At 64.1% G+C, this 115,101-nt stretch carries 100 protein-coding genes (1 of these 100 only partly in view); 30 read left to right on the top strand and 70 right to left on the bottom strand.

What is annotated here, in order from left to right; all coding sequences use genetic code 11:
* Positions 1-26 carry the 5' portion of a D-lyxose/D-mannose family sugar isomerase gene (locus tag A9K66_RS27235; RefSeq protein WP_067329872.1) on the bottom strand. The gene continues 661 nt to the left of window position 1, outside the view, so only the first 26 of its 687 coding nucleotides appear in the window; its start codon is at positions 24-26; the stop codon falls past the left edge of the window.
* 205 nt (positions 27-231) lie between these two features.
* Here A9K66_RS27235 and A9K66_RS27230 point away from each other — a divergent pair, with 205 nt between their 5' ends.
* A complete protein-coding gene (locus A9K66_RS27230) occupies positions 232-1,290 on the top strand; it encodes a D-TA family PLP-dependent enzyme (protein ID WP_067330186.1) in 1,059 nt (352 codons plus the stop codon).
* Between the two features lie 233 nt (positions 1,291-1,523).
* Here A9K66_RS27230 and A9K66_RS27225 read toward each other — a convergent pair whose 3' ends face one another.
* The 8 genes from A9K66_RS27225 to hutI form a co-directional block, all read right to left on the bottom strand.
* Positions 1,524-2,282, bottom strand: a complete 759-nt coding sequence (locus tag A9K66_RS27225; RefSeq protein WP_067000549.1) for a heme ABC transporter permease — start codon at positions 2,280-2,282, stop codon at positions 1,524-1,526.
* 198 nt (positions 2,283-2,480) lie between these two features.
* Entirely contained in the window at positions 2,481-4,250 is a 1,770-nt protein-coding gene (locus A9K66_RS27220) for a glucan ABC transporter ATP-binding protein/ permease (protein ID WP_067000546.1), read from the bottom strand.
* A 376-nt stretch (positions 4,251-4,626) separates the two neighbouring features.
* On the bottom strand, positions 4,627-13,206 hold the full coding sequence (locus A9K66_RS27215; protein ID WP_067329869.1) for a glucoamylase family protein: 8,580 nt from the start codon (positions 13,204-13,206) through the stop codon (positions 4,627-4,629).
* A 270-nt stretch (positions 13,207-13,476) separates the two neighbouring features.
* Positions 13,477-14,064 carry a HutD family protein gene (locus A9K66_RS27210; RefSeq protein ID WP_067329868.1) on the bottom strand — a complete coding sequence of 196 codons (588 nt, stop codon included), beginning with the start codon at positions 14,062-14,064 and terminating at the stop codon, positions 13,477-13,479.
* Between the two features lie 4 nt (positions 14,065-14,068).
* Positions 14,069-15,739, bottom strand: coding sequence for a urocanate hydratase (gene hutU, locus A9K66_RS27205; protein ID WP_067329865.1), 1,671 nt, complete (start codon positions 15,737-15,739; stop codon positions 14,069-14,071).
* 37 nt (positions 15,740-15,776) lie between these two features.
* Positions 15,777-16,592, bottom strand: a complete 816-nt coding sequence (hutG, locus tag A9K66_RS27200) for an N-formylglutamate deformylase (RefSeq protein WP_067329862.1) — start codon at positions 16,590-16,592, stop codon at positions 15,777-15,779.
* 220 nt (positions 16,593-16,812) lie between these two features.
* Positions 16,813-18,348: a histidine ammonia-lyase gene (gene hutH, locus A9K66_RS27195; protein ID WP_067329858.1), complete on the bottom strand. Its 1,536-nt coding sequence runs from the start codon at positions 18,346-18,348 to the stop codon at positions 16,813-16,815.
* Positions 18,345-19,574, bottom strand: a complete 1,230-nt coding sequence (gene hutI / locus A9K66_RS27190) for an imidazolonepropionase (protein WP_197507528.1) — start codon at positions 19,572-19,574, stop codon at positions 18,345-18,347. The genes hutH and hutI overlap by 4 nt, the downstream gene beginning before the upstream one ends.
* Before the next feature lie 97 nt (positions 19,575-19,671).
* Here hutI and A9K66_RS27185 point away from each other — a divergent pair, with 97 nt between their 5' ends.
* Both A9K66_RS27185 and hutC read left to right on the top strand, forming a co-directional pair.
* Entirely contained in the window at positions 19,672-21,027 is a 1,356-nt protein-coding gene (locus A9K66_RS27185; RefSeq protein ID WP_067330179.1) for a formimidoylglutamate deiminase, read from the top strand.
* A gap of 5 nt (positions 21,028-21,032) precedes the next feature.
* Positions 21,033-21,779 (top strand): histidine utilization repressor, encoded by a 747-nt coding sequence (gene hutC, locus A9K66_RS27180; RefSeq protein ID WP_067329854.1) that lies wholly within the window; start codon positions 21,033-21,035, stop codon positions 21,777-21,779.
* Between the two features lie 51 nt (positions 21,780-21,830).
* Here hutC and A9K66_RS27175 read toward each other — a convergent pair whose 3' ends face one another.
* Positions 21,831-22,175 carry a RidA family protein gene (locus A9K66_RS27175; protein WP_067329851.1) on the bottom strand — a complete coding sequence of 115 codons (345 nt, stop codon included), beginning with the start codon at positions 22,173-22,175 and terminating at the stop codon, positions 21,831-21,833.
* A gap of 229 nt (positions 22,176-22,404) precedes the next feature.
* On the opposite strand from A9K66_RS27175, the gene aztA reads away from it, so the two are divergent.
* The 4 genes from aztA (at position 22,405) to A9K66_RS27155 (ending at position 25,548) form a co-directional block, all read left to right on the top strand.
* Entirely contained in the window at positions 22,405-23,223 is an 819-nt protein-coding gene (gene aztA / locus A9K66_RS27170; RefSeq protein ID WP_067330176.1) for a zinc ABC transporter ATP-binding protein AztA, read from the top strand.
* Complete coding sequence (gene aztB, locus A9K66_RS27165; protein ID WP_067000522.1) at positions 23,223-24,098, top strand: zinc ABC transporter permease AztB; 876 nt, start codon at positions 23,223-23,225, stop codon at positions 24,096-24,098. Before aztA ends, aztB begins: the two co-directional genes overlap by 1 nt.
* Positions 24,099-24,123: 25 nt before the next feature.
* The gene (gene aztC / locus A9K66_RS27160; protein ID WP_067329848.1) at positions 24,124-25,065 is read left to right on the top strand and encodes a zinc ABC transporter substrate-binding protein AztC; all 942 of its coding nucleotides are present in this window, start codon (positions 24,124-24,126) and stop codon (positions 25,063-25,065) included.
* Positions 25,066-25,209: 144 nt separating this feature from the next.
* A complete protein-coding gene (locus A9K66_RS27155; RefSeq protein ID WP_067000965.1) occupies positions 25,210-25,548 on the top strand; it encodes a TIGR01244 family sulfur transferase in 339 nt (112 codons plus the stop codon).
* A 77-nt stretch (positions 25,549-25,625) separates the two neighbouring features.
* Here the strand turns inward: A9K66_RS27155 and A9K66_RS27150 are convergent, their stop codons facing one another.
* Positions 25,626-26,093, bottom strand: coding sequence for an Lrp/AsnC family transcriptional regulator (locus A9K66_RS27150; RefSeq protein WP_059187534.1), 468 nt, complete (start codon positions 26,091-26,093; stop codon positions 25,626-25,628).
* 138 nt (positions 26,094-26,231) lie between these two features.
* Between A9K66_RS27150 and hppD the strand changes: the two genes are divergently transcribed.
* The 3 genes from hppD (at position 26,232) to A9K66_RS27135 (ending at position 28,012) form a co-directional block, all read left to right on the top strand.
* Positions 26,232-27,347: a 4-hydroxyphenylpyruvate dioxygenase gene (gene hppD / locus A9K66_RS27145; protein ID WP_067329845.1), complete on the top strand. Its 1,116-nt coding sequence runs from the start codon at positions 26,232-26,234 to the stop codon at positions 27,345-27,347.
* A 66-nt stretch (positions 27,348-27,413) separates the two neighbouring features.
* A complete protein-coding gene (locus tag A9K66_RS27140) occupies positions 27,414-27,641 on the top strand; it encodes a type II toxin-antitoxin system prevent-host-death family antitoxin (RefSeq protein WP_067329842.1) in 228 nt (75 codons plus the stop codon).
* Positions 27,638-28,012 carry a type II toxin-antitoxin system VapC family toxin gene (locus A9K66_RS27135; RefSeq protein WP_067329839.1) on the top strand — a complete coding sequence of 125 codons (375 nt, stop codon included), beginning with the start codon at positions 27,638-27,640 and terminating at the stop codon, positions 28,010-28,012. Before A9K66_RS27140 ends, A9K66_RS27135 begins: the two co-directional genes overlap by 4 nt.
* Here A9K66_RS27135 and A9K66_RS27130 read toward each other — a convergent pair.
* From A9K66_RS27130 to hmgA, 3 genes are all read right to left on the bottom strand, one after another.
* Entirely contained in the window at positions 27,979-28,551 is a 573-nt protein-coding gene (locus tag A9K66_RS27130; protein ID WP_067329836.1) for a DinB family protein, read from the bottom strand. The genes A9K66_RS27135 and A9K66_RS27130 overlap by 34 nt on opposite strands.
* 4 nt (positions 28,552-28,555) lie before the next feature.
* A complete protein-coding gene (locus tag A9K66_RS27125; RefSeq protein ID WP_067329833.1) occupies positions 28,556-29,581 on the bottom strand; it encodes a fumarylacetoacetate hydrolase family protein in 1,026 nt (341 codons plus the stop codon).
* Between the two features lie 106 nt (positions 29,582-29,687).
* Positions 29,688-31,001: a homogentisate 1,2-dioxygenase gene (gene hmgA, locus A9K66_RS27120; protein ID WP_067329831.1), complete on the bottom strand. Its 1,314-nt coding sequence runs from the start codon at positions 30,999-31,001 to the stop codon at positions 29,688-29,690.
* Positions 31,002-31,136: 135 nt separating this feature from the next.
* Between hmgA and A9K66_RS27115 the strand changes: the two genes are divergently transcribed.
* A complete protein-coding gene (locus tag A9K66_RS27115; protein ID WP_067330172.1) occupies positions 31,137-31,580 on the top strand; it encodes a MarR family transcriptional regulator in 444 nt (147 codons plus the stop codon).
* A gap of 87 nt (positions 31,581-31,667) precedes the next feature.
* Here A9K66_RS27115 and tdh read toward each other — a convergent pair whose 3' ends face one another.
* From tdh to A9K66_RS27100, 3 genes are read right to left on the bottom strand one after another with little or no spacing between them, the layout of a single operon-like run.
* Positions 31,668-32,702 carry an L-threonine 3-dehydrogenase gene (gene tdh / locus A9K66_RS27110; protein WP_067329829.1) on the bottom strand — a complete coding sequence of 345 codons (1,035 nt, stop codon included), beginning with the start codon at positions 32,700-32,702 and terminating at the stop codon, positions 31,668-31,670.
* Positions 32,703-32,742: 40 nt separating this feature from the next.
* Positions 32,743-33,186, bottom strand: a complete 444-nt coding sequence (locus A9K66_RS27105) for an SRPBCC family protein (protein WP_067329826.1) — start codon at positions 33,184-33,186, stop codon at positions 32,743-32,745.
* Between the two features lie 27 nt (positions 33,187-33,213).
* Entirely contained in the window at positions 33,214-34,401 is a 1,188-nt protein-coding gene (locus tag A9K66_RS27100; protein WP_067329823.1) for a glycine C-acetyltransferase, read from the bottom strand.
* Positions 34,402-34,701: 300 nt separating this feature from the next.
* Between A9K66_RS27100 and A9K66_RS27095 the strand changes: the two genes are divergently transcribed.
* Positions 34,702-36,771 carry an EAL domain-containing protein gene (locus A9K66_RS27095; RefSeq protein WP_067000493.1) on the top strand — a complete coding sequence of 690 codons (2,070 nt, stop codon included), beginning with the start codon at positions 34,702-34,704 and terminating at the stop codon, positions 36,769-36,771.
* On the opposite strand, the gene A9K66_RS27090 is transcribed toward A9K66_RS27095, so the two are convergent.
* Positions 36,768-37,196 (bottom strand): MarR family winged helix-turn-helix transcriptional regulator, encoded by a 429-nt coding sequence (locus tag A9K66_RS27090; protein ID WP_067329821.1) that lies wholly within the window; start codon positions 37,194-37,196, stop codon positions 36,768-36,770. The genes A9K66_RS27095 and A9K66_RS27090 overlap by 4 nt on opposite strands.
* Positions 37,197-37,499: 303 nt before the next feature.
* On the opposite strand from A9K66_RS27090, the gene A9K66_RS27085 reads away from it, so the two are divergent.
* Entirely contained in the window at positions 37,500-37,769 is a 270-nt protein-coding gene (locus tag A9K66_RS27085) for a hypothetical protein (RefSeq protein ID WP_245307707.1), read from the top strand.
* A 124-nt stretch (positions 37,770-37,893) separates the two neighbouring features.
* On the opposite strand, the gene A9K66_RS27080 is transcribed toward A9K66_RS27085, so the two are convergent.
* Positions 37,894-38,436, bottom strand: coding sequence for a hypothetical protein (locus tag A9K66_RS27080; protein WP_067329818.1), 543 nt, complete (start codon positions 38,434-38,436; stop codon positions 37,894-37,896).
* Positions 38,437-38,736: 300 nt separating this feature from the next.
* Positions 38,737-40,782 (bottom strand): NADH:flavin oxidoreductase, encoded by a 2,046-nt coding sequence (locus A9K66_RS27075; RefSeq protein WP_067329815.1) that lies wholly within the window; start codon positions 40,780-40,782, stop codon positions 38,737-38,739.
* 200 nt (positions 40,783-40,982) lie between these two features.
* Here A9K66_RS27075 and queF point away from each other — a divergent pair, with 200 nt between their 5' ends.
* Entirely contained in the window at positions 40,983-41,444 is a 462-nt protein-coding gene (gene queF / locus A9K66_RS27070; RefSeq protein WP_067330169.1) for a preQ(1) synthase, read from the top strand.
* A 16-nt stretch (positions 41,445-41,460) separates the two neighbouring features.
* On the opposite strand, the gene A9K66_RS27065 is transcribed toward queF, so the two are convergent.
* The 5 genes from A9K66_RS27065 to A9K66_RS27045 all read right to left on the bottom strand — a co-directional run bounded on the left by A9K66_RS27065 (position 41,461) and on the right by A9K66_RS27045 (position 46,423).
* Complete coding sequence (locus A9K66_RS27065; RefSeq protein ID WP_164748338.1) at positions 41,461-42,225, bottom strand: alpha/beta fold hydrolase; 765 nt, start codon at positions 42,223-42,225, stop codon at positions 41,461-41,463.
* Between the two features lie 124 nt (positions 42,226-42,349).
* Positions 42,350-42,937, bottom strand: a complete 588-nt coding sequence (locus tag A9K66_RS27060; RefSeq protein WP_067329810.1) for a hypothetical protein — start codon at positions 42,935-42,937, stop codon at positions 42,350-42,352.
* Between the two features lie 4 nt (positions 42,938-42,941).
* Entirely contained in the window at positions 42,942-43,415 is a 474-nt protein-coding gene (locus A9K66_RS27055) for a DUF3828 domain-containing protein (protein ID WP_067000473.1), read from the bottom strand.
* A 100-nt stretch (positions 43,416-43,515) separates the two neighbouring features.
* Positions 43,516-45,165: an ABC transporter substrate-binding protein gene (locus A9K66_RS27050; protein ID WP_067329806.1), complete on the bottom strand. Its 1,650-nt coding sequence runs from the start codon at positions 45,163-45,165 to the stop codon at positions 43,516-43,518.
* A 217-nt stretch (positions 45,166-45,382) separates the two neighbouring features.
* Positions 45,383-46,423 carry a proline racemase family protein gene (locus A9K66_RS27045; protein WP_067329803.1) on the bottom strand — a complete coding sequence of 347 codons (1,041 nt, stop codon included), beginning with the start codon at positions 46,421-46,423 and terminating at the stop codon, positions 45,383-45,385.
* Between the two features lie 247 nt (positions 46,424-46,670).
* Here A9K66_RS27045 and A9K66_RS27040 point away from each other — a divergent pair, with 247 nt between their 5' ends.
* Positions 46,671-47,354 (top strand): GntR family transcriptional regulator, encoded by a 684-nt coding sequence (locus A9K66_RS27040; protein ID WP_067000956.1) that lies wholly within the window; start codon positions 46,671-46,673, stop codon positions 47,352-47,354.
* A 52-nt stretch (positions 47,355-47,406) separates the two neighbouring features.
* Here A9K66_RS27040 and A9K66_RS27035 read toward each other — a convergent pair whose 3' ends face one another.
* The gene (locus A9K66_RS27035) at positions 47,407-48,957 is read right to left on the bottom strand and encodes a trimethylamine methyltransferase family protein (protein WP_067330166.1); all 1,551 of its coding nucleotides are present in this window, start codon (positions 48,955-48,957) and stop codon (positions 47,407-47,409) included.
* 90 nt (positions 48,958-49,047) lie between these two features.
* Here A9K66_RS27035 and A9K66_RS27030 point away from each other — a divergent pair, with 90 nt between their 5' ends.
* Both A9K66_RS27030 and mutL read left to right on the top strand, forming a co-directional pair.
* Positions 49,048-49,950, top strand: a complete 903-nt coding sequence (locus A9K66_RS27030) for a LysR substrate-binding domain-containing protein (RefSeq protein ID WP_067000463.1) — start codon at positions 49,048-49,050, stop codon at positions 49,948-49,950.
* A gap of 45 nt (positions 49,951-49,995) precedes the next feature.
* Positions 49,996-51,873, top strand: a complete 1,878-nt coding sequence (gene mutL / locus A9K66_RS27025; protein ID WP_067329800.1) for a DNA mismatch repair endonuclease MutL — start codon at positions 49,996-49,998, stop codon at positions 51,871-51,873.
* A 185-nt stretch (positions 51,874-52,058) separates the two neighbouring features.
* On the opposite strand, the gene A9K66_RS27020 is transcribed toward mutL, so the two are convergent.
* Entirely contained in the window at positions 52,059-52,952 is an 894-nt protein-coding gene (locus A9K66_RS27020) for a DMT family transporter (RefSeq protein ID WP_067329796.1), read from the bottom strand.
* A gap of 90 nt (positions 52,953-53,042) precedes the next feature.
* On the opposite strand from A9K66_RS27020, the gene A9K66_RS27015 reads away from it, so the two are divergent.
* Positions 53,043-53,969 (top strand): LysR family transcriptional regulator, encoded by a 927-nt coding sequence (locus tag A9K66_RS27015; RefSeq protein ID WP_067329794.1) that lies wholly within the window; start codon positions 53,043-53,045, stop codon positions 53,967-53,969.
* Between the two features lie 10 nt (positions 53,970-53,979).
* On the opposite strand, the gene A9K66_RS27010 is transcribed toward A9K66_RS27015, so the two are convergent.
* On the bottom strand, positions 53,980-54,564 hold the full coding sequence (locus A9K66_RS27010) for a hypothetical protein (RefSeq protein ID WP_067329789.1): 585 nt from the start codon (positions 54,562-54,564) through the stop codon (positions 53,980-53,982).
* Between the two features lie 113 nt (positions 54,565-54,677).
* Between A9K66_RS27010 and A9K66_RS27005 the strand changes: the two genes are divergently transcribed.
* Positions 54,678-54,911 carry a DUF2093 domain-containing protein gene (locus A9K66_RS27005; protein WP_067000947.1) on the top strand — a complete coding sequence of 78 codons (234 nt, stop codon included), beginning with the start codon at positions 54,678-54,680 and terminating at the stop codon, positions 54,909-54,911.
* Positions 54,912-54,917: 6 nt separating this feature from the next.
* Here the strand turns inward: A9K66_RS27005 and lpxK are convergent, their stop codons facing one another.
* The 7 genes from lpxK to epmA all read right to left on the bottom strand — a co-directional run bounded on the left by lpxK (position 54,918) and on the right by epmA (position 61,835).
* Positions 54,918-55,955 (bottom strand): tetraacyldisaccharide 4'-kinase, encoded by a 1,038-nt coding sequence (gene lpxK, locus A9K66_RS27000; RefSeq protein WP_067329786.1) that lies wholly within the window; start codon positions 55,953-55,955, stop codon positions 54,918-54,920.
* 62 nt (positions 55,956-56,017) lie between these two features.
* Positions 56,018-57,334 carry a lipid IV(A) 3-deoxy-D-manno-octulosonic acid transferase gene (waaA, locus tag A9K66_RS26995; protein ID WP_067000447.1) on the bottom strand — a complete coding sequence of 439 codons (1,317 nt, stop codon included), beginning with the start codon at positions 57,332-57,334 and terminating at the stop codon, positions 56,018-56,020.
* Positions 57,331-58,107, bottom strand: a complete 777-nt coding sequence (locus A9K66_RS26990; RefSeq protein WP_067329783.1) for a lysophospholipid acyltransferase family protein — start codon at positions 58,105-58,107, stop codon at positions 57,331-57,333. The genes waaA and A9K66_RS26990 overlap by 4 nt, the downstream gene beginning before the upstream one ends.
* Positions 58,108-58,112: 5 nt before the next feature.
* Complete coding sequence (locus tag A9K66_RS26985) at positions 58,113-58,358, bottom strand: DUF4170 domain-containing protein (RefSeq protein ID WP_040973997.1); 246 nt, start codon at positions 58,356-58,358, stop codon at positions 58,113-58,115.
* Between the two features lie 75 nt (positions 58,359-58,433).
* On the bottom strand, positions 58,434-59,228 hold the full coding sequence (locus A9K66_RS26980; protein ID WP_128293274.1) for a 3'(2'),5'-bisphosphate nucleotidase CysQ: 795 nt from the start codon (positions 59,226-59,228) through the stop codon (positions 58,434-58,436).
* A gap of 1 nt (position 59,229) precedes the next feature.
* Positions 59,230-60,573 (bottom strand): TldD/PmbA family protein, encoded by a 1,344-nt coding sequence (locus A9K66_RS26975; protein WP_067329776.1) that lies wholly within the window; start codon positions 60,571-60,573, stop codon positions 59,230-59,232.
* Between the two features lie 218 nt (positions 60,574-60,791).
* Positions 60,792-61,835 (bottom strand): EF-P lysine aminoacylase EpmA, encoded by a 1,044-nt coding sequence (gene epmA, locus A9K66_RS26970; RefSeq protein ID WP_067329773.1) that lies wholly within the window; start codon positions 61,833-61,835, stop codon positions 60,792-60,794.
* A 129-nt stretch (positions 61,836-61,964) separates the two neighbouring features.
* Here epmA and efp point away from each other — a divergent pair, with 129 nt between their 5' ends.
* A complete protein-coding gene (efp, locus tag A9K66_RS26965; protein WP_067000944.1) occupies positions 61,965-62,534 on the top strand; it encodes an elongation factor P in 570 nt (189 codons plus the stop codon).
* Positions 62,535-62,731: 197 nt separating this feature from the next.
* On the opposite strand, the gene A9K66_RS26960 is transcribed toward efp, so the two are convergent.
* The 7 genes from A9K66_RS26960 to A9K66_RS26930 all read right to left on the bottom strand — a co-directional run bounded on the left by A9K66_RS26960 (position 62,732) and on the right by A9K66_RS26930 (position 70,684).
* Entirely contained in the window at positions 62,732-63,880 is a 1,149-nt protein-coding gene (locus A9K66_RS26960) for a response regulator (protein WP_067329769.1), read from the bottom strand.
* 13 nt (positions 63,881-63,893) lie between these two features.
* Positions 63,894-64,259 carry a response regulator gene (locus tag A9K66_RS26955; protein ID WP_067329766.1) on the bottom strand — a complete coding sequence of 122 codons (366 nt, stop codon included), beginning with the start codon at positions 64,257-64,259 and terminating at the stop codon, positions 63,894-63,896.
* Complete coding sequence (locus A9K66_RS26950) at positions 64,256-66,910, bottom strand: GAF domain-containing protein (protein WP_197507527.1); 2,655 nt, start codon at positions 66,908-66,910, stop codon at positions 64,256-64,258. Before A9K66_RS26950 ends, A9K66_RS26955 begins: the two co-directional genes overlap by 4 nt.
* The gene (locus A9K66_RS26945) at positions 66,876-67,451 is read right to left on the bottom strand and encodes an SCO family protein (RefSeq protein WP_197507526.1); all 576 of its coding nucleotides are present in this window, start codon (positions 67,449-67,451) and stop codon (positions 66,876-66,878) included. The genes A9K66_RS26950 and A9K66_RS26945 overlap by 35 nt, the downstream gene beginning before the upstream one ends.
* 5 nt (positions 67,452-67,456) lie before the next feature.
* Positions 67,457-68,464, bottom strand: a complete 1,008-nt coding sequence (locus A9K66_RS26940; protein ID WP_082954119.1) for an ABC transporter substrate-binding protein — start codon at positions 68,462-68,464, stop codon at positions 67,457-67,459.
* A gap of 46 nt (positions 68,465-68,510) precedes the next feature.
* Positions 68,511-69,530, bottom strand: a complete 1,020-nt coding sequence (locus A9K66_RS26935; protein ID WP_245307706.1) for an ABC transporter substrate-binding protein — start codon at positions 69,528-69,530, stop codon at positions 68,511-68,513.
* Positions 69,531-70,018: 488 nt separating this feature from the next.
* Complete coding sequence (locus A9K66_RS26930; protein WP_067329752.1) at positions 70,019-70,684, bottom strand: metalloregulator ArsR/SmtB family transcription factor; 666 nt, start codon at positions 70,682-70,684, stop codon at positions 70,019-70,021.
* Between the two features lie 99 nt (positions 70,685-70,783).
* Between A9K66_RS26930 and A9K66_RS26925 the strand changes: the two genes are divergently transcribed.
* The 3 genes from A9K66_RS26925 (at position 70,784) to A9K66_RS26915 (ending at position 73,946) form a co-directional block, all read left to right on the top strand.
* On the top strand, positions 70,784-71,515 hold the full coding sequence (locus tag A9K66_RS26925; RefSeq protein WP_067329749.1) for an MBL fold metallo-hydrolase: 732 nt from the start codon (positions 70,784-70,786) through the stop codon (positions 71,513-71,515).
* Positions 71,503-72,744, top strand: a complete 1,242-nt coding sequence (locus A9K66_RS26920) for an MFS transporter (protein WP_067329746.1) — start codon at positions 71,503-71,505, stop codon at positions 72,742-72,744. Before A9K66_RS26925 ends, A9K66_RS26920 begins: the two co-directional genes overlap by 13 nt.
* Before the next feature lie 113 nt (positions 72,745-72,857).
* Complete coding sequence (locus A9K66_RS26915) at positions 72,858-73,946, top strand: acyltransferase family protein (protein WP_067329742.1); 1,089 nt, start codon at positions 72,858-72,860, stop codon at positions 73,944-73,946.
* A gap of 13 nt (positions 73,947-73,959) precedes the next feature.
* On the opposite strand, the gene A9K66_RS26910 is transcribed toward A9K66_RS26915, so the two are convergent.
* The 3 genes from A9K66_RS26910 to A9K66_RS26900 all read right to left on the bottom strand — a co-directional run bounded on the left by A9K66_RS26910 (position 73,960) and on the right by A9K66_RS26900 (position 76,168).
* Positions 73,960-74,148, bottom strand: a complete 189-nt coding sequence (locus A9K66_RS26910) for a DUF1059 domain-containing protein (RefSeq protein ID WP_067330162.1) — start codon at positions 74,146-74,148, stop codon at positions 73,960-73,962.
* 108 nt (positions 74,149-74,256) lie between these two features.
* Positions 74,257-74,916, bottom strand: coding sequence for a PQQ-binding-like beta-propeller repeat protein (locus tag A9K66_RS26905; RefSeq protein ID WP_067329739.1), 660 nt, complete (start codon positions 74,914-74,916; stop codon positions 74,257-74,259).
* Between the two features lie 31 nt (positions 74,917-74,947).
* Positions 74,948-76,168, bottom strand: coding sequence for a DNA-binding protein (locus A9K66_RS26900; protein ID WP_067329736.1), 1,221 nt, complete (start codon positions 76,166-76,168; stop codon positions 74,948-74,950).
* A 134-nt stretch (positions 76,169-76,302) separates the two neighbouring features.
* Here A9K66_RS26900 and A9K66_RS26895 point away from each other — a divergent pair, with 134 nt between their 5' ends.
* A complete protein-coding gene (locus tag A9K66_RS26895; protein WP_067329733.1) occupies positions 76,303-77,052 on the top strand; it encodes a DUF899 family protein in 750 nt (249 codons plus the stop codon).
* A gap of 76 nt (positions 77,053-77,128) precedes the next feature.
* Positions 77,129-77,458 carry a hypothetical protein gene (locus A9K66_RS26890; RefSeq protein WP_067330158.1) on the top strand — a complete coding sequence of 110 codons (330 nt, stop codon included), beginning with the start codon at positions 77,129-77,131 and terminating at the stop codon, positions 77,456-77,458.
* On the opposite strand, the gene A9K66_RS26885 is transcribed toward A9K66_RS26890, so the two are convergent.
* Together A9K66_RS26885 and A9K66_RS26880 are read right to left on the bottom strand one after the other, a co-directional pair.
* Complete coding sequence (locus tag A9K66_RS26885) at positions 77,389-77,850, bottom strand: response regulator (RefSeq protein WP_082954105.1); 462 nt, start codon at positions 77,848-77,850, stop codon at positions 77,389-77,391. The two genes, A9K66_RS26890 and A9K66_RS26885, sit on opposite strands and share 70 nt — an antisense overlap.
* Positions 77,851-77,890: 40 nt before the next feature.
* Positions 77,891-80,569 (bottom strand): PAS domain S-box protein, encoded by a 2,679-nt coding sequence (locus A9K66_RS26880; protein ID WP_067329727.1) that lies wholly within the window; start codon positions 80,567-80,569, stop codon positions 77,891-77,893.
* Between the two features lie 282 nt (positions 80,570-80,851).
* On the opposite strand from A9K66_RS26880, the gene A9K66_RS26870 reads away from it, so the two are divergent.
* Together A9K66_RS26870 and A9K66_RS26865 are read left to right on the top strand one after the other, a co-directional pair.
* Positions 80,852-82,312, top strand: coding sequence for a phospholipase D-like domain-containing protein (locus A9K66_RS26870; protein WP_067329721.1), 1,461 nt, complete (start codon positions 80,852-80,854; stop codon positions 82,310-82,312).
* 25 nt (positions 82,313-82,337) lie between these two features.
* Positions 82,338-83,138 (top strand): endonuclease/exonuclease/phosphatase family protein, encoded by an 801-nt coding sequence (locus A9K66_RS26865; protein ID WP_082954104.1) that lies wholly within the window; start codon positions 82,338-82,340, stop codon positions 83,136-83,138.
* 10 nt (positions 83,139-83,148) lie between these two features.
* On the opposite strand, the gene A9K66_RS26860 is transcribed toward A9K66_RS26865, so the two are convergent.
* The 6 genes from A9K66_RS26860 to A9K66_RS26835 all read right to left on the bottom strand — a co-directional run bounded on the left by A9K66_RS26860 (position 83,149) and on the right by A9K66_RS26835 (position 91,540).
* Entirely contained in the window at positions 83,149-85,146 is a 1,998-nt protein-coding gene (locus tag A9K66_RS26860) for a glycoside hydrolase family 127 protein (RefSeq protein ID WP_082954103.1), read from the bottom strand.
* A gap of 27 nt (positions 85,147-85,173) precedes the next feature.
* Positions 85,174-86,031, bottom strand: coding sequence for a carbohydrate ABC transporter permease (locus A9K66_RS26855; protein ID WP_067000383.1), 858 nt, complete (start codon positions 86,029-86,031; stop codon positions 85,174-85,176).
* Positions 86,031-86,954: a sugar ABC transporter permease gene (locus A9K66_RS26850; RefSeq protein WP_067329718.1), complete on the bottom strand. Its 924-nt coding sequence runs from the start codon at positions 86,952-86,954 to the stop codon at positions 86,031-86,033. Before A9K66_RS26850 ends, A9K66_RS26855 begins: the two co-directional genes overlap by 1 nt.
* Before the next feature lie 395 nt (positions 86,955-87,349).
* The gene (locus tag A9K66_RS26845) at positions 87,350-88,597 is read right to left on the bottom strand and encodes a sugar ABC transporter substrate-binding protein (RefSeq protein ID WP_067329715.1); all 1,248 of its coding nucleotides are present in this window, start codon (positions 88,595-88,597) and stop codon (positions 87,350-87,352) included.
* Positions 88,598-88,662: 65 nt separating this feature from the next.
* Complete coding sequence (locus A9K66_RS26840; protein ID WP_067329711.1) at positions 88,663-89,718, bottom strand: LacI family DNA-binding transcriptional regulator; 1,056 nt, start codon at positions 89,716-89,718, stop codon at positions 88,663-88,665.
* 325 nt (positions 89,719-90,043) lie between these two features.
* Positions 90,044-91,540: an NAD-dependent succinate-semialdehyde dehydrogenase gene (locus A9K66_RS26835; RefSeq protein WP_082954102.1), complete on the bottom strand. Its 1,497-nt coding sequence runs from the start codon at positions 91,538-91,540 to the stop codon at positions 90,044-90,046.
* Between the two features lie 137 nt (positions 91,541-91,677).
* Here A9K66_RS26835 and A9K66_RS26830 point away from each other — a divergent pair, with 137 nt between their 5' ends.
* Positions 91,678-92,352: an FCD domain-containing protein gene (locus tag A9K66_RS26830; RefSeq protein ID WP_067329708.1), complete on the top strand. Its 675-nt coding sequence runs from the start codon at positions 91,678-91,680 to the stop codon at positions 92,350-92,352.
* A gap of 186 nt (positions 92,353-92,538) precedes the next feature.
* Here the strand turns inward: A9K66_RS26830 and A9K66_RS26825 are convergent, their stop codons facing one another.
* The 6 genes from A9K66_RS26825 to A9K66_RS26800 are packed head-to-tail and all read right to left on the bottom strand — an operon-like array spanning position 92,539 to position 97,382.
* Entirely contained in the window at positions 92,539-93,870 is a 1,332-nt protein-coding gene (locus A9K66_RS26825) for an FAD-binding oxidoreductase (RefSeq protein ID WP_067329705.1), read from the bottom strand.
* 47 nt (positions 93,871-93,917) lie between these two features.
* Positions 93,918-94,271, bottom strand: coding sequence for a cupin domain-containing protein (locus A9K66_RS26820; RefSeq protein WP_067329699.1), 354 nt, complete (start codon positions 94,269-94,271; stop codon positions 93,918-93,920).
* Positions 94,259-94,978: an ABC transporter permease subunit gene (locus A9K66_RS26815; protein ID WP_067329696.1), complete on the bottom strand. Its 720-nt coding sequence runs from the start codon at positions 94,976-94,978 to the stop codon at positions 94,259-94,261. The genes A9K66_RS26820 and A9K66_RS26815 overlap by 13 nt, the downstream gene beginning before the upstream one ends.
* 1 nt (position 94,979) lies before the next feature.
* The gene (locus A9K66_RS26810; RefSeq protein WP_067329694.1) at positions 94,980-95,693 is read right to left on the bottom strand and encodes an ABC transporter permease subunit; all 714 of its coding nucleotides are present in this window, start codon (positions 95,691-95,693) and stop codon (positions 94,980-94,982) included.
* Positions 95,694-95,747: 54 nt separating this feature from the next.
* On the bottom strand, positions 95,748-96,566 hold the full coding sequence (locus A9K66_RS26805; RefSeq protein ID WP_082954101.1) for a transporter substrate-binding domain-containing protein: 819 nt from the start codon (positions 96,564-96,566) through the stop codon (positions 95,748-95,750).
* Positions 96,567-96,605: 39 nt separating this feature from the next.
* Positions 96,606-97,382, bottom strand: coding sequence for an amino acid ABC transporter ATP-binding protein (locus tag A9K66_RS26800; RefSeq protein WP_067330146.1), 777 nt, complete (start codon positions 97,380-97,382; stop codon positions 96,606-96,608).
* A gap of 676 nt (positions 97,383-98,058) precedes the next feature.
* Between A9K66_RS26800 and A9K66_RS26795 the strand changes: the two genes are divergently transcribed.
* The gene (locus A9K66_RS26795) at positions 98,059-99,138 is read left to right on the top strand and encodes a mechanosensitive ion channel family protein (RefSeq protein ID WP_067330142.1); all 1,080 of its coding nucleotides are present in this window, start codon (positions 98,059-98,061) and stop codon (positions 99,136-99,138) included.
* Between the two features lie 51 nt (positions 99,139-99,189).
* Here A9K66_RS26795 and A9K66_RS26790 read toward each other — a convergent pair whose 3' ends face one another.
* The gene (locus A9K66_RS26790; protein WP_067329688.1) at positions 99,190-100,962 is read right to left on the bottom strand and encodes an SLC13 family permease; all 1,773 of its coding nucleotides are present in this window, start codon (positions 100,960-100,962) and stop codon (positions 99,190-99,192) included.
* A 156-nt stretch (positions 100,963-101,118) separates the two neighbouring features.
* Entirely contained in the window at positions 101,119-101,871 is a 753-nt protein-coding gene (locus tag A9K66_RS26785; protein ID WP_245307703.1) for a class I SAM-dependent methyltransferase, read from the bottom strand.
* Positions 101,872-101,913: 42 nt separating this feature from the next.
* On the opposite strand from A9K66_RS26785, the gene A9K66_RS26780 reads away from it, so the two are divergent.
* Positions 101,914-102,219, top strand: a complete 306-nt coding sequence (locus A9K66_RS26780) for an Hpt domain-containing protein (RefSeq protein ID WP_082954100.1) — start codon at positions 101,914-101,916, stop codon at positions 102,217-102,219.
* A 15-nt stretch (positions 102,220-102,234) separates the two neighbouring features.
* Here the strand turns inward: A9K66_RS26780 and A9K66_RS26775 are convergent, their stop codons facing one another.
* The 9 genes from A9K66_RS26775 to A9K66_RS26735 form a co-directional block, all read right to left on the bottom strand.
* Complete coding sequence (locus A9K66_RS26775) at positions 102,235-103,662, bottom strand: glycosyltransferase family 2 protein (RefSeq protein WP_067329678.1); 1,428 nt, start codon at positions 103,660-103,662, stop codon at positions 102,235-102,237.
* Positions 103,659-104,696, bottom strand: coding sequence for a HEAT repeat domain-containing protein (locus tag A9K66_RS26770; RefSeq protein ID WP_067329674.1), 1,038 nt, complete (start codon positions 104,694-104,696; stop codon positions 103,659-103,661). Before A9K66_RS26770 ends, A9K66_RS26775 begins: the two co-directional genes overlap by 4 nt.
* Before the next feature lie 2 nt (positions 104,697-104,698).
* Positions 104,699-106,447 (bottom strand): YaiO family outer membrane beta-barrel protein, encoded by a 1,749-nt coding sequence (locus A9K66_RS26765; protein WP_067329671.1) that lies wholly within the window; start codon positions 106,445-106,447, stop codon positions 104,699-104,701.
* A complete protein-coding gene (locus A9K66_RS26760; RefSeq protein WP_067000929.1) occupies positions 106,447-106,839 on the bottom strand; it encodes a response regulator in 393 nt (130 codons plus the stop codon). Before A9K66_RS26760 ends, A9K66_RS26765 begins: the two co-directional genes overlap by 1 nt.
* A 183-nt stretch (positions 106,840-107,022) precedes the next feature.
* Positions 107,023-107,409, bottom strand: coding sequence for a response regulator (locus A9K66_RS26755; protein WP_082954117.1), 387 nt, complete (start codon positions 107,407-107,409; stop codon positions 107,023-107,025).
* A 5-nt stretch (positions 107,410-107,414) separates the two neighbouring features.
* Complete coding sequence (locus tag A9K66_RS26750; RefSeq protein ID WP_067329665.1) at positions 107,415-109,856, bottom strand: ATP-binding protein; 2,442 nt, start codon at positions 109,854-109,856, stop codon at positions 107,415-107,417.
* 492 nt (positions 109,857-110,348) lie between these two features.
* Positions 110,349-111,689 carry an HlyD family type I secretion periplasmic adaptor subunit gene (locus A9K66_RS26745; RefSeq protein WP_067329661.1) on the bottom strand — a complete coding sequence of 447 codons (1,341 nt, stop codon included), beginning with the start codon at positions 111,687-111,689 and terminating at the stop codon, positions 110,349-110,351.
* Positions 111,686-113,425: a type I secretion system permease/ATPase gene (locus tag A9K66_RS26740; RefSeq protein ID WP_067329658.1), complete on the bottom strand. Its 1,740-nt coding sequence runs from the start codon at positions 113,423-113,425 to the stop codon at positions 111,686-111,688. The genes A9K66_RS26745 and A9K66_RS26740 overlap by 4 nt, the downstream gene beginning before the upstream one ends.
* A 132-nt stretch (positions 113,426-113,557) precedes the next feature.
* Positions 113,558-115,101 (bottom strand): VCBS domain-containing protein (locus A9K66_RS26735; protein WP_156751158.1); only part of this gene is annotated, 1,544 nt, incomplete at its 5' end.

Raw genomic sequence — 115,101 nt, 5'->3', positions numbered from 1 at the left:
ATGTCGTTGATTTTGGAGCGCTTCATGGTCGTTTTCCTTCCGGCCGCTGCCTGCTGAAATCTGCCAACCCGAATATCGCAATGCCGGTCCGCTGTCGACGCAAACTGACGGCTCTGGCCCCGTGACATCCGGCCCGATCAAGCCCATAACCCCAACGGGTTTTTGATTGCGCATGTCTTTCCCGAAACCGGTTCCCACTTTCGGGAGACATGCTTTTGAACGGTGATCTTCATGGCAAGCATAGACGATCTCGACACGCCGGCGATCCTGATCGACGCGGCCCGCGCCGAAGCCAACATCGCAAAGGCGCAGGCGCATGCCGACCGCCACGGGCTGAAGCTCCGCCCGCATATCAAGACGCACAAGCTGCCCTACTGGGCGAAGAAGCAGGTCGCGGCTGGCGCGGTCGGCATAACCTGCCAGAAGATCGGCGAGGCCGAGGTGATGGCCGATGCCGGGCTTGAGGACATTTTCCTGCCCTACAACATTCTCGGCCGCGCCAAGCTGGAGCGGCTGAAGGCACTGCATGGCCGCGTCGCGCTGTCGGTCACCGCGGACAGCCACGAAACGCTGGCAGGGCTAGCCGCGACCTTCACCGATACCGGCCACCCGCTGCCGGTGCTGGTCGAATGCGACACCGGCATGGGCCGCTGCGGCGTGCAGAGCCCGGCCGAAGCGGTTGCACTGGCGAAAGTGATCGACCAGGCCAAGGGCCTGACCTTCGGCGGGCTGATGACTTATCCGGCGGCGGGCCGCGCCGCCGAAGCCGAGGCGTGGCTGCGGAACGCGCGCGAGACGCTTGCGGCGGCCGGGCTCGAATGCCGGCGCATCTCCAGCGGAGGCACGCCGGACATGTGGCGCTCGGGCGAGGACAGCGTCGTCACCGAATATAGGCCCGGCACCTACATCTATCTCGACCGCTACCAGGTCGCCAAAGGCGTCGGCACGCTCGACAATTGCGCGCTGACGGTGCTGGCCACCGTGGTCAGCCACCCGACGCCCTCCCGCGCCATCCTCGACAGCGGCAGCAAGGCTCTGTCCTCCGATACGCTAGGACTGCCGGATTTCGGCGAGCTGCTCGGCGTACCCGGCGCGCGAGTGACTGGATTGAGCGAGGAGCACGGCAACGTCACGCTTTCAGACGGCGCCGCCCTGCGCATTGGCGAGCGCGTGCGCGTGGTTCCCGATCATTGCTGCGTGGTGACGAATTTGTTCGACCAGGTCCATCTGATCGACGGCGACAAGGTGCTGGAAACGCTGCCAGTGGCGGCGCGGGGGAAGATGGCTTGAGGATCCTGAGACGCACGCAGATGTTTTAAGTTCGTCTAGGCTGGCGGGACAGCGCCCCCCGTGTCCTGCCGGACATCTCCCCCACTTTGGGGGGAGATTGGCGGCTCGGGCGTCGCGCCCTCCTCCAAACGCTGAAAGTTGCCGAAAGCAATCGCACCATCCTTGTGGGGGAGATGTCCGGCAGGACAGAGGGGGCGAGAAGGAACGCGACAGACCGCTATTGGTCCGAAAATCTACTGCCGTTCCGCCTGCCGCGCCGCAACCCTGCGCATCGCGATCACGCGGCGCCTGAAAATCTCCGTGCGGATCGCCATCAGGTGCAGCGCGAAGAACAGCACGGTGAAGCCAAGCGCCATCACGGCGAGCGGCCACAGCATCGAAGGGTCGATGGTCGGGCCGCCGAGGCGGAAGACCGAGGCCGGCTGGTGCAGCGTGTTCCACCAATCGACCGAGAATTTGATGATCGGGATGTTGATGAAGCCGACCAGCGTGATGATGGCGGCGGCCCAGGCGGCGCGGCCGGCGTCGTCCAGTGCGCGGGTCAGCGCGATAATCCCAAGGTACATGAGGAAAAGCACGAAGACCGAGGTCAGCCGAGCGTCCCACACCCACCAGGTGCCCCACATCGGCTTGCCCCAGATCGAGCCGGTGATCAGCGCGAGCGCGGTGAAGGTGGCGCCGATCGGAGCCGCTGCCTTCAGCGCCACGTCGGCCAGCGGGTGGCGCCAGACCAGCGTGCCGAGCGCCGAGATCGCCATGATGGTGTAGCACATCATCGCAAGCCAGGCGAAAGGCACGTGGATGTACATGATGCGCACCGTGATGCCCTGCTGGAAATCCTCCGGCGCGGTGAAGCTCATATAGAGGCCGACGCCGAGCAGTATCGCCGCGGTCGCCGCGAGCCACGGAATAACCTTGTCGGCCAGCCCGACGAAGCGCGTCGGGTTGGCGAGATCGATCCAGCCGGCGAGGCGTGAGGTGGTGTCGCTCATGCCGATCTAAATAGACCGGCGATGCATCAGGGGCAATCGGACGGTTGTCGCACTCTCTCCTTCTCCCCTTGTGAGAGAAGGTGGATCGGCGCGCGAGCGCCGAGACGGATAGGGTGCGCGACGGAGTGAGACGCTGATCTTCCTGGAACACCTTCATCTGTCGCCTGCGGCGACACCTTGTCCCACAGGGAAGAAAGCTTACGCCGCTTCCGTCACCGGACGGCTGAGGCGACGGACCTCCTCGTCGTTGAGCAGGCCGCCGGCGCGCAGCAGGGCTGCGAAGCGGCCGTTGCGCAGCGACAGCTCGGTGAAGCCGCCGTATTCGACCACCTTGCCCTTGTCCATGAAGACGACCAAGTCGGCGTCGCGCACGGTGGTCAGGCGGTGGGCGATGATGAAGGTCGTGCGGTTGCGGCGCAGTTCGTCGATCGCTTCCTTGACTCGGTCCTCGGTCTCGACGTCGAGCGCGCTGGTCGCCTCGTCGAGCACCAGGATCGGCGCATCCTTCAGCACGGCGCGGGCGATGGCGATGCGCTGGCGCTCGCCGCCGGAGAGCTGGCCGCCGCGCTCGCCGACGACGGTGTCGTAGCCGCTGCTCTTGGCCAGGATGAAGTCCTGTGCGGCGGCGGCATTGGCGGCGGCGTGCACCTCGTCATTGCTCGCATCGGCGCGGCCGACCCGGATGTTATCCTCGATCGAGCGGTTGAGCAGGCCGGCGTCCTGGAAGACGGTGGCGATCGAGTGGCGCAGCGACTTGCGGGTCACCGTGCGAGTGTCGATGCCGTCGATCAGGATGCGGCCGCTGGACGGCGTGAACACGCGCTGCAGCAGGTTGATAAGCGTCGTCTTGCCGGCGCCGGTCGGGCCGACGATGGCGACGGTCTTGCCGGCCGGCACCTCGAAGGAGACATTCTCGATACCATGGCCCGAATTCGCGAACTCGAAGCTGACGTCCTCGAAGCGCACACGGCCGGTGACGTTGGTCAACTCGCGCAGGCCGTCCGGCTCGGCGGTTTCGGCGGCCGAGTCCTCGAGGCGATAGAAATCCTCGAGCTTGGCGCGGGCCTCGGAAATCTGCGTCGTGAAGGCCGACATCTGGTCGAGACGGGCGATCAGCATTCCGGCAAAGCCGGTGAAGGCGACGACGTCTCCGACACGGAGCTGGCCACGGGTGACGAGATAAGCCCCAATCGAGAGCACGATCATCATCGAGATGGTCGACGACAGGCGGTTCAGCGCATTGGCGATAGCCCACCAGTCGAGCACCGGGTTCTGCGCGTCGAGCAGGTCCTTGACGTAGCGCTTCAGCGTCGCGGTCTCATGGCCGATGCGGTTATAGCTCTGCAGCACGGCGACGTTGCTGACGCTGTCGGTCACATGGGCAAAGACGGTGTGGTAGTGGCGCTCGACGGCGGTCTGCCCCGACTTGGTACGGCGCATGACGATACGGCCGATTCCGACGTAAAGCACGCCGAGGCCCAGCAGCACGATGGACATGCGGATGTCCATGGAAAGCGCGGTCGGCACCAGCAGCACCAGCGCAATGGCCGTCGAGAGATGCACGCGCATGAATTCGAGCCACAGGCTGAACAGGGTTTCGACGGCGCGCAGCAGCGTGTGCAGCGAATTGGACGTGCCGCGCTGGTGATGCCAAGCGAGCGGCATGGTGATGACGCGCTCGAAGGACTGGCACAGCACTTCCGAACGCCGGGCATGGGCGAAGCGGTCGGCGCCGCGCGACACCAGCACGAAAGCTATGACATTGAAGACACCGAGAGCGGCCCAGACGGCGAGCGTCGAAAACACCGGACCTTTTTCGGAAATGGCGCCGATCACCCGGCCCAAAAGGATCGGCTCGAGAATGGCGATCGCGGCAAGCGCGACGTTGGCGCCGCAGATCAGCGCGACGCGCTTCTTGTCCGCAGCCAGATAACTCAGCGCTCTAAAGTAGATCTGCAGAAGTGACACTTCAGCTACTCCGCCAAACTCTTGTCCGTGCTCAATGTCGGTATTGTGCGCCGCACCATTTTTTGACACGTACCGGTTTATGTGTCGCGAAACAATGCGTCGTCTATCCCTTCCGTTCCCATTTAGCGAACAAAAGATGACGACGGTGCGAAATCTGACGTGATCACCTAACGGTTTGAGATAAAAGGTGAAATGTCAGCCTTGCGGCAAAACAATGGCACCTGCCCAGCGCTGCCGCATTTTTAATCACTTGGCGCTTGCTTAGCCGTGCCTGAAGCAGCGTGGGCGCACGCTGCCCGGCCCATTGGCAAAGTAAAACGCCAAGCTCGGCCGCGCATCCCGAGAGATGCGCGGCCTGCAAGGCAAACCGTTGATCCTACGCAGGTATCTTGACGACGACGTCGGTCATCTCGCCGGCCTTCGGTTCGAAAGACCCTGATTTGGTCTTCGAACCATTGACTTCAAGCGCGATCGACTTGGTCTTTTTGTCGCGGATGACGCGAACCTTGATTTCGCCGCCGAACATCTTGAGTGTGGCGGCGTAGCCGTCCCAGTGGCCAGGCAGCTTCGGCCTAAACGTGATCTGCTTGCCGCGCCGCTCGATGCCGAGGATTCCTTCCACCGCGGCCCGGTAGAGCCAGCCGGCCGACCCCGTGTACCAGGTCCAGCCGCCGCGGCCGCCTTTTCCTTCGCCGGCGTAGATGTCCGCCGCCACGACGTAAGGCTCGACGCGGTAATGCTCGGCCGCCGCCTCGTCCGAGGCGTGGTTGACCGGGTTCAGCATCGAGAAGCAGCGATAGGCCTCGTCGGTGCGTCCCATCTCGGCCAGCGCGATGACGAACCAGGTGGCGGCATGGGTGTACTGGCCGCCGTTCTCGCGCACGCCCGGCGGGTAGCTCTTGATATAGCCGGGATCCTTGTCGCTGTTCGAGAAGGGCGGCGTGAACAGCTTGACGATCTTGTGCTTGTCGTCGACGAGCATCTTCGTCGCCTGCTCCATGGCCGTGGTCGAGCGGGCAGGATCCCCCTCGCCCGACAGGACGCTCCAGGACTGGGCGATGGAGTCGATCTTGCATTCGTCCGAATTGCGGGAGCCGAGCGGGCTGCCGTCGTCGAAGCTGCCGCGCCGGTACCACTGGCCGTCCCAGGCCGTGCTCTCGAGCGCCCGCTTCAGCAGGTCCGCGTGCTTCGTCCAGGCCTGCGCCCGCTTGCCATCGCTCTGTCCCTTGGCGATGGGGGCGAAGTCACCCAGCGTCTTCAGCAGGAACCAGCCTAGCCAGACGCTTTCGCCCTTGCCGCCCTCGCCGACACGGTTCATGCCGTCGTTCCAGTCGCCGCCGAGGATCAGCGGCAGGCCGGCCGGGCTGCTGCGCTTGATCGCCAGATCGAGCGCCCGCGCGCAGTGCTCGTAAAGCGAGGCTGTGGTCTTGGTGATCTCGGGCGTGAAGAAGGCGTCGTGCTCGCCCTCGCCAAGCTCCTGCCCGTCGATGAACGGTATCTGCTCCTTGAGGATGGCGGCATCGCCCGTCACCTCGATGTAGCGGGCCGTCGCGTGCGCCAGCCACACGACATCGTCCGAGATCATGGTGCGCACGCCGGCATCGGTGCGGGGCAGCCACCAGTGCTGCACGTCGCCCTCCTGGAACTGCCGGCGGGCGGCGTTGAGAATCTGGTCGCGCGCCAGCTTCGGATCATGCGCCAGCAAGGCCAGCGTATCCTGCAACTGGTCGCGGAAGCCGAAGGCGCCGCTCGCCTGGTAGAAGGCCGACCGCGCGCGGATGCGGCAGGCCAGGCTCTGGTAGGGCAGCCAGTGGTTGACCATGGCGTTGAGCGCCTTGTCCGGCGTTTCGACCTGAATGGTGTCGAGGAAGCCCCGCCAGACGCGCTCATTGTCGGCCAGACGCCGGTCGAAATCCTTGTCCCTGTGGGTCTGGACCAGGGCGCTCGCCTCGGCGGCCGTGGCGGCGTCGCCAAGCAGCCAGAACAGCGTCACGTCGCCGCCGGCCGGGATGTCGATGTCGCTGGCGATCACCGCGCACGGATCGTCGCCTGCCTCGACGCGGCCGGACAAAGCAACTCCGCCAAGCACGGCCTGCGGATATTCGGTCGTGCCGTGCCTGCCGACGAACTCGCAGCGGTCGGCGGTCACCGAATGAACAGGCGCCGTCGCGGCGAGGAAAGCCACCCGTTCGCCGAAGTCGAGCCCGTAGGGGTTCTGCGCAAGCATGGCGCCCGTCGCGGCGTCCCTGGTCGGCACGATGGTTGCCGCCGTGCGCGAGCGATGGCCGCCGAGCACCCACTCGGCATAGGCATAGACGCGCAGCCTTGCCGGCGCGGGGCCGGCATTCTGGATGCGCAGCCGGGTGATCTTCACCGGATCCACCGGGTCGACGACCTGCGTCAGATCCATCGACAGCGGCCCGCGCTTCGAGCGGAAGGTCGAGAACCCCTGCCCGTGCCAGGTCTCGTAGGTCATCGAGGGATCGCGCACCACCGCGGCCATCGGCGAGAACGCCTTGCCGCTCAACTGGTCGTAGATATAGAAGCCCTCGCCCGGCCGGTTCGACACCGGGTCGTTCGACCACGGCGTCAACTGGTAGTCGCGGCTGTTGCGGCTCCAGGTGAAGCCGGCGCCCTCGGCAGAGACGTGGAAGCCGAAGGAAGCGTTGGAGATGACGTTGATCCAGGGCTGCGGCGTCACACGACGGCCGGTCAGCCGCGTCACGTAGTGGCGGCCGTCGCCGTCGAAGCCGCCAAAGCCGTTCCAGAGGCTGAGGCCGGTGCCGTCGGCGGCAATATCGGCTCCCCCCTCGCTTGCCCGCGTCGGCTCAGGCAAAGGCAGCGACGGCTGGCGGGCCGGAACGCCTTCCGCCTGCTGCAAAGCGTCGCGAGCCTGCAATGCCGCCGTTTCGGCCCGCTCGAGCTGGTCGAAGATGGTGCCGTTTCGGGTGTGGAGCGCAACACGCGCGACCGACAGTAGGGTCTTGTAGGTCGGCTCGTCCATCAGGTCGCGGCGCACGGCGAAGATGTGCTGACGCGGGCCAAGCTCGCGACCACGCAGGCGGCTGTTCTCGCACAGCGTCTCCACTGCGCGCTGCAGGTCCTGCACGTAGGAGGATGCCTGCTCGTTGACGACGACGAAGTCGATCATCATGCCGCGGGCGCGCATGTATTCCTGGAAGCGCAGCGCCTGGGCGACGATCTCGAGATCGGCGACGTCGCCGATGCGCACCAGGAAGATCGGGAAATCGCCGGAGATGCTGGTCGGCCAGAGGCTCGATTGGCGGCCGAGGCCCGAGGCGATGGAGTCGGCGGGCAGACGCAGGAACGGATCGGGATAGATCAGGTAACGCGCCAGCTTCTGCACATTGGCGGCATCGGTCAGGCTGAGGCCGAGATGGCGCGTCTGCACCTGGCTGCGCGTCCAGGCGAGCATCGCCTGGCGGGCGAAGCTCTCCTGATGGTCGAGGCGGCCGATCGCCTCGTCGAGCTCGCCCCGGTTGGCGCCGACGACGGTCCAGAAGGTCAGCGAGATCTTCTTGTTGGCCGGCACGCGCACCTGGCGGCGAAGTGCCGCCACCGGGTCGAGCGTGAAGCCGTGGCTGCCGGAGAGCCGGGCGCCGGGGTCGAAGGCGGCAGCGTCGGCGATGGTGCGGCCACGGCCGATGAAGGCGCGGCGATCGGTTTCGGCCTCGGCGTCGCGCGAGGGACCCGACGGATCGGTGACGAAATGCACCATGGTTAGGTCGGGCTCGTTCTTTTCGCGCTTGCGCCTGGTGGCGAAGATCGCGCCGTTGTTAGCGGAGATCTCGGTCTCGACGAACATCTTCGAGAACGCCGGATGGGCGTTGTCGGAGGCTTCGTTGCCCAGCACCAGCTCGGCAAAGGACGTCACCTCGATGTGCCGGTCGGTGGGGCCGTCATTGTAAAGCGTGACGCGCCGGCCTTCGCCGTTCCCTTCGGAGATGACGATGCACTCGACCTCCGAACGCAGCGAGCCGATCGATTTGGTAAAGCTCGCCTTGTCGTCGGCAAACAGCGTCTGCACGCGCTCGCCCTCGGCGCGCTTCGGCTCGGCGGTGGCCGACCACCAGTCGCCGGTCGCGGTGTCGCGCAAGAAAATATAGGAGCCGAGACGGTCTTCGCTCGGGTCCGGCTGCCAACGGGTGATGGCAAGCTCGCCGAAGCGGCTGTAGCCGGAGCCGGTGGCGGTGACCATGACCGAGTAACGGCCATTCGACATGACGTTGGTCGCGCGCAGCGCCTTGATCGGGTCAAGGATGATGCGGCTGTCCGGGCTCTCGGTCTCGGTCTCGTCCTTGGAGCGCTCGTCGGCCTCGGTCCTGACGGTGGCGGTCGGGATGTCGCGCGGCGCCTTCTCCTGCAAGAGGAGTTCGGCCGACTCAATCACCGGATCGCTGTGGAAGCGTTCGCGCAGCCGACCCTCGAAGATGGCGTCCGCCACGGCGGCGATCGACATGCCGGAATGGTGGGCCATGTAGTTCTGGACGACGGCATGGTCGGTGCCTTCCGGCACGCGCTGCGGCGTGAAGTCGACCGCATCGTAAAAGCCGTGCCGGCCGAGCGCGCCGATCGCGCGCAGCCGCATCAGGTTCTGCACCGCCTCACGCGGATTGAACTGCGCCGCCAGGATGGTGGCGTAAGGCGCGATCACGGTGTTCTGGCCGAGACCACGCTTCAGGCCGAGGCCGGGCACGCCGAAGTTGGTGTACTGGTAGGTGAGCTCGCGGTCGCGGGCATTGTAGGCCGCTTCCGAGATGCCCCAGGGCACGTTCTTCGAGCGCGCATACTGGATCTGGCGCTTGATGATGAGCTTGCTGGTCTGGTTGAGGATCGAGCCCTGCGGCTCCTTCATCACCAGCGGCGGCATCAGGTACTCGAACATCGAGCCCGACCAGGACATCAGCGCGCCCTTGAAACCGATCTCGACAATCGGCCTGCCGAGCCGGAACCAGTGCTCGGTCGGCAAGTCGCCCTTGGCGATGCCGAACAGGCTGGTCAGCCGCGCCTCGGAGGCGAGCAAGTCGTAGCAGCTCTCGTCGAGCTGGTGCTCCTCGACGCGATAGCCGATCGACAGGAGCTTGCGCTCCTGCCGCATCAGGAAGGAGAAATCCATCTCGAAGGCGTAGCGGCGGCAGCGCCCGCGCAGCGCGAGCAGCTTGGTGCGGAGCGCCGAGACCGCGCTTTCGTCATTGTGCGAATCGTGCACATGCGCCTCGCAGGTCGCCTCCAGCCTGGCCGCCCAGTCGGCGATGACGTCGCTCTTGGGCGACGCCGCCTCGACGTGGATGGCCGTGGCGAGCTTGCGGATCTCGCCGGCCAGCACCGCGAGATTGATCGTGCGGATCGAGGCCATCTCGGGCTGCGCCTTGATGGTCATCACTGCCCGGCGCATGCCGTCGAGGCGGTCGGCAAGACGCTGGCGCAGCGGCCGCAGCTGGCGGCGGTCGTCGGGCAGTTCCTCCAGGCTCTCGTCGAGGATGGTGACGGTGTCGAGGATGCCCTCGAAATCGCCTTGCAGGTGGACGGAAGGCGCCTCGGCCCATTCGGCGCAGGCCGCGGCCACGGCGACCAGATGGCCGGCGAGATTGCCGCTGTCGACCGCCGAGATATAGAGCGGATAAAGCGGCTTCAGCGTCGTCGTGTCGTACCAATTGTAGAGATGCCCGCGATCGCGCGGCATGTTCTCGATGGTCGTCATCGTGGCGTCGATGCGGGTGATGGCATCCGACAGGCTGATCCAGCCGAAGTCGCGCGCCGACACCACCGAGAGCAGGTAGACGCCGATGTTGGTCGGCGAGGTACGCGGCGCCACCACCGGCGCCGGGCTTTCCTGGAAATTGTCGGGCGGCAGATGGTGATGCTCGGCCGTCACGAAGGTCTCGAAATAGTGCCAGGTGCGACGCGCCACGGTGCGCAGCGCATGGATGTCGGCGGCGGAAATGCGCAGCCTGTCCTCGGTCTCGGCCGAGCGGCTGATCCAGCAGGCGACGGCGGGCGAGCCGATCCAGAAAATCGCGAAGAAGAAGGCGACGAACGCGCCGGTGGAATCGGCGAGCACCGGAACGGCAAGGCCGACGACGCCGATGATCACGGCGCCATACATCATGCTGTAATAGGCGCCGAGATCACTGCCGCCGGTCTTGTGCGCCTGCGAGGCGGTGCGCCACTCCAGAAGGTTCTGGCGGCTGACGAAGAGCCGGTAAAGAGTGCGGACGATGGCATCACCCATCATCCAGGCAAGGTGCGCCATCAAAAGCACCTTCAGAGCCACCAGCGCGGTGCCGAACAGAGTGTCGCGCGCCAGCGCCGAGAAATGGCCGCGCGGCGTCTGGTCGCCGCTCTTCGGCAGGATGCCGTTGACGATGTCGAAAGTCGGGGCCATGAACAGGCTGAGGATCATCAGCGCCTGCCACTGCGCGGCCTGCGTGAACGGCAGCAGCGTCCAGCCGGCGATACAGGCCATCACCCAGAAGATCGGGGTCACCGAGCGGCGGAGGTTATCGACCATCTTCCAGCGCGACAGTGCCGGAACGCCAGAGCGCGGATCGAACATGAAGCCGAGCAATTGCCAGTCGCCGCGCGCCCAGCGGTGGTGGCGTGAGGCGTCGACCGAGTAGCGGGTCGGATAGTCCTCGACCAGTTCGACATCGGTGACGAGCGCGGCGCGCGCCAGGGCGCCTTCGAGCAAATCGTGGCTGAGGATGGTGTTTTCCTCGATGCGGCCCTTCAGCGCCGTTTCGAAGGCGTCGATATGGTAGAGGCCCTTGCCGGTGAAAGTGCCGTCGCCGAAGACGTCCTGATAGACGTCGGACACGGCAAAGACGTACGGGTCAAGACCGCGATTGGCCGAGAAGACGCGCTGGAAGAAGGAGGCATCGTCGCCGCTGGTGAGCGAGGCGGTGATGCGCGGCTGCAGGATGGTGTAGCCGGCTGTGACGACGCGCTTTGCCGGATCGAAATGCGGACGGTTGAGCGGATGCGCGAGCTTGCCGACAAGGCTCGAGACGGCGTCGCGCGTGGTGCGCGTATCGGCGTCGAGCGTCATCACATAGGTGACTTTGTCCGGCAGCGGCACATCGAGCGGCAGGAAGGTGGTATCGCTGTCGCCGCGCAGCAGAAGGTTGAGCTCGTGCAGCTTGCCGCGCTTGCGTTCCCAGCCCATCCAGCAGCCCTGGGCCTGATTGTAGAGCCGGCGGCGATGCAGAAGATAGAAGCGCGGAGCACCTTCCGACGGGTAGCGGGCGTTCAGCCTCGCGATCTCGTCGCGGGCATATTGCAGGATCTCGATGTCGGCTGCGTCGATTTCGGTCTTGGAATCCGGCCAGTCGGACAAAAGCGCGAAATGGATCTCTTCTGCCGTATTGGCGAGATGATGCACCTCGATGTTGCGGATGTTTTCCTCGACGTCGTCGCGCGACCCGATGAGCGAAGGCACGACGACCAGCGTGCGCGCTGAGGTGGGGATGCCGTGCTTGTAGTCATAGCCGACGAGCCGCGTCGGCTTGAGGAAGAGCGCCACGACGGTGTTGAAGAAGGCCAACGCGCCTTCGCTCGCCGGCACCGCGAACAAAGCCAGCATCAGCGTGATCGCCCCCGCCGAGAGGCCGAGATTGGCAAGCGCGTTGCCGGACAGCACAAGCAGGAGCACCGTCAGCAGGAAGACCGGCACGACGATGCCGAGCCAGCCGGTGGCGGCAAAGGCGCGCTTGAAAGTCACATAGAAGGGAGCCCGATAGCCGATCGCCTGTTCCAGCTCCGGCCGGCGCGGCCCGACCAGGAAGAAGCCGACATCGGTATGCACGGAGGGGTCGGCAGTTTCCGGCACGCCGGACGCATCGGTGACCCCAGGCATGTGGCCTGCAAGCTCGATCGCCGTTTCGGCGACGCGGAATTCGGAAAGGTCGGAGCGGCGCGCAAGCTGCTCGATCGCGGTGCGATACTGATCGCGCGAGAAGAAATCGAGCGCGGCGAAATCGGTCTTCTCGCGCAGCAGCGTGTCGATGCGGCTGACGCCCTCGAACCAGACCGTCCAGTCGACGTCGTTGATGAGGCGCAGGCCGCGGATGATGTTGCCGGTGGTGACGTTGCCGCTGGACAGCGTCTGATGCTCGGAGATGATGATCTCCTCGGCGTCGGAGCCGGTCTTCTCGAGCTCGCCCTCCAGCCATTCCAGCGCGCGGCCGGCGTTCTGCGAACCGTCACGCAGGCGATAAAGGAGCTGGGTGGCGAAAGTGGTATCCTGCGCATGCGCGGCGTAGCTCGACAGGATCCTGGTCCGGTCGGCATTGTCGTCGGTCGCCAGCACCCGGTCGGCGACCTCGTTGGCGATCTGGCGCATCTCTCTCGTACGGTTGACGCGCACTGCGATGCGTCGGAGGTTTTCGATCAGCACGAACCGCAGCAGCGACGGCAGCGCCCAGAGCTCGCCGATCTTCAGCGGCTCGACCGATTGAAAGCCCTCGACGATGGCCTTGAACATGGTCGCCGAGACGGCGCTGTCGGAATGCTCGACATAGCTCCAGGCGACGACGAAGGCGCGCGGCAACGCCGTGCCGCCCGCAAGCTTGAGCGTCGGCAACTGGCGGTAGAAACGGCGCGGCAGATCGCGCTTGACCTGAAATATGGTCTCTTCGACCAGGTAGTTGTTGTCGAGCAGCCATTGCGCCGCGGGCGTGATCGTCTCGCCCTTGGCCTGGGCGGCGTTGGTCGAACGGTAGACTTCGAGAATCTTCTTGGCGCTATCGCGGATGCGGGCCTGGAATTCGAACGGCGAAAGCCCGAACAGGTCCCTGACATCGCCCTTGGCGAGTGCTGCGCCCAGCGCGCGCAGCCGGTCTTCCGGCAGGAAATTGGAGCGTATCGGCGCTTCCGTGACGGTCGGGAAGCCGGCACTAGTTTGTTCGATCTTGGCGGGATTCGTCTGGATGTTCATTGATTATTCCGTAAGGCGGGGCGCGATGCGGCGTCACCGCCACGGCAATGGCCCTAAAACCGGTTCAAATGCAATCTGTTGCATGGCAGGTTCGGCCGAAAGTTTGTTTGCGCTCCATGACAGGGGCGTCCCCTTTCGACAACTCAAGGGCGAACGCCCCTCGCTTCCCGCCCCGGGTCCGATCAGGGAAAGGATTCAGGCTTTTTCGTGATACATGCAAGGGGCCAGGCGATATTTCGCCCGCGCCGCGATCATGTTTGGCAACAGCCGTTAACCATTGGCGGCGGTGACGCGCAGGCGGATCACAAAAATCAGCTCATGCCCTTCAGGCTGGAGGCGCAGTTTCTGGCTCTGCTGATTGAGGACGAGCGCATCAAGCGGTCCGAGGCTGGCAGCGGTGTCCGTGAGGACTGTGACGCCACCGCCAACCGGCAAGATAATCGTCGTGCCGTCGGTCGACCTTATCTCGACTTCACCCGAAACAGGCAAGCGCTCGACCGTATGGCTGATGCAGCCGCGGCGGCTCATGACGTTGAGATCGGTGATCGGGCCGCCCATCAACGTGGCGCGGGTCGGCACGTCGCCGGGAAAAGGAAGCGGCGCCGAGGCTGGCGTCAGCCGCGCCGGCGGTCGAGAGGCGATGTCGAGCATAATGCCGTCGCCTTCCAGCACCGACAGCGTGCGGTCGACCCCGGCGAAGCTGGAGAATGGCCCGCTGGTCTCGACGCGCGCCATGGAGATGCGCCAGTCGAAATCCTCGAGACCGGCGCCATCAGGCGAGACGGCGATCTCGGTGGTCGTGCCGCCGCCGTTCTTCCACGGCATGACGCGATAGCCGGCGGCACGAAGGATGCGCATCGGTTCAACCCAGTATGCCCGGCAGGTTGAGCTGGTGCTCCTTCGCGCACTCGATGGCGATGTCGTAACCGGCATCGGCGTGACGCATGACGCCGGTCGCCGGGTCGTTCCACAGCACGCGCTCCAGGCGCCTGGCCGCGTCAGGCGTTCCGTCGGCGACGATCACCATGCCGGCATGCTGCGAGAAGCCCATGCCGACGCCGCCGCCGTGATGCAGCGAGACCCAGGTGGCGCCGGACGCGGTGTTGAGCAGCGCGTTGAGCAGCGGCCAGTCGGAAATGGCGTCGGAGCCATCCTTCATCGCCTCGGTCTCGCGGTTCGGCGAGGCGACCGAGCCGGAATCGAGATGGTCGCGGCCGATGACGACCGGCGCCTTGATCTCGCCCTTGGCCACCATTTCGTTGAAGGCGAGTCCCAATCGGTGGCGGTCGCCAAGCCCGACCCAGCAGATGCGCGCCGGCAGGCCCTGGAAGGAGATGCGCTCGCGCGCCATGTCGAGCCAATTGTGCAGATGCGTGTTGCCGGGGGTGAGTTCGCGCACCTTGGCGTCCGTCTTGTAGATATCTTCCGGATCGCCCGAGAGCGCAGCCCAGCGAAACGGGCCGATGCCGCGACAGAACAGCGGACGGATGTAAGCCGGCACGAAGCCGGGGAAGGCGAAGGCATCTTCGAAACCCTCGTCCTTGGCGACCTGGCGGATGTTGTTACCGTAGTCGAGCGTCGGCACGCCGGCGTTCCAGAACGCCACCATCGCCTCGACATGCTCGCGCATCGACGCGCGCGCCGCCTTCTCCACCGCCTTCGGATCACTGACGCGCTTCTCGCGCCATTCGGCAATGGTCCAGCCCTTGGGCAGATAGCCGTTGATCGGGTCATGCGCCGAGGTCTGGTCGGTGAGGATATCGGGGCGGATCCCACGCCTGAACATCTCCGGCACGATCTCGGCGGCATTGCCGAGCAGGCCGACGGACTTCGCCTCGCCGGCCTTGGTCCAGCGCTCGATCATTTCCATCGCCTCGTCGAGCGTTTCGGCCTTCTCGTCGAGGTAGCGAGTGCGCAAGCGGAAGTCGATCGAGTCCGGATTGCATTCGATGGCGAGGCAGGAGGCGCCGGCCATGACAGCGGCCAGAGGCTGGGCGCCGCCCATGCCGCCGAGGCCGGCGGTCAGGATCCACTTGCCCTTGAGATTGCCGCCATAGTGCTGGCGGCCGGCCTCGACGAAGGTCTCGTAGGTGCCCTGAACGATGCCTTGCGTGCCGATATAGATCCAGGAACCGGCCGTCATCTGGCCGTACATCATCAGGCCCTTCCTATCGAGGTCGTTGAATTTTTCCCAGGTCGCCCAGTGCGGCACGATGTTGGAATTGGCGATCAAGACGCGCGGCGCGTCCTTGTGGGTGCGGAAGACGCCGACCGGCTTGCCCGACTGCACCAAGAGCGTCTCGTCCTCGCCGAGCGTCTTCAACGACGCGGCGATGCGGTCGAAATCGTTCCAGGTGCGCGCCGCCCGGCCGATGCCGCCATAGACCACGAGCTCGTTCGGGTTCTCGGCGACCTCCGGATCGAGATTGTTCATCAGCATGCGCAGCGGCGCCTCGGTCGTCCAATAGCGGGCGTTGAGCTTATCGCCGCGCGGCGCGCGGACTTCACGGATGTTGTGGCGAGGGTCGGTCATGTCGGCAGTTCCCTTTCGATCAGGTGCGGCGGGAGCGTCAGCGCGCGGCCCAGGCAATCGCGGTTTCGAGAATGGTTTTCAGCGTGGCGCGGATCGGCGCCGCGTAGGTTGGGTCGTAAGGCACCGGCCAGTTGTCTGGCGCGCCCTTTTCCGACGGCTCGCGCATATAGCCGCGGTTCGAGAGCTCCATCTGCAGCGCATGGACGCCGCTCTGCGGCCGGCCGAAACTTCTGGTGATCCAGCCGCCCTTGAAGCGCCCATTGACCACCCAGGACTGGCTGCTCGCCGCGAGGATGGCGGCTACCTTTTCCTGCAGGGATGGTTCGGTGCTCTTGCCGTCATTGGTGCCGAGATTGAACACCGGCAGCGTGCCTTCGAACAGGCGCGGCAGCACCGAGCGAATTGAATGGCAGTCATAGAGCACGATCTTCTCGTGCATGCCGCGCAGACGGTCGATCTCAGCCTGCAGGGCGGCATGGTAAGGCGCGAAGTAAGTCTCGCGGCGCAGGTCGATCTCGGACGGCGTCGGCTCCTCGCCCATGCGGTAGAGCGGATCGCCATCAAACGTGTCGGTGGGGCAGAGCGTGGTCGTCGCCTGTCCAGGATAAAGCGAGACGCCGGAGGGGTCGCGGTTGACGTCGATGACGGTGCGCGAGATGGCGGTGTGGACGACCGTGGCGCCAAGATCGTTCGCGAAGTCGTACAGCTTGTCGATCCACCAGTCGCAGTCGCGGCGGCCGAGCCACGGCGAGACCAACCGGCTGTCGAGGCCCGCAAGATCTATGCCGGTGTGCGGGATCGAGACCAGCAGCGGCGCCGTACCGCGTGTGATGGTGAGCCAGGGCGTGGTCATTGGAGCCCTCCACGGGTTGGAGCTCTACGGCGCCCCCCTCTGTCCTGCCGGACATCTCCCCCACGAGGGGGGAGATCAGATATCAGGCCGGCTTTCGCCAATCGTCCACGTTGCAAGAAGGAGCGGGGCGCCAAAGTTGCCAATCTCCCCCCTTGTGAGCGAGATGTCCGGCAGGACAGCGGGGGGCGTGAAGGATCGCGACCTATCAGAGCATTCAATCTCATGATGCAATCCCCGGCAGCGCCACCGCAGCCGCCGCCTTAACCGCCGCGCCGCTGCGGACCAGGGCGATCGCCTTTTCCATGTCGGGGTGGAAATGCCGGTCGTTGTCGAGATGCGGCACCTCGGCTCGGACCAGCTTGCGCACCGTTTCCAGCGCTTCGCTCGAAGCGAGCGGGGCATGGAAATCGCAGCCTTGCGCGGCTGCCAACAGCTCGATGCCGATGACGGCCGTTGCATTCTCGATCATGCCGAGCAGGCGGCGCGCGCCGTGGGCAGCCATCGAGACATGGTCTTCCTGGTTGGCCGAGGTCGGGATGGAATCGACGCTCGCCGGATAGGCCTTCTGCTTGTTTTCCGAAACGAGCGCCGCCGCCGTCACCTGCGGGATCATGAAACCGGAATTGAGGCCAGGCTTCGGCGTCAGGAAAGCCGGCATGCCGGAGAGCGCCGGATCGACCAGCATGGCGATGCGGCGCTCAGACAGCGAGCCGATCTCGCAGACCGCAAGCGCGATCATGTCGGCGGCAAAGGCCACCGGCTCGGCGTGAAAGTTGCCGCCCGAGAGCGCGGTGTCGTCCTCGGCGAAGATCAGCGGGTTGTCGGTGACGCCGTTGGCTTCGGTCTCCAGCGTGTCGGCCGCCTTGCGCAGGACGTCGAGCGCGGCGCCCATCACCTGCGGCTGGCAGCGCAGGCAGTATGGATCCTGCACGCGCTCGTCGCCAACGCGGTGCGATTCACGAATGGCGCTGCCGGCCATCAGATTGCGCAACGCGTCCGCGGTCTCGATCTGGCCGCGATGCTTGCGCAACAGATGAATGCGCGGGTCGAAAGGCGCGTCGGAGCCGCGGGCAGCATCGGTCGACAGGGCGCCGGCGACCAGCGCCGACTGGTAGAGCGTCTCGGCTTCGAACAGGCCGGCGAGCGCGAAGGCGGTCGAGAACTGGGTGCCGTTGAGCAGCGCCAGGCCCTCCTTGGCAACGAGCGTGACCGGTTCCAGCCCATGCGAGACGAAGGCGACCTTGGCCGGGAAGCGACCATGCGGGGTAAAACATTCACCGACGCCGATCATGACCGCCGTCATATGCGCGAGCGGCGCGAGGTCGCCCGAGGCGCCGACCGAACCTTGCGCCGGCACCACCGGAATGACGTCGTTGGCGAGCATCCCCTGGAGCAGGTCGATGGTCTCGGCGCGCACGCCGGAAGCGCCCTGGGCGAGGCTCGCCAGCTTCAGCGCCATCATCAGCCGCACCACGGGGGCCGGCATCGGTTCGCCGACGCCCGCGGCGTGGGAAAGCACGATGTTGCGTTGCAGCGTTTCAAGATCGTTTGCCGGAATGCGAACGCTGGCGAGCTTACCGAAGCCGGTGTTGATGCCGTAGACCGGCTCGCCTTTGGCGACGATGCGGGCGACGGCTTCGGCGCTGGCCTTGATCTTCGGCCGGCAGGAATCGTCGAGCTTCGGCACGGCGCCGCGATAGATGGCGCGCCAGTCGGCAAGCGTTGCGCTGCCGGGCTTCAGGATCAGTTCGGTCATTGTCCTCTCCAGATGCGGGCATGGAGCGGATTGAAGCCCATGCGGTAGACAAGTTCGGCCGGACGCTCGATATCCCAGACGGCAAGGTCGGCCGATTTGCCGGCTTCCAGCGTGCCGGTCCTGTCGAGAAGCCCCAGCGCACGCGCGGCCTCGCGGGTGACGCCGGCGAGGCATTCGTCGATGGTCAGGCCAAAGAGCGTCGCGGCCATGTTCATGGCGAGCAGCAGCGAGGTGAGCGGCGAGGTACCGGGATTGGAGTCGGTGGCGACCGCCATCTTCACGCCATGCCGGCGGAACAGCTCGACCGGCGGCCTCTTGGTCTCGCGGATGAAATAGTAGGCGCCGGGCAGGATGGTCGCGACCGTGCCGGACCCGGCCATCGCCGCGGCGCCCTCCTCATCGGTGTATTCCAGGTGATCAGCCGACAGCGCGCCGTAGCGCGCGGCAAGCGCCGCGCCATGCAGGTTGGAGAGTTGGTCGGCGTGAAGCTTCACCGGCAGGCCGAGCGCTTTCGCCTTATCGAAGACGCGCGCGATCTGTTCCGGTGAGAAGGCAATGCCCTCGCAAAAGCCGTCGACGGCGTCCGCGAGCTTTTCGGCGGCAACCGCCGGGAGGATCGTGCCGGCGACGAGATCGATGAAAGCGTCCTTGTCGCCCCTGGCTTCGGGCGGCAGCGCATGGGCGGCGAGACAGGTCGTGAGGATCGTGATTGGACGCTCACTGGCCAGACGGCGGGCAGCGCGCAGCGACTTTTTTTCATTGTCGGCATCGAGGCCGTAGCCGGACTTGACCTCGACGGTCGTCACGCCCTCGGCCATCAGCGCGTCGAGGCGGGGCAGCGTCTGGGAGACGAGCTCGTCTTCGCTCGCGGCGCGCAGCGACTTGACCGAGGAAACGATGCCACCCCCTGCCCTCGCCACCTCCTCATACGTGGCGCCGGCCAAGCGCATCTCGAATTCGTTGGCGCGGTTGCCTGCATAGACAAGGTGGGTGTGGCAATCGATCAGGCCGGGGGTGATCCAGCGGCCCTGGCAATCGACCGTTTCGGCGCCCTGCCCGGCGGCTGCCGGCAGGTCGGCCTCCGATCCGGCATAGACGATCAGCCCGTCGCGCGCGGCGATCGCACCTTTCTCGACGATGCCGAGACCGGCAGCACCCTCGGCCATAGTCGCCAGGCGCGCATTGCGCCACAGACGAAGGCCGCTCTTTCCGTTTGCTCCACCCATCATCTTTTCCATTTGAAAGATGACGATTATGTATATACATATTGAAACGCGACGCAAGTGTTAATGTCGCTCGGGCATTCGGATTGGGAGTTTGGACGTGACGGCGATCTTTGCGGAACAGGCGCTGCTGCCCGGCGGTTGGCGGGGCAATGTGAGGATCGCTTTCGACGGCGGCCGTATCTCTGAAGTCGAAGCGGGCTCTTCGGCACACGCCGGCGACGAACGCCACGCCATCGTCCTGCCCGGCATGCCCAACCTGCATAGCCACGCCTTCCAGCGCGGCATGGCGGGGCTTGCCGAACTGCGCGGTCCCTCGGCCGACAGTTTCTGGAGCTGGCGCGAGGTGATGTACCGCTTCGCGCTGTCGATGACGCCGGACCAGGTCGAGGCGGTCGCGGCGCAGCTTTATGTGGAGATGCTGGAAGCCGGGTTTTCGCGCGTCGGCGAGTTTCACTATCTGCATCACGACCGCGACGGGCAGCCTTACGCCAACATCGCCGAGATGGCGGAGCGGATCGCGGCTGCCGCCGCCGACACCGGCATCGGACTGACGCTGCTGCCGGTCTTCTATGCCCATTCGGCCTTCGGCGGCGCTGCTCCCAACGAAGGCCAGCGGCGATTCATCAATGATGTCGGACGCTTCGAACGTCTGCTTGAGAAAACTCGCGAAGGCGTTCGCTCGCTGGAGCAAGCCGTCGTCGGCGTCGCGCCGCACAGCCTGCGCGCCGCAACGCCGGACGAACTCAACGCGGTTGCCGCAATGGCGCCGAACGGGCCGATCCACATCCATGTCGCCGAGCAGGTGAAGGAAATCGAGGACTGCATCGCCTGGTCAGGCAAGCGTCCGGTCGAGTTGCTGCTCGGACATGCTGAGGTGGACAGGCGCTGGTGCCTGATCCACGCCACGCATATGACCGAGGCCGAGACGATCGCCATGGCCAAGAGCGGCGCCGTCGCTGGGCTGTGCCCCGTCACCGAAGCCAATCTCGGCGACGGCACTTTCGCCGCCCCCCTGTTCATCGAACATGGCGGCCGCTTCGGGATCGGCTCCGACTCCAATGTGCTGATCGGCCTGCCGGACGAGCTTCGGCAGCTCGAATATTCGCAGCGCCTTGCCCACCGCGCTCGCAATGTGCTGGCGCGCGCCGGCGGCTCTACCGGCCGCGCGCTGTTCGATGCCGCGCTCGATGGCGGCAGCATCGCGCTCGGCGCCGGCCCCTCAACTCTCGCCGTAGGCAGGCCCGCCGATTTCGTCTCGCTCGAGGCCGGTCATCCCTCGCTTGCCGGCAAGGCGGGCGATGCCATCCTAGACGCCTGGATCTTTGCCAATGGCGGCAAGGTCGATTGCGTCTGGGTGCATGGCAAGAAGCAAGTGAGCGGCGGCAGGCATGTCAAACGCGAGGCGGTCGCCGGGCGCTTCCGCAAAGTGATGATGGCGCTTTCCGAGGGCTGATCCCGATGAGCATGGCCGAAACGGTAGAGATGGAAGACGGCGAGACCCTGTCGCTGCACCAGCGTATCCTGTCCGACATCCGGGAAAAAATCCTGTCGGGTGCATGGGCACCCGGCCACCGCATCCCGTTCGAGCACGAGCTGACGGCTCAATATGATTGTTCGCGCATGACGGTGAACAAGGCGCTGTCGCAGCTCGCCAAGGCGGGGTTGATCGAGCGCCGCCGCCGCTCGGGCAGCTTCGTGCGCCAGCCGCAGTCGCAGGCGGCGGTGCTGGAACTGCACGACATCAGGATCGAGGTCGAGGCGCTCGGCTTGCCCTATCGTTATGAACGGCTGGAGCGCATGAAACGGCGCGGCAATGCCGAGGATCGGTCGCTGCTTGGGCTATCTGCCACGGGTCCAGTGCTTTGGCTGGAGGGGCTGCATTTTGCCGGCGAACGGCCATTCGCGCTCGAGCAGCGCCTGATCAATCTTTCGGCGGTGGGCGAGGCCAGCGAGGAAGAATTTCTCGACATCGCGCCCGGCCCCTGGCTGATCGGCCGCGTGCCGTGGAGCGAGGCCGAGCACCGTATCCGCGCCATGGCGGCTGACGAAACTATCGCCGGCACGCTCGACATCGATCCCGGCGCGCCCTGCCTGGTGGTCGAGCGCCGCACCTGGAGCGCCGAGCATCCGGTCACGCATGTGCGCTTCATCTATCCGGCGGAAAGCCACACGCTTGTGGCGCGGTTCACGCCTTCGCAGGGATGAGCAATCTTCCCCTCGCGGGCCCACGAGGGGAAGATTGGCGGATCCAGCGCCTTACAGCGCCGCAGTAACGATGATCTCGACCAGATATTCCGGGGTGGCGAGCTTGGCTTCGCCGGTGGCGCGGGCGGGCGTGTGGCCTTGCGGCACCCACTTGTCCCACTCCGAATTCATCTCGGCGAAGGTGCCCATGTCGGCCAGCCAGATGATCGCCTGCACGATCTTGGTCTTGTCGGTGCCAGCCTTGGCGAGCAATTCGTCGATGGTCTTCAGGATGTCGCGAGTCTGCGAGGCGACGTTGCCGTTGGGCTCACCGACTTGGCCGGCCAGATAGACAGTGTTGCCGTGAATGACGATCTGGCTCATGCGCGGGCCGACATCGATACGACGAATGCTCATGAAAGGTTCCTTCTTTCTAGGGTCGCGCCTGTTTAGAGTTCGTGCCGGCTCCGGGCAAGGCCGACCGGCGCGAAACCGATTGAGCCAATTTATCGGCTCCGGACCGCTTCCGTGTACACGGCGAGTTGACCGATCTGGACACAATTCTGCCGAACCGGCATGTTGACTAATGTAATAACATCACATATCGACGAGTGCTCTCGAATTCGTGTCCGATCCGGAACGCCTGATGACAAATGCCTGCCTGACCTTCCGCGACCTGACGCTCGGTTACAACAGCCATCCGGCCATTCATCACCTCAACGGCACGGTCCGAAAAGGCTCGCTGACTGCCGTTGTCGGCGCCAACGGCTCGGGCAAGTCGACGCTGATGAAGGGCATTGTCGGCGTGCTGAAGCCGATGGAGGGCACGGTTGTCCGCGCGCCCGGCGTGCGCACCGCTTATCTGCCGCAGCAGTCGGAGCTCGACCGCAGCTTCCCGGCGCGGGTGGTCGACCTGGTCTCGCTTGGCCTGTGGCCGAAGCGCGGCATGCTCGGCCGCTACACCAAAGAGGATCGCGAGTCGGTCAGCAAGGCGCTGATGGCGGTCGGGCTCGGCGGCTTCGAGAAGCGGCCGATCGACACGCTCTCCGGGGGTCAGCTGCAGCGCACGTTGTTTGCCCGCGTGCTGTTGCAGGATGCCGACCTCATCCTGCTCGACGAGCCGTTCAATGCCGTCGACGCCAAGACCGTCGGCGACCTCATCCAGCTGATAAAGCGCTGGCATGGCGAGGAGCGCACGATCATGGTGGTCGTCCACGACCTAGATCTCGTGCGGCGGAATTTTCCCGAGACGCTGCTGCTCGCCCGCCAGCCTGTCGCCTGGGGCGACACAAAACAGACGCTCAGGCCTGAAAACCTGCTCAAGGCGCGGCGTTTTCACGAGGCCTGGGAAGAGAACGCGCCCTGGTGCGAGCCCGATGACCATGGCCATGACCACGAACATCATGACCACGCGCACGCGCATGATCATCATCACGGCCATGGCTCCGGACCGAGGGCGGCGTGATGGAGTTTCTCTACGGCCTGTTCATCCAGCCCTTCGCCGATTTCGCCTTCATGCAACGGGCGCTGTTCGGCTCGCTGATGCTGTCGCTCGGCGCCTGCCCGGTCGGCGTCTTCCTGATGCTCAGGCGCATGAGCCTGTCGGGCGACGCAATGGCGCACGCCATCCTGCCCGGTGCCGCCGCGGGCTTCCTGTTCTATGGCCTCGAGATCCTGCCGATGACCGTCGGCGGGCTGATCGCCGGCATCATCGTCGCGCTCGGCGCAGGGGCGGTTTCGCGCTTCACCATCCAGCGCGAGGACGCCTCGATGGCGGCCTTCTATCTGATCTCGCTCGCCATCGGCGTGCTTATGGTGTCGATCCGCGGCTCGAGCGTCGACCTGATGCATGTGCTGTTCGGCACCGTGCTGGCGCTCAACAACGAGGCGCTGATCCTGATCTGCGGCATCGTGGTTGTGACGCTCGCCTGCCTCGCCATCTTCTGGCGGGCGCTGGTCGCCGAATGCCTCGATCCGCTGTTCCTGCGCTCGGTGAGCCGCATGGGCAGCCCGGTCCATTTCATCTTTCTTGGGCTGGTCGTGCTCAACCTCGTCGGCGGTTTCCAGGCGCTGGGCACGCTGCTCTCGGTCGGGCTGATGATGCTGCCGGCCGCCGCCGCCCGCTTCTGGACGGTTCGCGTCGAGCCGATGTGCGCGCTGGCGGTGCTGATCGGCTTTGCCTCCTGCATAGCCGGACTGCTTTTGTCCTATCACGCCTCACTGCCGTCCGGCCCGGCTATCATCCTTTCGGCCGGCGTCGTTTATTTCTGCTCGATCCTGTTCGGCACGCGCGGCGCGCTGCGCGCCCGTATCGTGCATCACCGCCACCGCACAGCTTAATCCCCAAGCAAGGAGACTCTTCCCAATGTTGAAATCCTTCCGCGCCGCCCTGGCGCTGAGCGTTATAACATTAAGCGCTTTCGCCACATCGTCCGCTTTTGCGGCGCCGCTCAAAGTGGTGACGAGCTTCACGGTGATCGCTGACTTTGCGAAAAATGTCGGCGGCGACCGCGTCAACATCACCACCATCGTCGGCCCGGACGGCGACGCGCATGTCTACGAGCCGACCCCCGCCGATGCGGTGGCGATGGCCGGCGCCGATGTCGTGCTGGTCAACGGTCTGCATTTCGAAGGCTTTTTGCAGCGCCTGGTCGACACCAGCGCCACCAAGGCGACGATCGTGACGCTGACCAAGGGCGTGACGCCGATCGCCTTCAAGCCGGAATTCGCCGATGCCGACGCGGCCGAAGGCGCCGGCACCGGCGGCGGCAAGACGGTCAACGACCCGCACGCCTTCCAGTCGATTGCCAATGCCAAGATCTACGTGAAGAATATCGCCGATGCATTCTGCGCCGCCGATAGCGCGGGCTGCGACAGCTACAAGGCCAATGCCGCCGCTTACACGCAGAAGCTCGACGCGTTGGAGGGCGAAGTGACCGCGGCGATCCAGGCGATCCCCGAGGCCAAGCGCGTCGTCATCACCTCGCACGACGCCTTCGGCTATTTCGAGCATGCATACGGCCTGACCTTCCTTGCTCCGCAAGGCATCTCGACCGATTCCGAGCCTTCGGCCGCCGACGTGGCCAAGCTGGTCAACCAGGTCAAGCAGGACAAGGCGGCGGCGATCTTCATCGAGAACATCACCAACCCCAGGCTCATCGAGCAGATCGCCAGCGAGACCGGCATCAAGGTCGGCGGCACGCTCTATTCCGATGCGCTGTCGCCGCCCGACGGCCCGGCCTCGACTTATATCGACATGATGCACAACAACATCGAGCAGTTCAAAGGCGCGCTGCTCGGAAGCTAAGCGGCATCATCCAACCGGGCTAAAATCGGCCCGGTTGGATTTTCCGCCCCGCACTCTCTATTTGGCAGAGAGATCCGGTGCTACGGATTGCCGCTAATGCCGCGCGGTGGCATGACTGCGGCCAAGGATTGCGAGGACGACGCTATGGAATACCGCCAGATCAGCGAAGACTATTCGGTCTCGGGGCAGATCCAGCCCGAGGACATCGTTGCCATCAAGGACGCCGGCTTCAAGAGCGTCATCTGCAACCGGCCGGACGACGAGCAGCCCGGCCAGCCCTCTGCCGACAGCGTCAAGGCGGCCGCGGAAGCTGCGGGGCTCGCCTTCCGCTACATCCCGGTGATCAGCGGCCAGCTCACCATGGACAATGTCGAGGATCAGGCCGAGGCGCTCGACGAGCTCGAAGGCCCAGTCTTCGCCTATTGCCGCTCCGGCGCGCGCTGCACCAACCTCTATGGGCTGATCCAGCAGCAGCGGGGGTGAAAGCTTGCGCATTGGCGAGAGCCAATTCCGCAGGTTCGCGTTCCGTCGCCGTCGCATCCAACAAAGATCTCCGCAAACTAAATCGGCAGCGCGCCGGTCTCTTTCAACGTTTCCAGCACGATCGCTGTCTTGACGTGCTGCACCGATTCATGCGGCAGCAGCACGCCGTTGACGAACTCGGAAAGCGATTTGAGATCGGGCGTCACCACCTTCAGGATGTAATCCATCTCGCCGGTCAGCGCGTGCGCTTCCTGCACCTCGGGTAGCCGCGCCACCAGCTCGCCGAAGCGGCGGGCATTGTCGCGGTTGTGGGTGGCCAAGGTCACCGAAATCACATTGACCAGCGAAAAGCCGAGACGGTCGCGGTCGAGCACGGCGCGATAGCCCCTGATATAGCCATCTTCCTCCAGCCGCTGGCGGCGGCGCGAGCATTGCGAGGCCGATAGGTTCACACGCTCCGAAAGGTCGTTGTTAGTGAGCCGCGCATCGCCCTGCAGGAGCGCCAGTATCTTGCGGTCAAATTGATCAAGGCGCGCATCATCCATGATTTTCTCCCCAATCATGCACAATCTGCGCACATGATGGGCATTCCAGGCGGTTGAATGCAAGCACCATGCAGCCGTCCAGCGTTATTATAGTGAAAGCTGGCCAAGCACGGCCTTAACAGCTTTCGGAGGAATGCCATGGGCCCCTTCCCGCATGACGCCCCGCCCGCCAAGATCAGCAAGGCGAATCCCGCCGGCACCGACGGCTTCGAATTCGTCGAGTTCGCGCATTCAGACCCGGCAAAACTCGCCGAGCTCTTCGCCCGCATGGGCTATGTCGCGGTGGCGAAGCACCGCACCAAGGACATCACCGTCTGGCGCCAGGGCGACATCAACTATGTCGTCAATGCCGAGCCAGGCTCGCATGCGATGAAATTCGTCGAAAAGCACGGCCCCTGCGCCGCCTCGATGGCGTGGCGCGTGGTCGATGCCAAGCATGCCTTCGACCATGCCGTGTCGAAGGGTGCTGTGCCCTATGAGGGCACCGACAAGGCGCTCGACGCGCCGGCGATCGTCGGCATCGGCGGATCGCTCCTCTATTTCATCGAAACCTATGGCGACAAGGGCTCGGCTTACGATGCTGAGTTCGAGTGGCTGGGCGAGCGCAATTCGAAACCCGAAGGCGTCGGCTTCTACTATCTCGACCACCTGACCCACAATGTCTATCGCGGCAACATGGACAAGTGGTGGGACTTCTACCGCGACCTGTTCGGCTTCAAGCAGATCCATTTCTTCGACATCGACGGCAGGATCACCGGATTGGTCAGCCGGGCGATCACCTCGCCCTGCGGCAAGATCCGCATTCCGCTCAACGAGTCCAAGGACGAAACCAGCCAGATCGCCGAGTATTTGAAGAAGTACAACGGCGAGGGTATCCAGCACATCGCTGTCGGCACCGATGCGATCTACGATGCCACCGACAAGCTTGCCGCCAACGGTCTGAAGTTCATGCCCGGCCCGCCCGACACCTATTACGAGATGTCGCGTGAGCGCGTGTACGGCCATGACGAGCCGATCGAGCGCATGAAGAAGCACGGCATCCTGATCGACGGCGAAGGCGTCGTAGACGGCGGTATGACCAAGATCCTGCTGCAGATCTTTTCGAAGACGGTGATCGGGCCGATCTTCTTCGAATTCATCCAAAGGAAGGGCGACGAAGGTTTTGGCGAAGGGAATTTCCGCGCGCTGTTCGAGTCGATCGAGCAGGACCAGATCAAGCGCGGCGTGCTGAAGGTGGACGGCAGGGCGGCGTAGCGCCTGCTTACGCTCGGTTGCGGCCCGACCAATTATGACCTAAATTATGGTCAGAAAGGTCGAGCAATGAACGTTCCGATGGCAAAAGCGAAGGCTCAGCTCTCTGAGCTGGTGAAGCGTGCCCAAGCTGGTGAAGAGATCTATCTGACCCGGCACGGGGAAATCGTGGCAACTTTGAGCGCTCCCGCCCGGCCTGGCGGGAGCAAAGGTTTGTTCGGGGCTTTGAAAGGCCAGATTCGCATTTCGGATGATTTCGATGAACTCGGTCCCGAATGGGACGAGTACATCAAATGAGCCGCAAATATCTGGTCGATACCCATATTCTGCTTTGGGTTCTCAACGCGGATTCACGCCTTTCGGATCACCATCGTGACATCTTCCTTGCCGGCGAAGATGTCATCGTCAGCGCCATTTCCGTGGCAGAAATCGCCATCAAAAAATCGCTCGGCAAGGTCACGTTCGCAGGCAATATATCGGAAATCTTGCGGTCGAACGGTATTCCGATCCTCAGTGTGAACGAACTACACGCAGAACGGCTCGAGCATCTGCCGCTCCACCATCGCGATCCCTTCGACCGCCAGCTCATTGCACAAGCGCAAATTGAAGGCCTTACCTTGATTTCAGCGGACCGTCATTTTTCAGCGTATGATGTCACGCTGGCCTGATCCGCAATCCCCAGCCGCTCGACTTCCGCCTGCCTGAGCTTCAGATCATAATCGAGCAAAAACTCATCCAATTGCGGTGGTGAGACCGAGGTGCCCGACAGCATCGCGTGCACTTGGCCGCGATGGTGGATGTCGTGCAGCAAGACATGGGCGAGGATGTCGCCGATCTTTTCGGGGATCATGCCGTCCTCGCGTCGATCGGTGAGGACGCGTCGGTCGAGATCAAGCTCGGACAGGTTGTCGCAGAAAGCGACAAGTCTTCGGTCGAAGTCGGCCTGCGCTTCCGCCAGGCTTGACGCATCGTCCAACGGTATGAAGTCATCATAGGTCGCAGCACCGAGGCCGCCATCCGTCAGAAAATCGAGATAGAGACGATCGACCGCGAGGATGTGGTTGAGCGTCTCCTTGATCGAGGGAAAGAAACTGGTTCGACCAGCCTCGAACTCGCCGGGCTGAAGCTCCAGGACGGCGCGGTAGAGCCGGTCGTTCGACCACAAATTGTTGCGCGCCATGCGGCGAAGATGCTCGAGCAGGGTCACCTTTTCAGGTTCCTTTCTCCCCCTCGTACTTCTCGACCTTCTGCTCGATGGCGCCGAAGATCGAATGGCCGGCCTTGTCCTTCATCTCGATGCGCACCGTGTCGCCGAAGCGCAGGAACGGGGTCTTCGGCTCGCCGCTCTCGATGGTCTCGATCATGCGCAGCTCGGCGATGCAGGAATAGCCGGCGCCGCCTGCCGCGACCGGCTTGCCTGGCCCATCATTCAGCTTATTGGAGACGGTGCCGGAGCCGATGATGGCGCCGGCGGCGAGCGGCCGCGTTTTCGCGGCATGCACGATCAAGGCCGGGAAATCGAAGGTCATGTCGATGCCGGCATTGGCACGGCCAAACGGTTTGCCGTTGAGATCGGCGAGCAGCGGCAGGCTGACCTTGCCGCCGTCCCAGGCATCACCAAGCTCGTCCGGCGTCACCGCGACCGGCGAGAAGGCAGAAGAAGGCTTCGACTGGAAGAAGCCGAAGCCTTTTGCGAGTTCCGGCCCTGTGATGGCGCGAAGCGTCACATCATTGACCAGCATGATCAGACGGATGGCCTCGCGCGCCTCGCCCGGCCCGGCGCCCATCGGCACATCGCCGACGATGACGGCAACTTCCGCCTCCATGTCGATGCCGAAGGCTTCGTCGGCCATGCGGATCGGATCGCGCGGCGCAAGGAAGGAGTCCGAGCCGCCCTGGTAGATCAGCGGATCGGTCCAGAAACTCGCCGGCATCTCGGCGCCGCGCGCCTTCCGCACCAGCTCGACATGGTTCACATAGGCCGAGCCGTCCGCCCATTGATAGGCGCGCGGCAGCGGCGAATGCGCGTCATGCTCGTGAAAGCGGGCCGAGGGCACCGCGCTGGTCTCGAGCGATTCCGCCATCGCCGCCAGATGCGGCGCCAAGCGCCCCCAATTGTCGAGCGCTGCCTGCAGCGTCGGCACCAGGAAAGAAGCGTCTGTGAACCGCGTCAGATCGCGCGAGACCACGACCAGTTTCCCGTCGCGCGTCCCGTTCTTCAAAGTGGCAAGCTTCATGCGGTTTCCTCTCCTCGCGGGCTTTGTGCCGCTCGTCCCACAACAAGGCCGTCGCGAGTGATCGTCAAGCCACCCGCCGATGTTTTCCTGACTCTGACTTCACCAATCAGGGCCAGTCGCCTTCCGGCGTGCCGTTGAAGTGCTTCCTCAGGTCGGCCCAGCAGTCGATGTAGTTCGCCTGCAAGGTGTCGAGTTCGGCGGCGTAGCGCGTCAGCATCTGCGGAAAGCGCGTCTCGAACATGAAGGCCATGGTGTTGTCGAGCTTGACCGGTTTCAAGTCGGCGCGGGTGGCCTTCTCAAAGCCGGAGGCGTCGGGCCCGTGCGCCAGCATCTGGTTATGCAGGCTGATGCCGCCCGGGACAAAACCTTCCTCCTTGGCATCGTACTGGCCGTGGATCAGGCCCATGAACTCGCTCATGATGTTGCGGTGGTACCAGGGCGGCCGGAAAGTGTTTTCGGCCACTAGCCAGCGCGGCGGGAAGATGACGAAGTCGACATTGGCCGTACCCTCCTCGCCGCTCGGCGCCGTCAGCACGGTGAAGATCGACGGGTCCGGGTGATCGAAGAGGATCGCGCCGACCGGCGAAAACGTCGCCAGATCATATTTATAGGGCGCGTAGTTACCGTGCCAGGCGACGACGTCGAGCGGCGAATGGCCAAGCTCGGTGACGTGGAAAGTGCCGCACCATTTGACGATCAGCCGACATGGCGTCTCCTTCTCCTGGAACCAGGCGCAGGGAGTCTTGAAGTCGCGCGGATTGGCCAGGCAATTGGCGCCGATCGGGCCGCGGTCGGGCATGGTGAATTTTGCCCCGTAGTTCTCGCAGACATAGCCGCGCGCCTCCTTGTCGGCGAGCTCGACCTTGAAGACGAGGCCGCGCGGCAGCACCGCGATCTCGCCGGGGCGAAGTTCGATGACGCCCATCTCGGTGACAAAGCGCAGCGTGCCGACCTGCGGCACGATCATGAGCTCGCCGTCGGCATTGAAGAAATGGTCGTCGACCATCGAGCGGTTGGCGACATAGACATGCGCCGCCATGCCGGACTGGCCGACCGCGTCGCCGGCGGTGGTCATGGTGCGCATGCCGGAAATGAAGTCGGTCGGCTCGGTCGGGATCGGCACCGGGTTCCATCGGTACTGGCCGAGTGCCAGCTCGTGATCGCCGACGTTGGGCGCGGTCTTCCACATGGGATAGCTCGCGCCCTTGAAGCGGCCGGTATGTCTCACGCTTGGGCGGATGCGGTAAAGCCAGGAGCGCTCGTTGGTGCCGCGCGGCGCGGTGAAGGGCGAGCCCGAAAGCTGCTCGGCATAGAGCCCGTAGGCCGGCCGCTGCGGCGAGTTGCGGCCCTGCGGCAGCGATCCCGGCAGCGTCTCGGTCTCAAAATCATTGCCGAAGCCCGGCATATAGGAAAAGGCCATCCGATCCTCCCTGATCCCGGGCTGCCGCCCTCAGCGTTGAGGAAGGCTTTCCGGTGATGTTGACCAAACTGGTTTCATTTGTAACCATCGAAAATGTAACTATCAACGCCGAACCCCGCATCGATGGTGCGCCAAATGAAACCGGAAATTCTCGAGCTAGAAAACTTCCTGCCCTACCGGCTCTACCGGCTGGCCGACACCGTGAGCCGCGAATTCTCGCGCATCTACAAGGAGCGCCACGGTCTGACGCGGCCGGAATGGCGCACGCTCTCAGGCCTCGGGCAGCGCGGGATGATGACGGCGACGGAACTCGGCGAGCAGTCGGCCATGCACAAGACCAAGGTGTCGCGCGCGGTCGCCGAGCTCGAACGCCGGCGCTGGCTGACAAGAGCGCCGGACGAGAACGACCGCCGCGTCGAGCATCTGACGCTGACCAAGGCGGGGCTCGCCGCCTATCGCGAGATGGTGCCGCTGGCGAAGGCGTTTGAAAGGGAGCTGCTGGCGAGGCTGAGCGCGGAAGAGCGAGCGGCGATTGTCAGGGGGGTGGCAGCACTGGAAGAGGCTTTATCTTCTTCGTAGCGATCCTTCACACCCCCTCTGTCCGTCCGGCAGGCCAAAGGGGGTGCTGTCCCGCCAGCATTGCCAGGATGCTGCTTCCACCAAACTCTACCAGTCCATCACCACTTTGCCGGAACTACCGCTCCTCATCGCATCGAACCCAACCTGGAAATCGTCAATGCCGATACGATGCGTGATCAGACCCGAGACATCCAGCGGCCCCTGCACCAGGGCGATCATCTTGTACCAGGTCTCGAACATCTCGCGGCCGTAGATGCCTTTGAGATGCAGCATCTTGAAGATGACCTTGTTCCAGTCGATTTCGAAACCGGTCGGCGCGATGCCGAGGATGGCGATCTTGCCGCCATTGTTCATGGTGTCGATCATGTCGCGGAAGGCGGGCGCGGCGCCCGACATCTCCAGCCCGACGTCAAAACCTTCGGTCATGCCGAGTGCCGGCATCACGTCGCGCAGCTTCTCCTTCGAGGCGTCGACGACATGCTGAACGCCAAGCTTGCGCGCCAGATCCAGCCGGACGGGATTGATGTCGGTGATGACCACCTTCCTGGCGCCGACACACTGCGCGACCAGCGCGCCCATGATGCCGATCGGGCCGGCGCCGGTGACCAGCACATCCTCGCCGACCAGGTCGAAGGACAGTGCGGTGTGGACGGCATTGCCTAATGGATCGAAGATCGCTGCGATCTCGTCCGGCACGTCGTCGGGGATCGGCACGACATTGTGCTGCGGGATCGCTACATACTCGCCAAAGGCGCCGGGCCGGTTGACACCGACGCCGAGCGTATTGCGGCAGAGATGCCCTCGCCCCGCGCGGCAGTTGCGGCAGTGGCCGCAGACGATGTGGCCCTCGCCCGAGACGCGCTGTCCGACCTTGTATTCGGTGACGGCCGCGCCGAAATCCGCGACGGTGCCGACGAATTCATGGCCGGTCACCATCGGCACCGGCACGGTCTTCTGCGCCCACTGGTCCCAATTGTAGATGTGGACGTCGGTGCCGCAGATCGCGGTCTTCCTGACCTTGATCAGCACGTCGTTGGGGCCGATTTCCGGCACCGGCACTTCTTCCATCCAGATGCCCGGCTCGGCCTTGGCCTTCACCAGCGCCTTCATCATGTTGGACATCGAACACTCTCCAGAAAATCTTCCCTGTCCTGACGGATCATCAACCTGCCGCTTCCAGGATGCTCTTCAGTCGCAGCAGATCGCGATCGGTCGAACGCCGGACAGCCACGGCTATGAGCGGGGTCATGAGACGGGAAAAGCCGGCCGGCGAGCCGCGATTCCGGAGCGTCATATGCGTGCGGCCTTCGCCGGAATCCCGCCATCCATAGCTCGTCTCCATCGGAAACGGTCCTTCGTCGGATCGCATCACCAGCCTCTCGCCCGGCACGAGATCCAGGATCTTGTAGGTATAAGCGAGCCGCCGTCCGAGGAACTGCGCCTCGAATGCAATTCTCGATCCTATCTGGGCCGGTCGGGGAGTCTTCCATTCCACCGACTTGATGTTGACGTACCAGCGCGGAACATTGTCCGGATCGGAAGAAAAGGCGGCGACAACCGCGCGCGGCCTGGCGATCTCGATACTGCTCGTTACATCGATCGCCATGGCCCTTTTCCATTGCCGGCGGTAGCGTCAAGCGATTACACCCAGTTCCTTCCCGACCTCGCCGAACGCCTCGACGGCGCGATCGATATCGGCGCCGGAGTGCGCCGCCGACATCTGGGTGCGAATGCGCGCCTGGCCCTTCGGCACCACCGGGAACGAAAAACCGATGACGTAGATGCCACGCTTCAGCATGCGAGCCGCCATCTCCTGCGCAAGGGCGGCGTCGCCCAGCATTACCGGGATGATCGGATGATTCGCGCCGGCAAGCGTAAAGCCGAGCTTGCCCATTTGAGACCGGAAGCGTTCCGCATTGGCATATAGGCGGCGGCGCAGCGCATCGCCATTGCGGATCAGCTCGAAGACTTTCAGCGAGGCGCCGGCGATCGCCGGCATCAGCGTGTTGGAGAAGAGATAGGGCCGCGAGCGCTGACGCAGCCAGTCGACCACCTGTTTCTTCCCCGCGGTATAGCCGCCGGACGCGCCGCCCAGCGCCTTGCCGAGCGTGCCCGTGATGATGTCCACCCTGCCCTCGACGCCGCAGTGCTCGGCCGAGCCACGGCCGTTCTTGCCGACGAAGCCGACGGCATGGCTGTCATCGACCATGACCATGGCGTCGTATTTCTCGGCGAGCTCGCAGACTCCTTGCAGGTTGGCGATGATGCCGTCCATCGAGAACACGCCGTCGGTGGCGATCAGCCGGAAGCGGCGGTCCTTCGCCTCCTTCAGCCGCGCCTCGAGGTCGGCCATGTCGTTGTTGGCGTAGCGGAAGCGCTTGGCCTTGGAGAGCCGCACCCCGTCGATGATCGAGGCGTGGTTCAGCGCGTCCGAGATGACGGCGTCCTCCTCGCCGAGCAGCGTCTCGAACAGGCCGCCATTGGCGTCGAAGCAGGAGCCGTAGAGAATGGTGTCGTCCATGCCAAGGAAGGATGAGATGGTGGCTTCGAGCTCTTTGTGTTCTTCCTGGGTGCCGCAGATGAAGCGCACCGACGCCATGCCGTAGCCGTAGCGGTCGAGCGCCTGCTTCGCCGCATCGCGCAGCTCGGGGCTGTCGGCGAGGCCGAGATAGTTGTTGGCGCAGAAATTCAGCACCTTCTGGCCGGCAACCTCGATCAGTGCCGACTGCGTGGAGGAAATCACCCGCTCGGACTTGTAGAGCCCGGCCGATTTCAGGCCTTCAAGCTCGTTGTCGATGTGGGAGAGAAACGCTGCGCTCATCGTATGGCCCTATTTTGTTTGATGCGGACTGTCGCGCTGCGGACAAGAAAAATCCATCGCAAAAACGACCGCTTCGGTGGCGTTGTGCAAGCCGCGCCGCAGCTCCTTCAGCGCAGCCGGACAAGGATGTCTTCAAATGCGACGATCTGCGAAAGGACATAATAACCATCCTGTCAGCTTTGTCGCGCCGCCGGCTCCGGCACCGTGCCGGTTTGCCGAGCTGTTAACCCTTTCACGTCAAGGGTTCTGGCGCCGCATATTCATGGCAGGAATCCGTCGATCGGGAGGGGTCACTCAGTTATGTCGCAGCAGCCGGTGCACAGCGTTTCGCGCAAGCTGATTCTGCTGATCAAGAGCGGCTACTGGCTGGCCTTGCTGATCATCGCCGCCATGGTGATGGCTTCCTTCATCCTGCTGCAGCAGTTGATGGCGCAGCAGCAGCACAATGACGCACTGCTCAACATCGTCTCCACGCAGAAAGCGCTGTCGCAGCGCATCGTTTTCCTGGCCAGCGCGACCGGTGCCGCCCCGCGCGACAAGCAGCCGGCGCTGGTCACCGCGCTCAAGCAGGCAACGGGCGAGTTCGAGACCAATTACGACCGGCTGCTCAAGGAGACCGGCGCCGATCCGCTATCGCCGGCGCGCAACGATCCGCAATCGATCGAATATGTGCTGTTCAGCAAGCCGTTCCATCTCGACTATTTCTCGGTCGGCCTTATCGCCAACGGCGATCGACTGGTTTCATCATTTGCATCCCAGCTCGGCATGCAAAGCGACGGCTATAAGGGCGGCGGCGAGCGCGTCGGCCTCGACGCCTCCGTCGCCAATGCGACTTTGTCCGGCTATGCCGCGCTCGGCCAGCGCATCAGCGCCTTCGCCACCGAGCGGTCGGATGAGATGCTCAGCCTGCACCGCACGCTGTTCTTTGCCACCATCGGCGTCATCGTGCTGGTCGCGCTATTCATCTTCCGGCCGATGTCCAAGGCCATCCTGCGCAAGACGCATGAACTGGTCGACGCCCGCAATTCGATGGCCTTCATCGCCGTGCATGACGGCCTGACCGGCTTGCACAACCGCACCTTCCTCACCGATCATTTCGACACGCTGATCAAGGGCGCGCATCGTCGCCGCGAGCGGCTGGCGGTGATCCAACTCGACCTCGACCGCTTCAAGCAGATCAACGACACGCTGGGGCACGCGGCGGGCGACTATGTGCTTGTCGTCACCGCGCAACGCATGCGCGATTCCTGCCGCGCATCGGATCTTTGCGCCCGTCTGGGCGGCGACGAGTTCGTGATGATCCTCAACGGCGCCGGCAGCACCGAGGACATCCATGCACTGGCCAAGCGCATCATCGCCAACATCAACGAGCCGATCACCTTCCAGGGCACGACCATAATGCCTGGCGCCAGCGCCGGCATCGCCGTCTATCCAGTCGACGCCGACAACGCACAGGACCTGCTCGTCCATGCCGATCTCGCCCTCTATTCGGCCAAGAAGCTCGGCGGCGGCAGCTTCTCCTTCTTCTCCGAAGAGCTGCGGCGCGAGCTCGACTACCGCAAGCAGCTCGAGCAGGACATCCGCACGGCGATCGCGGAAAAGACCTTCGAGGTCTATTTCCAGCCTCAAGTGTCGCTCACCAGCGGCAAGATCAGCGGTATCGAAGCACTGGTGCGCTGGAAGCACGCCACGCGCGGCATGATCTCGCCCGGCGAATTCATCCCGGTGGCGGAGAAGTGCGGCTTCATGCCGGATATCGGCCGCATCGTCATCAGCAAGGCGATCAACGAAGCCGCCGAATGGGATCGCGCCGGCATCGATTTCGGACGCATCGCCGTCAATGTCTCGGGCACCGAGCTGCGCGAGCCGGATTTCGACAATTTCCTGTTCGGAACGCTGGAGCGGGCAGGGCTTGCGCCGCAGAAGCTGTCGCTGGAAATCGTTGAATCCGTCATCCTCGATGACGAGAAGACCGGCATCGCCGCCAAGCTCAGGCATATCCGCGCGGCGGGCGTCCATCTCGAGCTCGACGATTTCGGCACGGGCTATGCTTCACTCAGCCATGTCAACCCGAACGAGATCGATCGGCTGAAGATCGACCGCCGCTTCGTCCAGAACATCAACGAGAACGGCGACAACACCAAGATCGTGCGCGCCATCACCGAGCTTGCCCGCGGGCTCGGCATCTCGATCGTCGCCGAGGGCGCGGAAACGGAGGCCGAGCTCGACTCGCTGATGGCGATCGGCTGCGACCAGGTGCAGGGCTATTCGATCGCCTTCCCGATGCCGCAGGACAAGGCGCGCGAATGGCTTACCGCGCGCAGCCCGAAGAAGGCGAAGCTCAAGGTGCTGCAGGGCAGCCGGGCTTAACCTCCCACATTCGCCCGAAGCGCTGCCAGCACCTCGGCGAATTCCGCAAGCCGGTCGTCCGGCAGCCCAGCTCTCAGCCTTTTGTCGAAGGCGACGGCCTCGAGGCGCAACTTCTCGAACAGCGCTTCGCCGGTTTCGGTCAGCGCCACCTGATGCACCCTGCGGTTCTGCGGATCGCGGCGGCGCGTCAGCAGCCCTTGCGCCTCCATGGCGTTGAGGTGATGCGTCAGCGTCGCGCCCTGGATGCCGATCATGCCGGCAAGCTCGCGCTGGTTGGCCAGTTCCTTCGACTTGACCGAGAGCAAGGTCACCCAGACCGGCAGCGTTCCGCCGACCTCCACCAAGGCAGCGTCAAAGGCCTGCGCCACCAGTTTGGCGGTGCGCGCGAGATTCATGCCGATGGGCAGGCGATCAAATGGCGTCATGGCTGGACCCTAAAACAAGCAACGGGTTGGCGAAACTTCGCACGAAGCGTTGACATCTAACTGTTAGATATCTAACTTTGTCTTATTAACGTTGTCGGACCCAGCCGATAGGCAAACCCGACAGGCAAAGCGTCACACCGGTGGCGGGGCGAACGAGAGGAATGCAGTCATGCAATATGTCTACATCGTCGTCATCGGCCTGCATGTTATGGCCGGCGTCTTCTGGGCCGGCACGACCATTGCGGGCCCGTGATCCGGAGATCAAGGCGGAGCGCTTTATCCGGCCGCAACTCGGCGCCTGGCATGGTCTTCTTGACCGGTCTGCTGCTCTGGTATTTCTTCCACGAAGGCGCTTTCGGCCCGATGGAAATAGTGCTGGCGCTGGGCATTGCGATGGCGCTGATCGCCGCCGGCGTGCAGGGCGCCCTGGTCGCCTCTTCCAGCAGGCGATTGGCCGGTGCCGATGCAGCGACGCAAACGCAGTTGCGCGCGAAAATGACCAAAGGCGAACGCCTCGCCGGCGGGCTGCTGGTCGTCACCGTATTATGCATGGCCACGGCCAGGATGTTCTGAGCCGTCAACGGCTCGCGCGGTACCGGTGCAGGCCGGCGGCCGCGCGCGGCGCACCGGACCAACGCGGCAGGTGGCTCTCCTTGAAGGTCCGGTGCGTTTCCGTGGTGCGGCCGTCACCGGTGCATCAGATCACCTCAACGGAACCGCCGCGCAGTTTTTCCCGTCGCAGCTTTATATAGGTCCGCATATTCGGCGCGATGCGAAAACCTTCCAGTCTGACGTCCTGAAGCGCTGCCGCCCAGCCAAGCGCTTCATAACGGCCGCCATATGTTTCGATCGTCGCGGCGAGATCCTCGCGGCCCAGTTGCCTGGCCAAGATGGCGCAGGCCGCGACCCGCGTTTCGATCGAGCGGCAATATTTGGGTGCGAATGCCAAGCCGCCGTCGGCGAGGTCGTCGACCTCGTGCGCAAGCTGCAGGAACAGGATGTCCTCATCGCCGGCCGGCACGCCCTCCTGCAGAAGGCGCTCGGGGTCGCCGGTGTCGAATTTCATGGCGCCGACGCGGGCGACGAGGCCTTCAGCCCTCGGCCCGATCCGCGCCTCCAGCCATTTCCGGTGCGCCTCGCTGCGCCTGCTGGACCTGCCGTCCGGATACTGGCCGCTATCATAGGCAGCATGGAACATCGCCGCGAGGACGAAATCGAGATCCCTTTCGAAATGCGCCACAGACGAGGCGGCGCCTACCGCATAGCAGATAAAAGGCCGTTCCTGACTTTCGATAGCGGCCGTTGAACATCGCGCATGCCACGCGATAGGCCTTCTGCACGCGTAGAAGATCGCCCAACGAGTGCCCGGACTCGTGCAATTGGATATAGAGCGCCGTATTGGTCTGGCGCGGAACGAACAGATCTTTTCCGGTCAAGCAAGCCCCCGACTATGCGACCCCGGTTGCAGCCCTCCGAATCCGCGCCCGAAAATTGCAAATAAGATCTGTCAGGTCTAGCCTGGCCATTGGAGGACCGAGGTTCAGATCCGGATGCCGAACCTGATGCCGTCATAGATAGCGGCGTGGATGTTGCGCGAGGCGACTGCGTCGCCGATGCGGAACAGAACAAAGCCGCCTTCCGGATTGCGCGGCGGAAAAATGTCGCCGCCGCTTACCAGCCGCTCGTAGTCGACCGCGCCGCCATTCTTCGACAGCGGCTTCAGCGCGAGGTAGAGATCGTCGAGCGGCGCGGTGCCATGCTCGACCACCACCTGGTCGACGCGCCGCTCGCCGCGCCAGCCATCGGCGAAGTCCGACGCCAGCTCGGCGATGAGTTGGTTACCCTCGCGTCGCACGGAGCGCAGACGAGTGTTGATGGTGACGGTGACGCCTTTCTCGTGGAAAGCCCGCATATAGGGCACGTGGTTCAGGCCGCCCATTTCCGGCGCGAAGAAGCGTTCGGGCGAGACCAGCTCCAGCTTCGAGCCGCTGTTGGCAATCAATTCCGCCGCGCCCATGCCCTGATGGCCGCCGTTGTCGTCATAGAGCAGCACGTTCTCGGCCGGCTTGACGCTGCCGGCCATAATGTCCCAGCTCGAGGTGACGAGATTGTCGCCCGCTGCCAGCGGCGGGTTCTGCGGCAGGCCGCCGGTGGCGACAATCACCACATCCGGCAACAGAGCCAAGACATCGTCTTTTTCGGCCCATGTGTCGTAGCGGATCTCGACGCCCAGGCGATCGAGCTCGGCAAGCCGCCAGTCGATGATGCCGATCAGCTCCTTGCGGCGCGGATTTTGCGTCGCTAGCCGCACCTGGCCGCCGGCCTGGCTGGACGCTTCGAGGACCGTCACCTGATGGCCGCGTTCGGCGGCGACGCGCGCCGCTTCCAGACCACCCGCCCCGGCTCCGACGACCACCACCCGCCTCTTCGGCCCTTCGCTTTTCGCGATGACATGCGGGATCGTCGCTTCGCGGCCGGTGGCGGCGTTGTGGACGCAGAGCGCCTCACCGCCTTCATAGATGCGATCGAGGCAGTAGGTGGCGCCGACGCAAGGCCGGATCTCGTGCTCGCGCCCTTCCATTACTTTCCTGATGATATGCGGATCGGCGATGTGGGCGCGCGTCATGCCGACCATGTCGAGCTTGCCGGAGGCGATCGCATGACGCGCCGTGGCGACATCGGAGATCCGCGCCGCGTGGAAAGTCGGGAATTTCGTCGCCGCCCTCACCTCGCCGGCGAAATCGAGATGCGGCGACGAGCGCATTCCGGTCACCGGGATGACCTTGGTCAGCGCCGCGTCGGTCTCGATCGAGCCGCGGATGATGTTGAGGAAATCGACCTTGCCGGAGCCAGCCAGACGTTTCGCGATCTCGACGCCCTCGTCCTTCGACAGGCCTTTTTCGAAATCCTCGTCGGCGACCATGCGGATGCCGACGACGAATTTCTCGCCGACCGCGGCGCGAACCGCATCCAGCACCATGTTGGTGAAGCGCAGCCGGTTTTCGAGCGAGCCGCCGAAATCATCGTCGCGATGGTTGGTGGCCGGCGACCAGAAGCCGTCCATCAGATGGCCGTAGGATTCGAATTCGATGCCGTCGAGGCCGGCCGCCTGGCAGCGCTGGGCGGCGGAAGCATAATCGGCAACGATGCGCTGGATGTCCCAGTCCTCGATGGTCTTGGGAAAGGCGCGATGCGCCGGCTCGCGCACCGGCGAGGCGGAAAGCACCGGCAGCCAGTCGGCCTTGTTCCAGCCGGTGCGGCGACCGAGATGGGTGATCTGGATCATGACCTTGCAGTCATGCTCATGACAGGCATCCGCAAGTTCGGCGAGCCACGGCACGATGGCGTCGTCATAGACATGCAGGTTGCCGAAGGCGGCCGGGCTGTCGCGTGACACGATGGCAGAGCCCGCTGTCATCGTCAGCGCCATGCCGCCGTTGGCCTTCTCGGCGTGGTAGAGCCGGTAGCGCTCCTTCGGCATGCCGTCCTCGGAGTAAGCCGGCTCATGGCTGGTCGACATCACCCGGTTCTTCAGCGTCAGGTGCTTGAGCTGATAAGGTTGGAGAAGCGGGTCGTTGCTGGTCATCGTCTTCCTGCCGTATCAAAATTGCGCGGGAGCTGCTCCCGCTTCCATTTCACGCATCGGATTCATCCGAAAACCGCTGCGCGGCTTTCGCTCCAATGCTAATGAGCCGCCAAACACGCCGGGTCCGTTCGATCGCGGCGCACTTTCAACTGATTGCACCTGCCGCCCTTGCAATCATCGGCGGCAGCGAGGAGCCATCGATGACCGACGCCAAAAACCTGACCCAGCTCGGCAAACACGTCGAGACGCCGCAGAGTCCCGAACAGGCAGTCCTGGAAACCGTGCCGTTCGAGCGAGGCGACGGCCCGCCCGCGATCGTGCGCTTCACCTGCCCGGAATTCACCTCGCTCTGCCCGGTCACCGGCCAGCCCGACTTCGCCCACATCGTCATCGACTACGCGCCCGACAAGACGCTGGTGGAATCGAAGTCGCTGAAGCTGTTCATGACCTCGTTCCGCAACCATGGCGCCTTTCACGAGGAATGCACCGTCATGATCGGCCGCCGCATCGTCGAAGCGACCAAGCCGCTCTGGCTGCGCGTCGGCGGCTACTGGTTCCCGCGGGGCGGCATCCCCATCGACGTCTTCTGGCAGACCGGCGCGCCGCCCGAAGGCGCCTGGCTGCCCGACACCGGGGTCGCGCCATATCGCGGGCGCGGGTGAGTTTATCGAGCGGCCATCAGACATGGCCGGCCGCATTGGTTCGGCACAGGTTGGTCGCAAGAAACGGAACGACCGAAATGCGATAGCGTTGCTGGTCGTGGCGCAACAGATCGACATGACCGGCGCCGTTGAACCAGACCAATTGCGAGGCAGCGGCTTTTTTCAGCGCCATTACCTGCCCGTGGTCTATAAAGGGATCCTCGCCGCCGGCGAGCAAGAGTAACGGCTTGCCGATTTTGCCGAGGCGGTCGACCGGCCTGACATCGTCGGCGCTTATTCCGAGCCGAAGCGGCATCTGCGCCAGAAGGACATCCGCTTGGAGGCTACGCAGCATGCTGAACGGCATTCGACGAGCCGTCGTCTCGCGCAATGTCGCGTAGAGCTGTTCCAGCACGTAGGCATCGGCGATCGCCTTCGGTGCAGCAAAGACAAAGGCTGCCGCTCCCAGCGAGGATCCCACGGCGCCGATCTTTTGCCCGGGGAAGCGCTGTCGGGCATATGTCAGGATGCGGACAGCGTCCTGCCCTTCAAAGTAGCCGAAGCCTTGTACGGTTCCGCCGCTCTCGCCGTGCCCCGACAGATCGAACAGGGCAACCGAATAGCCGCTATCGGATAGCAGTTTTGCGCGTTGCAGCATCGCTAGCCTGTTGGCGCCGCGCCCGTGCAACAGGACGATCGCACCGCAACTGTCCTTTCGACCAATCACCCAACCGACAAGTTCGGGCGCACCAGCCTGGTTGAGCACGACGCGCTCGACGGGCACCTCGCTCGGCGCCGTCAAGTTCTGACGGAGCCCGCGGGCGATCAGCGTTGTTCCAGCCGCCCAGTCGGCCGCGCAAAGTCCGATAATCGCCGCCGCAAGGATAGCACGGAGTTTCATCTGTGATGCCCTGACCGCGACTTCATCATTCGCACTGGTACTGGCTGAGCGCCCATTCGCCGGTGACCGACAGGAGGTCGGAGATCTTCCAGTCGCCGCCGACCTTCTTCAGCTTCCATTCGAGACGGTGCTGGTGGCCTTCGACGACGAAGACGACCACCACCTTGGCCTCGTCACCATTGATCGCTTCGATGGTGCGCAGGCTCTTGTCGATGGCGAGCTTGTCGTAATCGGCATTGTCGAGCGCCATGTTGGGATCGAGGCACTCGCCCTGACCCGAGGCGCGCAGCGCGTCGGCTTTGTCGAGTACGCTCTTCGCCGGATCGCTGAAGTTCTTGCGCTGGCTGGGGTCCAATTCCAGCCCGAGATGCTCGTAGAAGGGCTTCACCACCGCCGTCGGCGATCCGGGCAGGACGGGCGCAGCTGGCGCCGGTTCGGCCGGCTTGCTTTCAGGCGTTGTGGCCGGCGCCGACTTCTCGATCGCCGGCGCATTGTCGCCAGAGGACGCGTTCGGCGGCGGCGAGCCGAACAGTCCTTGCCCGTAGGCGCCGCCGTTCAGCCCCGCGGTCAGCATCGACAAGCTCGACAGCGCGAGGACCAGACGCCGAAGCACGGCGTCACTCCGTCGAGGAGCCGCATTCCAGCGCGCTGAGCGTCCAGTCGCTGGTTTTGGAGGTGATGTCGGCGATCTTCCACTTGCCGTCCACTTTCTTCAGCGACCACACCATTTCGCGTTTGGAGTCATCGCCTTCCGGGAAAAGATTGAAGCTTGCCGTCACCTCGGCGGTGTCGCCATTGACGGCCTCGGCAAGCTTCAGCGTCTTCGACACGGTCTTCTGGTCGAAATCCTGGGCGTCGAGGCCTGGGTCGAAGTCGATGCAGGATACCTCGTCGGGCTTCTCCTTGCGGGCCTTGTCGTTGGCTTCGAAGAGCTTGGTGACCGGCTCGGTGAAGCGGTCGCGGTATTTCGCGTCCGCCTCGAACTTCACTTCAGGCACATAGAAGAACTTCACGGCGTTGGAAGCCGGCCCGGCGAGTGCCGCGGCAGGCAAGGCGATCGAGATGGCAACTGCCAGCATCATCGGTCTCATGCAGGATCTCCGGATGGTCGGCGGCGTGGTGGCACGATCACCACCACGCATCCTGCATATCGGCTTTTTCGCGGCGCATGAAGTCCTTGCGCTGCGCGCCTTAAGCTTCCAGCCAGACGTTCTGGAAGTCCATTTGATAGGTCTGGTGCATGGCGTAGTTCTTCACCTTCTTGTTCATGTGGCAGTAGAGCTTCTGCCAGAACGGCTGGATGATGACGCCGGAGTCCTGCAGGATCTGCTCGACGTCCTTCATCACCTCCTTGCGCTTGGCGACGTCGATCTGCGACAGCGCCTCCTTGAGCTTGGCGTCGAAATCCGGGTTCGAGAACGCGGTCTCGTTCCAGGCCTCGCCGGTGCGATAGCCCAGCGCCAGCACCTGCACGCCGAGCGGGCGCATGTACCAGATGGTCATGGAATAAGGATATTTCGTCCAGTCGTTCCAGAAGGTCGAACCGGGCAGCACCGTGCGCTTCACCTTGATGCCGGCATCGCGCAACTGGCCGGCAATCGCGTCGCCGGTGTTCTTCTGCCATTCGTCCTCGACGGTGATCAGTTCGTGCTCGAAGTCGGCCTGCCCGGCGTCGGCCATCAGCTTCTTGGCGCCCGCCGCGTCCCGTTCCTTCTTCGGCAGCGGGTAATATTCCGGATGGATCGGGCTGACATGATGGTTTTCGCCGACCGTGCCGCGGCCGGCGTAGCCGAGCTGCATGACCTGGTTGTTGTCGACGGCCATCTGCAGCGCATTGCGCACTCGTTTGTCATCGTAAGGCTTGTGGGTGATGTTGGTGCGCGCAACGAGCGTGGTCGCCGTCGCGACTTCCGATTTCACCAGCTCCATCTTGTCGAGGGGGTCGATGAAGTCGGCCGGCGTCTCGAAATCGAGGTCGATCTCGCCGGAATCGAAGGCATTCAGCGTGGCGTTGAAGTCGGTGCCGTAGTCGATGAACTCGACCCCGTCGAGCGGCGCTTCGCCACCCCACCACTTGCCGTTCTCGCGGCGCTTGACCACGGCTTTCTGGCCGACATCGTAAGACACCAGCTCGAAAGCCCCGGTGCCGATCGGCTTCTTGATCGGATCGGCGCCGTCCTTGTCGAAGTTGCGATGCACGACCAGCGCCGGATAGTCCGTGAAACCCGGGATAATCGCGATATCGGCCTCGGACAGCTTCAGCTTGACCGTATGGTCGTCGACCTTGGTGATCGCGCCATCCCTTGCCTTGCCGGTCTTGGCGTCGACCAGCGCGCCGACGCGGGCGGCCATGGAATTGCCGGAAGCCCCCTTCTCGCACCAGCGATTGAGGTTGAAGACGACGTCATCGGCGTTGAAGGCATCGCCGTTGTTCCAGGTGACGCCTTTGCGCAGATGCAGCGTGTATTCGGTGGCGTCGTCGTTGACGTCCCAGCTTTCGAGCAGCACCGGCTCGAAAGTGAACTGGTGCGTGTAGCGCACGAGCGGCTCTAGCCAGGTGCGGGTGACGTTCGCCATCTCGGTCCAGTCATACGTGCGCGGGTCCTTCTGCGCCTTGACCGACATCGCGACATGCAGCGTTCCGCCTTTCTTCGGCTCTTGCGCCAGGGCTTTTGTCGGCGCGGCAAGGCCGATCATGCCATAGGCGAACGCCGTCGACGCGCCGAAGGCGCTTGCCAGCGCCAGGAATTCGCGCCGGTCCACGCGGCCCGCGCGCGCTTCTTTAGCCATCGCCTCGATGGCGGCAGGAACGCGATCACCGTTGCTTTTGAAGATTGTCATTTTTTCCTCCCATGTTGCGAAACATTGGCCATCCTGGTGCACTTTTTTCAGCTGTAGATGGCGCCTGCAGCGTGAGCGTGCGTCCAGACGCTGCCTTGCCTGAGATAGTGAGAACTCGCCCCATCCTGCGGCATTTCGAATATCGTATACGAGCCTTGTTGAGCGTCAAGCTTCTCGGGGCATGAGCTGGAGAAAGATGCCGGGCGAAGAACCACCTTCACACCTTCGCACGCTTCATCGGCCAGGTGTCCGCCACGCGATAGCCCGCCGGCCAAGGATCTTCAGGATCCAGCATGTGCTGATGGATGCCGGTGATCCAACCGCGACCGCTGATCTGGGGGCGTATTGCGGGCATACCGACAACCTCCGTGGTGCCGAGAATCTTGCCGTGAAATTCTGACCCGATGATGGACACACCGGTGAACCAATCCTCGGCTGTCATTTGACCCTTCGCGTGCAAGAGCGCCATGCGGGCCGACACCGCCGTTCCGGTCGGCGATCGGTCGAGCTTGCCAGGTTTTATCGAAACGACCGATTTTGCGCGGAGGCGGTTGCCATCCTGGGTGATGGCGCCGGCAAAAAGACAGAACGAATGGTGGCGCCAATCGGGACGCTCAGGGTGGGAGAACGCCATTTGTCGATTGGCCGCATCGGTGATGCGCACCCCAAGTTCGGCGAGATCACGAGCCTCGTCGGTTTCAAGCGCTAACCCTAGGGCAGGTGCGTCCACGACGACGAAACTGTCGCCTCCATAGGCCGTGTCGACCGTGATGGTACCGAGGCCATCGACCTCAAGCGGCACACCGACCCTGTTGGCGAATGATGGTACGTTTTCGACCGTGATGCGCTGGGCTTTTCCTCCGGCACAGTCGGCCCGCACGCGTACCAGACCGCCCGGCGCCTCGAGCACCATTTCGGTTACCGGCTCCTGCATGGGGATGATCCCGGTGTCCAGAATTACCGTCGACACGCAGATCGAATTGGAACCGGACATCGGGGGTGTATCCTCCGGTTCCATTATGATCCAAGCCATCTGCGCATCGGGATGCTTCGGAGGGACCAGAAGGTTGACGTGCCGGAAGACGCCGCCGCGCGGTTCGTTGAGAACGAAGTTACGAAGTCCGTTGTCTTCTGCGATCCATTTGCGCTGGTCCCAGACGGTGTCTCCCGGCGGAGGAGAAACTCCGCCAACGATGACATCCCCGACTTCGCCCTCCGCGTGGCAGGAAACAACATGGATGACTTTCGTGCTTCGCATTCGGGAGTCCCCAGAGCCGCGGCTTCCGATTGGATATCGTATACGATCTTCGGCTCTCGTCAAGGCTCGATTGAGGGGAAATGCGCCAGTCGCTGCTGATCGGCCGGGCTCAAAAGAGCCCACGCCGGACGGCATCTCAGGCCATGCAGACACTCGGGTTGAGCAGAATCGCGAGCGTATTTGATCGCGAACATCGTCTACGATATCTATGTTTGCAGATCTGACGCTCCGTGCGGAGACTCTACACGTGCCATTTGCATTTGCTGACATTCCCGATTTGGGTGCCGCCCCCACCGCTTCCGACGTGGTTTTGAAGTTCATCCGCGGAGCAATCATATCCGGGTCGCTTGATGAGGGCGAACCGATCAGGCAAGACGACGTCGCCCGCATGTTCAACATCAGCAAGATTCCGGTGCGCGAAGCTTTGAAGCGGCTCGAGGCAGAGGGATTCGTGGCATTTCAGCGAAACAAGGGCGCAATTGTCGCCAGCATGTCGGAACCGGAGATCGTGCAGATTTTCGAGGTCCGAGCCATGCTGGAATCGAACGCAATTCGGCTTTCCCTTCCTCACATGAACGAGAAGACCTTCGATAAAGCGCAAGCAAGTTGCGACTCCTTTGCGAAGGAAACCGACGTCGGCCGCTGGGCGGAACTAAATTGGGAGTTCCATTCCAGTCTTTATCTAGACGCCGGGCGACCATATCTGCTCCGCATGATCCGGTCGGTTAACGATCGCATCGAGCGCTATCTGCGAGTTCAGCTGACGATTTCCGGCGGTCATGAGCTTGCGGATCGAGAACATCGCGAAATCCTGGCCGCCTGCCGCGCTGGCGAGACCGAACAGGCCGCAAAGTTGGTCTACGATCATATTATGAACGCCTGTCAATCGCTTCAGAAACACCTGGCGAACGGTAAGGTGCGCGCTGGCTGAGCCATTGGCTTGCTGTCAGTCACGATTGCAGACGGCCTTTGCCCATATTTTGTCAAATAACGGTATCAGGCAGCTTTTCCTCGCGCCGCGCGATCAAATCTTTGAGACCTTCGGCGATGCCTTCGTCGAGCTTCGGCTCCTGATAGTCGGCGAGCATGTTGCGCGCCTTTTCGAGGCCGCGCGTGTCGTGATCCTTAGCGCCTTCGGCGCTCCATTGCTCGAAGGAGTTGAAATCCATGATGCTCGGCATGAAGAAGGCGCGCTCGAAATGCTCGAGCGTGTGCTGCGTGCCGAGAAAATGCCCTTGCGGGCCGACCTCGCGGATCGCCGCCATGGCTTCCTTGAAATCGTCGAAGGGGACGCCGCCGGCATATTTGTACCAACCGACGAGTTGTTCGCAGTCGGTGGCGAATTTCGAATAGCCGCAGGTAAGGCCGGCTTCAAGCCAGCCGGCGGAGTGCCAGATGTAATTGGCGCCGGCGAGGATCGCGGCATGCATAAGCATGTTCGCCTCGTAGCCGGCCTGGGCGTCGTTGAGCTTGGAGCCGACGTGGAAGCCCGAGGTGCGCCACGGCAGTTTGTATTTCCGCGCCAGCGCACCCATCAGATACATCATCTGCGCGGCCTCCGGCGTGCCCCCCATCGGGGCGCCGGTCTTCATGTCGACGGTCACCATGAACTGGCCATAGATCTGCGGCGAGCCGGGGCGGATCAGTTGGGTGAATGCGACGCCTGCCAGCGCCTCGGCATTGACCTGCGCGACCGCGCCGACGGCGGAGGCCGAGGTCGAGGCGCCGCAGAGCGCGAAGGGTGCCAGGATCAGCGGCTGGTTGTGGCGGGCATAGACCCGCATCGCGTCAAGCATGGTGGCGTCCCACACCAGCGGCGAATTGCAATTGGTGATCGCCACCAGCACCGGATTGTCGCGCACGAACTCCTCGCCGAACACGATCGCAGCCATCGCCATCGTGTCTTCGGCCCGCTCCTTCGACGTCACGATGCCCATGAACGGCTTGTCGGAGTGCTTGAGCGCGGAATGAATGATGTGGAGGTGCCGCTTCGGCACCGGGATCTCCATCGGCTCGCAGATGATCGAGCTCGACGAATGCAGCGCCGGCGCCATGTAGGCGAGCTTGTGGAAATTGTTGAGGTCGTTCAGCGTGCCGTAGCGCCGCTTGTTGTCGAGGTCGCGCACATAGGGCGCGCCATACATCGGCACGAAGATCGAGTTCTTGCCGCCGACGCGAACCGTACGCTCGGGGTTGCGCGCATTGAGCGTGAATTCCGGCGGGACCTTCGAGACAAGCTCCATCAGCAGCGCGCGATCGATGCGGACGCGTGTGTCCTTGACGTCGGCGCCCGCCGCCTTCCAGAGCGCGATCGCTTCGTCGTCGCGGAACTCGCAGCCAACCTCCTCGAGGATTTTGAGCGACTCCTCGTGGATCAGCTCCACCGCCTCGTCGGGCACGATCTCATAGGCCGGAATCTGGCGAACGAGCGTCGGGAAAGACGCGACCGGCGCGCTTCTCAGCGCCTTGCGCCCAAGGCGGCCGCCGCCGCGACGGTGGGTCGGCTCAGTCAATTCAGCGGCCGGTGCGTTCATGTTGTCTCCTTCATCCCGCCCGACCAAGTTAGCGACACGAAATATGGATGTGACGCTGGAAAATCCTGATCTCTTGTATAAGCTGCGCTTATGCGAAGCCTACGCCACCTCCTGCCCTCGGCCGGCAGCCTCGTCGTCTTCGAGGCGGCAGGCCGGCTGTCGAGCTTCACCGCCGCCGGGCGCGAGCTCGGCATGACCCAGGCGGCCGTATCCTATGCGGTGCGCGGACTGGAGGAACAGCTCGGCGCCAAGCTGTTTCAGCGCCGCCACCGCCAGGTGCTCCTGACCGAGGCCGGCGAGCGCTTCCACGCGGACGTCTCGCTGGGGCTGTCGCATATCCGCAAATCTGCCGAGGACCTTCGCCTGCAGGCGACCGGCGGCCATGTCACCCTTGCGGCCTCGACCGCCTTCGGCTCGTTCTGGATGATGCCGCGCCTGCAGCAGTTCCGCGACCAACTGCCGGGCATCGACCTGCGCATCCAGACCGCCGACCGCGACCTCGACATCATTGCCGAGGGTATTCCGCTCGGCGTGCGCGGCGGTGTGCCGCGCGACTGGCCGGACTATCACTCGCTGTCGCTGTCCGACGAAGAGATCTTCCCCGTCGCGGGACCGAGCTATCTCGCCAAATTCGGCATGCCGAAGACGGTCGAGGAACTGGCAACGCACCGGCTGATCCATCTCGAGGAGCCCTATCGCGAGGCGCCGAACTGGGACGAATGGTTCGCGTCGGCCGGAACCAGCCTGCGCAATGCCGAGCGCGGCCTGCGCATCAACGACTATGCCCTGGTGATCCAGGCGGTGATGGAAGGGCAAGGCATCTCGCTTGGCTGGCGGCATCTGGTCGAGCGGCTGGTGGCATCAGGGCTGCTGGTGCCCGTGACCGACCATGTGATGAGGACCGGCATCGGCTTCCACGTCATCTGGCCGAAGAACCGCGAGCTCAGCGACAACGCGCGCAAGGTCAGGGACTGGCTGGTGGCGCAGGCATGAAGTAGCCCCTCCCCCACACCGTTCGAATCCGCCTATAATCCTCGGATGCCCATTCGCCAGCTTTCCGAAACGATGATCAACCAGATCGCCGCCGGCGAGGTCATCGAGCGTCCCGCAAGCGTGGTGAAGGAGTTGGTCGAGAATGCGCTCGACGCCGGCGCGTCGCGCGTCGAGATCGTCACCGCCGGCGGCGGGCTCTCGCTCATCCGCGTCACCGATGACGGCTCGGGCATTCCCGAGCGCGAACTGGCGCTGGCAGTTGCCCGACACTGCACATCGAAGCTGTCGGACGATATCCACGACATCCGCTCGCTGGGATTCCGCGGCGAGGCGTTGCCGTCGATCGGCTCGGTGGCCAGGCTTTCGATCCGCTCGCGCACGGCCGCCGGCGACAGCGCGGCCGAGATCAGCATCGAGGGCGGCCGGGTGTCGGCCGTCAAGCCGGCGGCGGCCAACCGTGGCACCACCGTGGAAGTGCGCGACCTGTTCTTCGCCACGCCGGCACGGCTCAAATTCATGAAAGGCGAGCGCGCCGAAAGCTCGGCCACCGGCGACGTGGTGAAGCGCATCGCCATTGCCTTCCCCGCCGTGCGCTTCACGCTTGCCGGATCCGACCGCTCGACGCTGGAGCTGCCGGCGACCGGCGACACGCCAGAGGGCCGGCTCGCCCGCGTCGCGCAAGTGATGGGCGCCGACTTTCCCGACAATGCCATTGCCATCCATGCAATGCGCGACGGCGTGCATCTTGCCGGCCACGTCTCGATCCCTTCCTACACCCGCGCCAACGCGCTGCAGCAATATGCCTATGTCAACGGCCGGCCGGTGCGCGACAAGCTGATCGCCGGCGCGATCCGCGGCGCCTTCGCCGACGTGCTGCCGCGCGACCGGCATGCGGTGACCGTGCTGTTCCTTTCGCTCGATCCGGCAACCGTCGACGTCAATGTCCACCCGGCCAAGGCCGATGTGCGCTTCCGCGATCCGGGCCTGGTGCGCGGGTTGATTGTCGGCGCCATCCGCGAGGCGATGGCCGGCGCCGGCATCCGGGCCGCGACCACCGGCGCGGCCGGCATGATGGCGGCTTTCCGGCCCGGCGCGGCGTCCTATTCGCATCCCGGACCGGCCAATGGCCACCGCAGCTATGAGGCCGCTTTTCGCGCCTCCGGCTCCAGCTTCGACCACGGTTCGAATTTGGCGCGCTCGCCGCAGCGGCCGCTCGACATGGGCGAAGCGCGGCCGGCGCGAGGCGGCTTCGCCGAGAACGATCAGGCTGCCTTCGACACCAGGCCGCTGGCAAGCGCCGACGCGCGGGCGGGCATCGCCGAGCCGGCCGAGGCGCTGCTCGGCACGGTGCTGGGCGCGGCGCGCGCTCAGGTGCATGAGAACTATATCGTCGCCCAGACCCGGGATTCGCTCATCATCGTCGACCAGCATGCCGCACATGAGCGCCTGGTCTACGAGGCCTTGAAGAACGCGCTGCACTCGCGCGCCGTGCCTTCGCAGATGCTGCTTTTGCCCGAGATCGTCGACCTTGCGGAAGAGGATGCCGAGCGGCTGGCGATGCATTCCGAGACGCTGGCCAAATTCGGCCTCGGCCTGGAGCGCTTCGGCCCGGGCGCGGTGGCGGTGCGCGAGACGCCGTCGATGCTCGGCGAAACCAATGTGCAGCAACTGGTGCGTGACCTCGCCGACGAGATCGCCGACACCGACACGGTCGAGACGCTGAAGGAACGGCTGGACAGAATAGCCGCGACCATGGCTTGTCACGGCTCGGTGCGCTCGGGCCGCCTGCTCAAGGCCGAGGAGATGAACGCGCTGCTGCGCCAAATGGAGGCGACGCCCGGCTCCGGCACCTGCAACCATGGCAGGCCGACCTATATCGAGCTGAAACTCGCCGACATTGAAAGATTGTTCGGGCGAAGGTGAGCGCGCCAATTCCCCTCACCCAGCCTCCGCTTCACTCCGCTGACTTCTCCCTATGGGGAGAGGAGACCTTCAGCGCCGGCGCCAACCCGTTCTCGTGGCCGCGTAGCGGCCGGATGAGGGGCAAGAAAAGGGCCGCTCGAGGCGGCTCTTTCCTTCAGTCAAGGCACCGGCCTCAACCCTTTGACTTACCGCTTCAAATTCACCACGATCACACCGCCGAGCGCCAGCGCGCCGCCGAGCATGCCGAGGAGAGTCGGTACTTCGCCGAGCCAGAAGAATCCAATCAGAGCGGAGGTCGGCGAGACCAGATAGAGGAAGTTCGAGGCGCGCGCGGCCGGCAGGCGCGACAGCGCGGTGGCCCAGGCGGCGTAGGCGATCAGGCTGGGCACAATGCCTAGATAGATGACGGCGCCGAGGCCGGCCATGTCGGCGACCGCGGCCTGCGAAAACGCTTCCGCCAGGAAGGGCGACAGGCAGAGCGCGCCGAGCACCATGTTGGAAGCGGCGATCGTCAGCGGATGGTGGCGGGCAAAGAGCGGCTTCTGGACGATGGTGTTGACGGCCGAGCAAAGGGCGGAGCCCAGCACCAGCAGCGCTCCGGTGTTGAAATGCAGGCCATGGCCGTCCGCCACCGCGATGATGCCGATGCCGGCAAACGAGATCACCGTGCCAAGCCAGGCCATGCCGGAAAAGCGCTCGCCGAGCAGCGCCATGGCCATGATGGCCGTGAAGATCGGGCTGACATTGATGATGAAGCCGGCGGCGCCCGCCGAGACGGTGAGCTCGCCGAAATTGAGCATGGCGGTGTAGAGCGCGACGAAGATGGCACCGCCGAAGCCGAAACGCCACAGCTCATCGATCCTCGGCAGCGCCGGACGCTTGACCGCAAGGAAGATCGCTGCCGGCACGGCCGCGATGGCGAAGCGCAGCGCCCCGAGCTCCAGCGGCTGCAAGGCGGCAAGGCCAGCGCGGATCGCCGGGAAGGCAGACGCCCAGCCGACCACCGTCAGCGCCACCGCGATCGCGGCCGTGGTGTCCATGCGCTGTGTCTCATTCAACGTGCCGGTGTAAGCGCTCATTGCCGAATCCTCGTCTCTCAGTGCCATAGAGAGAGAAAACGCCATTGCCCACCGATTGACAAACGAGCAATTCGAGGGTCAGCTGTGAGCATGCCTCACAGCTCTGACCAGCTAGTGCCGCTCGAGACTTTGCGCGCCTTCGACGCGGCGGCGCGGACCGGAAGCTTTTCCGCGGCGGCCGAAAGGCTCAACCTCACCCATGGCGCGGTCAGCCGTCAGATCGCCAAGCTGGAGGACTGGCTCGGGCTCAAGGTGTTCGAGCGCAACGCGCGCGGCGTCACGCTGACCAATGAGGGCAACCGGCTGCACCTGCGCACCACCGAGGCCTTCGCGCTGATCTCGGTCAATTCCGATCGCTGGGTAGAGCCGCGCGGCACCGCGGTGGTGCGGCTGGCTTCGATCCCTTCGGTCAGCGGCCTTTGGCTGATGCCGCGCATGGCGGCGCTCGAAAACAACCCGACCCGGCTGCGCATCGTGCTCGACGTCGACAACCGCCAGGCGGACCTTGCCGACGAAGGCATCGACCTTTCGGTGCGCTGTGGGCGCGGCCGCATCCCGGGCCGCGTCTCGGTGCAGCTTTTCGAGGAGCACATTTTCCCGATCGCCTCGCCGGAGCTGGCGAAGGAGATCGGGCAAGGCGACCCGGCTCGGCTGCTCAAATTCCCGCTGATCAACGATTCCGACGCGTCCGCCTGGCGCGCCTGGTTCGCGGCACAGGAGGTCGATTATCGCCCGCGCCCGCAGGACCGGCGTTTCGAGGACTACAATCTGGTGCTCGACGCGGCGGCGCATGGGCTCGGCATCGCGCTGGCGCGGCCGCCGCTGACGGCAGACCAGTTGAAGTCGGGCCGGATTGTTCCCGTTGACGAGCGGGTCGTGCTCAATCCGGTGTCCTACTGGCTCGACCGCCCGGTCGGCCGGCCGCGCGCGGCCGCCGCCGATCTCGCCAGGCGCATCGCCGAACAGGCGGGCCTGGCGCCGGAGAAGCTCGAAGCCTTCCTGCAGGACGAGGGCTAGATCGCCCGGATCAGCGAAGCAGCATGAGCACGATCGTGGTCGTCGCAGCCGAGACGACGGCCGTCACGATCGATATCATCCACAGCGGCGTCTGGCCGGGTTCGGATCGCGGGGCATGGCCGGGGCTGCGAACGCCGCCGCGCGGCGGCGCATTGGCGTTGGCCGCTACCAGCACTCCGGATGCAAGCGCCGGCGAGAACAAAGAGGGCGCCGCCGCCACGACCCTTGCGGTGCCATCGCCGGCCGGCGGTGGAACCTGGGGCAGCGCCCGCGAAAGCTGATCGGCGTCAGCCGCCGACCTGCCAACCGGAGACTTCGTCGAGGCGCCATCAGGGCCGGCATCGGATTCCAGGACGGCTCTGTAGGCGTTCTCGATCTCGGCCGAGGACAGACGCTGAGTTGGTCGAGCGGCCGGCAACGTGCCGTTCAGCGCCTGCGCGGCCACCTGTGCGGAGGACACGACGGACGGCGCCGGCGACTGGACGAGCGCCTTGACCAGCGCCGCGGTCGCAGGTTCGGCCTTGGGCGACGGCACCGGCTGCGGCGCCAGCGCCTCTTTCAGCAGCGACGTCACGCTGGCGTTGGTGATGTCCATGGCGCTTCCCGACAACCATTGTGCCAACCGGCATACTACATGAGCATTGCGCCAAGCTTGACCTTGCCTTCGATTTGTGGCGATTGAACCCCTATGAACCTATGCGCCATTCCATGATGAACCGTTTTGAAGGCCCCGGCGGCAAGGAAGCGCGCATCCGCTATCTCGACGGCGACTTCCAGGTGACGAGCCCCGGCGCGTTCGTGCGCTGCGCGGTGACCGGCGAGAGCATCCCGCTGGACGAGCTCAAATATTGGAGCGTCGCCAGGCAGGAGCCATATGTGAACGCGGCAGCGTCGCTGCGGCGTGAGATCGAGGCGCATCCGGAGCTGCGCAAGCGCGGGTAGAACCTCCTAGGATGAGGACGGTCTCAACTTGCGCTGCCGCCATGCATCCAGCGTCTCATTGATGATGCGCTCCGGCACGTGGTCGATCTCGAACACGGCGTCGATCTCAAGCACGTCGAGCTGCTCCAGGAAGCCGGCGGGTGCGGCGCCGTGGCGAAGCCGCGCGGCATCCTTTGCCGTGGTGACAAGCCGAAGCCCCTCGCGCTTGGCAAGCGCCGCCAGATCGGCAAGCTCGTCCGCGGCGTAGAAATGATGGTCGGGAAAAGCGCGCGACAGCGCGACCTCGCCGCCGGCGCTGCGCAGCGTATCGAAGAATTTTTCCGGATGGCCGATGCCTGCAAAGGCAAGGAAGCGCCCGCCGGCGAAGCGCGCCGGGTTCGCCGGCTCGACATGGGCCAAAAAGATCGGCCGGCCGGCGCGCGCCGCCTGGCGTACCACCGTGTCGGCCGCGCTCCCCTCGCCCATCTTCAGCAAGCCGCCGGTGAACACCAGCTGATCAACGATCTTTGCCCGGAGCGGCCCGCCCGGAATGACGCGGCCATTGCCGATGCCGAAACGCGCATCGACCACGACCAGCGCGTAGTCGATATGGATGCGCGCCGACTGGAAACCGTCATCCATGATCAGCAAGTCGCAGCCATGCTCTGCCATCAGCAGTTTGGCGCCGGCGGCGCGGTTGGCCGTCACCGCGACCGGCGCATGTTCGGCAAGCAGCAGCGGCTCGTCGCCGACATGCTTGGCCGCGTCGTGATGCGCATCGACGACATGCGGCTTGGCGAAGGATCCGCCATGGCCGCGCGACAGGAAGCCGGGCATGAGCTGCATGCGCTTTGCCTGTTTCGCCAGCGCGATGGCGACCGGCGTCTTGCCGCTGCCGCCAACGGTGAAGTTGCCGACGCACAGCACAGGTGCCGCGACCTTCTCGCGCGGCGCGTGCCGCATGCGGCGCCCAGCCACCATTCCATACATCGCGGACACCGGCGAAAGCGCCAGCACGCGCCAGTCCGGCTTTTCCCACCAGAAGGGCGGCGCTTCGCTGGTCATGGCGCGACCTCCATGGCGCATGACCCTTTCCAAAGATCGGATCCGAATTTTTGGGCCATGCGCTAGCGCCCGTTGGCGCCTTTCAGGCGCGCCTTGACGACCAGCGGCTGGATGTAAGGCTCGAGCGACTTCAGCGTGCGCTGAAGCGCGCCGCGCATCTCATCGACGGTCGCCGCGCCCGCCGCCATCATCTCGTGGCGCACCGCCTCGTTGCTCAAAAGGAAATTGACGGCGCCGGCCAGCATGTCGCGGTCGCGCACCAGCTTGGCGCCGCCGCGATCGAGCAGGCGCTGATAGGCTTCGCGGAAATTCTGCACGTTGCGGCCGGCCAGCACCGCCGTGTCGAGCATCGCCGGCTCCAGCGGGTTCTGGCCGCCCTCGGAGGTCAGCGAGCGGCCGACGAAGGCGATCTCGGTCAGCCTTAGATAAAGTCCCATCTCGCCGATCGTGTCGCCGAGCAGGATATCGGTGTCGGACGTGATGCGGTCGCCCTTGCTGCGGCGCGCGACTTTCAGCCCCATGCCGGATATCTGCGCGGCCAGCGCGTCCGCGCGGTCGGGATGGCGGGGCACGACGATGGTCAACAGTCCAGGGTGGCGCTTGTGCAGGGTCGCATGGACTTCCGCCGCGGCGACCTCCTCCCCGTCATGGGTCGAGATCGCCGCCCAGGTCGGGCGCAAGCCGATCTGGCGCTGCAGGATCGCCAGCGCCCGCTCGTCGACCGGCGGCGGGTTGGTGTCCACCTTGAGATTGCCGGAAACGGTCACCGGCCGGGCGCCGAGGACGCGGAACCGCTCGCCGTCGACATCCGACTGGGCAACGACATGGGCAAGATTCTCGAACAGCGCCTCGGCGACGCCGGCGCGCTTCTTCCACGACCGGAAGGAACGGTCCGACAGCCGCCCGTTGACCAGGACCTGCGGCACGTTGCGCGCGCCGAGTTCCAGGATGGTCATCGGCCAGATCTCCGATTCGGCTATGATGGCCAGCTCCGGCAGCCAGTGATCGAGGAAGCGGCTTACCGCGGGCTTGAGGTCGAGCGGCACATATTGGTGGATGATGCGACTGCCAAGCCGCTCGTCGGCGACCTTGGCCGAGGTCACGGTGCCGGTCGTCAGCACGATGTTGACGCCGTAATCGAGAATGCTTTCGACCAGCGGCACGACGGCGATCGTCTCGCCGACGCTCGCGGCGTGAATCCAGATCACCGGTCCTTCCGGACGCGGACGGCCGGCGACGCCGTAGCGCTCGCGACGGCGAACGCGGTCTTCCTTGCCGCGCGAGGCGCGCCAGGCGACATAGGGTCCGATCAGCGGATAGGCGACGGCCCCGGCGTAACGATAGGCGGTCAGGGCGGCGCGCGCCCAGCGCTCGCTCATTTGTCGCCGTCCACGAGGCGGTAGGCCTCGGCGGTCGCGGCGTTGAGCGAGGCGGTGACCTCCTGGCGCTTGCGCTCCATCTCGGCGTCGTCGGCGTTGGCCGGCACGAAGACCGGCTGTCCGACAATAACGGCGGAGCGGCCGAACGGCAGGTTGATGGTGGTCTTGTCCCAGCTCTTTTCCAGCACCTTGCGGCGGCTGGTGGCGATCGCCGAGGGCAGGATCGGGCGCCCGGAAAGCCTGGCCAAAAGCACGATGCCCAGCCCCGCGTCGCGCGGCGTGCCGTGTGGAATGTCGGCGATCATCGCGACATTCTTGCCGGCGACCAGCGCTTTCTTGAGCGCGATCAAGGCTTTGGCGCCGCCTTTGTCGAGATGCCTCGAACTGTCGCGGCCACCCGAGCCGCGCACCGCCTCGATGCCGAATCTGTTCAGCATCAGCGCGTTGAGCTCGGCGTCGGCACTGCGCGAGACCATGGCGACCAGCGGCCGGCCCTTGGGATAATAAGCCGGCGTCAAGAGATGCTGGCCATGCCACAGCGCGATTATGCCGGGTTCCAGATGCGCATAGGCGCCGCCGGCGACCTGCGTCGACCCTTTGATCAGCGGGCTGGTGATGCGAATCAGCCGCACGAACCAGGCGAACAGGCTGGCGATGAAATTTTTGACGAATCGCGACTGGGCGAGCGGCTCGCGGATGCGGCGCCACAGCGTGCGAGTCCCGCCCCGCCCGGCGGCACGCCCCGTCGCTCCTTTCACCGCTTCATGTTCCATCGATGTCAACCGGCTGCCTTTGTTTCCGGGTCGAGCAACCGGTGCAGGTGAACGACGAAATAGCGCATATGGGCATTGTCGACGCTGGCCTGCGCCTTCGCCTTCCACGCGGCGTGCGCCGATTGATAGTCGGGGTAGATGCCGACGATGTCGAGCGCATCCAGATCACGGAACTCGGTTCCACCCAGCTTTTTCAGCTCGCCGCCGAACACCAGGTGCAAAAGCTGTTTCTTTCCGTCTTCCACGGCCATGCCGATCCTTCGCAGATTCATGAATTTTGTGAAACGTTTAGACCAAAGCCGCCGATTTTGAAACCGTGGGCCGACTCACCCTTGGTCAGCTCCGGCAATGACGCCGGCCAGGACGCCCAGCAGTTCGCCGCTGCCAGCGGCGAGCGCGCCATGGTTGATCACCTCGCCGGCATAGCGCGGCGGCTTGCCGGTGCGGTCGAGCAAGGCGCCGCCCGCCTCGCGGAGGATAAGGTCGGCGGCGGCGATGTCCCAGTCATGGGCGTTGGGCTTGACGAAGGTCGCGTCGAGCTTGCCGTTGGCGATCATCGCCAGCCGGTAGGCGAGCGAGGGGATGTAAGCGACGCGGCGCATCCGGGCTTGCCAGGAAGCGGGCATGCGCTCGACCAGCGGCTTCGGCCCGCCGATCTCGACGGTATCGCCGAGTTGGCGGACCTGGATGCGCTTGCCGTTGAGGAACGCGCCCTCGCCCGGCAGCGCCCAGTAGGTCTCGCGCTTGGCCGGACATTCGAGCACGCCGGCCAGCGAGCGGCCATCCTCGACCACGGCGACGCTGACGCACCAGGAATGCAGGCCATCGAGAAAGCCGCGCGTGCCATCGATAGGGTCGACGACGAAAGTGCGGCGGGCCGACAGCCTGGCATGATCGTCGGCGGTTTCTTCGGACAGCCAGCCATAATTCGGCCGCGCCTTGAGCAGGGTCTCGCGCAGATAGGCGTCGGCCGCATGGTCGGCTTCGCTGACCGGCGAGGTCCCGCCCTTCATCCACACCTGGGGGTTTTGACCGAAATAGCGCATGGCGATGGTGCCCGCCTCCCGGGCGGCGTCGCGCAGCAGAGCAAGGTCTTCGTGCGTCTCGGCTGAGATGACCATGTCAGGCGCCGGCAAGGGTCATCCCCTCGATCAGCAGCGTCGGCGCGGCAGTGCCGAAATTGCGGTCGAGATCGCTCGCCGGCACCATGTTGAGGAACATGGTCTTCAAATTGGAGGCGATCGTCACCTCGGCCACCGGATAGGCAAGCGCGCCGTTCTCGATCCAGAAGCCGGAGGCGCCACGGCTGTATTCGCCGGTCACCATGTCGACGCCCTGGCCGAAGACCTCGGTGACGTAGAAGCCGCGCTGCAGCGAGGCGATCAGCTCCTCCGGCGCGCGATCGCCGGGCTCGATGGCCAGATTGGTCGAGGACGGCGAAACCGAAGAGCCGCTGCGCGAGCCACGGCCGTTGGTGACGAGACCAAGCTCGCGCGCGGCCGAGGTCGACAGGAACCAGTGGTTGAGCACGCCTCTGTCGACCATCAACAGCTTGTCGCCCTCGACGCCTTCGCCGTCGAAGGGCCGCGACGCCTGGCCGCGACGCCGCAGCGGCTCGTCGGTGACGGTGATCGCGCTTGAGGCTACCTGCTTTCCCATCATGTCGCGCAGGAAGCTGGTCTTGCGCGCCACCGCGGCGCCGTTGATGGCGCCGGCGAGATGGCCGGCAATGCCGCGCGCCACACGCGGGTCGAACACGACGTCGACCGGGCCGGTCGCCGCCTTGCGGGCGCCGAGGCGACGCACGGCGCGTTCACCGGCCTTGCGGCCGATCTCCTCCGGCGCGTCGAGATCGGCGAAATGCTGGCGCGAGGAGAATTCATAGTCGCGTTCCATCGCCGTGCCTTGGCCTGCAATGACGCTGGTCGAGCGCGAAAAGCGCGACGCGACATATTGGCCGACAAAGCCATGCGAGGTCGCAAGCACCAGGCCGCCAAGGCCGGCGCTGGCGCTGCTGCCGGAGGAATTGGTGACGCCCTTGACGGCAAGGGCCGCCGCTTCCGCTGCCAGCGCCGCCTCCTTGAGCTGATCGGCCGACACCTCGGTCGGATCGAAGAGGTCGAGATCACGCAAATTGCGGGCGAGCAGCGCCGGGTCGGCAAGGCCCTGGAACGGATCCTCGGGGGAGACTCTCGCCATGGCGACGGCGCGCTCGGCAAGCGCCTTCGGGTCGGAGGCGGCGGTGGCCGAGACGCTCGCCACGCGCTGGCCGACGAAGACGCGCAGGGACACGTCCTCGCTTTCCGACGATTCGGTGCCTTCGACCTTGCCCAGCCGCACCGACACGCCGGCCGAACGGCCGCGCACGGCGACCGCGTCGGCGGCGTCCGCCCCGGCGCGCTTGGCCGCCTCGACGAGCGCCGCGACGCGGCCGGTCAGTTTCCCTGCGTCGAGCGTGTTGGTCATGGTTAGTCCTGTTTGTTCAAGCTGTGCGGGAGGGCAGATGCTGCCGCACATCCATGGATGTCGGGCCGCCATCTCTGGAAGCCCGCACAATCGTCTTGGATGCTGCTGCACCATCTATTGTTCCACCACCGCTTGTGCAATGGCGGATGCGACAATCTCAAGGCAATCGCGGCCCTTCGCAGCGCACTGCCCCGCCGTAACCGCGTGAACAGTGCGGATTAGCCGGCCACCGGCGCCCAGATCACATCTTCAATCCTGGCGGCGCCGGTTGCCAGCATCACCAGCCGGTCGAAGCCGAGGGCCGAGCCGCTCGCCTGCGGCATGATGGCAAGCGCGGTGAGGAAATCCTCGTCCAGCGGATAGCGCTCGCCATAGATGCGCTCCTTCTCGTCCATCTCGGCGACGAAGCGGCGGCGCTGCTCGGCCGGATCGGTGAGCTCGCCAAACGCATTGGCGAGCTCGACGCCGCAGCAGTAGAGCTCGAAGCGTTCGGCGACGCGCGGGTCCTCCGCGCTCGGCCGGGCAAGGGCCGCCTCGGAGACTGGATAGCCATAGAGGATTGTCGCCCGTCCCTGCCCCAGCGCCGGCTCGACCTTTTCCACCATCACGCGGCTGAACAGGTCGGCCCAATTGTCGTCGGGCGCGGTGCGCAGGCCGGCGCGGACCAGGCCCTGGTGGAGCGCTTCGCGGTCGGTGCTGCCGTCGGCGCCGACGGTCGCCAGCAGATCGATGCCGGCATGGCGCATGAATGCTTCCGCCACGCTCAGCCGCTCCGGCTCGGCGAAGGGATCGGCCTCGCGGCCACGAAACCGAAAGCTTTTGGCCCCGGCCTTCTCCGCGGCGAGCGCCAGAAATTCGGCGCAGTCGGCCATCAGGCGCTCATAGGCCTCGCCGACGCGGTACCATTCGAGCATGGTGAATTCGGGATGATGCAGCGGCCCACGCTCGCGGTTTCGGTAAACGGAGCCCAGGCTGAAGATGCGCTTCTCGCCGGCGGCAAGCAGCTTCTTGCAGGCGAATTCCGGCGAGGTGTGAAAGTATAACGGCTGGCGCGACGCGTCCGGCGCGATCGCCTCGGTGGCGAAGGCCGCAAGGTGCGCCTCGTTGCCGGGCGAAACCTGCAGGGCGGCCGTCGTCACCTCAACGAAATCGCGCTCCGCGAACCAACCGCGCAAGGCGGCGGCAATGGCGTTGCGCGCCATCAGCCTTGGCCGGCGGTCGGCATGAACATGCGGCGTCCACCAGGGCGAAGCGGTGGTCATGGGCGGGAAAATCGCCGAGGAGGCTGGCGGTTCGACGCAAGATGCGCTACGGCGCACGCGATGGCCGCCGTCGCCGCTTCGTGGGCAAAGACGCTTGCAGGCCGAAAAACTCGATTGGGATTGAATATCGTGGTCAAGGTCATCGCCAGTTCCTTACGCAAAGGCAACGTCGTCGATAAGGACGGCAAGCTCTATGTCATTCTCTTTGCCGAAAACATCCACCCTGGCAAGGGCACGCCGGTGACGCAGCTCGACATGCGCCGCATCGGCGACGGGGTGAAGATCTCGGAGCGCTACCGCACGACCGAGATGGTCGAGCGCGCCTATGTCGAGGAGCGCGAGCACACCTTCCTCTATTCCGACGGCGAAGGCTTCCATTTCATGAACCCGGAAAGCTACGACCAGGTCGTAGCCTCCGAAAGCGTGGTCGGCGACATGGCGCCCTACCTGCAGGAAGGCATGGCGGTGCAGCTGGCGCAGTTCAACGGCGCGCCGATCTCGCTGACGCTGCCGCAGCGCGCTGTTTTCGAGGTGGTCGATACCGAGCCGGTCACCAAGGGCCAGACGGCGTCCTCGTCCTACAAGCCTGCGGTGCTTTCCAATGGCGTGCGCACGGCCGTGCCGCCGCACATCACGACCGGGACGCGCGTGGTGGTCATGACCGCCGACGGCTCCTATGTCGAGCGCGCCAAGGACTGAGGGTACAGCAGTCAACTATCACAGCTCATCTGCGGCCAGGCGGGCCTATCGTCAGCACGGTTTGTCCGCCGTCTGGGTGTGAGGCCCTGACCCGAAGCGGATTTACAAGTTGCGGCGACGTGAACGGCAGATCCGCGCCGCGGCGCCGGTGGTTCGACGCACCGCATCTCTCGAACGAAGCCGGAGTGCGCTCAACGCTAGATTGGCCGACCGATCCACCGCACGATTTCATAGGCAGGCATCGGGCGGCGAAAGCCCTTCAGCGTCAGTTCGCCAACAGGAACGGATTCGACCAACGACTCGACAGCTCCGAGGACCCGTTGGCTAACAAGAATCTGGCGCGATTTGGCCTCCTCGCATAAACGGGCGGCATGGTTCGACACAGTGCCGATGACGGCATAGTCCGAGCGCTGATCAAAACCGATGCGCCCGATGGTTGCGTGGCCCCTGGCAATGCCGATCCCAAAGCCAAGCAAATAGTCCCGCTTGCGCCATCGCTCGGAATGCTCGTCAATCGCTTCGCGCATTGCGGCAGCCATCGAGACAGCTCTCTCGCTGTGGTCGACACATGGCATTGGATCGTTGAAAACCACGACGATACCGTCGCCCACGAACCGCTCGAGCGTCCCCTCGTGACGGACGATTTGTTCGCCGAGACAGGAATGATACTCGGCCAGAACTGTCATGACTTCTTCGGGTTCGGCGGTCTCTGCGAACGCCGTGAAGCCGCGCAAATCGCAAAAGACAACCGTCACCTCGCGGCGGTGGCTCTGCAAGAGCGCATCTCCATTGCCCGCCGCAACGATGAGGTCGGCGACCTGTTCGGGCAGGAACCGCCTGAGCCGCGCCATTCGCTCGAGCTCCGTCACCTGGCCGGCCACGGTTTGCTCGAGCGAGCGGTTCCAGTCGGAAAGTTGCGCGGCTTGGTCCTCGAGGCGTTTGGCTTGGCTCGCGACAGTGTCGTGAAGCGCCTTCTGGCGCAACATCGAGCGCACCCGCGCCAGCAGCGCCCTGTGCTCGAAGGGCTTTGTCAGATAGTCGTCGCCACCAGCGTCCAGCCCCTCGACCACGTCGCGCGTGTCGGCTTTCGCGGTGACCAGAATGACGGGGATCGATCGCAGCGAGTGATCCTGCTTGAGCATGCGGACCACACTGATGCCGTCGAGCTTCGGCATCATGATGTCGAGCAGGATCAGATCCGGCGTGAGTTCGCGGGCTTTCGCAAGCCCCTCTTCACCATCGGCGGCGGTTACAACTTCATAGCCATTCGCCTCGAGACGCATGCGCAGGATCTCGAGGTTTTCCGGAGTATCGTCGACCGCGAGAATGCGAGGCGGATCGTGCAAGGTGTTGCCTCCCTCAAGAAAGGAAACCGCGAATCTCGGAAAGCAGCTGGCGTGGACTGAATGGCTTGGCAATGTAACCATCGCATCCAGCAGCAAGGGCTTTCGCCTTGTCGCCCGACAACGCGTAGGAGGTGACGGCGATAATCGGAATGTGCCGGAGCGCCGGGTCGGCCTTGATGCGGCGGGCCGCTTCATACCCGTCGATCACCGGGAGCTGAATGTCCATAAGGATCAGGTCTGGCCTGTGTGCTGCGGCTGCAGCGATGCCGGCGGCACCGTCCGCCGCCTCGATCAGTTCGTATTCGGTGGTGGCAATGAGATCGCGAATGATTTGGCGGTTGTCCTCGGTGTCTTCGACCATCAGGATTTGTTTGCTCATGCGGCCCTCACGTCCTCATTCATCCTGATCGGGACCTTCAGACGGAATGTCGACCCTGACCCGATCACGGACTCGACGTCTAAGGTTCCGCCATGCATTTCGGCGATGCGCTTCGAGATCGCCAGGCCAAGACCTGTGCCACCTTTCTGCCTGGTGCTGCTGTTGTCGACTTGCTGGAATTCTTCGAAGATGAGAGCCTGGTCTTTGGACGCAATGCCGGGACCGGTGTCTCGGACGGTGATCTCGAAGTTCCCATCGACCGCATCGGCAAGAATGTCGACTGCACCTGTTTCGGTGAACTTGACGGCATTGCCTGCGAGATTGAGCAGAATCTGCGTCAAACGGCGTTCGTCCCCACGGCCGATTGGAAGGTTCTCGGCAACAGTCGCTGAAAGCTCAAGACCCTTCGCCCGTGCCAGCGGCTCGACCGCCGTAAGGGTCGATCGGACAATCTGCGCGACGGAGTAGTCCTCGATCGCCAGCGTGAGCTGGCCGGCTTCGATCTTGGACAGGTCGAGCACGTCGTTGATGAGCCCGAGGAGGTGACGGCCGTTTGCCTGCACACGCGCGACGGTCGCCTTTGCCTTGTCCGGGAGTTCGCCATAGATGCCGTCGACCAGCAGTTCTGTGAAGCCCAGAACTGAATTGAGCGGTGTCCTGAGTTCGTGGCTCATATTCGCCAGGAACTGGGACTTGTGGCGGCTGGCTGCCTCCAGCTCCTCGCCTTTCTCCTCGATCTCGCGGAACAGCTTGGCATTCTGGATCGCGACCACCGATTGGGCTGCGAAGGTCTCCAACAGGTGAACAACTTGCTCATCGAAGGCGCCTGGCTTGTGGCGCCTGACGACCAATGCACCGACGATCTTGTTGGGCCTCAGCAGCGGAACGATCAGGATGCCGCGATATCCGGCGTCGAGGATCGTCTTTCTCACAAGGAAGGATGAGGTTTCCTTGCCGAGGTCGGGAAACTGCACCGGCATGCACCGTCCGGGCGCGTCGCCAATACCCATATCGGCCAGCCCGATCGTCTGCTGCGAGACTGCGGCGATAAGCTCATCGCTCATCCCAAAGTTTGCGCGAGGGCGGAATTGCTGCCGCGTGCTGCTGAACACATAGATCGTGCCAGCATCCGTCGCCGACAACTGGACCGCCTTGGCAACGATCGTCTTCAGCACCGTGTCGAGATCCAGCGTCGAATTGACCGCCTTGCTCACTTCGCCGAGCGCCTCGAGCTCACCAACCGACGCCGCAAGCTCGCGCGTCCGTGCCTGCACCGCCTCGAAGAGCCGCGCATTTTCGATGGCGATCACGGCCTGGTCGGCGAATGTCTCGACGAGCGCGATCTCCTTGGGACTGAACGGTTGCGGTTCAGCCCTCGTCATGACGAATACGCCAATGAGATCACCTTCCCGCAACAGCGGGGCAGCGAGGACGGTGCGGAATCCGCCTGCCTCAGCGATCAAGGCGACGCGGTAGTCCGGATCAGCGGTCACGTCTTCGATTTGCACGATCCGCCGTTCTTCGATTACGCGCCCTACGGCGGAGCCTCGCCCAGCGGCAAGCGCTGGAAGTGGATTGGCGTCGACATAGGCACGGAAACTGGGCGGGTAGCCAAGCGTCGACACATAGCGGAATACGCCATCAAGCAACTGCACGATGCCACCCTTGTCGGCGCGACAGAGCCTGACAGCCGATTCCACCAACGTATCGAGCACCACCTGTAAATCGAAGGTAGAGCGGCTGATGACCTTCAGAACGTCTGCAGTGGCTGTCTGCTGCTGAAGGGCTTCGTCGAGCTGCTGGGTGCGTGTCTCAATCTCCTCATACAGGCGCCCCAGTTGGTCGGAGGTCTGGTTGACGTTAGCGGCGAGCACTCCAAGTTCGTCGCGATTGACGACGGCAACCCGTTGCGCGAAGTCGCCGGCCGCTATCTGGCTGAGACGCGTCTCGATCTTCTTGACCGGTTCGATCAAGGACCAGGAGATGATGTAACCGAGCCCCAACGCCAGCAGGATACTGCCCACGGCAAACGAAACCACGATCAGTCTGGACGTGCCGTACGCACCCTCGGTCGTTTCGATGGCCGCCACCATGTCGGCTTCGGCCATGTTGACCAGCTGGTTTGTCAGCCGCTCGAGGCGATCAGCCGACGGTATGATTTCATCAAGCTGAACCTTGCGCGCCTCCTCGGTACGGCCCGCGCGGACAAGCTCTGCCACGTGCGTCACCCCGGCCGTCAGTTTTTCGTACTCTTGCCTGACCTGGCCAAGCACTTCCACCTCGGCTTTGGCGACGAACTCCATGCGCTCGAGGTCGTAGCCGAACTGATTGAGCTGGCGCAGCGCCGTATCCAGCATCCGGTTATCCTGTAGCAACAGGGCGGTGGATATACCGTAGAGCTGGGTGGTCGTATCGTGCTGTACTTGGCGGTAGGCCGCGATCCTGCGCTGCAGCTTGATCAGCTCGTTGGTCTGATCGTTGACCCCACTCAGCACCTGCAACCCGACGGCACCGAGCACGATCAGGAGGCCGACGATCGACAGGAACGCGATCAAGAGCTTGGTCTGGACGCGCGCCGGCAGCCGGGCAACCCAGCCAACGAGCCAGTTCGTTATGCTATTTGGTTTCGTCCAAGAGGCCGAGAAGGTCACCCCGGAACTCCTCCAAGTCGAACCGGACGCCAAGATATTGTACTCGCAAGATGCCATTCGGGTCTACGAGCGAGGTCAACAAGGTATGGTCGACATCACCGTTCGCCGCCTGCTTCGCGAAGACCCCATATTTCCGTCCAACCTCATGGACAATCGCCGGATCGCCGGTAAGAAACGACCAGCCCTTCAGATCGGCGCCAAAATTCTGCGCATATTGCTTCAAAACATCGGACGTATCGCGCTCCGGGTCGACGGTGATCGAAATGAAGGCGATCTTGGGTCCGAACGCACTGCCCAACTTTTCCTGCACGCTGGCCATCTGGGCGGTCAGCATGGGACAGACGTCGGCACAGTACGTATAGATGAATGCGATGGCGATCACCTTGCCGCGAAAGTCGTGCAGCGAGACGCGCTCCCGGTCCTGCGATGTCAGCGTAAAGTCTGGAGCCGGTCCGATTGCCGGCAATCGCTCATCGTGCTGCGCGTCATGCGCCTGCGCTGGCCCGGCCATCAGCGCCAGCAGCAAGATGCGGGCCGCCAACCCGCTCACGTCTTGAGCTCACGCTTCAGCTGCTCCAGGAATCGCCAGTCTGTTCCCTCGGCGATGATCTGCTGTGGGCTCGACTTGATCATGCCCGTCTCCTGCATGCGCAACGCGTAGAAGCGCATCGAGGCTTCGGCATCGTAGTCCCGCCATACGCCGTATCGCGTGTCGCTCAGCGTTTGCAGCGCGATTTCGTAGCTGGGGACGAAACCTCGATCGACCATTTGCGCTGCACTCCATGCGGGATCCGAAATGCATAGGTCGGCGCCCTTGAGGATGGCCCTGAGCACGCGCTTGGTCGCCACCGGGTATCTGTTCACGTAGTCCGCAGCGGCCGAGGTCATGCAGCAGAAGTGCTGCGACCAAGGGCGATCGAGGGTCGTGTTGAGGATCGTGTGACCGATTTTCTTTGCGCGCAGTTGCTGCGTCTCCGGCGGCGTGAAGAGATATGCATCGAACTTTCCGTCGGCGAAGGCTTCCACCGGCTTGCTTTCCTCGATCCATTCGATGTCGTTGACGGGATCCAGTCCAATATAGGCGGCCATCAGGGCGACCAGCACGCGCGACGGCGCATGGATGTCATGCATGCCTACCCGTTTGCCCTTGAGGTCCGGGATGCCTTGGATGCTGTCGTTGGCGATCAGCTCGAGGCACCCGGAATGCAGACCGCCAAGCACCCTGATTGGCACGCCCGCGTCGATCGACGCGACATGGACCGGCGCGTAGTTCATGCTGAAATCCGTGTCGCCGCGCGCAATCCACACCGCCTGATCGACTTTTTCGTCGCCCTGCACGTAGCGGACGTCGGTGAAGCCCTCCGCTTTGAGGAACTCTCCGGCCAGGTACATGCCTGCCCAGCAGTAGGCACCATCGATCCACCGCGGCAAGCGAACGGAGGTCGTTTCAGGGAGTGCCTCGGCCCAAGCGTCAGTCGTTGTGCCGATGAGAGCTGAAGCGCCTGCTGCCGCAGCTCCGGCCATGAAGTGGCGACGGTTCTGGATGATTTGCATGGGGTTCTCCCTCGCGTGGTAAATGGGCACGCGGCTGGCCGCCTAGTCAGGTCTTCAGCTCGTGCTTCAGTTCGTTGAAGAAACGCCAGTCGGTGCCTTGGGCCAACAGCTTCTGGGGGGTGCTCCTCAGCATCCCGACCTCGTGGAGACGCAGGGCGTAGAAGCGCAGGGTGTCCTCAGCGCTATACTCACGCCAACCGTAGGGGATCGCCTTCATGACCTGGAGGGCATGGTCATAGCGCTTAGTATAACCCTGCTGCACCAAGAACTGGGCGGACTGCTCGGGCTCGCTGGCGCAGAAATCCGCCGCTTTCAAGATGGCGCGGAGGGCGCGTTTGGTGGCCACCGGATGCGTACGGACGAACTCCCGCTCCCCCGCCAACATACAACAGAAGTATTGCGACCAGGGCCGGTCCACGGTGCTGCTGATCACCACATGGCCGATCTGCTGCTCCCGCATCTCCTGCGGTTCGGGGGGAAAGCCCAAATAGGCATCGATCTTCCCCTCACTCAGGAGCCGGATGGACTCGGGTCCCGGATGCATGACGAAGTGTATGTCCTTATGGAGGTCCAGGCCGACATACGCCGTCATAGTGGCGAGAAAGACGTATCGGCTGGAATCTAGCGCTGGCACGGCCACGGTCTTCCCCTTGAGATCGCGGATCGACTGGATGCGATCGGTCCCGAACAGTTCAAAGCAGCCGACGTGGAGGCCTGCCAGGATGACGATGGGATCCCCCGCCTCCAGGCGGAGAAGGAGCGGGGCGGCGAAATGCGCACTGAGGTCGGCTTCACCGGAGGCGAGGGCCGGCGCGATGTCTGCCGTCCCCTCTCTTTGGAGGTAGTGCACCTCGGTGAACCCTTCGCTGCGCAACAGTTCTTCGGCTACATACTGGGGGGCCTGACAGATGCTGGGAACCCGGACGAGCCGGATCCGCGTCGTCTCAGGCGGTGGCTCCGCAGCGGCGCGCCTGGGGTGCCAGCCCAGAAGCCCCGCCGTCCCCGCCAGCGTCATCCCACGCAGGAACCTCCGTCGGCTGAACCGTCCGGGATATACGGTATGCATGGGAACCTCCTTTCCAGATGGTGGCCAGTGCGACACTGAGAACGCTGACCCGTGGATGCTGTGTTATGCACAGTCGGCCGTACCTGCATGGCGGGCTCTGGACTTGCCTGTTGCTCACATCTTAAGGACGACGACACCGGCAGCGCCTGCCAGGGCAGCACCGGCTAGGAAACGTCGGGGGGTTTGCGTGATCTGCTGCATCAGAACGCTCCCATTCCGAATTGCGAAGGGCAATTCTGGCCGGAACCGAGCAAAAGAGGTTTCGACAGAGGCAGGTGGTCTTGTGGGCGCGACGAGTGGTTGTGGATGCTAGCGCCCAGTCCGATGCGGGAGTCTTGCGCTCTCAGTCGCCGGCTCATTTATTAGCAACCGACGATATGTCACGATACGCCCAATTTGCGTTGGCTGCGAGCCCAAAACTTGCTCGCCGCCCCTTGTCGCAGAACCGCTGCCCATTTCTGGGCGACATGCATTTCTTAGCGACACCGTCAGGCCGCCATTTCCACCGGCAGGCCAGCGGCTTTCCATTCCGGCATGCCGTCCTCGAGGCGGCGCGCGGAATGGCCAAGCGAGCGCAGCGCGGCCACCGCCTCGAAGGACATCACGCACCAGGGGCCGCGGCAGTAGGCGACGATTTCCCGGCCGGGGTCGGCACCGTGGGACCAGGCCTTTACTTCTCCGAGGGGAACATTGACCGCGCCGGGCACGTGGCCAAGCGCAAACTCGTCTGGCGGGCGGACGTCGATCAGCGTCACCAGCCCGTCGCGCATCAGCGCCTGAAGCTCGCCGCGCGTGACCGGCTGTATGTCGTCACGTGCCTCGAAACAGTCGCGCACAATGCGATCGACCTCAGCAAGCTGCCGCTCGGCAATGCCGCGCACCGCGGCAAAGGCCGACAGCACGCTCGCATCGCTCAGCGAATAGCGCACGTATTTGCCGTCGCGTTCGGCCGAGACGATGCCGGCGCGGCGCAGCGCCTGCAGATGCTGGGAGATGTTGGCGATCGGCTGGCCGAGCTTCGCAGCAAGCGCCTCGACGCTGCGCGAGCCTTGCGCCAAATGCTCGATCAGTTCCAGGCGCAGCGGATTGCCGAGCGCCTTGGCGACGATCGCGAACTGTTCGTACAGCGCCAGCTTCGGATTGCGGATTGACATCGACCTTTCTGCGACCCATCGTCATTCAATGTAATTATTGAATGATGGTTTCGACCTGCCGTCAAGCCAAGCGACCCGCAGTTGCCCGGAGGGAAAGCGATGATTCTCAGGCAGTTCCTGCATACCGACCCGGTCGCCGCGTCCTATTTGTTCGGCTGCGGCGGCAAGGCGTCTGCTGCCGTCGTCGATCCGGTCGGCGAGATCGCGCCCTATATCGAGGCGGCGCGCGCGACAGGCATGCGCATCCTCTATGTCGTCGACACGCATATCCACGCCGACCATATATCGGCAGGCCGTGCGCTCGCAGCAGCGACGGGCGCCGAATACGTGCTGTTCGAAGGCGCCGAGGCGGGCTTCCCGTTCCGTCCCGTGAAGGATGGCGAGGTGCTGGAGCTCGGCAATGTGACGGCGACCGTCATGCACACGCCCGGCCACACGCCGGAGCATCTGAGCCTTTTAGTCACCGACCGAACGCGATCGACCGAACCCTGGTTCGTACTCACCGGTCACACGCTGATGGTTGGCGATCTCGGTCGCACCGAGCTTGCTTCGAGCGCCGAGGACGGAGCCCGCGCGCTCTATGCCAGCGTGCGCCGGCTGAAGAAATTGCCCGATCACATCGAGGTGCTGCCGGGCGCCTATTCCGGCTCGGTGTGCGGCCGCTCGCTCAGCGGCAAGCCGACATCGACCATCGGCTTTGAGCGGCGCTTCAACAAGGCCTTTCGCATCGGGGACGTCGACCAGTTCATCGCCGCCATGACCGCCGACATCCCTCCCCCGCCGCCGGACGCGGCCCGGACCCGCTCCGCCAACGCCGGATCGCGATCGTGAGCGCAACGGCGCCTGCCGTCGCGCTCGGCCTCAAGGCCAACTGGAAACAGTTCGCGCTGCTGGTGCTGATCAACGCCTTTGTCGGCGGCATGGTCGGCATTGAGCGAACCGTCGTGCCGCTGATCGGCGCGGAGGAGTTCGGGGTTGCTTCGACCACGCTCGTCACCTCCTTCATCGTGAGCTTCGGCGTGGTCAAGGCCTGCGCCAACCTCGTCTCCGGCCAGCTTGCCGACACGTGGGGTCGCAAGCGCGTGCTGATCCTCGGCTGGCTGTTCGGCCTGCCGGTGCCCTTCATGATCATCTGGGCGCCGAGCTGGGGGTGGATCGTTGCCGCCAACGCGCTGCTCGGCATCAACCAGGGACTTGCATGGTCGATGACCGTCATCATGAAGGTCGACCTGGTCGGGCCCAAATCGCGCGGGCTCGCCGTCGGCCTCAACGAGTTCGCCGGCTACCTCGCCGTCGGCGTCACCGCATTTCTGACCGGCTATCTGGCCAGCCGCTACGGGCTGCGCCCGGTCCCGATCTATCTCGGCATCGGCTATGCGATCCTGGGTGCCGCGCTCTCGGTACTTCTGGTGCGCGACACGCGCGAGCATGTGCGGCTGGAACTGGCCAACCATCAGAAAGCTGTCTCCCCGCTCGCCTTCCGCGAGATCTTCATGCTGACTTCCTTCCGCGACCGCAACCTGTTCGCGGCCTCGCAGGCGGGCCTGGTCAACAATCTCAACGACGGCATGAGCTGGGGGCTGTTTCCGCTCTTCTTCGTCGCCAACGGGCTCGGCGTCGAGCGCATCGGCATCCTCAAGGCGGTCTATCCCGCCGTCTGGGGCATCTTACAGGTCGCAACCGGGCCATTGAGCGACCGTTGGGGCCGCAAGGGCCTGATCGTCGCCGGCATGTGGGTGCAGGCTGCCGGCCTTCTGCTCACCGCCATGACGCGCGACTTCGGCTGGTGGCTGCTGGCGAGCCTCCTGCTCGGCCTTGGCACGGCGATGGTCTATCCGAGCCTGATCGCGGCGGTGTCGGACGCATCGCATCCGTCGTGGCGGGCGCGCTCGCTCAGCGTCTATCGCTTCTGGCGCGATCTCGGCTACGCAATCGGAGCGCTGTCGGCGGGCCTCATCGCCGACTTCTTCGGCTTCGCCGCGGCGATCGCGGCGATCGCGGCGCTGACCTTCCTCTCGGGTGTAATCGTGGCGGTGGCGATGCGAGAGACCAGCCGCTGACCCGGCACTGAGCTCCAGCCCGACAGCGCCGCGTTTACGATATCCGAAGCTTCATGCTGCTAGAGACGCGCCTGTCCGGTACTATGGCGCTGGGTGCCTTTGCGGGGTCTTTCATGAACATTTCGACGCGCATGCCGTGGGTGGACACGGCAAAAGGTCTTTCGATCATCCTGGTGGTGATGATGTATTCCGCCTACAACACCGGTGAATATACCGGCGGCGTCGGCTTCCTGCATTATGTCATCGGCTTCGCGACCCCGTTCCGGATGCCGGAATTCTTCCTGATCTCGGGGCTCTTCCTGTCGCAGGTGATCGACCGGCCTTGGCGGCGCTATATCGACCGGCGCGTCGTCCACTACCTCTATTTCTATGTCCTGTGGGCGGTCATCTCGATCGGGCTGAAGATCGGCATCTTCAGCCGCGATCCCGCCGGCATGCTGCATGACCTCGCCGTGGCTGTCGTCCAACCCTATGGCGTGCTGTGGTTCATCTACATGCTGGCCGTGTTCGGCCTCGTGGCGCGCATCCTGCGCGAGCTAGGCGTGCCGCACTGGATCGTCATCTCGGCTGCCGCCGCGCTGCAGATGTGGGCACCGCATTCGGACAGCTATGCGCTCACGCAATTCGCCGCCTATTTCGTGTTCTTCTATCTCGGCTTCGTCATGGCGCCGCTGGTGTTCCGGCTGGTCGCGTGGACGCAAGCTCGTCCGGCGATCGCCGCTGCCGGGCTGATCGTGTGGGCCATCGTCAACGGCCTGCTCGTCTACTCGCCGGGCTACGCCGTCGAGCCGGTCGGCATGCAGATGGGCCTGGCGGCATGGCCGCCGCTGCATCTTACGCTGGCCGTCGCCGGCGCGGTGGCGCTCTGCGTCGCCGGCGGCTTCCTGTCGAAATCCGCCGCGATGGAATGGCTGCGCTGGCTCGGCGAGCATTCGCTGGTCGTCTATGTCGCCTTCACCATCCCGATGTCGATCTTCCGCGGGATCATGCTGGCAAGCGGCCTTCTGACCGATACCGGCATGCTCAGCCTCGCGGTGCTGCTCGTCTCGGTCATCAGCCCGGTCATTCTCTACTTCATCGTCAAGCGCACCGGCTTCGGAACCTTCCCGTTCGAGCGACCGGCCTGGGCGCATGTCGACAGACCGACTGCCGGCCAGATCTCAAACAAGGGCGTTGCCCGGCCGGCGCGCGAGGCGGCTTGATGCAGAAGCGCGCCTAGCTCGCGATCATCATCGCCTGTAGCTGCTTCCGGTCCTCTTGGGACCATTGGCTCGGGTCTTCACCATGCGCGGACCTGGCATGAAGCTCAACGTGCTTCATTACCTCTTCCGCGCTTTCTGCCGTGAAGCTCCCAGGACAGGCTTCCATTCCCGGATAGTCCTTGCACCGATACGTATACGCCATCGCTGCCTCCCTTTTTAGGAACGCCTGATGGAGCGATGGGGCGCGACCTTTGTCAATGGACTGGTCTAGACTGAAGACCACCGCCGTGCAAAGCCTGGCTAGAGCCGGCTATTTGCCGACTGTCGTGTCCTTGTCATGGTTGTACCCAGGACGGCGCACGGCCTTGATCTTGCCGCTGCTGCCGCCTCCGCAGAAGAAGCAGCCGCGGCCATCGGATTCCAGTCCCGACACGCCGGAGGGCATCGCCAGCTCCTGCAGCACATCGCCCGTCTCGGGGTCGATGCGCAAGAGATCGCCCTCCTCCCCTTCCCAGGTGGCATGCCAGAGCTCGCCGTCGACCCAGGTGACGCCGGTGACGACGCGCTTCGACTCGATGGTGCGGATCACCTTGCCAGTTTCAGGATCGATCTGATGGATCTTGTGGGCCCTGTATTCGCCGACCCAAAGCGAACCTTCGGCCCAGGTAAGCCCGGAGTCGCCGCCGTTGCCGGGGGCGGGAATGGTGGCGACGACCTTGCCTGTCTTCGGGTCGACCTTGTGGATGCGGTCCTCGCCGATCTGGTAGAGATGCTCGCCGTCGAAGGCGGTCCCGGCATGCGAGGCGACGTCGATCGACTGCACGATCGCGCCGCTCTCCGGGTCAAGCGCCTTCAGCTTGTCGCCGGTGGCGAACCAGACATTCTTGCCGTCATAGGTGACGCCATTGATGCGCTCGGCATCCGGAAAGGGGCCGTATTCGCGCAGGATCTCGGCAGCGGCTCGTTTCATTTTCGATCTCCATTCGAACAATGGCCGCAGACTAGTCGCTCGGCAGCGGACCCGGGAGTAACAAGACAGTCGGGAATCCGGTCACCGGCGGCGTCATCCAGCGGCGCGCCCTGCCGCGGCCGACCGCCTGCACCTTGTTGTCGGCCGAAAGCGCTTCCAGCGCCCGCTGCACGGTGCGCGGGCTGGCGCCGAGCGCGATCGCCAGCGCCGAGCTCGACCAGGACTCGCCGTCGGCGAGGAAGGCGAGCACTGCGCCATGCTCCTCCTCGACAGGCGGCGCCAGCACCACGACCTCGGCTGCGGTCAGCGGCGTTAACGCAAAACCGGCGGCCGTCGCGTTGATTTCCGCCAGCGCGTTCATTTCGGCGCGCAGCCGGCCCATCTCGACCCTGAGCCGCGCACGATGCGATTCATCGGCGTGCCTGGCGCGGAAGGCGCGCTTCAGCAGCGCCTCCCGCGACGCATCCGCGGGCCAGGTCTCGGCCAGCGTGCGCGCCAGCGCAAACAGCACCGGCCGCGTCGCCAGCGAGACCACCGTGTCGGCTTTGCGCACGACATTGCGGCAGGCATCGACGACGAGGGCGCCTGAGGTGAGCAGCGCCTCAACCTCGTCGAGCTGCAGCGGAGTCTCCAAACCGTTCGATACGAGCCGCGCGACGGGCGTGTTCAGCACCTGCGATGCGCTTTCGACCTCCGCCTTCAGCGCCGGGATATTGGCTTCATAGGCCGCGAGAGCGGCTCGGCCAAGCGCGGCGCGCGCAGCCCTCGTCCGCAGGCGCCTGACCGCGATGCCCGCGGCCGCGAGCTCGTGCGCGACGCGCGCGACCGGCGGCAACGGCCCCGGATCGAAGCCGGCAAGCAGCCGCTCGGCTTCGTCGAGCCGGCCGATCAGGATGAGGCGGCGCGCTTCGAGGCTGCCGGCATAGGCGGCGTTGACCCGATCTCCATGCGCTTGAAGCGTCGTGCGGGCGGCTCGCAACGCTTTGTCCGGCCAGCCGAGATCGCGCGAGACCAGCGCGATCTCGGCCTCGGCGACGACGCAGCGGGCGCGCGCCACCGCCTCTTTCGGGCTGAAGGCGCGGGCGGCGCTCTTCAGCAACGCCTTGGCCTTGGCGAAGTCGCCGAGCTGCGCCATCGCGATGCCGCGCAGCGCCAGCGCGGGGGCGTCGTCGCGCAACGCGACGCGCTTCAGGGCGCCCAGCGGATCACCGGTCGCGAGCGCGCGGCCGGCGGCATTGATCATCGAGTCCATGCAATGCCCGCCCCGATGCCCCCTTCCGGGTCTGCCGGATCAAATCGCGTCACACTTGTAACTCTCACCATCGCGCCGTCCGGCTCTAAGTTTCCCTTGTCACCCCAACCAAACGCAAGAACGGGACAAGAGCAATGACCCAACACATGAAGACACCACCGGTCGTTTCGCCGGAAGCCTGGGAAGGCGCGTATGAAGAAATGCTGGTGAAGGAAAAGGCGCTCACCCGCGCCCGCGACGCGCTGGCTGCGGAACGCCGCCGCATGCCGTGGATGCCTGTCGAGAAGGACTATGTGTTCGAAGGCCCAAACGGCAAGGCAAGCCTGCTCGACCTCTTCGAAGGCCGCCGGCAACTGGTCATCTACCGCGCCTTCTTCGAGCCCGGCGTCTATGGCTGGCCGGAGCACGCCTGCCGGGGCTGCTCGCTCGGCGCCGACATGGTCGGCAACCTCGCCCATCTCAACGCCCGCGACACTACGCTTGCCTATGCGTCCCGGGCGCCGCAGGCCGACATTCAGCGGCTGAAGCAGCGGATGGACTGGAAGATGCCCTGGTACACCATCACCGACAGCTGGGACAAGGATTTCGGCGTCGACGAATGGCACGGCCACAACGTCTTCATCCATGACGGCAACCGCATCTTCCGCACCTATTTCGTCAACAATCGCGGCGACGAGGCGTTCGGCACAGTGTGGAGCTATCTCGACGTCACCCCGCTCGGCCGCCAGGAGGTGTGGGAGGATTCGCCCGAGGGCTATCCGCAGACCCAGACCTACAAGTGGTGGAACTGGCACGACAACTATGAGGAAGGCGCCGCGCCCGACCAGCGATGGGTCGAGGTCTCGGATGCCGGCGAAGCGGCGTTTCGCAACAAGAACGCCTGAGCGCGAAGCGACTCTGGCGGCGTCGCCCGCGCCGCCAGAGCCGAACTTTCCTGAGAGCAGTTGGAAGGTGGAGATCATGAGCATCGACAATCCCGCCCCTCGCCCGGCAGGCCTGAGCGGATTCGGCCTGGCCGACTGGTTATGTCTCGCGGCGGCGCCGACCTTTGCCGTCATGGCGTTGCTCACGGCCGCCGGTAGCGGACCGGACGCGATGTGCATGTCCGGGCCCGGAGCCTCCGTGCTCAGCGGCATGGCGCCGATGTATTTCCTGATGGCTGCCTTCCACCTCGCGCCCTGGCTGCGGCTGCTCGCCAGAGGGGCGGCGGAATCGGCGCTTCAACCTGCCGACGAGCTGCCGGACCTAAGCGCGGAGCGGATGGCTGAGAGCAGGGATGCCGGCGTGTAGGGCTTTACCAGCCAGCCCAGCGGCTCCGCGGGTGCTGCCCGGGCGCGGACGTCGGAATCGGAATGCGCCGTCGCAAAAACCGACCGCAAACCGTAAATTCGAAACAACTCCAGGGCGGTTTGAATTCCATCCATGGCGCCGGACAGCCGGATATCCATCACAACCAGATCAGGCCGGTCCGCAGCTGCGCTATCGAGCGCTTCCTCGCCCGAGCCGACGACCACGACCTCGAAACCGGCCGCGGTCAGAGTGCTCTCCATCTCGAGGGAGATGAGAAAATCGTCCTCGACGACCAAAATCCGCGTGGGCAATGCGGCGGCCACAGGTTCGGCCGACGCGGCTTTCGTTGGGATTGGCCGACGGCGTCCGTGTGGGGCAGCAAGCTCGGTCATCGAGAGCCATCCAGGAACTGAAGAAGAGCCGGCGAGAGCTTCATGAGAACCGAATGCTGCAGCGCGTCTTCGGTTCCTTGGTAACGACAAGCTTGCCGTGCAGCTGCCGCGCCAAGCCCTGAACCAGCTTCAATCCGGACGAACGGTCGCGGACCGAAGCCAGGTCAAAGCCGGGACCGCTGTCTTCGACGAATACCTGGAAGCCGTCGACATCGCGCCGAAGCCCGACCCGGATGGTGCCGGCTCCGTCGGGAGTTCCATATTTTATGGCGTTGGTCAGAAGCTCGTTCAGGATCAGCGCCAGCGGCATGGCAACGTCATTCGAAAGCTTTGCATCGTCAGCCTCGAACTCAACCGCGACTTCCTTCGGGAAGGTCTGCTTTATTGTCCCGCAAACCGCAAGCAAGAAACCCTTCGCGTTGAACTGCGTCGAATCGACCGTCTCGTACAGGACCTGCTGAGCAGCGGCCATGGCCGCGACGCGGTTGCCGGCTTCACGCAAGATTTCTCGCGCTTGCGGGTTCGCTGCCCGTTGACCCGCCAAGCTCAGCAGTGACTGCAGCATCTGCATGTTGTTCTTCACACGATGATTGAGCTCATTGAAGAGCAGCCGCTGCTGTGTTTCGGCCTGTTTGCGTTCGCTGATATCGACCAGCATGTTGATGCCGCCGACGATCTTGCCATCTTCATCGCGCAGCGGCGTCGGATACGGGATGAAGGGAATGCGCACGCCGTCCGGGCGCTCGGCGACGGCTTCAGCGTTGCGTATCGGACGCCCCTCCTTCAGGGCGACCGCCATCGGGCACTGGTCGTGAGGAAGCGGGCTTCCGTCCGGCCAGAACAGTTTCCACGTCACGCACCACTTATCCTTGCCGATCTGCGGAACGCGCCCGGAAAGCTCGACGGCCGCCTCGTTGAAAAAGGTTATCGTGCCGTCGGCATCCGTCGTGTAGATCGCCGCCGGAATTGCCGCCAGCAGGTCGCGCAGCTGACGCTCGCTCGCCCGCAGCTTGGCTTCAGCCATCTTTTGGTCGGTGATGTCGCGCGCAATCTTCGAGGCGCCGATGATGAGGCCCTGGCTGTTGCGGATCGGCGAAATCGTCAGGGAAATATCGACGAGACTGCCGTCCTTGCGGCGACGCACCGTTTCGAAGTGATCGACGTTTTCGCCGCTGCGGATGCGCCTGATGATCTCCGGCTCCTCGCCCAGCCGGTCATCGGGGATGATCATCGTGATGTGCCTGCCGATCGCCTCGTCGGCCGTGAAGCCGAACAGCCGCTCCGCGCTGGCATTCCATGAGGCGATAATGCCGTTGAGGTCCTTGCTGATGATCGCGTCGTGAGAGGATTCGACAACGGCCACGAGCTGATTTGCCGCGCGTTCCGTCGTCTGGCGGGCGGTCTCGAGCCGTACGCGGTCGACCGCGAAGCCGAGTTGTCCGGCCACTGTCAGCGCAAAACGAAGCTCGGACTCCACGAAATCGTGCGGATGATCGTAATAGGACATGAACTTGCCGAGCAGCTGACCGCGCACCGAGATCGGAATGAAAGCCAGCGCTGCAATGCCTTCGTCCCGCACAGCCGCCTTGAGGTCGTCCGGCAATCCGCTTTGCTCGACGTCGGCAATAGCGATCGGTTCGGGATCGCGTGTGTCGCGCGACCAGGGGGAATGGCCTTCGACGGCCGTTCTGTAAGCTTGCGACAGGCCTCGCGAGGCGGCAAATCTGAGGAAGCCGGTGTTGTCGAAGAAGAGTATGGAGGCCCGGTCCGCACCCAATGCGCGAATGATGGTGCTGAGGGCTATCTCGTGAACCTCGCCGAGATTCGCCGCGCGCTGAAGGCTGTCCGTGAATTCGTAAAGCGCCGCCTGCTGCTCCAGATGCCGGACGAGCGCGGCCTCGGCCTTCTTGCGGGCGGTGATATCCTGCTGGACGCGCACCGCATACAAGAAGCGGCCTTCGGAGTCCCTTACGCTCGAGGACGTGACCGCGACCCAGACTCTTGCCCCGTCCTTGCGGATGAAGCGCTTTTCGTGCCGGTAGCTGTCGATCTCGCCTCGCACCTGACGCTCGAACTGACGCAGGTCCGCATCGACATTCTCCGCCAGAGTGGCATCGAACACCGACCTGCCGACAAGTTCATCGGCGGAATAGCCGAGCAGGTCGGCCAGGTAGCCGTTGACGCGCCCGAGTTCGCCCTTCGCGTTGACTTCAGCGATGCCAATCGCCGCATGCTGGTAAGTTGCAGCGAGCCGCTGCTCCTGTTGCCCAATGATCTCATCGGTCAGACGCCGGTCCGTGACGTCATGGAAACAGTTGATGGCTCCGACGACCCGACCGTCCTCGTCTTCGATCGGTTCGATGTGGACCATCACCCATATCGCCGTGCCGTCCGGCCGCTCGAGCTTTCCTTCAACCCCCCTGACGGGAATGCCGGTTCGCAGCACCGCGGCCATCGGGGTTTGGGCGCGCGCGATCTGCCGTCCATCGAGATAGAGCCTGTGGGATCCGCAATAGAGTTCGCTGTCCGAGCCAAGCAAGGGCGTTCGCCCCCACAAATCGGCAGCGCGCTTGTTGAACCAAAGCAATCGGCCTTGCGCGTCGCAAGCGTAGATCGCAATGGGCAGCGTCTCGATGAAGTCGGGCGGGATTTGCAGGGCGACGGCGTCCTGCGGGGTACGGATAAACCCCTCGGTTCCTTGAAGGCTTTCGATGCGCATCTCCCATTCCCGCTCGGCAACGAAGAGCCAAACGCATCGGATCGCCGAAGGTTCCCGCGTGAGCTCCGACACTTCGGCACTGAGGCAGCGCCGACATAATGCCGACGACGATTTCGTCTTGCCTGGTGGACCGATTTTCGCACAGAGGCGCAAAGCGTTCGAACGACCGGTCACACTGGCGGGATCCCTCATGCAACCGGGCCGGAAAGAGCTGCATGCGAATCCGGGCCGCCTTGACCTGGCGCATTGCCTTCCGCGCCGGCTCGCACAATAGTCGGGCCGATGTTCGAGGCGATAGCGAGTCACTGGTCGACGCTTATCCTTTTCCTGTCGTTGGCGATGGCGGCGGTCGGCATCGTCCATGCCATCATGACGAAGGAAGACGTGCGCGCCGCCACGGGGTGGGTCGGCGTGATGCTTCTGTCGCCCTTCCTCGGCGCGATCATCTACGCCATCGCCGGCATCAACCGCATCCGCCGCGCGACGATCAGCGCCATGCGACCCAGCGCCGGTTCGGCGGATGAGGCCGGGCACAATCGCGACGTCGCCGTCGAAGCCTTGATCGAGGCCCAATTCGGCCAGCGCTTCGTCGGATTGAAGACACTGGGGGACAGGGTGGCGCGGCGTCCGCTGACTTCGGGAAACACGATCGCCGTGCTCGAGACCGGCGACGAGGCCTATACGGCGATGTGCCGGGCGATCGACGGCGCGCAAAAGAGCGTGCTTCTCGAAAGTTACATCTTCGACAACGACGCCGTCGGACAGATGTTCGTGCAGTCGCTCTCCGCCGCGGTCAAACGCGGCGTTGCCGTGCGCGTGCTGATCGACGCCGTCGGCGTGCGCTATTCGGTACCCAGCATCCTGAAGCAGCTCAGGGAGTCCAACGTCGCCGTCGATCTCTTCAACGGCAACATCGTCATGGGCTTGAGACTTCCTTATGCGAATCTCAGAACCCACAGGAAGGTCCTGGTCATCGACGCGACAGTGGCGTTTACCGGAGGCATGAACATCCGCAAGGGGTTCTCGGCCGAATTCGCCGGTTCCGACAGCTCCAGGGACACGCATTTCGAGGTCACCGGGCCGGTGGTGGCCGACCTGTTCTCAGTCGCCGCCGAGGACTGGCGCTTCGCCAGCAACGAGGCGCTGAAGGGCGACGCCTGGCAGGTCGAGCGAACCGCCCCGCCGCCCGGCCAGCCGATGCTGGTCAGAGCCGTGGCGACAGGACCGGATGCCGCGAACGAAACCAACCACAAGCTGCTGATGGGTGCGTTTTCGGTCGCCCGCAAATCGATCCGCATCATGTCGCCCTATTTCCTGCCGGACCGTGAGCTGATCAGCGCGCTGACCACGGCCGGCGCGCGCGGTGTCGAGATCGACATCGTGGTGCCGGCGGTGAACAACCTTTTCCTCGTCGACCGCGCCATGACGGCACAATTCGACCAGGTGCTGAAGCATTATTGCCGGGTGTGGCGCCACGAGGGCCCCTTCGATCACTCGAAACTTATGGCAATCGACGGCGCGTGGGCTTATGTCGGCTCGTCCAATCTCGACGCCCGGTCGCTCAGGCTGAATTTCGAGATCGACATGGAGGTCCTGGATGCCAACTTCGCCCGGGCGATCGAGGCGCGTATCGACGCGGCGATCGCGTCGGCGAAACCGGTGACACTCGAGATGCTGAGGGCCAGAGCCTTCGTCATTCGTGTCCTCGACCGATTGCTGTGGCTGGGATCGCCCTATCTGTAGGCAAGGAAGACGAGCAGCAGGAACCATGGAGAGAAACGGACGCACCCTCCCCGAAACCGTGCTCCTGTCGATCCGCGGCAGAAAGATGCGGAAAGCGAAAGCCACGGCGCCGAAACGGGTCGGCGGCGCCGAGATGGTGGTCGCCTCCTACAACGTCCACAAATGCATCGGCACCGACCGCAAGTTCGACCCCGAGCGGACCGCGCGCGTCATCCGCGAGATCAGCCCCGATGTGATCGCGCTGCAGGAGGCCGACAACCGCTTCGGCGACCGCGCCGGACTGCTCGACCTCAACCGCCTCGAAATCGAAACGGGGCTGGTGCCGGTGCCGGTCACCGGAAACGGCAAGGCACATGGCTGGCGCGGCAACGTGCTTCTGTTCAAGCGCGGCACGGTGCGCGACGTGCACCAGATCAAGCTGCCCGGCCTGGAGCCGCGCGGGGCGCTGGTCGCCGAGATCGACCTCGACGAGAACCGGACGCTGCGCGTGATCGCTGCGCATCTCGGCCTGTTGCGGCGCTCGCGCTCGGAACAGGCCCGCGTCGTGCTCGATATCATGAGCAGCGCCGACGAAAGGCCTACGCTCCTGCTTGGCGACCTCAACGAATGGCGGCTGGGCAACCGCTCCGCGCTCAACACGCTGCACACCACCTTCGGCCCCTCGCTGCCCGCTGTGCCCACCTTTCCGTCCGGCCTGCCGGTGCTGGCGCTCGACCGGATCATGGGCAACCGCGACGGCATGGTGTCGGCGGTGGAAGCGCATGACACGCCGCTGTCGCGCGTGGCGTCCGACCACCTGCCGCTCACGGCTTACGTGCATCTATAGGGAGAGTAGCTCATCCTTCCCTGAGCCAGACCAGCATCTCGCCGGGATCGCGGTTGTCCCAGGCGAAGTAAGGAATTGCCTTGAGCGTCGTCTCTTCGGTTTCTGGCGGCTCGGGGCGGTAGAGATCGCCGCCCCAGGTCTCCGCCTTGGCCCGGCTGCCGATCGCCGAAAGCGTGACGATGCCGCCGAGCAGGTTAGGCTCTTTGTGCGCCTCCAGCCTGGCCGTGCGCGGCAGCGCAATGCGGTGCAGGCCACCGCCATTGTCGGTCTCCTCGACGCAGTAGAGCAGCGGGCCGCGCGACAGCGCGACGCGGCCGATGTCCTGCCGCACTTCCGGATTGGCGAAGAGGCGGGCCATCGACATTTCGAGGTCGAGCTCGACGCGGTCGCCCTTTTGCCATTCGCGGCGGATCGCGGCATAGCCGTCGACCGTGACCCCATCCAGATCTAGCATGTTGCCGTTCACCTTCAGCGCCGCGTTGCGGCACCAGGCGGGCACGCGCAGGTAAAGCGTGAATTCGACCGGTGTCTGTGCCTCGAACTCGATCGAGACCGCGCCGTCCCAGGGATAATTGCTGGTCTGGACCAGGCTGACCGGCCGGCCGGCGATCTCGAAGCGTGCGGTGGAGTCGCCATAGAGATGCACGGCCAGCGCATCGTCGGCGAGGCCGTAGAAATAGCTGCCGATGGAGGCCACCATGCGGCCGATATTGGGCGGGCAGCAGGGGCAGCGGTGCCATTTCCAGCGGTGGTGGCCGCCGCGGCTTTCCAGCGGGTTCTCGTAGAAGAACAGCGAGCCGTCGAGCGACAGGCCCGAGATCGAGCCGTTGTAGAGCGCCCGCTCCATCATGTCGGCATAGCGGCGGTTCGGCCCCATGCCGAGCATCCGGCTCGCCCAGAACACCAGGCCGACCGAGGCGCAGGTCTCGGCATAGGCGGTTTCGTTGGGCAGGTCGTAGTCGCTGGTGAAACCCTCATTGTGAGCCGACGGCCCGAGGCCGCCGGTGACATAGAGGCTCTTGGTGGTCAGATCGTCCCACAGCCTGTCGAGCGCCGCGCGCAAGCTGTCGTCGCCATATTCGGTGGCAATGTCGGCCATGCCGGAGAAGAGGTACATCGCCCGCACAGCGTGGCCGACGACCTTGTCCTGCTCGCGCACCGGCTTGTGCGACTGATTGTATTCGTAGGTCTTGAAATGATAGGCCTTCGGGTCGGCGCCGCGGGCGCGCGCCTCCTCGTCGAAATAATGCGGCTGCTGGCCGCGCTGGTCGATGAAGTACTTCGCCAGATCCATGTACTTCTTCTCGCCCGTCGCCCGCGCGAGCTTCACCAGCGCCAGCTCGATCTCCTCATGGCCGCAATAGCCCTTTTTCTTGCCGGGCCCCGGGCCGAACATCGAGGCGATGTGGTCGGCGTAGCGGCTCATGATGTCGAGCAGCTTGCGCTTGCCCGTCGCCTGAAAGTAGGCGACGGCGCCCTCGATCAGATGGCCGGCGCAGTAGAGCTCGTGGCAGTCGCGCAGGTTGGTCCAGCGCAGACCCGGCTGGATGCGCTGGTACCAGCTGGAGAGATAACCGTCCTCCTGCTGCAGCTTGCCGTACATGTCGATGACGGCGTCGATCTTCTTCTCCAGCTCCGGATTGCGGCGCCGGTAGAGCGAGTAGGCGGCCGTCTCGATGGTCTTGCCCCAGTCGGAATCCCAGAACATCTGGGTCGTCACCGTCGAGCCGGTGAACTCGGCGCCCTGCGCGTCGGCCTCGTCCGGCGACGGCGAATGGAACGGAATGACGACGCCGGGCGACGGCCGGTCGGGATCGATCTGCTCAAGCATGCGCGCCTCGACGCAGCGGTCGTAGAGGATGCCGGCGGTCTTGGCGGCGACGGCGTCGACCCGGTCGCCCCAGAAGCCGCGGACATCGACCTGCGGCACGGGCAGCGGCCGGAAGGCAAGCTTCGGCTTGGCGGTCGCGGCTGCCTGGGCTGCGGTGGCGGATTGTGCTGCGGTCATAACGTCACTCCATTCGAATGCGGGAAATCATTTGACGGCCCCGGCCATCAGGCCGCGGATGTAGAAGCGCTGCAGCGCGAGGAACAAGATCAGGCAGGGCACCATCATCACCGTGACGCCCGCCTGCACCGCGCCCCAATCGATGGCGCCGAAGCGGCCGGACTGGAGCGCGGTCATCATCACCGGCAGGGTGAATTTCGACTGGTCGGTCATCAGCACCAGCGCGGCCAGGAACTCGTTCCAGGCGCCGAGGAAGGCGAAAAGCGCGATGGTGACGACGCCCGGCCAGACCAGCGGCAGCATCACCTTGACCAGCATGGTGACATTGTTGGCGCCATCCATGCGCGCCGCCTCCTCGATCTCGCGCGGCACGGCGTCGAAGGCGTTGCGCATCATGAAGATCGAGAAGGGAAGCTGCAGCGTGACATAGACGCAGACCAGGCCGGTCAGCGTGTTGTGCAGACCGAGTTTCGTCAGCACCAGGAAGATCGGCGTCAGGATCGACTGGAACGGGATCATGATCGTCGACAGGATGAGGATGAAGAAGAAGTCCCGGAACGGGAAGCGGAAACGCGAGAAGCCGTAGCCGGCGAGCACGCTGACCAGCACCGAGAGCAACACCGTCATCACCGAGACATAGATGCTGTTCTGCGCCGAGGCCCAAAGCCCGTCGCCGAAGGTGTTCAGCGTCTGATAGTTCTCGACCGAGAAGCCGGTGGTCGGCCAGGGCGGCAGCGGCGGCTGGCGCGCTTCCTGCGCAGGCTTGAAGGTGGAGAGCACCGTCCACACGATCGGCGCCAAAAACAGCACCGAGGCGATGATGCCGGTGGAATGCCTGGCCAGGCTAAAGGCCGCCTTGCGGTGCTGCGACATCGCCTCGGCCATCAGTCGAGCCCCTCGGGCTTGCGCAGCAGCCAGAGCTGGATGAGGCTGAGCGCCACCAGGATGACCAGCAGCACCATGGAAAGTGCCGCGCCGTAGCCGAGCTTGAACGAGACGAAGGACTGGTTGAAGATCCAGTAAACCGCCGTCAGCGTCTGGTTGCGCGGGCCGCCGCGCAGGATGATGTAGAACTGGTCGAAGGCGAGGATCGAGCCCGCGACCGACAGGATCAGCGCCAGCGCCAAGGTGCGGCGCATCAGCGGCAGGGTGATCGCCCTGAAGCGGGCGAACGGCCCTGCCCCATCGATGACGGCGGCCTCCTGCAGGTCCTGCGGGATCGACTGCAGGCCGGTCATCAGGATGATCATGGTGAAGCCGGCGACCTTCCAGACCACCATGGCGATGATCGACCAGAACGCCGGCTGGAAGGTGGCGAGAAGATTGACCTTCCTCTCGGTCAGGCCGAGGTCGTAAGCGGCCGGGCTGAACAGGCCGGAATCGACGTTCAACAGCCACGACCAGAGCAGGCTTGCGGAAGCAAAGCCCACCACGGCCGGCATGAAGAAGGCGGTGCGGTAGAGATTGGTGAGCGGGCGCGGCCGCTCGATGAAGATCGCCAGCGGGAAGGCGACGGCGAAGATCGCGATGGTGACGATCAGCGTGTAGTAGAAGGTGAATTTGAGCGCGTTCCAGAACCGCGTGTCGCGCAGGATGGCAAAGTAATTGTCGAGGCCGATGAAAGCGTGCTCGCCCATCAGCGGCCAGTTGTGCAGCGACATCCACGCCGTCATGCCGAGCGGGATGACGAAGAACACGGTGACGAAGGCGACGGCCGGCAGGACATAGAGCAGGCCCACCCATTGCCGGCGGCTGACGCCGATGCGTCTGGCTCGGGCGGGCGCGGAGGTTGCAGTGAGGGTGGTCATGGCTGAGCTCCCCCTTCTCCCCTTGTGGGAGAAGGTGTCGCCGAAGGCGACGGATGCGGGGTGTTCCAGCGGAGTGAGATGCTGGTGTTTCCTGGAACACCCCTCATCCGTCTCGGCGCTGCGCGCCGATCCACCTTCTCCCACAGGGCGAGAAGCGGGAGCGAACCTCGCGGCGCCTCAAATTGGCGATGCTGGTGAGTGAGCTTTCTCAACGCGATAATCCTGCCATTTAGCGCGGCGTCCCCTCCCCCTTGAGGGGAGGGTCCGGCCGAAGGCCGGGGTGGGGTCCGCTGTGAAGTGCGCCTACGGGGAGATAGCGTCGGCGTACTTCGCGGGCGACCCCACCCGGACCTGCGGTCCGACCTCCCCTCGAGGGGGAGGTTTAGGGCCGCGCTTTACTTGTTCGGCGCCTGGTCGATGATCGACTGCATGGTCTCCTGCGCGTTCGAAATCGCGCCGTCGACATCGTCGCCGAAGAAGACCTCGTTGACCATCTGCGTCCACGGCCCGTTGGCGGAGTTGATCAGGTCGTTGAACACCACCGAATAGGGCGTGCGGCCCTTGGCCATCGCCTCGGCCGCCACCTGGTAGCGCGGATCGAGGTCCTTCAGCGCTTCCTTGGCGATGTCGCCGCGCACCGGCAGGCTACCATATTTGGCGAGGATGGTCTGGCCCTCGAGCGAGTAGGCGAAGTCCAAAAACTCCTTCACCACGGCGATCTTCTTGGTGCCCTTGGTGACGACGAAATTGTCGCCGCCGGCGAAGGACGACCAGCCGCCATCCTTGCCCGGCAGGAAGGTGATGCCGTAGTCGATATCAGGGTATTGCGTGTTGAGCGCGCCGATGGCGAAGGCGCCAGACGGCGAGAGGCCGATCTTGCCGCCGGCAAAGGGGGCGAAGAAGTTGGCGCCGGTGTCGGTCTGCGCACCCTCGGGCACCAGCCCTTTCTTGACCATCGAGCGGTAGAGGTCGATCGCGCCGCGCAGCTGCGGGCTATCGAGCGTCGCCTTGGAGCCGTCCTCGGAGAGGATGTCGCCGCCCGAGGCCCAGACCAGCGGCGTGAAGGTGAAGATGTTGCAGCCGCCGCAATTGCCGGAGAAGTAGAAGCCCTTGATGTCGCCGCCGAGCGCGTTGACCTTCTCGGCGTCGGCCTCGATCTCGGCCCAGGTCTTCGGCCCCTTTTCCGGATCGAGCCCGGCCTGCTTGAACAGCTTCTTGTTCCAGATCAGCACCGAAGAATCGGCCGAGAACGGCAGGCCGTAGATGCGGCCCTTATAGGTGCCGGTCTTCACATGCGCCGGCGACAGGCTCGAAAAATAGGGCAAGGATTTCGCCCAGTCGGTGATGTCTTCCAGCTGGCCGGCGGCGGCGAAGGACGGCGTGTAGATCAGGTCGAGCGACAGCGCGTCGGGCGCGGTGCCGCCGGCGGCGGCGGCGCCATATTTCGGGATGATCTCGGCGTTCGGGATGATGTCGAGCTTGATCTGGTCCTTGTGCGCCTTGTTGAAGGCGTCGACGATGCGCGGCATGAAATTCGAGCCGTCGGCGCGCACCCAGATGTTGGCGGTCTCGGCGGACGCCGCCTGCAGGCCGCCGCCGATCACGGCCGCGGCCAGGGCCAGCTTGGCAAACATGGTTTTCACGGTATTCCTCCTCATGGTTCTCCTCCCAATTTGGCCGTTGCGCGACGGCCGTTTCGTTCGATGCCTCAGCCGCCCGGCGGACGGCCGCATGACTGACGCACCACCAGCCGGCACGGCAGTTTCCTGATGCCCGGCGCGGCCGGCTGGCCGCCCACGAGCGAAAGCAGAGCGAGCCCGGCCTCGCGGCCGAGCGCTGAAAGGTTCATGTCGACCGAGGTCAGCGGCGGGCGCGTCGCCTCGGCCACGATCTCCCAATTGTCGAAGCCGATGACGCCGACATCGTCGGGCACGCGGATGCCGCGCTCGCGCAGCGCGTCGATGACACCGCGCGCGATCTGGTCGTTGCCGCAGAAGACGGCGTCCGGCCAGCCTTCCCTGCCCCGGCCGTTGCCGAACAGTTTCGCCACCGCATCGTGGCCCCAGCCTTCCGACCAGGCGCCGAGCAGCGGCTCGCCGATCGGCAGGCCGTGCGCCTCGAGCACTTCCCGGTAAGCCTCGGCCCGCGCATGTACCACCGCGAAGCCCGCCGGTCCGGTGACATGGGCGATGCGGCGGCGCCCGAGCCGCAAAAAATGCTCGACCGCCAGCCGTGCGCCGCCGGCATCGTCGGAAACCAGGCCGACCGCGCCGGGATCCGGCTGGGTGAAGGCATAGACGACCGGAATGCGCAGATTGGAGAGATCGATCGGCAGATGGCGGTCGATGCGTTTTCCCGTGGCGATGATGCCGTCGACGCGCTTGTCGAGCATGGCCTCGACATGCAACTGGCCGAGCCGCGTGTCGTCCTCGACATTGCACAGGAACACCGAGACGCCATTGTCGACCAGCGCATCCGAAACGCCGGCCATCAGCGGCAGCGAGAAGCGGCCATAGGTATCGTTGGTAAGCAGGCCGACGGTGAAGGAGCGCTTGCGCAGCAGGCTCTGCGCCAGGTGGTTCGGCCGGAAGCCGAGACGCTGCGCCACCTCACGAATGCGCTCGCGCGTCTCGGCGGTCATCCGCCCCTGCCCGTTCAGCGCCTTCGACGCCGTCGCCACGCTGACGCCGGCCGCAGCCGCCACCTCGCGCAGCGTCACCGGCGGCTTGGCGGAAACTGGCGCTGGCTCGGCGTCGGAAGACATAGTTCGAGGCGCATCCCTAAGTTGGGAAAAGGTTTTCCCTTATCGTCCTGCGCGAAGATGACGGGTGAGGTCAGCAGGCGGGAGGCGATTTGGGAAAAGGTTTTCTCAAAAGGGAGATTAGGGGAAGCGGGAGGGGTTGGCAAGGGGTCAGGAACTGCGACGCGGCTTTTCGCCTAATGGTTGACGTGCGCGAGGACATCTTAAGTTCCAGTCTCGAAGGACCGGATGGGCCCGCAAGCAGACTGTCGGTTTTCCAGAAGTAGCTAGCCTGATCTGCACGACCGACATGCGGCGCAACTCGGTGGAGGAGCGCCTTTCGCCGGTATTACCAGTTGGTCGCGACGTATTTTGGTTGGAGATATTCAAGCAGGCCGTGATGCCCTCCCTCGCGGCCGAGCCCGCTTTGCTTCATCCCCCCGAACGGCGCTGCCGGGTCCGAAACTAGGCCACGATTGACGCCGACCATTCCACTTTCGATGCGTTCGGCGACCCTCAGGGCGCGTCTGAGATCACTACTGTAGACGTAGGATATGAGGCCATACTCCGTGTCGTTCGCCAGCCGGACAGCCTCGTCTTCCGTATCGAAGGGCGTGACCGCTGCGACCGGCCCAAAGATCTCTTCCTTCGCGATGTCGGAATCGGGGGAAACGTCAGCTAGGACTGTCGGAGGATAGAAGAAGCCCTCGCCAGGCCGCGGTTTGCCGCCCGTTTCGATACGCGCCCCACGGGCAACGGCATCCTTCAGCAAGCGATCAACCTTCTCCACGGCCGTCGCGGTAATAAGGGGCCCGAGCTGGGTCGTCGCTTGGAGACCCGGCCCCACTGAAAGCGAGGACATTTCCTGGGTAAGCCGGCGGACAAAAGCGTCGTAAATGCCGCGCTGCACATAGAAGCGATTCGCCGCAGTGCAGGCTTCTCCGCCGTTGCGCATCTTGGCGACCATAGCGCCGGCCACGGCATCGTCCAGATCCGCATCATCGAACACGATGAAAGGAGCGTTGCCGCCGAGTTCCATGGAACAGCTGATGACCCGGTTGGCGGCCTCACGCAACAGGATGCGCCCAACGGCGGTCGAACCCGTGAATGACAGTTTGCGCACCCGACTGTCGTGCAGCATCGCGCTCACCACAGGCCCCGCGGCCGTGGTCGTCACGATGTTGACGGCACCTTCGGGCAAACCGCCTTCCATGAGGATCGCACCGATCGCCAACGCGGTCAGTGGAGTCTCAGCCGCCGGCTTCAGTACGCACGTGCAACCCGCCGCGAGCGCCGGGGCGATTTTGCGGGTCGCCATGGCCGCAGGGAAATTCCAGGGCGTGACAAGAACGGCGATGCCAATCGGCTGGTATTGAACCAGGATTCGGTTTGCACCGCCCGGCGCGTGGCCGATGTCGCCGAGAGTACGCACCCCCTCCTCGGCGTACCATCGGAAAAACTCCGCGGCATAGGTTACCTCTGCGCGAGCGTCCGGGAGGGCCTTGCCGTTCTCCAGAGATATCAGTTGCGCCAGCCATTCGGCACGATCGCGCATGAGCTGGTGGCAGCGCATCAGGATGTCCGATCGCCGGCGTGAGGGTGTTTGCCTCCACATCGTCGCAGAAGCCTCCGCAGCATCGATCGCCCGGATTCCGTCGGCGACTGCGCCGTCTGCGACAGATGCGATCGTGCGCCCGTTGGATGGATCGGCGACATTAAACCGATTGCTGCCGGTTGCACTTGTCCATTTGCCGCCCACCAGCAGATCCACAGGAGCGCTTGCAATGATAGCCGCAGCATCCACGCAAAAAGGTTCGATATCCCTTGCTGTCTGACTCACACCCATCCTCTCGCGGCTTTAGAAAACATGCGCAACCAGTCGGACGATCGCTGGAACCAATATGAAATTGGTATTGCAACCGGTGTCAATATAGATCAAATTGGTTGCGGAGAAATCTGCCCGATTCGTTCTGGAGTGGCTGCATGACCGTCGTTTTGAGGGATTTCATCGAGGCGGCAGGATTGCAGCCAGGCGACCGGCTGCCACCCGAGCGCGATCTGGCGCTCAAGCTAGGTTTACCCCGCACGGCCCTCCGGCGCATGCTGGCTGTGATGGAGCAAGAGGGGCGCCTGCTTCGCCATGTCGGGCGTGGCACTTTCGTCGCCGAGCGAGGGGCAACTGCGAGCGCTCCGTATCGCGCACACGATGCCTCTCGGAAAGAACTGTGGACCTATCCCGCTGAGGTCTTCGAAGCACGATTAATCATCGAGCCGAAGGTGGCGGCGCTCGCGGCGTTGCGGGCGACCCCCTATGAAACTGAAGAGATGCACAAGGTCATCCAGCATGGCAGTACCGCCGCGACGCTGGCGGAGTTCGAGCGTTGGGACGCCGCGTTCCATCAACTGGTAGTTGTGGCGGCCCGCAATGGATTGCTGGCCTCGCTCTACGAAGGTATTCACTCGCTTCGGGCGGGGCGTCTTTGGGGGCGCATGAAAGAGCTGTCTCTGACGAAAGAGCGTATGCAGGAGTATACGGCTCATCATCGCGCGATCTTACAGGCGATCACTGACCGCGATGGTGGGCAGGCCGAACAAAGAATGCATAGCCATATCTTGACCGCGAGAGCCAACATACTCGGATCGGAGACAATGGGGTGAGTAGGCCTCATCGCCAAAATTTTGAGATTGCCGAACCGAGCGGAATGGCGCGTTCGAACGCTAATCGCTTGTCGTTCTATTCAAGGCGGGACATCTGACACTGTTTTCACGACGGACGCGGTGCGCGCCATCCAGACAAGATGAGGTTCCTGTACGCGGCGGGCCCGTCGCCAAGGAAGAGCAAGGTTATCGCCTCTTTGCTTCGGGCTGGCGACGGCGCATTGCACGCTTATCCCGCCATTCGTAAAGGGAATAGACAAGCGGGATGAACCATGGCTTGCCGCGGTAAAACGGCACGGCCTTCGGAGCGGGGTCGAAATCGAAGGCGGACTGTGCCTTTTCGGTTTCGCCGAGGATCTTGAAGGCGGCCTTCTTGCCCAGCCAGCGGGCCCAGACCACTCCGGAGCCGCAGAAGCCGGTGGCGTAAACCGTATCGCCCGAGGTGAAAATCCGAGGCACCATGTCGCGATGCATGGCGACCTGGCCAAACCAACTATGCGTCAGGCCGACGCCCCTCAGTTCGGGGAAAATTCGGCCAAGTTCGCTGCGCAAATGGGTGGTCGGCGCCAGCGCGTCACCCGCCGTGGTGCCGTCCCTGCCGCCGAAGAGGATGCGCGATCCGTCCGCCGAAGGGCGATAGTAATAGCTGAGCTGGCGCATATCGCCATACATCATGCGCTTCGGCATCAACTGGTCCATCACGCCTTCTGCCAATGGCTCGGTAGCGATGATGCGGCTGCGCACCGGCACAATACGGCGTCGCAGCCAAGGATCGAAGCCGTCGGTATAGGCATCCGTGCAGATCAGCACCTTCCTGGCGAGAACGTCACCGCGCGACGTCCTCACACGGACCCCGCCGGCCTCGGCGATGGTTCCCGTAACGGCTGTGTTCTCATGGATTACCGCTCCGGTTGCCATTGCCACCCGTATAATACCCGCAAGCAGCTTGGCCGGATGCAGGCCACCGGTATCCATCCGCACGAATCCACCCGTGTAGAAATCCGTCCCGATATAGGTCGGCACGTCCAACCGGCCAACGGGATGAGCCTCGATGCCCAGAAAGCGCCGCAGTAGATCGGCGGAGCGGCTGAGTTCGTCGCATTCATCAGCGTTGATCGCGCCGACGAACAGGCCGGAGAGATGGAAGTCACACTCCACCTTCTCCTCGTTCAGAAAGGCCCACAGGTCTTCCCGTGCGGCCTTTCCCTCCATCAGGATCTCGGTGGCGCGGGCCTCGCCGAATCTTCTGATCAATTCCTTGCGCCCGGGTCGAATGCTCCCGCTCGCCATGCCGCCATTACGACTGGAAGCCGCCTGCCCCAGCGACTGGCGATCGAAAAGCTGAACACTGCGACCGGCACGAGCAAGCTCGATGGCCGCCGAAAGTCCTGCATAGCCTCCCCCAACGATCGCCACGTCGCATCTGGAGGCGACCCGGCGGACTGGGAGGGGAGAGAAGGTGCAATCCTCCCACCAATAGGGCGTGGATTTGAAGGGGCCAGCGGGATCGGCGGTCATGGGAACATACCAGCTTTTGGTCGGATCGGCGGGCAAGCGCAAACCGGTCAATCGCGTGAGACCCAGAGTTTGCGCGTGGTTTCGATGGCACGCCATACGCCCGTGAATCCCGGATGCATGACGAAGGCGTCGCCAGCCGCGATGCGGCGCGGCGGGCAGCCATCCTCAGTGAGTTCGGAGACACCCGAAAGGATGTAGCAGAACTCGAAAGTCTCGCCCTTAATCGAACGATAGGCGCCAGGCGTGACCTCCCAGACCCCTGCCTTCACGGCGCCGTCTGCGGTCTGGGCGATATCCCAGCTCAGAAAACGTGGATCGCCCTCCACAAGGCGGTCGGGCAGAGGCTGCCCTTCGCGTGGGCGCGGAAGAACATTCTGGTCGATGAACGTCAACTTGGACATAGGGATGTGGCCTTTCTGCGCGTTGAACGCCGTTCGAACCAAAGTTGCCGCTCCAAAAGCTTCAAGGCAGTCAGTCCGACGACATTGAGGGTGAGGTAGAAGACGGAGGTGATGATGAAGATGTCCATAATGGCGAAGGTTTCGCTCATCAGGCGTTTGGCCCAACCGGTGATTTCGAGCACAGCGATGGTCGAAGCGAGGCTGGATTCTTTGACGATGATGGCAACCTCACTGCTGTAGGATGGCAGCGCTTGTCGCAAAGCCAGCGGGAACTTGATCCGGCGCAAGATAATCCAAGGCGACATGCCGCAGGCTTCCGCCGCCTCGATCAGCCCGCGCGGCAGGGATAAAAACGCGGTTCGAAAGATTTCGGCTGTGTAGGCACCGGTGTTCAACAGGACCGCGAGAATGGCTGCGTGCAGGCCGTCGCCGATCAGCCACCAAATCACCGGGTTGGAGCGAAAGAACCCGACCTGCCCTAATCCGTAGTAGATCACGAATATCTGCACCAGCATGGGCGTGCCGCGAAAGACGGCGCAATAGGCGTCGGCCGCCGTGCAAACCAAGCGATTGCGCGAAGTGCGCGCGAGCGCCACCAGGATGCCGAATGGCAGTCCTAAGCCCACGCCGAACACCGAGATCAGAAGCGTTGTCTTTGCGCCGGTGAGAAGGAACGGAATCGCATAGGCAATAATGGTGAAATCCATTCTAACCTCCGCTGAAGCCGCGATTGATATGGCGCTCAGCCAGGCCGAACAGGGTCTGGCTGACTGCTGTCATGGCGAAGAACAGCGACGCAGCGATGCAGTAAAAGAGAAGTGGCGAGCGCGTGATGCCCGCCGCGATAGCCGCCATACGCATGAGTTCCTGCATGCCGACGATGGAAACGAGTGAAGTATCCTTGATCGTCATCTGCCAGACATTGTTGATCCCGCCGAGAGCAAGTCTCAACGCGAGCGGCAACGTGATTCTGAAAAAGGCGACCGATCGAGGCAACGCCAAAGATTTCGCGGCTTCAAGAAGACCGTTGGGAACGGCTTCCAAAGCGCCTCGCATCACCTCGATCGAATAGGCGCAGGAAATGGTCGCGATGGCGAGGATGCCGATAATGGACGGGTAGGCACTTTCAGCCATGTCTCGGTAGCCGAAGGCAACGGCTATCTTCTGCACCCAGTCGACAGAGCCAAAGAACAGGAGATAGATCACAAGAAGACCCGGCACGCCGCGGACGACGATGCTGTAGACATCGATCATCTGGGACAGCACCGGGACCCGCTGCCAGCGCGCTATGGCAAACGGGACGGCTGCGATCAACCCGATCATCATGCCGACCAGCCCGATGCAAATCGTCACGAAGGCGCCGCGCAGCAAAGCGAGTCCCCAGCCCTGCTCCACAACCAGCAACCAGATAGTTTCAAACATGGATGACACCCGTCGGGCCGCCGCGGGCTGCGACGGCCAGTTGTTGCGAGAGGATCACTTCTTGCACGGAATGGTGTAGTCGTCCTTGAACCACTTGAGGGAAGACTCCTTGATCTTACCTCCATCGATCATGTTGCAGAGCGCGGCATCTACCTTAGCCTTGAGTTGGGCATTCCCCTTGCGCATACCGACACCCATGCCGTGGCCGAGGGTTTCAGGATCGCTCATCGCCGTAATCTTCACATCGATCTTCGTGAAGTTGGCGCCGTCCGGTGTAGCGAGGAAATCCATCCAGGTCGGGGAGTCGCCGAAAGCGGCATCCAGGCGGCCAGCCGCAAGATCAGCGGTCTGCTGAGTGGTGGCATCATAAGTCTTGAGATCGGCGCTGGTCGCCCGCTTGCCGATGAATTTGGCATAGGTCGTGCCTGTCACGACGCCGACACTCTTTCCCGCGAGCGCCTTTTCGATCTCCTCGAGACTCTTGAGCCCGGCAAGAGCGGAATCTTTGGGGACTACGAAATAGAGCGGGGTGGTGGCGTACGGGATGGAGTAGTCGATCTTCTTCTGGCGCTCGGCAGTGATGCCAAGGCCGGAAATGATCACGTCGAAGCGGTCGCTATCCATGGAGGGAACCAGCGAACTGAAAGCCTGCACCACAAATTTGCACTTCATCTTGAGTTCGGCGCAGATACCGTTGGCAACGTCGGCGTCGAAGCCGGTGACGTTTCCGTTGGCGTCGGCCATGCTGAACAGCGGCGCGTCCCCTTCCGTGCCGACGCGTAGGACGCCTTCCTCGGCGTGCGCGGCACCGGCTGCGGCGGCGAGCATGAAACCGGATACGAAAATCGAACGAAACGTTTGAACTGAAAGCATGAGTGTTACCCCTTTTTGTTCTGCTGAAGAAAACCGCGATCACGCGGCGGCTGGCATGACGCTGGAGAGAAACCGTTTCACCGCCTCCGAGGCAGGGTTGCGAAACAACTCTTCCGGCGCATCGTCCTGCTCAAGGATACCTTTGCGCAGGAATATCATCCGGCTCGACACGTCGCGCGCAAACCGCATTTCATGGGTGACGAGAAGGATGGTCGCCCCCTCTTCGGCCAGCGTGCGGATCACCTTCAGCACCTCGCCCACGAGTTCCGGATCGAGCGCGGATGTGGGCTCGTCAAAAAGCATGATCTTTGGTCGCATCGCCAGCACCCGTGCGATCGCCACGCGCTGTTGTTGACCGCCTGAAAGCTGACTGGGATAGCGGTCGCGGAATTCGGCCATCCCCACCTTGGAAAGCGCCGAAAGCGCCATATCCTCGGCCTCCCGCCTTCCTTTCCCGAGCACGTAGACGAGCGCCTCTGTCACGTTGCCGATCACGGTCCGGTGCGGCCAGAGATTGAAGTTCTGGAACACCATGCCAGTCCGCTGGCGAAAGAGCCGGATCTTCGCGCGGTTGGTGATTTCGCTCTTGCCCGGTCGATTGGTGGTGATGGAGATTGCGTCGCCCATCACCTCGATCCTCCCTGAGGTCGGCGTCTCCAGAAAATTTATGCAGCGCAACAACGTGCTCTTTCCCGAGCCAGACGCGCCGATAAGGGATATGACCTCCCCTTCCGCCATCTGGAAAGTGACGTCGTTAAGGATCCTGACCGCGCCGAAATTCTTACTGAGTTCATGGACCTTTAGAACCGGGGCCATGTCACGGCGTCTTCGGTTCCATTCAGATCGCACCCTCTCAACATGGGGCTGGCCCCGGCTGTCCATCGTCTGCGCGAGTTCGTTAAGTGTTAGGCGACTGTGACCATCGCTCCCACTTTCGTCGGTGACGACGCCGTCTATGGCGCTCCTCCTCGAAACGGTTCGATATCCCTTGCTGTCAGTCACGTTCATCGGCTCGCTGCCTCTAGCAACTATTTGAAACCAACCTCGGGATTCTTAGGACCAATATGACATTGGTATCGCAACCGGTGTCAAGATAGATCAAATTGGTTGCGAGAAAAATCTGCAGGAACAGCTTACATTTGGCGCGTCGGATCCAATTCGCGGAATGAAGATCATCGCAGATAATCCGCCCCTCGCCCGGCCCTCAGGCGAACATAGACTCGCCTATCGCTTCCTAAGCAGAATGTTCGGGCCCGCTCCGCCGGGCCGCCCACGCGTCGCCGCCGGCGCCGAGCCCGCGCCAGCGGCAATAAGGGACGGCGGCGGCCAGGTGACGGGTCTTAAGGCGGCCGAGGAAACCCAGATCCGCATGTTCGAGCACGTCGCACATGGCGACCAGATCCCACGCGCCGGCAAGCGCCTCCTCTCAATACCGCCGTCGGGGAACGATAAGGCGCTGCTCGATGTTGATGCGACATCGGATGGCGAATCCATGGAACGGCGCGACAAGGAACAGGAGAACCTTTCCCGGCTCGAACGGGCCGCACAGCGGACTGCCGATCCGAAAACGATCCAGCGGCAGGCGAAAAAGCCCGCGGAGAAATTCCGCTTCAGCTTTCGCAAGGAAGACCTCTGGTGGACGGCCGGCTTCGCTGCCGCTGCCTTGCTGCTCTTTGCCGCCCAACTTCTCATCAATTGGCGCTTGGAATGGTTTGAGGCGCCTTTGCGCAGCCGCGTGCTGAACTATGTCTGGGGCGGCTTTCTCATTTTCGTCATGCTGACCGTGGCGAGTGTCATTGAAGTCTTTCTCATCGGCCGCATTCCCAATCGTGTCTCGCGTTTCAACCTGAAACGAATTTTTCGATTGATCGTCGTGGTCGCCGTCGTTTTCGTGGCCATCTCGGTTCTGTTCGTGAACTGGTACGCCGCCGTCGTTTCGCTCGGCCTGATTTCACTGACGCTCGGCTTCGCGCTGCAGATGCCGATCTCCAGTTTCATCGCCTGGATCTATATTCTGGCCAGGGCGCCCTATCGCGTTGGCGACCGGATCCGCATCGGCGATGCCCATGGCGACGTCATCGACGTCAGCTATCTCGACACGACGTTGTGGGAATTCGGCGGCGAACATCTTTGGACCGATCATCCGAGCGGACGCGTCATCAAGTTCCCGAACTCCACCGTCTTCGACACGCCGGTCTTCAACTATTCCTGGCCGCTGTTTCCCTATGTCTGGAACGAAATCAAGTTCCAGCTCGCCTACGACAGCGATCTGGAATTCGTGGCGAAAACCATGCGGGAGGTCGTGGACGAGCAGATCGGCGACATCATGAGCCAGAAGGTGAAGGTCTATAAGGACATCCTGTCGAAAACGCCGGTGGACGAGCTGCAAGTGAAGGAGCATCCGGTGGTTCATTTTCGCGTCAGTGAAAATACCTGGCTCGAAGCCATCGTGCGCTACCTCGTGCCGCCGAAGGAAGCGGGCCGCACCAAGACACGCTTGATCAAGGAAATGCTGGCGCGAATGAATGCAGAACCCGATCGCGTGCTGTTTCCAAAGAGCAATTTGCGGTGAACTTCCAGGCAGCTTGGTAGAGCGAGGTCGTTCGCGTCCCTTCGTGGCTTGTCAGTTCATTGGCCAGACGATCGCCAGCATCGGCACGGCAACAATGACGACAAGGAACGACAGCGGCAGCCCCAGCCGCGGATAGTCGCTGAAACGATAGCCTCCCGGGCCCATGACAAGGGTGTTGCATTGGTGCCCGATCGGCGTGAGGAAGTCGCAGCCGGCGCCGATGGCGACAGCCATCAGAAAGGCTTCCGGCCTGTAGCCCAGATCGGCGGCGAATTCCGACGCGACGGGCGCCATGACAAGCACGGTGGCGGCATTGTTGAGGAATGGCGTCACGGCCATGGCGGCAACGAGGATCAGCGTCAGTGCGCCGGGCGCCGGAAGAATATTCCCGAACCTGGCAAGCTCCGCGGCGACCAATGCGGTTGCTCCCGTAGTGCGCAGCGAATCGCTCACCGGGATGAGAACGGCGAGCATCACGAGGATTGGGCCATCCAGCGATTGGTAGACGTCGCGGAGCGGGATGACCTTGAAAAGCACTATCCCGACCGCGGCCGCAAAGAAAGCGACGGGAACCGGGAGCAGACCAACGGCAGTGGTGAGCATGGCAAGGGCGAGGATTGCCACGGGCACGATACCCTTGCGAACGCTGCCAAGAAGGATGGGCCTTTCCGCCAGCGGCAGGCAGCCTAGTCCGCGCAGCGTCTCGGGCATTGTGGTTGCATTGCCCTGCAGCACGACGACGTCGCCGAGCCTTAGCTCGACCTTGGCGAGCCTGCGGTCGAGCCGCTGGCCGCGACGGCTGACAGCCAGGAGGTTGACGTTGAAGCGATCGTAGAGGGCAAGTCGCTGAGCCGTCCAGCCGATCAAGGGCGAGCTTTCGCCAATGACGGCCTCGATAGCGACCATCTCGCTGGTGGTGACCTCTTCATTCACCCGATCGCCCGTGACGCTGAGCTTGCCTTGCGAGACAAGGCGATCCAGCGCTGCCGGGTCGCCTTCGAGCAACAGGATGTCGTTCACCTTAAGGACGGCATCGGGCAGCGGCGTCATCCGCATCGTGCGATTGCGCAGGATCGACGTCACGACGGCATCGCCTCCGGCAAGCTTGATGACGTCGGCGACGGTTTTCCCGAGCACGGTGGAATCGCCGACAACTCGCGCCTCTGTAAGGTAGTCCTTGATGTCGAGGGCTTCATTCAGCGCCCCGCCGAGCTTTTCGCGCACCGGCAACAGCCAATAGAAAGACAGCAGAAAGATCATTCCGGCGGCGGCGACGGCCGCTCCAACAGGCGCGAAGTCGAACATTGTGAACGCCGTTCCGGTCAGCTGCTCTCGCACCCGGGAGACAACAATGTTCGGGGACGTGCCCACCTGCGTCATGAGACCGCCGAGCAATGACCCGAATGCCATGGGCATCAGAAATATCGATGGCGAGGTGCCGGACCGGCGCGCGAACTGAAAGGCGATCGGGATCATGATCGCCAGCGCGCCGATATTCTTGACGAAGGCAGACAGGCACGTCACCACGATCACCAGCAGCGCCAGTTGCGAGCGAACTCCCGACAATTTGGGAGCAAAGCGCGCGATGGCGAGTTCCATGATGCCCGATCGCGCTATGCCTGCGCTCACCAGCAGAGCACTGCCGACAATGATCACGATATCGTCGCTAAACCCGCTGAAGGCTTTGTCGAACGGCACAATCCCAACGGCGAGGGCGAGCAGCAGCGCCGCGGCAGCGACGAGATCATAGCGATAGCGACCCCATACGAACGCTGCCATCATCACGAAGGTGACGGCAAACGACAGGATTTGCGGCATGGTCATGTCTTCGGCTGCTCCGCAAGCGGCTGATCAGAACGCCCAGACTGCTCCTTTGTTGCTTTGGCCCGACGGTCTTGGGCTGCTGGCGGAGCTGAAGGCCATCGCGCATGGGAGCGGCCCCTCGCCCGGCTCTGACCTCGCGCGCGGATGGAACCTCGCCTATCGCTTGCTGAAGAAGCCGGACAGAATGTTCGGGCCGGCTTCGCCGGGCCGCAGCCTGATGCCGTCCTCGAAGCAGTTCAGCGTCACGCATTCGAACCCGCTGTGGGCGAGCAACGCCACCAGCGAGTCGCGGTCGAAGTGGTGCAAATGCTCGTTGGGGAGACGCATACGCCAGGTTCGGAACCAGGCGTCGCCGTCGGCGCCGAGCTCGCGCCAGCGGCAATAAGGGACGGCGACGGCGAGGTGCCGGGTCTGCAGGCGGCCGAGGAAACCCAGATCCGGGATGTGTTCGAGCACGTCGAACATGGCGACCAGATCCCACGAACTGGCCAGCGCCTCGTCCCAACCGACAAAGCGGACCCCCGCGGGCAGCGGGAACTCGGCGATATCGTAGCCGGCGCAATCGGCGACCCCGGTTATCTTCGCGGCTTCGATGAATGTGCCGGTGCCGTATCCAATTTCCAGCACCGAGCGGGGGATCGCGCCGGTCAATCCCAGCACCCAGCCAAGCCGCTGATATCCGAGCTTGATCGTCCGGTCGCTCAGGTCCTCGTAATAGGAAATATATTGCTTGTCGTATTTGATCGGCGTGAAGTCGATTTGGTGGATCACGCCAAATCGGTCCATCTCGTAATTGTCCAACATCAGTGTGCTGCCCTCCGGATTCCCTTTCTTATACGGCGGCGCTAAACGCAGCGTAACCGGCGGGGCCGGCGACGCAGCCAAGCAAGGGCGGCAGATGAGCAACAAGCAGCCTACCCGCCATTCCTCTTCGCCTCGCTTTCTGTTTCAATATCTCCTCATTCGCTCGGGAGAATCTCCATCTCAACCGATCCCTTCGCCCCTCTTCGCGAACGTTTCCTCACCCGCTGCGCCGGTCAGCTCGCGCAGTTGCAGGCGGCGCGCGAGGCGCTGCCCGGCTCCGACGTGACCAAGCTCGCGCATTCGCTCGCCGGCGCGGCCGGCACTTTCGGCTTTGCGGAGATCAGCGTGCGGGCGTCAGAGCTGGAAACGCTGCTCATCGAGCAGGCGGAAGGCGGCGATGTCCGCGCGGCGCTCGATGCCTTAATCGGGGAGATCGAGCGGACGCTGGCCTGACGGCACCCGCCGGGCTCACTTTTTGGCGGCGCCGAGGCCGGTCCTGGTCATCTCGCCCCAGCCCTGGTTGCCGCGCAAGAATTGCCACCAGCCTTTCACGCGCCAGAAATTGTTGAGCTGGCGGTAGCCGAAATTCTCGACCACGGCGGCCGCCGTCAGAACGGCGAGATCCCTGGCGCGCGGAAAGCGCTGCAGCTCGGCCTCTTCCAGGATGAGCGAGCAGACGCTGACGCAGACGCCATAGGTGAAGATCAGCGAAGTGAAGGCCAGGAGATATTCGGCCGACAGGATGCCGAGCAGCCAGAAGGCCGGGATCAGGATATAGCCCAGCACCTCCGCCACCGGCCCCAGAACGTCGACGATGAAGATGTGGCCGAAGCCGAGGAAGCCGACGCGGCCATAGCGCGGGTTCAAGAACATGGCGCGGTAGCGGAAGAAGCATTCGAGCGCGCCGCGCTGCCAGCGCGTGCGTTGCCTCGCCAGAACGCTCAGCGTTTCCGGCGCCTCGGTCCAGCACACCGGCTCGGGAATGAACTGAACGCGGTATTTGCGCTTCTTGTCGCGCATGTGGCGGTGCAGCTTGATCACGAGGTCGAGGTCCTCGCCCATCGAGCCCTTGGTGAAGCCGCCCACCGCCACCACTTCGGCGCGGCGGAACATGCCGAAGGCGCCGGAGACCAGCATCAGCGTGTTGACGCTGCTCCAGGCAAGCCTGGCCATCAGGAAGGCGCGCAGATATTCGACCACCTGGAAGAGCGGCAGCAGGCGGCTCGGCAAATGGACCTCGCGCACCCTGCCGGCCTCGATCTTCGAGCCGTTGGCGATGCGGATCGTGCCGCCCACCGCGATGGTGCGCTCGGGATCGTCGATGAAAGGCTGGGCGGCGCGCATCAGCGCGTCAGGTTCGAGGATGGAATCGCCGTCGATCACGCAAAAGAGCGGCGCGCGGCAGACATTGATGCCGGCATTCTGCGCGTCCGCCTTGCCGCCATTCTCCTTGTCGACCACGAACAGCCGCTCGGTCATCGGCGAGGAATAGAGCCCGCGGATCGGCTTGTGCGCCAGCGCGTCCTCGTAGGGACGATGGAACTTCACCAGCTTGAAGCCCTCGATCAGGCGCTGCAAGGTCTGGTCCTTCGAGCCGTCATTGACGACGATGACCTCGAAATTCGGATATTCGAGCGCCAGCATCGAATGGACGCTCTCCACCACATTCACTTCCTCGTTATAGGCCGGCACCAGAAGCGCGATTGGCGGCGCGACCTCGCCGTAGCGCTGCCAGAGCAGCGCCGAGCGCGCCACCGGCGGGCGCTTGGACAGCGCATAGCCGGCGAGGACGAGCTGCAGCAGATAGATTGTCGTCTGCGCCAGCCCCGCCGCGATGATTAACCAGGACAGGATGGTGGCGGCAAGGACGATCTCGTCGCTCCAGTCGGCAATCATGCGGCCGGCCCCTCGGCAAGAATGAGCGAGGCGGTGCGCTGGCTGCGCGAGACCTCGCTGTCGGCAATCTGGCGCAGCAGCCGCTCGCCCGGCTGGCCGAAGGAGCGCAGCGCGTTGGCGGCGGCATAGCGCACGTTCCAGACCTCGTCGTCCAGCAGCCTGGACAGCGGCGGGGCAAGTTCGGGAAGGCCGAGGCGTCCCGCGGACTCGGCGGCGGCGGCGCGCACGTCCCAGTCGTCGTTTGCCATCGCGCTCGTCAGGATCGCCGGTGCATCGGCGTGTCCGGTGAGGCCCAGCGCGCGCAGAGCCGCGGCGACAACCTCGGGTGAGGCATCGCCGGTCAAGCCGGCGAAGAAGGCGGCAAAGCCGAAGCCGCCGGCGCGGACGAGCGCGTCGATCGCGGCCGCCCTGATGAAGGGCACGGCGTCGACGCGCGATGCATGGATCGCAAGCTCGTTGAAGCGCGTGCGCGGAAAGCGCCTGAACAGTTCGATCAGGCGTCGCGAGCGCTGTCCCGCCACGCCGATCTTGTCCAGCGCGACGCCGAGCAGGGGCAGGCTGCCGAGATCGCAGAGCGCGATGGCGGCGGCGATCCTGACTTCGCGCGAGCGGTCCTGGTCCAGCGCCGAAAGCAGGCTTGCCGTCGCATTCTGCGGCCCCAGCGCCGCCAGCATCTCGGCCGCGTGGATGCGTTCGGCCACATTGCCCCGTTCCAGCTGCCTGCCGACGAGGGCCGGCAGGCCGCATTCGCTTAAGGCGACAAGCACGTCGTCACGCTCCTCGCCGCGCAGCAGCGAAACGAACTCGAAGCCGGCCTCGATCGCCACGCCCGGCGGCACCGAAAGAATGGCCGTTTTCAGCGTCTGGCGGTCGCGATCTTCGGTGAAGGCGATCAGCGCCGTCAGAAGCTGGCGCCGCTGTCCGGCTCTGGCGCTGTCCCGGCGCTCCCGCAGCAAACGGCGCGCGATCAAAAACAGCATGATCACCAGGGAGAGCGCGCTGAGCAGTATGGAGAGATTCCAGACGTACCACATGGTCAGAACCGCGCCGTCAGCCCGAGCCCGAATATGCTTCGGTCGAATGTCGGGCGTTGTTCATGCGCGATGCTGGCGCGCAGCGTCAGCGGATCGCTGACGTCGACGGAGAGGCCGCCAAAGACGGTGCGCGTCGGCACCAGCGTGCCGTCGGAGATTTCGGGGGCGTCGGCATAGCCGCCGAAGAGATTGACATGCGGCGTCACCGCGAGGTCGGCACGAAGCACATAGCCGTCCGCGCGCGTCCCGATATCGTCCTCGGCATGCACCCAGCGGGCGGAAAGCCCCAGACGGCCGTCGAGGAGATAGCCCTGCAGCCAGGGCTGGATGCTGGTGACGTCGGCGTCGGCGAAATTGTCGTAGCGGGCGTCGACGTTGAGCGAAAGCGGGCCGAAGACCTTCGCCGGCGCCACGACCTGCCACGAAGCGCCGGCCCCGATCGAATAGCGCGCCAGAAAGTCGGCATCCGGCGTCGCCGCGGCCAGCGCATAGGCGGAGAAGGCCGGCGAGAAGGCCTGGTCGACGCGACCCTCGATCTGGACGTCGGTGTTGCCGAAGCGGGTGGCGAGCCGCGTGCGGCCGGAGATCGTCGTTTGGGGCGATAGCCGATAGGAAAGGCCGGCCGAACTGTCGGTCCAGTCGCCAAGCCCGTCGGTGAGATCGCTCACCTCGCTGCCGAGGTCGAGCCGCCATTTGCGCGGCGGCGGCGCGGCCAGCCTTTGCTCGATATCGGCCGAACCCGGCTCGATGGCGAGCGCCTGGCCGTAAGCCTGCCGCGCGGCCTCGTCGTCGCCCTCGGCACGGCGCACGTCGCCGAGCCCGACCAGCGCCTCGGCATTGCGCGGATCGAGCGCCAGCGCGCGCTGCAACGATTGCCCGGCCCGCTGGTAGTCGGCCTCGAGCAAGGCGATTCTCGCATCAAGGTTGAGGGCCTCGACATTGTCCGGTGCCGAGGCCAGCACATCACCGACCAGGGCGCGGGCGCGCGGCGCGTCGCCCTGCCAGATCGCCAGGCGCACCTTGCCCAACCGAGCGTCGAGAAGGCCGGGCCTGATCGCAAGCGCCCGGTCGAAGAACCGCCCGGCCTCGTCGAAGCGCTGGGCGGAGCCGACAACGAGGCCGAGCGCGACCAGGGTGTCGGTGTTCCTGGGCGACAGCTTGAGCGCGCGGCGATAGGCGGTCTCGGCCTCGGCCGGCTTTCCCGCCGCCCGCAACCGCCTGCCCTGCTCCAACTGGATGGCGACGGGATCGGGCCGCCGGTGGGGCGGCTTCTTCGCCGGCGCCGCGGCAGCCGGAACCGGCTTCGCCTGGCTGGCCTGCTTGGCCTTGCGGATGTTCTCTAGAAGTGCTGCCGCGTCGGCATTGCCGGGCTCTGCCTCAGCGACCTTCTCGGCGAGCGGCAGCGCCGCATCCAGATTGCCGGAGCGGAATTCGACCTGGGCCATGCCGAAGCTCGCATCGCGATAGGCCGGGGCAAGGGAAAGCGCCCTGGAAAAGGCGTCGCGCGCCGCCGGCAGATCGTTGCGGCCGAGCTCGGCGAAGCCAAGCTGCACAAGAGCGTCGGCATTGTCAGCTTTCAACGCCAGCGCGCGCCGGAAAAGATCGGCGGCCTCGTCGAAATGCTGCGCCTGCCTGGCCTTGACGCCGGATGCGTAGAGCTCGTCGACAGTCTGCGCCAGCGCCGCGCCGGGAGCGGCGGCGATCGCCAGGATCAGGCATGCGGCAAAGGCTGAGTGCCGGCCGCGCCGCATCAGCGCTTCCCGCCCTTGCGGGCGATGAGACGCGCCAGCCGGGCCAGTAGCTCCTCGGGAATGAACGGCTTCACCAGATAATCGTCGGCGCCCTTCTCAAGCGCCGAAACGATGTCCTTCTCGGCCTTGCGCGCGGTCAGCATCACCACCGGAGTCTTCGACAGCACCGGGTCGCCCTTGATGCGCGCCAGCACCTCGATGCCGTCGGCCTTGGGCATCATCGCGTCGAGCACGATGATGTCGGGGCCGTCCTGCTCCGCCTTCGCCAGCGCCTCGGCGCCGTCCACCGCTTTGATGACCTCGTATCCCTTCGCCCTCAGCCTGAATTCCATCAGCTCGAGCAACAAGGGATCATCATCGCAGATCAGAACTCTTGCCTTCGCTCCATCCACCACCAGTCCTGCTCCGGTTCCGTCGCCCCCCGGAGTGATGACGCCGCGCGATCTTAGATAAAGCCGATTCGCGGCGGCCGCATTTCGACACAATCACTAGATGAATATTGGGCCATGGTATAGGAGCGGCAAACGCAAAACCGACTTTGCCGACAGGCATCTTTTGCGCGGCTTTCTCGCCGGCTAAACCGGGCCGGAACGCCACGAAAGCAGCCTTCTCACCTCGCCCGCAAGCGCCAGCGGGTCGAACGGCTTGGCGATCACTCCCACGGCTCCCATGGCGAGATAACGCTCCACCTCATGCGTCTGGGTGCGCGCCGTGATGAACGCCACCGGAATCGCGGCGGTCAGCGGCGAATCGGCCAGGCGCCTCAGTGTTTCCGGCCCGTCCATGTCCGGCATCATCACGTCGAGCAGGATGAGGTCAGGGCACCAATCGGCGGCATCGGTCAGCGCTGCGATGCCCGAGGCGCTGGACCGCACCTCGAATTCCGGCTCGAGTTCGAGCGACATCTGGGCGATTTCGCGGATGTCGTCCTCGTCGTCCACATAGAGGATCCTTGCCGGCATAATCATCACTCCTTGGCACTGGAGGCGGGTCTGGCGCTATCGAGCGATGAGACCAACATGCTCCTGACCAGCCTGGCGACATCGATCTCCGACGCCTTGGTCTTGGTCATCATCGCCTGCACCCGGTCACCGAGGTTCTGATCCAACTCGGCCGCCGAGAACACGATGACTTGGGTTTCCAGCGGCAGATCGATGAGCAGATCCAGTCCCGATCCGTCGGGAAGCAGTATGTCCAGGATGACCAGGTCGAAGCGATGCTTTGCGACCGCCTTCCGCGCCTCCTGCAGCGTTTTGGCGGAAGCGATCAAGACGCCCGGACCGAGCCCCGCTGACATCACGGCAAGGACGCCCTCGTCGTCCTCGACGTGGAGGATCCTCGGCCTCCGCTCGACCTTGCTGGCGAGGATCTTGGCGAGAGCGGCGTGAAGGCGCCCCGAATCCACCGGCTTCTCCAGCCAGTCGACGATGCCGATGGCGGTTCCGTTCAGCGAGCGCCTGGCTTCGTCGGCGATGGCGGAGATGACGATGACCGAAATCTCGGAATTCACCGGCGAGACCCTGATGTCGTGGAAAAGCTTGATGCCGGATTCACCGGCCAGCTTGATGTCGAGGGTCAGCGCCACATAGTCGCGGGAGTTCAGGAGCGCTTTTGCGGTACCGATATCGGGGGCGACATCGCTGGAGAAGCCGTCGGCGTCGAGAAGTGCGGCGATCACCGCAGCGATGTCGGGCTCGTCCTCGCAGATGAGGACGCGCAGGCGGCCATCACGCTTTCGCGACCGGCGCTCGACCAAAACCGGCTTCTCGACACTTCTCTGCGCTTCGGCAAGATCGACGTGAAACGAGGTTCCCTTGCCTTCCTCGCTTTCGAAGGACACGGCGCCGCCGAGCTTTTCGACGATGGTCTTCACGATGCTCAGGCCCAGTCCGGTGCCCCCCTTCTTGCGGGTGCTGGACGCATCGGCCTGCTCGAACTTGCCGAATATGCGGCTGCGGAACGCTTCCGGGATGCCGGCGCCTTCATCGATAACGGAGATGCGCAGCATGTCGCGCTCGCGACGCTGGAGCTTCACCATGACAGTGCCGCCGGGATCGGAGAACTTGATCGCATTCGACAGCAGGTTCGCCATCACCTGGTGCAGGCGATCGGGGTCGATATTGGCTTCGGCGCGCGGGGCATCGTCGACCAGGACGATGCGGATCCCGCTCTCGGCCATGTAATTGGAACTGGCGGCGATGGCCTGCTCCAGCACCGCACGCACGGGCATCTGCTTGATCTTGAAGGTGATGACGCCCGACTCGATCTTCTCCATGTCGAGAATGTCGTTGATGAGAAGAACCAGCCTTTCGCTGTTGTTGTGAGCGATATTGACGAGGTTGGCGGCCTTGGGCGGCAGCTCGCCCGCGACGCCGGCTGCGATCAGGCCAAGCGAGCCGCGGATGGATGTCAGCGGCGTTCGCAATTCGTGGCTGACCGTGGAAATGAAGTCGTTCTTGAGCTGGGCGTTTCGCTTCTGCTCGGTGATGTCGCGATTGTAGGTGATGACGCCGACGATCTTGCCGGCCTCGTCACGGAACGGCGCCTTCAGCGTGTAGAGCCAGCCCTGCCTGCCGTCAGGCAGGAGCGCAGGCTGATCGATGCGCAACGTCTGCCCGGCCTCCAGCGCGCCCATTTCATCCTGCCTGAAGCGCTCGGCCACGTCCTTGGGATAGAAATCGAAATCCGTCTTGCCGATAAGGTCCTCGACCGAGGCGGCGCGCACCAGTTCGGCGGTGGCTGGATTGGCCGCGATGAAGCGCCCCTCCGCATCCTTCACGTTGAGACTATCCGGCAGCTCGCGAACCATGGCACGGAATATCATGTTGGACATGGCGAGATCGCGTCGCCGCTGCTGCCGATCGAGCAGCACGGCAATGATGAAGGTGCTCAGGAAGCGGAACAGGAGCGACGGCAGCGTGCTCTGCTGCACGAAGCCGGTCACGACCTGCGAGGGAATGACAAGAAGCGTGATCAGCCCGGCCAGCGCGACCGACAGGCCGAGGCCGAGTATGTCGAACATGGTGCGCGAGCGGACCGCGACGATGTGGTGCCAGGCCAGGCCGACGACGGCGGTGATCAGGATGCTCATGACGCCGACTTCGGCGCCCTGACCGCCCAGGTGACGACGATAGGCGATGGAGCCGGCAGCGGCGATGAACATCGCCGGCCATCCGCCGAAGAACGCGGCCGCACCGATAAACGCGGCACGCAGGTCGACGATGAAGCCGGAAACGGACAAGGCCGTCGCCATGGAAATGACCGCGCCCGCGCACATGACCACGCCCAAAAGCAGCGAATGTGCCCGCCGCGAGAGACGCCCGGTGAAATCCGCCACAAGGTCCCAGGCGACGATAAGGATGGAGACCAGCGCAAGATTGGCCAGCAGTGAGTGCCAGATCTCGGTCATGATTTTCCGGCTCCGTTTTTTCCGACAAATACCGGCAAAACCTATCCGAGGTCTAAAGAGCGAGCGGAACCGGCCTAGTTTGCGGGGTGGTGAGCGCTTGGCGAAGGGCAGCGATCGACCGTCAAAGTGGCCTGATCGTGTCTGGCCTGCATCGCCCGTGGCCGAGCATTGTCGGGCAATGCTCAAGCTGCGCTCCACATCGAGGTTGCCGACGTTTTGTTGCTTTACACTGGCGACCGCTTCGGGCAGTAGGCCGGTGAGCTTGCCGCCGGCTGCCAGGTGGGCCACATCAGCGGGCAAACTGCCACAACGACATGCAGATTCGGGCCTCGGCGACGGCCTGCGGCTGCGGGCCGCGGCAAGCCGCTGTTTCCGTCTACAAGCCGCTTGCACTGAAGCTGGTTTTTGCTGTGCCGTTCAGCAACGGCGTAGTGGCGCTGGAGTACCGACGCACAGAGCCGAAGAGCTGACCCGAGGATTTCAGTCCGCGCGCTACTTCTGCCGGAAGGCCGTATGGAGCGACGTGGTCAGCGGCCCCAGAATGTAGTCCAGCGCGGTGCGTTCCTCGGTGACGATCATGACCTGCGCCGGCATGCCGGGATAGAGCTGGATCTGCGGCGCGGCGGCGAGTTCCTGCTGATTCACCGCCACGTCGGCAACGTAATAGGGAAAGCCGGTCTTGGCATCGGTGACGCGATCCGCCGAGACGCGGGTGACACGGCCGTGGATGACTGGCGTCGTGCGCTGCTTGTACGAGGTGAAGCGGACCTCGGCAGTCATATCGGCGCGCAGGCTGGATATGTCCTCGACCTTGACCTGCGCTTGAACGATCAGCGAATTCCTGGTCGGCACGATATCCAAAATGGTCTGGCCGGGCGCGACGATCGCGCCGGTCGAAAAGACGGTCAAGTCCATCACCTGGCCGTCATAGGGCGCGCGCACTTCGGCGCGGTCCACCGTGGCCTGTGCGGCAAACATCTTCGGCACCAGATCAGCAAGGTTCGACTGGGTGTCGATCAGCATGGCCGAAAGTTTTGCGCGACGCTCGTTGGTGAGCTGCGCGATCTGGCTTTCGAGTTCGGCCTTGCTCTGGCGATTTCCGGCGATCTCGCCGAGCGCCTGGTCGATCAGGCCCTGCAGATCGGAGGCCGAGCGGTCGAGCTCCAGGATACGCGGCTTCGTCGTCAGTCCCGCCTTCAGCAGCTTGTTGAGGCTTGCCTTTTCGTCGATCGTCGACTTGAGCTGCGCGCGAAAGGATTCGACGCGCGCCTGCTTGCCATCGATCTGCTCGTCGAGCTCGGCGATCCGCTTCTGCAGGATCTGCCTGGCGCCGGCCATCGAGGCGCGCTGGCTCTCGAGGTCGGCAATCTGGTTGGCCATGGCGTCCTGCAGATAGGCCTGGTGCTCGGCTGTGATATCCTGCGGAAAGGCAACCGCCTCATGGCCGTCGAGCTCGGCGCGGATGCGGGCATCGGTGGCGCGCAGCAGCGCATATTGCTGGGAATACAGGTTGAATTCGGACCGGGGGCGGGTGTCGTCGAGCAGCACCAGCACATCGCCGGCCTTGACGATATCGCCGTCCTTGACCCGGATTTCCTTCACCGTGCCGCCGTCGAAATGCTGGACGCTCTTGCGGTTGCCCTCGACCTTCACCACCGCATCGGCAAGCACCGCGCCGTTGAGCGGCGCGACCGCGGCCCAGCCGCCGAACACGCCGAAGAAGGCGGCGATGATGAGCAGGCCGATCCACACCGGTGCCCGGATCGAATCCGCATTGGCGCCCGCATCTTCGGTGCCGGAGAGGTTGCTATAGGAAGCGGCGATATCGGTCATTGGGCCGCCATCGTAATCGGTGCCGCGCGCTGGTTGAGCAGCGCCACGATCTCGTTTCTCATGCCGAAGGCTTCGACCGCGCCATCCCGCAAGAGCAGGATCTTGTCGACATTGGCCAAAGTCGAGGGCCGGTGCGAGACGATTATCACCGTGCTGCCGCGACGCTTCAGCTCCAGCGCGCATTCGGCCAGGGCGCGATCGCCGTCGGCATCGAGATTGGAGCTCGGCTCGTCGAGCACGATGAGGTTCGGCAGGCCGAAGACGGCGCGGGCAAGCGCGATGCGCTGCCGGTAGCCGCCGGACAGCACCGCCCCGCCCTCGCCGATCTGCGTCTCATAGCCTTGCGGCAGCCGGATAATCATCTCATGCACGCCGGCGAGCCGTGCCGCCTCGATCACCTCGCGGTCGACATCGGTCTTGAAGCGGCCGATATTGGCGGCCACCGTATCTGAAAACAGCTCGATGTCCTGCGGCAGGTAGCCGATATGGTCGCCGAGCGCCTCCCTTCCCCACTGCGTCATGTCGGCGCCATCGAGCCTGACCGTGCCGCGGCTCGGCTGCATGATGCCGGCTAGGTGACGCGCCAGCGTCGACTTGCCGGCGCCGGAAGGGCCGACGATGCCGAGCGCCTCGCCTGCTTCGAGCCGGAACGACACATCGCGCAGCAGCACCTTCTGCAGGCTGGGAATGGCGAAGCTCAACTGCTCGACGGCGACCTTGCCGGAGGGCTTCGGCAGGTTGAACGAGCGTTCGCCCTGCGCGCCGCCGTCCAGCAGCCTCTCGACCCTGCCAAGGGCGGCCCGCGCCAGGATCAGGCTGCGCCAGAGGCCGACGATCTGCTCGACCGGCTGCAGCCCCCTGCCCAGCAGCAGGCTGGCCGCAAACATCGAGCCGCCGGTGATCTGCCGCTCGATCACCAGATAGGCGCCGAGGCCGAGGATAAGCGACTGCATGGTGAGGCGCAGGAAGCGGATCAGCCCGGACATCACCGCTGCCCGGTCGCTCGCCCGCCCCTGCTGGCCGAGCGCCAGGCCGCGATCGCGCCCCCAGCGCCGGACGAGGCCGTCGATCATGCCCATGGCGCGGATGACTTCCGCGTTCCTGAGGCTCATTTCGGTGAAATTGTAGTTGGCCGTGGCAAGGTCGTTGGCCTGCTTCAGCGGCGCCCGCACGATATATTCGTTGAGCACCGCCATGGCGATCAGAAGCAGCGAGGAGCCCAACGCGAAGAAGCCGAGCCAGGGATGCAGGAGGAAGATGATGCCGATATAGATCGGCGACCAGGGCAGGTCGAACAGGGCATGGATACCGCTGCCGGTGATCACCTGCCGGAAGGTGTCGAAATCGCGGATCGGCTGGCTTGGCGAGGCACCCTGCGACGGGGTTTCGACGGAAGCCGCCAGGATCCTGGCCGAAAGCAGCCGGTCGAGCCGCGCGCTGGCGCGCGTCAGGATCGCGGCGCGCACGAGGTCCAGACCGGCGAGCGCCAGGAACGCCGCAAGCAGCACCAGCGTCAGCATCACCAGCGTCGTCTCGCTGCCGCTGGTGACCACCCGGTCGTAGATCTGCAGCATGTAGAGCGGCGATGCGAGGTAAAGCAGGTTGATGGCCAGGCTGAACACCGCCGCAAACAGGAAATAGCGGCGGCAGGCGTGAAGCGCTTCCCTGACAATCCCGGATTTGTTATCGAGACTCAAAATACCCAGCGGCAGAACCGCCCCCTGTCCAAACTGCATGGCCCGGAACGATACTACTCCGGATCCCTCGCCCGGCCACGCGATCCGCTCGTAAACCTGTCGTAAACCTTAATTCGTAGCTGAATCCTGTAGCGGGATGGTGAGCCGCGCGGGCGCGGCTCACCTCTTTGGTTACAGCACGAAGTCGCTGGCCGTCAGTCCGAGGTTGACGCCAGTCAGCGTGATCTGAAACTCTGCGCCACCGCTTCCGTTGACGTCGGCTCGGACGATCGTGTTGCCGCCGACTTCGGACCAGGTGATGCTGTTGGCGACGGTGGCCGAAGTCTGACCGCCGAACAAGAAGGCCTGATCGCTGCCGCCCGAGACGGCGTCGATCGCGGACAGGTCGATCTTGTCGACGCCATGCACGAAGTCGGTGATGGTGTCGAAGCCCGCTGGCGTGGACTCCGAAGCTGCGCCATAGCTGAAAATGTCGGATCCGATACCGCCCGCGAGCGTGTCGGCGCCGGCACCGCCTGTCAGTGTGTCGTTGCCGGTACCACCAACAATAAGGTCGTTGCCTGCACCGCCGTTAATCGTGCTGTCGTCGCCGCCGTTTCCGAACAGGAGGTCGTTGCCGTTGCCCCCGGTTAGAGCCTGCCCCGCCGAGGTGGAGGCGATGACGTCATCGGTGCCGCCACCGGACAGGGAAGTTTGCAGTCGGTACGCGGACGTGCTGAGCGCGTATCCGTACACAGTGCCGCCGTTTGTGAATTGTATGCTTTCGACGTTTCCGCTTCCGACATATTGATCATGGATGGTGATCTCAGTGCTTCCGACATTGATTACGAGATCGTTGGAGACTCTCTCAAAGTTAAGCGTTCCAATGGCCGTGCTGTCCACTGGCGCAGTCGTTATGATCTGAATGCTGTCGCCGCCACTTCCCGCGTCCGCGATGATGTCCGTGCCGTCCGCTAGGCCGAACTGATAGGTGTCGTTGCCGCTGCCGCCGAGGAGCACATCGTTGCCCGCACCGCCGACGAGCGTAGCTCCGCCGTTCGAGCTGACAAGAATGTTGTCGCCCGAGGTTCCGTCGAGTGTGCCGACCGAATCCTGGCTGACCGTCACCAGTGCTGGCGCGCCAGCACTGGTTCCATCGGTGGCCGTGTAGGTGAAGGTGCCTCCCATGGGCGCCGTATCGGCAAAGGTTACGCTGCCGTTTGCACCTGAGCCTGCCAACTGCGAGACAGAGCCTCCCGTAGCGGAACCTACCCCCGACACATCGATTGCCGAAGCAGGATCGTTCGCAATGAGCGCCCATTCCGGGACGATGACGGAGCTTCCGCCCGCAAGGTTGGTGATGATCGTATCGCCAACGGCCGTGGGACCATCGGCGGTACCCAGAATGTCGATGGCGACCGAAGTGTGAGTGCCGTCGGCACTCACCACATCAAAGTTTTCGGTGTAGGTGGTGCCGGCGGCGAACTCGTTGTGCGCCGAGGAGGCCGTGTAGGTCCAGGCGCCGGCGGCATCGATGGCGAAGGTGCCGTAGGTCCCGACCGTGCCGGCCTGGGCGACGAAGGTCGCCGGGCTGTCGACATCCGAGATGGTCAGCTGGCCGCTGCTCGATATGTCGGCGGCCGCATCGGTCTCGGTCAGGTTCCTCACATCGGCCGACAGCACCGCGGCATCGTTGGTGCCGTCGATGTCGATGGCGACCGAAGTGTGGGTGCCGT

This window comes from Mesorhizobium sp. AA23 (genome assembly GCF_001672435.1).
Classification (GTDB): domain Bacteria; phylum Pseudomonadota; class Alphaproteobacteria; order Rhizobiales; family Rhizobiaceae; genus Mesorhizobium.
Note: the sequence above shows the minus strand (reverse complement) of the source record. Positions and strands in the feature narration are given on the sequence as shown.

Excerpts from the sequence above, each read along its gene's own strand:
- A9K66_RS27105 (WP_067329826.1), bottom strand. The coding sequence starts at position 33,186 with ATGGCGATCGATGTAACGAGCAGTATCGAGATCGCCAGGCCGCGCGCG.
- hutG (WP_067329862.1), bottom strand. The coding sequence starts at position 16,592 with ATGACCACGCCCTGGCTCACCATCACACGCGGTACGGCGCCGCTGCTG.
- aztB (WP_067000522.1), top strand. The coding sequence starts at position 23,223 with ATGGAGTTTCTCTACGGCCTGTTCATCCAGCCCTTCGCCGATTTCGCC.
- A9K66_RS26910 (WP_067330162.1), bottom strand. The coding sequence starts at position 74,148 with ATGGCGTATACGTATCGGTGCAAGGACTATCCGGGAATGGAAGCCTGT.
- A9K66_RS27090 (WP_067329821.1), bottom strand. The coding sequence starts at position 37,196 with ATGACGCCATTTGATCGCCTGCCCATCGGCATGAATCTCGCGCGCACC.
- A9K66_RS26775 (WP_067329678.1), bottom strand. The coding sequence starts at position 103,662 with ATGATTGCCGACTGGAGCGACGAGATCGTCCTTGCCGCCACCATCCTG.
- A9K66_RS27015 (WP_067329794.1), top strand. The coding sequence starts at position 53,043 with ATGCCTCACAGCTCTGACCAGCTAGTGCCGCTCGAGACTTTGCGCGCC.
- A9K66_RS26905 (WP_067329739.1), bottom strand. The coding sequence starts at position 74,916 with ATGAAACGAGCCGCTGCCGAGATCCTGCGCGAATACGGCCCCTTTCCG.
- A9K66_RS26795 (WP_067330142.1), top strand. The coding sequence starts at position 98,059 with ATGGAACGGCGCGACAAGGAACAGGAGAACCTTTCCCGGCTCGAACGG.
- A9K66_RS27115 (WP_067330172.1), top strand. The coding sequence starts at position 31,137 with ATGAAACCGGAAATTCTCGAGCTAGAAAACTTCCTGCCCTACCGGCTC.
- A9K66_RS26750 (WP_067329665.1), bottom strand. The coding sequence starts at position 109,856 with ATGACCGAGATCTGGCACTCACTGCTGGCCAATCTTGCGCTGGTCTCC.
- A9K66_RS26895 (WP_067329733.1), top strand. The coding sequence starts at position 76,303 with ATGACCCAACACATGAAGACACCACCGGTCGTTTCGCCGGAAGCCTGG.
- A9K66_RS27225 (WP_067000549.1), bottom strand. The coding sequence starts at position 2,282 with ATGAGCGACACCACCTCACGCCTCGCCGGCTGGATCGATCTCGCCAAC.
- A9K66_RS26885 (WP_082954105.1), bottom strand. The coding sequence starts at position 77,850 with ATGACCGAGCTTGCTGCCCCACACGGACGCCGTCGGCCAATCCCAACG.
- A9K66_RS27175 (WP_067329851.1), bottom strand. The coding sequence starts at position 22,175 with ATGAGCATTCGTCGTATCGATGTCGGCCCGCGCATGAGCCAGATCGTC.
- A9K66_RS26940 (WP_082954119.1), bottom strand. The coding sequence starts at position 68,464 with ATGCAAATCATCCAGAACCGTCGCCACTTCATGGCCGGAGCTGCGGCA.
- A9K66_RS27140 (WP_067329842.1), top strand. The coding sequence starts at position 27,414 with ATGAACGTTCCGATGGCAAAAGCGAAGGCTCAGCTCTCTGAGCTGGTG.
- A9K66_RS26755 (WP_082954117.1), bottom strand. The coding sequence starts at position 107,409 with ATGCCGGCAAGGATCCTCTATGTGGACGACGAGGACGACATCCGCGAA.
- A9K66_RS26980 (WP_128293274.1), bottom strand. The coding sequence starts at position 59,228 with ATGGTCATCTCAGCCGAGACGCACGAAGACCTTGCTCTGCTGCGCGAC.
- A9K66_RS27230 (WP_067330186.1), top strand. The coding sequence starts at position 232 with ATGGCAAGCATAGACGATCTCGACACGCCGGCGATCCTGATCGACGCG.
- A9K66_RS27050 (WP_067329806.1), bottom strand. The coding sequence starts at position 45,165 with ATGACAATCTTCAAAAGCAACGGTGATCGCGTTCCTGCCGCCATCGAG.
- A9K66_RS26820 (WP_067329699.1), bottom strand. The coding sequence starts at position 94,271 with ATGTCCAAGTTGACGTTCATCGACCAGAATGTTCTTCCGCGCCCACGC.
- A9K66_RS26835 (WP_082954102.1), bottom strand. The coding sequence starts at position 91,540 with ATGGGTGTGAGTCAGACAGCAAGGGATATCGAACCTTTTTGCGTGGAT.
- A9K66_RS27045 (WP_067329803.1), bottom strand. The coding sequence starts at position 46,423 with ATGCGAAGCACGAAAGTCATCCATGTTGTTTCCTGCCACGCGGAGGGC.
- A9K66_RS27005 (WP_067000947.1), top strand. The coding sequence starts at position 54,678 with ATGATGAACCGTTTTGAAGGCCCCGGCGGCAAGGAAGCGCGCATCCGC.
- A9K66_RS27085 (WP_245307707.1), top strand. The coding sequence starts at position 37,500 with ATGGTCTTCTTGACCGGTCTGCTGCTCTGGTATTTCTTCCACGAAGGC.
- A9K66_RS27135 (WP_067329839.1), top strand. The coding sequence starts at position 27,638 with ATGAGCCGCAAATATCTGGTCGATACCCATATTCTGCTTTGGGTTCTC.
- A9K66_RS26900 (WP_067329736.1), bottom strand. The coding sequence starts at position 76,168 with ATGGACTCGATGATCAATGCCGCCGGCCGCGCGCTCGCGACCGGTGAT.
- A9K66_RS26955 (WP_067329766.1), bottom strand. The coding sequence starts at position 64,259 with ATGAGCAAACAAATCCTGATGGTCGAAGACACCGAGGACAACCGCCAA.
- aztC (WP_067329848.1), top strand. The coding sequence starts at position 24,124 with ATGTTGAAATCCTTCCGCGCCGCCCTGGCGCTGAGCGTTATAACATTA.
- A9K66_RS26810 (WP_067329694.1), bottom strand. The coding sequence starts at position 95,693 with ATGTTTGAAACTATCTGGTTGCTGGTTGTGGAGCAGGGCTGGGGACTC.
- tdh (WP_067329829.1), bottom strand. The coding sequence starts at position 32,702 with ATGTCCAACATGATGAAGGCGCTGGTGAAGGCCAAGGCCGAGCCGGGC.
- mutL (WP_067329800.1), top strand. The coding sequence starts at position 49,996 with ATGCCCATTCGCCAGCTTTCCGAAACGATGATCAACCAGATCGCCGCC.
- epmA (WP_067329773.1), bottom strand. The coding sequence starts at position 61,835 with ATGACCACCGCTTCGCCCTGGTGGACGCCGCATGTTCATGCCGACCGC.
- hutI (WP_197507528.1), bottom strand. The coding sequence starts at position 19,574 with ATGGGTGGAGCAAACGGAAAGAGCGGCCTTCGTCTGTGGCGCAATGCG.
- hutC (WP_067329854.1), top strand. The coding sequence starts at position 21,033 with ATGAGCATGGCCGAAACGGTAGAGATGGAAGACGGCGAGACCCTGTCG.
- A9K66_RS26825 (WP_067329705.1), bottom strand. The coding sequence starts at position 93,870 with ATGACCGCCGATCCCGCTGGCCCCTTCAAATCCACGCCCTATTGGTGG.
- A9K66_RS27155 (WP_067000965.1), top strand. The coding sequence starts at position 25,210 with ATGGAATACCGCCAGATCAGCGAAGACTATTCGGTCTCGGGGCAGATC.
- A9K66_RS26800 (WP_067330146.1), bottom strand. The coding sequence starts at position 97,382 with ATGGCCCCGGTTCTAAAGGTCCATGAACTCAGTAAGAATTTCGGCGCG.
- A9K66_RS26850 (WP_067329718.1), bottom strand. The coding sequence starts at position 86,954 with ATGACCACCCTCACTGCAACCTCCGCGCCCGCCCGAGCCAGACGCATC.
- aztA (WP_067330176.1), top strand. The coding sequence starts at position 22,405 with ATGACAAATGCCTGCCTGACCTTCCGCGACCTGACGCTCGGTTACAAC.
- A9K66_RS26930 (WP_067329752.1), bottom strand. The coding sequence starts at position 70,684 with ATGTCAATCCGCAATCCGAAGCTGGCGCTGTACGAACAGTTCGCGATC.
- A9K66_RS27095 (WP_067000493.1), top strand. The coding sequence starts at position 34,702 with ATGTCGCAGCAGCCGGTGCACAGCGTTTCGCGCAAGCTGATTCTGCTG.
- A9K66_RS26870 (WP_067329721.1), top strand. The coding sequence starts at position 80,852 with ATGTTCGAGGCGATAGCGAGTCACTGGTCGACGCTTATCCTTTTCCTG.
- A9K66_RS26745 (WP_067329661.1), bottom strand. The coding sequence starts at position 111,689 with ATGACCGATATCGCCGCTTCCTATAGCAACCTCTCCGGCACCGAAGAT.
- A9K66_RS26855 (WP_067000383.1), bottom strand. The coding sequence starts at position 86,031 with ATGGCCGAGGCGATGTCGCAGCACCGCAAGGCGGCCTTTAGCCTGGCC.
- A9K66_RS26865 (WP_082954104.1), top strand. The coding sequence starts at position 82,338 with ATGGAGAGAAACGGACGCACCCTCCCCGAAACCGTGCTCCTGTCGATC.
- queF (WP_067330169.1), top strand. The coding sequence starts at position 40,983 with ATGACCGACGCCAAAAACCTGACCCAGCTCGGCAAACACGTCGAGACG.
- A9K66_RS26880 (WP_067329727.1), bottom strand. The coding sequence starts at position 80,569 with ATGCGCATCGAAAGCCTTCAAGGAACCGAGGGGTTTATCCGTACCCCG.
- A9K66_RS27125 (WP_067329833.1), bottom strand. The coding sequence starts at position 29,581 with ATGAAGCTTGCCACTTTGAAGAACGGGACGCGCGACGGGAAACTGGTC.
- waaA (WP_067000447.1), bottom strand. The coding sequence starts at position 57,334 with ATGAGCGAGCGCTGGGCGCGCGCCGCCCTGACCGCCTATCGTTACGCC.
- A9K66_RS27075 (WP_067329815.1), bottom strand. The coding sequence starts at position 40,782 with ATGACCAGCAACGACCCGCTTCTCCAACCTTATCAGCTCAAGCACCTG.
- A9K66_RS27100 (WP_067329823.1), bottom strand. The coding sequence starts at position 34,401 with ATGAGCGCAGCGTTTCTCTCCCACATCGACAACGAGCTTGAAGGCCTG.
- A9K66_RS26830 (WP_067329708.1), top strand. The coding sequence starts at position 91,678 with ATGACCGTCGTTTTGAGGGATTTCATCGAGGCGGCAGGATTGCAGCCA.
- A9K66_RS26935 (WP_245307706.1), bottom strand. The coding sequence starts at position 69,530 with ATGCATACCGTATATCCCGGACGGTTCAGCCGACGGAGGTTCCTGCGT.
- A9K66_RS27035 (WP_067330166.1), bottom strand. The coding sequence starts at position 48,957 with ATGAACGCACCGGCCGCTGAATTGACTGAGCCGACCCACCGTCGCGGC.
- A9K66_RS27010 (WP_067329789.1), bottom strand. The coding sequence starts at position 54,564 with ATGGACATCACCAACGCCAGCGTGACGTCGCTGCTGAAAGAGGCGCTG.
- A9K66_RS26740 (WP_067329658.1), bottom strand. The coding sequence starts at position 113,425 with ATGCAGTTTGGACAGGGGGCGGTTCTGCCGCTGGGTATTTTGAGTCTC.
- hppD (WP_067329845.1), top strand. The coding sequence starts at position 26,232 with ATGGGCCCCTTCCCGCATGACGCCCCGCCCGCCAAGATCAGCAAGGCG.
- hmgA (WP_067329831.1), bottom strand. The coding sequence starts at position 31,001 with ATGGCCTTTTCCTATATGCCGGGCTTCGGCAATGATTTTGAGACCGAG.
- A9K66_RS26860 (WP_082954103.1), bottom strand. The coding sequence starts at position 85,146 with ATGACCGCAGCACAATCCGCCACCGCAGCCCAGGCAGCCGCGACCGCC.
- A9K66_RS26765 (WP_067329671.1), bottom strand. The coding sequence starts at position 106,447 with ATGCGGCGCGGCCGGCACTCAGCCTTTGCCGCATGCCTGATCCTGGCG.
- A9K66_RS27020 (WP_067329796.1), bottom strand. The coding sequence starts at position 52,952 with ATGAGCGCTTACACCGGCACGTTGAATGAGACACAGCGCATGGACACC.
- A9K66_RS27210 (WP_067329868.1), bottom strand. The coding sequence starts at position 14,064 with ATGCGCATCCTTCGTGCCGCCGGCTATCGCGTCATGCCGTGGAAGAAC.
- A9K66_RS27055 (WP_067000473.1), bottom strand. The coding sequence starts at position 43,415 with ATGAGACCGATGATGCTGGCAGTTGCCATCTCGATCGCCTTGCCTGCC.
- A9K66_RS26815 (WP_067329696.1), bottom strand. The coding sequence starts at position 94,978 with ATGGATTTCACCATTATTGCCTATGCGATTCCGTTCCTTCTCACCGGC.
- A9K66_RS26915 (WP_067329742.1), top strand. The coding sequence starts at position 72,858 with ATGAACATTTCGACGCGCATGCCGTGGGTGGACACGGCAAAAGGTCTT.
- A9K66_RS26840 (WP_067329711.1), bottom strand. The coding sequence starts at position 89,718 with ATGTCTTCCGACGCCGAGCCAGCGCCAGTTTCCGCCAAGCCGCCGGTG.
- A9K66_RS26925 (WP_067329749.1), top strand. The coding sequence starts at position 70,784 with ATGATTCTCAGGCAGTTCCTGCATACCGACCCGGTCGCCGCGTCCTAT.
- A9K66_RS26990 (WP_067329783.1), bottom strand. The coding sequence starts at position 58,107 with ATGGAACATGAAGCGGTGAAAGGAGCGACGGGGCGTGCCGCCGGGCGG.
- A9K66_RS27215 (WP_067329869.1), bottom strand. The coding sequence starts at position 13,206 with ATGAACATCCAGACGAATCCCGCCAAGATCGAACAAACTAGTGCCGGC.
- hutH (WP_067329858.1), bottom strand. The coding sequence starts at position 18,348 with ATGACCGAACTGATCCTGAAGCCCGGCAGCGCAACGCTTGCCGACTGG.
- lpxK (WP_067329786.1), bottom strand. The coding sequence starts at position 55,955 with ATGACCAGCGAAGCGCCGCCCTTCTGGTGGGAAAAGCCGGACTGGCGC.
- A9K66_RS26770 (WP_067329674.1), bottom strand. The coding sequence starts at position 104,696 with ATGTGGTACGTCTGGAATCTCTCCATACTGCTCAGCGCGCTCTCCCTG.
- A9K66_RS26805 (WP_082954101.1), bottom strand. The coding sequence starts at position 96,566 with ATGCTTTCAGTTCAAACGTTTCGTTCGATTTTCGTATCCGGTTTCATG.
- hutU (WP_067329865.1), bottom strand. The coding sequence starts at position 15,739 with ATGACCGACCCTCGCCACAACATCCGTGAAGTCCGCGCGCCGCGCGGC.
- A9K66_RS27150 (WP_059187534.1), bottom strand. The coding sequence starts at position 26,093 with ATGGATGATGCGCGCCTTGATCAATTTGACCGCAAGATACTGGCGCTC.
- A9K66_RS27030 (WP_067000463.1), top strand. The coding sequence starts at position 49,048 with ATGCGAAGCCTACGCCACCTCCTGCCCTCGGCCGGCAGCCTCGTCGTC.
- A9K66_RS26985 (WP_040973997.1), bottom strand. The coding sequence starts at position 58,358 with ATGGCCGTGGAAGACGGAAAGAAACAGCTTTTGCACCTGGTGTTCGGC.
- A9K66_RS26975 (WP_067329776.1), bottom strand. The coding sequence starts at position 60,573 with ATGACCAACACGCTCGACGCAGGGAAACTGACCGGCCGCGTCGCGGCG.
- A9K66_RS26790 (WP_067329688.1), bottom strand. The coding sequence starts at position 100,962 with ATGACCATGCCGCAAATCCTGTCGTTTGCCGTCACCTTCGTGATGATG.
- A9K66_RS26890 (WP_067330158.1), top strand. The coding sequence starts at position 77,129 with ATGAGCATCGACAATCCCGCCCCTCGCCCGGCAGGCCTGAGCGGATTC.